The 115343-nt window shown below is 49.2% G+C and carries 105 protein-coding genes and 2 riboswitches (2 of these 107 only partly in view); of the genes, 31 read left to right on the top strand and 74 right to left on the bottom strand.

Features of this window, described 5'->3' with window-relative positions:
- Positions 1-973, bottom strand: the 5' portion of a protein-coding gene (locus ACFORK_RS15275; protein ID WP_379200303.1) for a glycoside hydrolase family 3 N-terminal domain-containing protein. 6872 nt of this gene lie to the left of the window's left edge; the window shows 973 of its 7845 coding nt (coding positions 1-973); its start codon is at positions 971-973; its stop codon lies beyond the left edge, outside the window.
- 278 nt (positions 974-1251) lie between these two features.
- Between ACFORK_RS15275 and ACFORK_RS15270 the strand changes: the two genes are divergently transcribed.
- Complete coding sequence (locus ACFORK_RS15270) at positions 1252-1614, top strand: RidA family protein (RefSeq protein WP_379200301.1); 363 nt, start codon at positions 1252-1254, stop codon at positions 1612-1614.
- A 126-nt stretch (positions 1615-1740) separates the two neighbouring features.
- Here the strand turns inward: ACFORK_RS15270 and thrS are convergent, their stop codons facing one another.
- The 7 genes from thrS to ACFORK_RS15235 form a co-directional block, all read right to left on the bottom strand.
- Entirely contained in the window at positions 1741-3693 is a 1953-nt protein-coding gene (gene thrS, locus ACFORK_RS15265) for a threonine--tRNA ligase (RefSeq protein WP_379200299.1), read from the bottom strand.
- A 211-nt stretch (positions 3694-3904) separates the two neighbouring features.
- Positions 3905-4048 carry a hypothetical protein gene (locus tag ACFORK_RS15260; protein ID WP_379200296.1) on the bottom strand — a complete coding sequence of 48 codons (144 nt, stop codon included), beginning with the start codon at positions 4046-4048 and terminating at the stop codon, positions 3905-3907.
- A 51-nt stretch (positions 4049-4099) separates the two neighbouring features.
- Positions 4100-5320 carry an ABC transporter permease gene (locus ACFORK_RS15255; protein WP_379200294.1) on the bottom strand — a complete coding sequence of 407 codons (1221 nt, stop codon included), beginning with the start codon at positions 5318-5320 and terminating at the stop codon, positions 4100-4102.
- A 1-nt stretch (position 5321) separates the two neighbouring features.
- A complete protein-coding gene (locus ACFORK_RS15250) occupies positions 5322-6068 on the bottom strand; it encodes an ABC transporter ATP-binding protein (protein ID WP_379200292.1) in 747 nt (248 codons plus the stop codon).
- Positions 6065-7549: a DEAD/DEAH box helicase gene (locus ACFORK_RS15245; protein WP_379200290.1), complete on the bottom strand. Its 1485-nt coding sequence runs from the start codon at positions 7547-7549 to the stop codon at positions 6065-6067. The genes ACFORK_RS15250 and ACFORK_RS15245 overlap by 4 nt, the downstream gene beginning before the upstream one ends.
- Before the next feature lie 98 nt (positions 7550-7647).
- On the bottom strand, positions 7648-8424 hold the full coding sequence (locus ACFORK_RS15240; protein ID WP_379200288.1) for an SDR family NAD(P)-dependent oxidoreductase: 777 nt from the start codon (positions 8422-8424) through the stop codon (positions 7648-7650).
- A gap of 30 nt (positions 8425-8454) precedes the next feature.
- Positions 8455-8910 carry a chemotaxis protein CheX gene (locus ACFORK_RS15235; protein ID WP_379200286.1) on the bottom strand — a complete coding sequence of 152 codons (456 nt, stop codon included), beginning with the start codon at positions 8908-8910 and terminating at the stop codon, positions 8455-8457.
- Positions 8911-9159: 249 nt separating this feature from the next.
- On the opposite strand from ACFORK_RS15235, the gene ACFORK_RS15230 reads away from it, so the two are divergent.
- Positions 9160-10062 carry a LysR substrate-binding domain-containing protein gene (locus tag ACFORK_RS15230; protein ID WP_379200284.1) on the top strand — a complete coding sequence of 301 codons (903 nt, stop codon included), beginning with the start codon at positions 9160-9162 and terminating at the stop codon, positions 10060-10062.
- A 39-nt stretch (positions 10063-10101) separates the two neighbouring features.
- A complete protein-coding gene (locus ACFORK_RS15225) occupies positions 10102-10911 on the top strand; it encodes a histidinol-phosphatase (protein WP_379200282.1) in 810 nt (269 codons plus the stop codon).
- A gap of 107 nt (positions 10912-11018) precedes the next feature.
- On the opposite strand, the gene ACFORK_RS15220 is transcribed toward ACFORK_RS15225, so the two are convergent.
- From ACFORK_RS15220 to ACFORK_RS15195, 6 genes are all read right to left on the bottom strand, one after another.
- Positions 11019-11603, bottom strand: a complete 585-nt coding sequence (locus ACFORK_RS15220; RefSeq protein ID WP_379200280.1) for a GNAT family N-acetyltransferase — start codon at positions 11601-11603, stop codon at positions 11019-11021.
- Between the two features lie 214 nt (positions 11604-11817).
- Positions 11818-12723, bottom strand: a complete 906-nt coding sequence (locus tag ACFORK_RS15215) for a metallophosphoesterase (RefSeq protein WP_379200278.1) — start codon at positions 12721-12723, stop codon at positions 11818-11820.
- A 42-nt stretch (positions 12724-12765) separates the two neighbouring features.
- The gene (locus ACFORK_RS15210; RefSeq protein ID WP_379200276.1) at positions 12766-13554 is read right to left on the bottom strand and encodes a DUF3891 family protein; all 789 of its coding nucleotides are present in this window, start codon (positions 13552-13554) and stop codon (positions 12766-12768) included.
- 226 nt (positions 13555-13780) lie between these two features.
- Entirely contained in the window at positions 13781-14545 is a 765-nt protein-coding gene (gene sdhB / locus ACFORK_RS15205) for a succinate dehydrogenase iron-sulfur subunit (RefSeq protein ID WP_379200605.1), read from the bottom strand.
- Between the two features lie 620 nt (positions 14546-15165).
- Positions 15166-16911, bottom strand: coding sequence for a succinate dehydrogenase flavoprotein subunit (gene sdhA, locus ACFORK_RS15200; RefSeq protein WP_379200274.1), 1746 nt, complete (start codon positions 16909-16911; stop codon positions 15166-15168).
- Positions 16912-17022: 111 nt separating this feature from the next.
- Positions 17023-17688, bottom strand: coding sequence for a succinate dehydrogenase cytochrome b558 subunit (locus tag ACFORK_RS15195; RefSeq protein WP_379200272.1), 666 nt, complete (start codon positions 17686-17688; stop codon positions 17023-17025).
- Positions 17689-18129: 441 nt separating this feature from the next.
- On the opposite strand from ACFORK_RS15195, the gene ACFORK_RS15190 reads away from it, so the two are divergent.
- Positions 18130-19032, top strand: coding sequence for a LysR family transcriptional regulator (locus ACFORK_RS15190; RefSeq protein ID WP_379200270.1), 903 nt, complete (start codon positions 18130-18132; stop codon positions 19030-19032).
- A 61-nt stretch (positions 19033-19093) separates the two neighbouring features.
- Here the strand turns inward: ACFORK_RS15190 and ACFORK_RS15185 are convergent, their stop codons facing one another.
- On the bottom strand, positions 19094-19759 hold the full coding sequence (locus tag ACFORK_RS15185) for a potassium channel family protein (RefSeq protein ID WP_379200268.1): 666 nt from the start codon (positions 19757-19759) through the stop codon (positions 19094-19096).
- A 14-nt stretch (positions 19760-19773) separates the two neighbouring features.
- A complete protein-coding gene (locus ACFORK_RS15180) occupies positions 19774-21111 on the bottom strand; it encodes a TrkH family potassium uptake protein (RefSeq protein WP_379200266.1) in 1338 nt (445 codons plus the stop codon).
- 111 nt (positions 21112-21222) lie between these two features.
- Positions 21223-21400: riboswitch (cyclic di-AMP (ydaO/yuaA leader) on the bottom strand.
- A gap of 265 nt (positions 21401-21665) precedes the next feature.
- On the opposite strand from ACFORK_RS15180, the gene ACFORK_RS15175 reads away from it, so the two are divergent.
- The 4 genes from ACFORK_RS15175 (at position 21666) to ACFORK_RS15160 (ending at position 26141) form a co-directional block, all read left to right on the top strand.
- Entirely contained in the window at positions 21666-22049 is a 384-nt protein-coding gene (locus ACFORK_RS15175; protein WP_379200264.1) for a GntR family transcriptional regulator, read from the top strand.
- Positions 22049-22780: an ABC transporter ATP-binding protein gene (locus tag ACFORK_RS15170; protein WP_379200262.1), complete on the top strand. Its 732-nt coding sequence runs from the start codon at positions 22049-22051 to the stop codon at positions 22778-22780. Before ACFORK_RS15175 ends, ACFORK_RS15170 begins: the two co-directional genes overlap by 1 nt.
- Positions 22777-24324 (top strand): hypothetical protein, encoded by a 1548-nt coding sequence (locus ACFORK_RS15165; RefSeq protein WP_379200260.1) that lies wholly within the window; start codon positions 22777-22779, stop codon positions 24322-24324. The genes ACFORK_RS15170 and ACFORK_RS15165 overlap by 4 nt, the downstream gene beginning before the upstream one ends.
- 137 nt (positions 24325-24461) lie before the next feature.
- Positions 24462-26141 carry a CPBP family intramembrane glutamic endopeptidase gene (locus ACFORK_RS15160; protein ID WP_379200258.1) on the top strand — a complete coding sequence of 560 codons (1680 nt, stop codon included), beginning with the start codon at positions 24462-24464 and terminating at the stop codon, positions 26139-26141.
- Between the two features lie 102 nt (positions 26142-26243).
- Here the strand turns inward: ACFORK_RS15160 and ACFORK_RS15155 are convergent, their stop codons facing one another.
- The 8 genes from ACFORK_RS15155 to trxA all read right to left on the bottom strand — a co-directional run bounded on the left by ACFORK_RS15155 (position 26244) and on the right by trxA (position 40647).
- Positions 26244-28046: a cache domain-containing sensor histidine kinase gene (locus tag ACFORK_RS15155; RefSeq protein ID WP_379200255.1), complete on the bottom strand. Its 1803-nt coding sequence runs from the start codon at positions 28044-28046 to the stop codon at positions 26244-26246.
- A 5-nt stretch (positions 28047-28051) separates the two neighbouring features.
- A complete protein-coding gene (locus ACFORK_RS15150) occupies positions 28052-29623 on the bottom strand; it encodes a response regulator transcription factor (RefSeq protein ID WP_379200253.1) in 1572 nt (523 codons plus the stop codon).
- Between the two features lie 70 nt (positions 29624-29693).
- Entirely contained in the window at positions 29694-31421 is a 1728-nt protein-coding gene (locus tag ACFORK_RS15145) for an extracellular solute-binding protein (RefSeq protein ID WP_379200251.1), read from the bottom strand.
- Between the two features lie 82 nt (positions 31422-31503).
- Positions 31504-32364 (bottom strand): carbohydrate ABC transporter permease, encoded by an 861-nt coding sequence (locus ACFORK_RS15140; RefSeq protein ID WP_379200603.1) that lies wholly within the window; start codon positions 32362-32364, stop codon positions 31504-31506.
- 63 nt (positions 32365-32427) lie between these two features.
- Positions 32428-33303, bottom strand: coding sequence for an ABC transporter permease (locus tag ACFORK_RS15135; protein WP_379200601.1), 876 nt, complete (start codon positions 33301-33303; stop codon positions 32428-32430).
- Positions 33304-33531: 228 nt separating this feature from the next.
- Entirely contained in the window at positions 33532-37827 is a 4296-nt protein-coding gene (locus tag ACFORK_RS15130) for a discoidin domain-containing protein (RefSeq protein WP_379200249.1), read from the bottom strand.
- Positions 37828-38163: 336 nt separating this feature from the next.
- On the bottom strand, positions 38164-40140 hold the full coding sequence (uvrC, locus tag ACFORK_RS15125; protein ID WP_379200247.1) for an excinuclease ABC subunit UvrC: 1977 nt from the start codon (positions 40138-40140) through the stop codon (positions 38164-38166).
- A 189-nt stretch (positions 40141-40329) separates the two neighbouring features.
- Positions 40330-40647 (bottom strand): thioredoxin, encoded by a 318-nt coding sequence (trxA, locus tag ACFORK_RS15120; RefSeq protein WP_379200245.1) that lies wholly within the window; start codon positions 40645-40647, stop codon positions 40330-40332.
- Between the two features lie 340 nt (positions 40648-40987).
- Here trxA and ACFORK_RS15115 point away from each other — a divergent pair, with 340 nt between their 5' ends.
- Positions 40988-41146: a YqzM family protein gene (locus ACFORK_RS15115; protein ID WP_379200243.1), complete on the top strand. Its 159-nt coding sequence runs from the start codon at positions 40988-40990 to the stop codon at positions 41144-41146.
- A 183-nt stretch (positions 41147-41329) separates the two neighbouring features.
- Here ACFORK_RS15115 and dnaI read toward each other — a convergent pair whose 3' ends face one another.
- The 3 genes from dnaI to ACFORK_RS15100 form a co-directional block, all read right to left on the bottom strand.
- Positions 41330-42283, bottom strand: a complete 954-nt coding sequence (dnaI, locus tag ACFORK_RS15110; RefSeq protein ID WP_379200241.1) for a primosomal protein DnaI — start codon at positions 42281-42283, stop codon at positions 41330-41332.
- Positions 42284-42301: 18 nt separating this feature from the next.
- A complete protein-coding gene (locus tag ACFORK_RS15105) occupies positions 42302-43837 on the bottom strand; it encodes a replication initiation and membrane attachment family protein (protein ID WP_379200239.1) in 1536 nt (511 codons plus the stop codon).
- A 330-nt stretch (positions 43838-44167) separates the two neighbouring features.
- Positions 44168-44464, bottom strand: a complete 297-nt coding sequence (locus ACFORK_RS15100; RefSeq protein WP_379200237.1) for a YuiB family protein — start codon at positions 44462-44464, stop codon at positions 44168-44170.
- Positions 44465-44857: 393 nt separating this feature from the next.
- Between ACFORK_RS15100 and hemQ the strand changes: the two genes are divergently transcribed.
- Positions 44858-45613, top strand: a complete 756-nt coding sequence (hemQ, locus tag ACFORK_RS15095; RefSeq protein ID WP_379200235.1) for a hydrogen peroxide-dependent heme synthase — start codon at positions 44858-44860, stop codon at positions 45611-45613.
- Between the two features lie 139 nt (positions 45614-45752).
- Here hemQ and ACFORK_RS15090 read toward each other — a convergent pair whose 3' ends face one another.
- Both ACFORK_RS15090 and ACFORK_RS15085 read right to left on the bottom strand, forming a co-directional pair.
- A complete protein-coding gene (locus tag ACFORK_RS15090) occupies positions 45753-46010 on the bottom strand; it encodes a hypothetical protein (protein ID WP_379200233.1) in 258 nt (85 codons plus the stop codon).
- A 1-nt stretch (position 46011) separates the two neighbouring features.
- Complete coding sequence (locus tag ACFORK_RS15085) at positions 46012-47205, bottom strand: NAD(P)/FAD-dependent oxidoreductase (protein ID WP_379200231.1); 1194 nt, start codon at positions 47203-47205, stop codon at positions 46012-46014.
- 317 nt (positions 47206-47522) lie between these two features.
- On the opposite strand from ACFORK_RS15085, the gene ACFORK_RS15080 reads away from it, so the two are divergent.
- On the top strand, positions 47523-48497 hold the full coding sequence (locus ACFORK_RS15080) for an NAD(P)/FAD-dependent oxidoreductase (protein WP_379200599.1): 975 nt from the start codon (positions 47523-47525) through the stop codon (positions 48495-48497).
- 183 nt (positions 48498-48680) lie between these two features.
- Here ACFORK_RS15080 and sda read toward each other — a convergent pair whose 3' ends face one another.
- Positions 48681-48824 carry a sporulation histidine kinase inhibitor Sda gene (sda, locus tag ACFORK_RS15075; protein ID WP_175371379.1) on the bottom strand — a complete coding sequence of 48 codons (144 nt, stop codon included), beginning with the start codon at positions 48822-48824 and terminating at the stop codon, positions 48681-48683.
- Positions 48825-49138: 314 nt separating this feature from the next.
- The gene (locus ACFORK_RS15070; protein WP_379200229.1) at positions 49139-49801 is read right to left on the bottom strand and encodes a YheC/YheD family protein; all 663 of its coding nucleotides are present in this window, start codon (positions 49799-49801) and stop codon (positions 49139-49141) included.
- A gap of 388 nt (positions 49802-50189) precedes the next feature.
- Between ACFORK_RS15070 and ACFORK_RS15065 the strand changes: the two genes are divergently transcribed.
- Together ACFORK_RS15065 and ACFORK_RS15060 are read left to right on the top strand one after the other, a co-directional pair.
- The gene (locus ACFORK_RS15065; RefSeq protein WP_379200227.1) at positions 50190-50399 is read left to right on the top strand and encodes a hypothetical protein; all 210 of its coding nucleotides are present in this window, start codon (positions 50190-50192) and stop codon (positions 50397-50399) included.
- Between the two features lie 259 nt (positions 50400-50658).
- Entirely contained in the window at positions 50659-51237 is a 579-nt protein-coding gene (locus ACFORK_RS15060) for a hypothetical protein (RefSeq protein ID WP_379200225.1), read from the top strand.
- 178 nt (positions 51238-51415) lie between these two features.
- Here the strand turns inward: ACFORK_RS15060 and ACFORK_RS15055 are convergent, their stop codons facing one another.
- On the bottom strand, positions 51416-51775 hold the full coding sequence (locus ACFORK_RS15055) for a HesB/IscA family protein (protein ID WP_379200223.1): 360 nt from the start codon (positions 51773-51775) through the stop codon (positions 51416-51418).
- Positions 51776-52151: 376 nt separating this feature from the next.
- Here ACFORK_RS15055 and mqnE point away from each other — a divergent pair, with 376 nt between their 5' ends.
- Positions 52152-53258: an aminofutalosine synthase MqnE gene (gene mqnE, locus ACFORK_RS15050; protein WP_379200221.1), complete on the top strand. Its 1107-nt coding sequence runs from the start codon at positions 52152-52154 to the stop codon at positions 53256-53258.
- A gap of 51 nt (positions 53259-53309) precedes the next feature.
- Positions 53310-54371, top strand: coding sequence for an NAD(P)/FAD-dependent oxidoreductase (locus tag ACFORK_RS15045; protein ID WP_379200219.1), 1062 nt, complete (start codon positions 53310-53312; stop codon positions 54369-54371).
- A 12-nt stretch (positions 54372-54383) separates the two neighbouring features.
- Here the strand turns inward: ACFORK_RS15045 and ACFORK_RS15040 are convergent, their stop codons facing one another.
- Positions 54384-54638, bottom strand: coding sequence for a YuzB family protein (locus tag ACFORK_RS15040; protein ID WP_379200217.1), 255 nt, complete (start codon positions 54636-54638; stop codon positions 54384-54386).
- A gap of 82 nt (positions 54639-54720) precedes the next feature.
- On the opposite strand from ACFORK_RS15040, the gene ACFORK_RS15035 reads away from it, so the two are divergent.
- Positions 54721-54969 (top strand): NifU family protein, encoded by a 249-nt coding sequence (locus tag ACFORK_RS15035; RefSeq protein WP_066376413.1) that lies wholly within the window; start codon positions 54721-54723, stop codon positions 54967-54969.
- A 137-nt stretch (positions 54970-55106) separates the two neighbouring features.
- Here ACFORK_RS15035 and ACFORK_RS15030 read toward each other — a convergent pair whose 3' ends face one another.
- The 13 genes from ACFORK_RS15030 to ACFORK_RS14970 form a co-directional block, all read right to left on the bottom strand.
- Positions 55107-55979: a MetQ/NlpA family ABC transporter substrate-binding protein gene (locus tag ACFORK_RS15030; protein ID WP_379200214.1), complete on the bottom strand. Its 873-nt coding sequence runs from the start codon at positions 55977-55979 to the stop codon at positions 55107-55109.
- 63 nt (positions 55980-56042) lie between these two features.
- A complete protein-coding gene (locus ACFORK_RS15025; protein ID WP_379200212.1) occupies positions 56043-56711 on the bottom strand; it encodes a methionine ABC transporter permease in 669 nt (222 codons plus the stop codon).
- The gene (locus ACFORK_RS15020) at positions 56711-57727 is read right to left on the bottom strand and encodes a methionine ABC transporter ATP-binding protein (RefSeq protein WP_379200210.1); all 1017 of its coding nucleotides are present in this window, start codon (positions 57725-57727) and stop codon (positions 56711-56713) included. The genes ACFORK_RS15025 and ACFORK_RS15020 overlap by 1 nt, the downstream gene beginning before the upstream one ends.
- Before the next feature lie 103 nt (positions 57728-57830).
- Positions 57831-57969: riboswitch (SAM riboswitch) on the bottom strand.
- 120 nt (positions 57970-58089) lie between these two features.
- Entirely contained in the window at positions 58090-58809 is a 720-nt protein-coding gene (locus ACFORK_RS15015; protein ID WP_379200208.1) for a Cthe_2314 family HEPN domain-containing protein, read from the bottom strand.
- 226 nt (positions 58810-59035) lie between these two features.
- The gene (locus ACFORK_RS15010; RefSeq protein WP_379200206.1) at positions 59036-59965 is read right to left on the bottom strand and encodes a COX15/CtaA family protein; all 930 of its coding nucleotides are present in this window, start codon (positions 59963-59965) and stop codon (positions 59036-59038) included.
- A gap of 208 nt (positions 59966-60173) precedes the next feature.
- Complete coding sequence (locus ACFORK_RS15005; RefSeq protein WP_379200204.1) at positions 60174-60518, bottom strand: thioredoxin family protein; 345 nt, start codon at positions 60516-60518, stop codon at positions 60174-60176.
- A gap of 97 nt (positions 60519-60615) precedes the next feature.
- Complete coding sequence (locus tag ACFORK_RS15000) at positions 60616-62241, bottom strand: putative polysaccharide biosynthesis protein (protein WP_379200202.1); 1626 nt, start codon at positions 62239-62241, stop codon at positions 60616-60618.
- A 26-nt stretch (positions 62242-62267) separates the two neighbouring features.
- Positions 62268-62753 (bottom strand): DUF456 domain-containing protein, encoded by a 486-nt coding sequence (locus tag ACFORK_RS14995; protein WP_379200200.1) that lies wholly within the window; start codon positions 62751-62753, stop codon positions 62268-62270.
- Between the two features lie 27 nt (positions 62754-62780).
- The gene (locus tag ACFORK_RS14990; RefSeq protein ID WP_379200198.1) at positions 62781-63518 is read right to left on the bottom strand and encodes a Cof-type HAD-IIB family hydrolase; all 738 of its coding nucleotides are present in this window, start codon (positions 63516-63518) and stop codon (positions 62781-62783) included.
- A gap of 50 nt (positions 63519-63568) precedes the next feature.
- Positions 63569-65689, bottom strand: coding sequence for a peptidoglycan D,D-transpeptidase FtsI family protein (locus ACFORK_RS14985; protein ID WP_379200196.1), 2121 nt, complete (start codon positions 65687-65689; stop codon positions 63569-63571).
- 30 nt (positions 65690-65719) lie between these two features.
- Positions 65720-67804, bottom strand: a complete 2085-nt coding sequence (locus tag ACFORK_RS14980; RefSeq protein WP_379200193.1) for a peptidoglycan D,D-transpeptidase FtsI family protein — start codon at positions 67802-67804, stop codon at positions 65720-65722.
- A 125-nt stretch (positions 67805-67929) separates the two neighbouring features.
- Positions 67930-69069 carry a transglutaminase domain-containing protein gene (locus ACFORK_RS14975; RefSeq protein WP_379200191.1) on the bottom strand — a complete coding sequence of 380 codons (1140 nt, stop codon included), beginning with the start codon at positions 69067-69069 and terminating at the stop codon, positions 67930-67932.
- Positions 69070-69122: 53 nt separating this feature from the next.
- Entirely contained in the window at positions 69123-69572 is a 450-nt protein-coding gene (locus tag ACFORK_RS14970; protein WP_379200189.1) for a hypothetical protein, read from the bottom strand.
- 259 nt (positions 69573-69831) lie between these two features.
- Here ACFORK_RS14970 and ACFORK_RS14965 point away from each other — a divergent pair, with 259 nt between their 5' ends.
- Both ACFORK_RS14965 and ACFORK_RS14960 read left to right on the top strand, forming a co-directional pair.
- Complete coding sequence (locus ACFORK_RS14965; RefSeq protein WP_379200187.1) at positions 69832-71034, top strand: MFS transporter; 1203 nt, start codon at positions 69832-69834, stop codon at positions 71032-71034.
- Between the two features lie 431 nt (positions 71035-71465).
- Positions 71466-71813 carry a DNA primase gene (locus tag ACFORK_RS14960; protein WP_066376351.1) on the top strand — a complete coding sequence of 116 codons (348 nt, stop codon included), beginning with the start codon at positions 71466-71468 and terminating at the stop codon, positions 71811-71813.
- A 99-nt stretch (positions 71814-71912) separates the two neighbouring features.
- Here ACFORK_RS14960 and ACFORK_RS14955 read toward each other — a convergent pair whose 3' ends face one another.
- Both ACFORK_RS14955 and cyoE read right to left on the bottom strand, forming a co-directional pair.
- Positions 71913-72536, bottom strand: coding sequence for an SCO family protein (locus ACFORK_RS14955; RefSeq protein WP_379200184.1), 624 nt, complete (start codon positions 72534-72536; stop codon positions 71913-71915).
- Positions 72537-72547: 11 nt separating this feature from the next.
- Entirely contained in the window at positions 72548-73480 is a 933-nt protein-coding gene (gene cyoE, locus ACFORK_RS14950; protein ID WP_379200182.1) for a heme o synthase, read from the bottom strand.
- Positions 73481-73707: 227 nt separating this feature from the next.
- Between cyoE and ACFORK_RS14945 the strand changes: the two genes are divergently transcribed.
- Positions 73708-74712, top strand: a complete 1005-nt coding sequence (locus ACFORK_RS14945; RefSeq protein WP_379200180.1) for a metal-dependent hydrolase — start codon at positions 73708-73710, stop codon at positions 74710-74712.
- Between the two features lie 251 nt (positions 74713-74963).
- Positions 74964-75152: a hypothetical protein gene (locus tag ACFORK_RS14940; RefSeq protein WP_379200178.1), complete on the top strand. Its 189-nt coding sequence runs from the start codon at positions 74964-74966 to the stop codon at positions 75150-75152.
- A gap of 31 nt (positions 75153-75183) precedes the next feature.
- On the opposite strand, the gene trpS is transcribed toward ACFORK_RS14940, so the two are convergent.
- On the bottom strand, positions 75184-76173 hold the full coding sequence (trpS, locus tag ACFORK_RS14935; protein ID WP_379200176.1) for a tryptophan--tRNA ligase: 990 nt from the start codon (positions 76171-76173) through the stop codon (positions 75184-75186).
- A gap of 452 nt (positions 76174-76625) precedes the next feature.
- Between trpS and ACFORK_RS14930 the strand changes: the two genes are divergently transcribed.
- Both ACFORK_RS14930 and ACFORK_RS14925 read left to right on the top strand, forming a co-directional pair.
- Positions 76626-77600: an aldose 1-epimerase gene (locus tag ACFORK_RS14930; protein ID WP_379200174.1), complete on the top strand. Its 975-nt coding sequence runs from the start codon at positions 76626-76628 to the stop codon at positions 77598-77600.
- A 207-nt stretch (positions 77601-77807) separates the two neighbouring features.
- On the top strand, positions 77808-78047 hold the full coding sequence (locus tag ACFORK_RS14925; RefSeq protein ID WP_066376333.1) for an alpha/beta-type small acid-soluble spore protein: 240 nt from the start codon (positions 77808-77810) through the stop codon (positions 78045-78047).
- A gap of 138 nt (positions 78048-78185) precedes the next feature.
- Here the strand turns inward: ACFORK_RS14925 and ACFORK_RS14920 are convergent, their stop codons facing one another.
- The gene (locus tag ACFORK_RS14920) at positions 78186-78596 is read right to left on the bottom strand and encodes an O-methyltransferase (protein ID WP_379200171.1); all 411 of its coding nucleotides are present in this window, start codon (positions 78594-78596) and stop codon (positions 78186-78188) included.
- 289 nt (positions 78597-78885) lie between these two features.
- The gene (locus tag ACFORK_RS14915) at positions 78886-80685 is read right to left on the bottom strand and encodes a M3 family oligoendopeptidase (protein WP_379200169.1); all 1800 of its coding nucleotides are present in this window, start codon (positions 80683-80685) and stop codon (positions 78886-78888) included.
- Positions 80686-80816: 131 nt separating this feature from the next.
- Between ACFORK_RS14915 and ACFORK_RS14910 the strand changes: the two genes are divergently transcribed.
- Positions 80817-81005, top strand: coding sequence for a YycC family protein (locus ACFORK_RS14910; RefSeq protein WP_379200167.1), 189 nt, complete (start codon positions 80817-80819; stop codon positions 81003-81005).
- Positions 81002-81232, top strand: a complete 231-nt coding sequence (locus ACFORK_RS14905) for a hypothetical protein (RefSeq protein ID WP_066376312.1) — start codon at positions 81002-81004, stop codon at positions 81230-81232. Before ACFORK_RS14910 ends, ACFORK_RS14905 begins: the two co-directional genes overlap by 4 nt.
- A gap of 135 nt (positions 81233-81367) precedes the next feature.
- Here the strand turns inward: ACFORK_RS14905 and ACFORK_RS14900 are convergent, their stop codons facing one another.
- Both ACFORK_RS14900 and ACFORK_RS14895 read right to left on the bottom strand, forming a co-directional pair.
- Positions 81368-82081, bottom strand: coding sequence for a DUF2225 domain-containing protein (locus ACFORK_RS14900; protein WP_379200164.1), 714 nt, complete (start codon positions 82079-82081; stop codon positions 81368-81370).
- A 33-nt stretch (positions 82082-82114) separates the two neighbouring features.
- Complete coding sequence (locus ACFORK_RS14895; RefSeq protein ID WP_379200162.1) at positions 82115-82498, bottom strand: globin domain-containing protein; 384 nt, start codon at positions 82496-82498, stop codon at positions 82115-82117.
- 449 nt (positions 82499-82947) lie between these two features.
- On the opposite strand from ACFORK_RS14895, the gene ylbJ reads away from it, so the two are divergent.
- The 4 genes from ylbJ (at position 82948) to ACFORK_RS14875 (ending at position 87944) form a co-directional block, all read left to right on the top strand.
- Positions 82948-84186: a sporulation integral membrane protein YlbJ gene (gene ylbJ / locus ACFORK_RS14890; protein WP_379200160.1), complete on the top strand. Its 1239-nt coding sequence runs from the start codon at positions 82948-82950 to the stop codon at positions 84184-84186.
- 114 nt (positions 84187-84300) lie between these two features.
- A complete protein-coding gene (locus ACFORK_RS14885) occupies positions 84301-85104 on the top strand; it encodes an NAD kinase (protein WP_379200158.1) in 804 nt (267 codons plus the stop codon).
- A 195-nt stretch (positions 85105-85299) separates the two neighbouring features.
- Positions 85300-86478 (top strand): stalk domain-containing protein, encoded by a 1179-nt coding sequence (locus ACFORK_RS14880; RefSeq protein WP_379200156.1) that lies wholly within the window; start codon positions 85300-85302, stop codon positions 86476-86478.
- Between the two features lie 29 nt (positions 86479-86507).
- Positions 86508-87944: a S41 family peptidase gene (locus ACFORK_RS14875; protein WP_379200154.1), complete on the top strand. Its 1437-nt coding sequence runs from the start codon at positions 86508-86510 to the stop codon at positions 87942-87944.
- Positions 87945-88052: 108 nt separating this feature from the next.
- Here the strand turns inward: ACFORK_RS14875 and ACFORK_RS14870 are convergent, their stop codons facing one another.
- From ACFORK_RS14870 to lipA, 3 genes are all read right to left on the bottom strand, one after another.
- Complete coding sequence (locus tag ACFORK_RS14870; RefSeq protein ID WP_379200152.1) at positions 88053-88811, bottom strand: YutD family protein; 759 nt, start codon at positions 88809-88811, stop codon at positions 88053-88055.
- Positions 88812-88882: 71 nt separating this feature from the next.
- Positions 88883-89029, bottom strand: a complete 147-nt coding sequence (locus ACFORK_RS14865; RefSeq protein WP_379200150.1) for a hypothetical protein — start codon at positions 89027-89029, stop codon at positions 88883-88885.
- A 339-nt stretch (positions 89030-89368) separates the two neighbouring features.
- Positions 89369-90274: a lipoyl synthase gene (lipA, locus tag ACFORK_RS14860; RefSeq protein ID WP_379200148.1), complete on the bottom strand. Its 906-nt coding sequence runs from the start codon at positions 90272-90274 to the stop codon at positions 89369-89371.
- Between the two features lie 246 nt (positions 90275-90520).
- On the opposite strand from lipA, the gene ACFORK_RS14855 reads away from it, so the two are divergent.
- Positions 90521-91612 (top strand): M23 family metallopeptidase, encoded by a 1092-nt coding sequence (locus ACFORK_RS14855; protein WP_379200146.1) that lies wholly within the window; start codon positions 90521-90523, stop codon positions 91610-91612.
- 28 nt (positions 91613-91640) lie between these two features.
- Here ACFORK_RS14855 and ACFORK_RS14850 read toward each other — a convergent pair whose 3' ends face one another.
- From ACFORK_RS14850 to ACFORK_RS14825, 6 genes are all read right to left on the bottom strand, one after another.
- Complete coding sequence (locus tag ACFORK_RS14850; RefSeq protein ID WP_379200144.1) at positions 91641-92312, bottom strand: alpha/beta hydrolase; 672 nt, start codon at positions 92310-92312, stop codon at positions 91641-91643.
- 839 nt (positions 92313-93151) lie between these two features.
- On the bottom strand, positions 93152-94261 hold the full coding sequence (gene yunB / locus ACFORK_RS14845; RefSeq protein WP_379200142.1) for a sporulation protein YunB: 1110 nt from the start codon (positions 94259-94261) through the stop codon (positions 93152-93154).
- A gap of 193 nt (positions 94262-94454) precedes the next feature.
- Positions 94455-95066: a TVP38/TMEM64 family protein gene (locus tag ACFORK_RS14840; RefSeq protein ID WP_379200140.1), complete on the bottom strand. Its 612-nt coding sequence runs from the start codon at positions 95064-95066 to the stop codon at positions 94455-94457.
- 232 nt (positions 95067-95298) lie between these two features.
- Positions 95299-96162 carry a glycine betaine ABC transporter substrate-binding protein gene (locus ACFORK_RS14835; protein WP_379200138.1) on the bottom strand — a complete coding sequence of 288 codons (864 nt, stop codon included), beginning with the start codon at positions 96160-96162 and terminating at the stop codon, positions 95299-95301.
- Positions 96163-96177: 15 nt separating this feature from the next.
- Positions 96178-97011 (bottom strand): ABC transporter permease, encoded by an 834-nt coding sequence (locus ACFORK_RS14830; RefSeq protein WP_379200136.1) that lies wholly within the window; start codon positions 97009-97011, stop codon positions 96178-96180.
- Positions 97011-98207, bottom strand: a complete 1197-nt coding sequence (locus tag ACFORK_RS14825; RefSeq protein ID WP_379200134.1) for a quaternary amine ABC transporter ATP-binding protein — start codon at positions 98205-98207, stop codon at positions 97011-97013. The genes ACFORK_RS14830 and ACFORK_RS14825 overlap by 1 nt, the downstream gene beginning before the upstream one ends.
- 254 nt (positions 98208-98461) lie before the next feature.
- Between ACFORK_RS14825 and ACFORK_RS14820 the strand changes: the two genes are divergently transcribed.
- Both ACFORK_RS14820 and ACFORK_RS14815 read left to right on the top strand, forming a co-directional pair.
- Complete coding sequence (locus ACFORK_RS14820) at positions 98462-99019, top strand: GbsR/MarR family transcriptional regulator (RefSeq protein WP_066376227.1); 558 nt, start codon at positions 98462-98464, stop codon at positions 99017-99019.
- A 521-nt stretch (positions 99020-99540) separates the two neighbouring features.
- Entirely contained in the window at positions 99541-100563 is a 1023-nt protein-coding gene (locus ACFORK_RS14815; RefSeq protein WP_379200131.1) for a LacI family DNA-binding transcriptional regulator, read from the top strand.
- Between the two features lie 149 nt (positions 100564-100712).
- Here ACFORK_RS14815 and ACFORK_RS14810 read toward each other — a convergent pair whose 3' ends face one another.
- The 12 genes from ACFORK_RS14810 to ACFORK_RS14755 all read right to left on the bottom strand — a co-directional run.
- Positions 100713-101723, bottom strand: a complete 1011-nt coding sequence (locus tag ACFORK_RS14810) for a ketoacyl-ACP synthase III (protein ID WP_379200129.1) — start codon at positions 101721-101723, stop codon at positions 100713-100715.
- Positions 101724-101805: 82 nt separating this feature from the next.
- Complete coding sequence (locus ACFORK_RS14805; protein ID WP_379200127.1) at positions 101806-102519, bottom strand: hypothetical protein; 714 nt, start codon at positions 102517-102519, stop codon at positions 101806-101808.
- 195 nt (positions 102520-102714) lie between these two features.
- Positions 102715-104112 carry a glycoside hydrolase family 30 protein gene (locus ACFORK_RS14800; protein ID WP_379200125.1) on the bottom strand — a complete coding sequence of 466 codons (1398 nt, stop codon included), beginning with the start codon at positions 104110-104112 and terminating at the stop codon, positions 102715-102717.
- Positions 104113-104237: 125 nt separating this feature from the next.
- The gene (locus ACFORK_RS14795; protein WP_379200123.1) at positions 104238-105812 is read right to left on the bottom strand and encodes an extracellular solute-binding protein; all 1575 of its coding nucleotides are present in this window, start codon (positions 105810-105812) and stop codon (positions 104238-104240) included.
- Positions 105813-105887: 75 nt separating this feature from the next.
- Positions 105888-106826, bottom strand: a complete 939-nt coding sequence (locus tag ACFORK_RS14790) for a carbohydrate ABC transporter permease (RefSeq protein WP_379200121.1) — start codon at positions 106824-106826, stop codon at positions 105888-105890.
- Between the two features lie 12 nt (positions 106827-106838).
- Entirely contained in the window at positions 106839-107759 is a 921-nt protein-coding gene (locus ACFORK_RS14785; protein ID WP_379200119.1) for an ABC transporter permease, read from the bottom strand.
- A gap of 279 nt (positions 107760-108038) precedes the next feature.
- Complete coding sequence (locus ACFORK_RS14780; protein WP_379200597.1) at positions 108039-110327, bottom strand: helix-turn-helix domain-containing protein; 2289 nt, start codon at positions 110325-110327, stop codon at positions 108039-108041.
- A gap of 12 nt (positions 110328-110339) precedes the next feature.
- A complete protein-coding gene (locus tag ACFORK_RS14775; protein WP_379200117.1) occupies positions 110340-111350 on the bottom strand; it encodes a LacI family DNA-binding transcriptional regulator in 1011 nt (336 codons plus the stop codon).
- 171 nt (positions 111351-111521) lie between these two features.
- Positions 111522-113540: a stalk domain-containing protein gene (locus ACFORK_RS14770; protein WP_379200115.1), complete on the bottom strand. Its 2019-nt coding sequence runs from the start codon at positions 113538-113540 to the stop codon at positions 111522-111524.
- 192 nt (positions 113541-113732) lie between these two features.
- Positions 113733-113933 carry a hypothetical protein gene (locus ACFORK_RS14765; protein ID WP_379200113.1) on the bottom strand — a complete coding sequence of 67 codons (201 nt, stop codon included), beginning with the start codon at positions 113931-113933 and terminating at the stop codon, positions 113733-113735.
- On the bottom strand, positions 113920-115338 hold the full coding sequence (locus tag ACFORK_RS14760; protein ID WP_379200111.1) for a sensor histidine kinase: 1419 nt from the start codon (positions 115336-115338) through the stop codon (positions 113920-113922). Before ACFORK_RS14760 ends, ACFORK_RS14765 begins: the two co-directional genes overlap by 14 nt.
- Positions 115335-115343 carry the final stretch of a response regulator transcription factor gene (locus ACFORK_RS14755; RefSeq protein ID WP_379200595.1) on the bottom strand. The gene runs 699 nt beyond the window's last position, so the window shows 9 of its 708 coding nt (coding positions 700-708); its start codon lies off the right edge, out of view — the gene reads right to left on this strand; its stop codon occupies positions 115335-115337. The genes ACFORK_RS14760 and ACFORK_RS14755 overlap by 4 nt, the downstream gene beginning before the upstream one ends.

Genomic DNA, 115343 nt, shown 5'->3' with positions numbered 1-115343 from the left:
CGTTATAGTCAGAAATAACAAAGCCTGTAAAGCCCAGGCCGCCGTTCTTCTTGTCGCCTTTCAGTACATCTGTGAGCAGATGCTGATTGGCATGCATCTTCAAGCCATTGATACTGTGGTAGGATGCCATTACAGTCTGTACACCCGCATTCACTGCGGCCTCGTATACTTTCAAATCCTTTTTGATAATTTCTTCTTCGGTGTAGTGAGTAGTATCACCCTGGTTTACTCCATTGTCCGTATAACCCTCACCCAGATAATGCTTGGCAGTACCCGTTATGGTACTTGCACCGACCAATTCTGCAGGCGTTCGCCCCTGTAATCCCAGAATATAAGCCGCCCCAAGCTTGGCAGTAATCTCTTGATTGTCACTGAAGCCCTCGTACGTGCGCCCCCATCTTGCGTTGTAAGGAGAGGCCATGGTTGGGGCAAAGGTCCAGTTCGCTCCGGTCGCCGCCACTTCCTTGGCAGCAGCTGCCCCGATCTTCTCTGTCAGTTCAGGGTCATTCGCTGCTCCCAGCCCGATGTTGTGAGGGAACAATGTAGCCCCTTTGAGATTGTTATGTCCATGTACTGCATCGACGCCATACAGCAGGGGAATACCTAGCCGTGTCGACAACGCACCATCCTGATATCCGTCGATCAGTGACCTCCAGTGATCCGGCGTGCTGTCGCTTTCCTTCCCATTTGGAAAGGAGCCGCCGCCGCTGAGGACAGAGCCAAGTCCATACTCCATCACTTCCTCAGGTGTAACCGAGGCCCTTTCGGCTTGGATCATCTGCCCGATTTTCTCGTCCAGCGTCATGCGGGATAGCAAGTCAGCCGTACGTTCATCCACACTTTTCCTCGCATCATAGTATACCGGAAGTCCTGTCTCACCACTTGCAGCACGTGCCACGCCTGCGCCCAGCACATCCAAAACCACTGAAGACAGCAAAAGCATGACCAAAAAAATGGACAATCTTCTTTTCACGCCTGAATCCTCCCCCAATACGTAGTTGTTGTTTGGTACGGAACTTAGTGCGCATCTCCCTTTGGAAGCGTATACAGATTTAAGCTCAGGCTTATTATGCTGGAGACGATTGGTAAAAGACAGGCCTCATTTTTTAAATCATCTACACCGTTTTTGTGAAATTAAAAAATATTCAACATTTGTAACGGTCTGAAAGAAGGTAATATGAATCATAGATTTAAGAACATACGTTTGGTATAATGGATACAAAATTACATAATAGATAGCGAGGAATATGAATGATTACACGTTTATCCAACCATTACGGGGATGATACCTGCTCTGCTTTCACCGCTGCCGGAGATTTCATCTTTCTTGCTCATCATTCGGGAGGACACGAGCGGGACGACATTGCCTTTCAGATGATGCAGAGCTTCGAGAATCTCAAGACTACCCTGCATGCCGCAGGAGCAAGACTTGTAGATCTTGTACAAATCAACCTGTATCTGCGGGATATCGAGCATTTCTCCGTCGCCCGTGACGTATTCCGCACTTACTTTGATAATGAGACCTTTCCGGCACGAATGACTACCACCAGCAAATTTGTGAACTCTTCTTGCCTGTGCATGATGGATGGAATTGCTTATAAACCCCGGAGTTAGGTAAGGCATTCTTGGGAACCGCACACAAGAGCATCACCTCATTTTATCTTTTTGAGAGCACCGTTCTCATCGTCAAAAATAAAAAGCGCCTGACGGAATCCGCCTGGCGCTCTCTTCGTAGCTATCTTATGCTTGTGGTGCTGCTACCACATTATTATCTAGAAATTCAAGGGATTTCAGTGCAATCTCTTGTTTAATCACTGCGAGGAAGGATTGCAGATCTGTTGTCACCGTCTCAGCCTGCCCCCGCTTGCGAAGTGAGATGGATTGTCCAGCCTGCTCGCTCTCACCCAGCACGATCATATACGGAACCTTCGCCATTTGCGCTTCACGGATTTTGTAGCCCAGCTTCTCGCTGCGATAGTCAACTTCAGTGCGAATACCTGCCTCCTCCAAAGCCTTTCTCACCTGCGAAGCATATTCATTGTACCTGTCAGAGACCGGCAGGATCTGAACCTGCACTGGTGATATCCACACCGGGAAGGCCCCGGAGAAATGCTCTATCAATATCCCGATAAAACGATCGATGGAGCCGTAGACTGCCCGGTGGATAACCACCGGCCGATGCTTCCCGTTATCCTCGCCAATGTAACTGAGGTCGAACTTCTCTGGCATCTGGAAGTCCAGCTGTATTGTTCCACACTGCCAGCTGCGCTTCAGCGCGTCGAGAATGTGAAAGTCGATCTTCGGTCCATAGAATGCCCCGTCTCCCGGGTTGATCCGATACTGGATGCCGCGCTTCTCCAGCACATTTTGCAGGGATTGCTCCGCCGCGTCCCACAGCTCCTCGGAGCCCATGTAATCCTCAGGCCGAGTAGACAATTCGATGCTGTATTGAAAACCAAAGACCTGATAAATATGGTCGATAAGCTCGATGACACCAGCGATCTCCTCCTCAATCTGGGAAGGGAGCACGAATAGATGTGCATCGTCCTGACAGAAGGAACGCACCCGCATCATGCCATTCAGCGCGCCAGAGAATTCATGGCGGTGAACCTGGCCGAACTCGGCCAGACGCATTGGCAGCTCCCGGTAGGAATGTCGGCTGTTCTTGAACATCAGCATGTGACCTGGACAATTCATTGGCTTCAATGCGAACTTCGTATCGTCTACATCTGTGAAGTACATATTGTCCTTATAATGATCCCAGTGACCTGATTGCTCCCACATCCGGACATTCATCATAAACGGTGTACGCACTTCATCATAGCCGCCCTGTCTTTGCAGCTCACGGGAGAAGTCCTCCAGCTCTGTACGAATGATCATGCCTTTGGGCAGGAAGAAGGGCATGCCCGGCGCTTCTTCCGAGAACATGAATAAGTCCAGCTCTTTGCCCAGCTTACGGTGATCCCGTTTCTTGGCTTCCTCCAACAGGTTCAGATGCTCATCCAACTGATTCTGCTTCGGAAAAGACGTGCCGTATATTCGCTGCAGCATGTGGTTATTGGAATCTCCCCGCCAGTATGCACCGGCTACATTCAGCAGCTTGAACGCCTTGATCTTGCCAGTCGACGGCAGATGCGGCCCCCGGCAGAGATCGAAGAATTCTCCCTGGTCATAGATGCTGATGACCGAATCTTCCGGTAAGTCACGAATCAATTCCAGCTTGTAGGGATCTTCCAATTCCCCGAAGATGGCTAACGCCTCTTCCCGGCTAACTACACGGCGAGTAATCGGGAGATTTTCCTGTATTATCTTCTTCATTTCTTTCTCAATAGCTTTGAGATCGTCTGTAGACAAGGATTTCTCCATGTCGATATCATAATAGAATCCGTCTTCGATAACGGGGCCAATGCCCAATTTGACGGCCTTTTGCCCATATATTCTTTTCAGTGCCTGAGCCAAGAGATGGGCTGTGCTGTGCCGGTATATCTTTAGCCCTTCCTCATTTTCCAGCGTCACAATCTCAACCCTACTATCGGCCTCTACCGCTGTACGGAGATCCACCACTTCACCATCCACTTTGCCGGCAACTGCCGATTTCCGCAAAGCGGAGCTGATGGAACCTGCAATCTGTTCTACTGTCATGCCATTCTCGTATGCCCGGACAGACCCGTCCGGAAGTGTTACTTTAACCATTTGTTACGCCTCCATCCACGAATTATTGAACGCAAAAAAACACTCATCCCAAGGGACGAGTGCGTTCAGCTCGTGGTTCCACCCTAATTTGACCCACAGGTTGCTGGGTCCTCATCAGCATCTTGTAACGGAGATGGTCCGGTGATGTATACTTCCGCAGGCACAGAGCCTTCAGGTTCCACATCACGGCTACAAAGGGGTAACTCCATCGTCAATCAGAAGAAGCTTGCAGCGGTTGCTTCTCTCTCTGTGCAGCTTGATTAATGGAATCATGTCTCTGGTCATAGCCGGGATTGTATGGCTTGGCGTTGATTATAGCTGTACGTAAAAATAAAGTCAAGGCGTTATTTAACATGATCTCCTCACGCAAATACAGGGGACAGCGTCAGCTGCCCCCTGTATTCTGCTATAAATCATCGTCATCCAGTGAAGCTTCCTTGCGGGAAGCATAAGCCTTAAACAGATAAACCAACAGCGCGCCAGCGACCAGATTTCCGGCCACCAGCCCAGGCTGCTCCCCGATTCCCCGCAGGAAGGGGAGCCATAACAATACAGCCAATGCAAGCTGAATTCGGAAGATAAACATGATCGAATTCTGCGCCTTGCTGCCCTGTGGTAAGGGGTACACAATTAACCAAAAGGACTCGCTATGCAGCCTCCGTAGTGCAGACAACTGAATGCCGAGAAGGAACAGGAAGAACAGATAAATCCCGCTACCCAGATAGCTACCGTAATTCCACCAGTTCAGGAATAAGCCAAGCACGGCGATCCGCAGAACAATTGCGAAGATGTCACCGCGGGCAAAGCTCTTGGTCAGCAGAAAACGGTAAGCCGTACTTTGGCGCCAAGGCAAGTTACTCCCCCATTTGGCGAGATAACGACGGGCATTAACCCGCTGCTCGCGCCCCGGTACATCCACGAACCAGCCAAGAATCATCAGCGCCCGAGCGCCCTGATTCTTCTCGGTGGCAATAAGTCGTTCCCAAGCCACACGGTGCCGGCCCGGAACGGCCAGCGCTGCGAGGTACGCCGCCGCCAGTAGCGCAATAAAAATCAACGCCCGGCCGGGCGGCTGCCAAAGCCAGGCTGCGATCATAAGACCGCCAACCGCCCAGCGCAGGAGGGTGAACGACCTGGATGCAGGGCGGGACAGCATGCTGAGCTCGCGCCAGCAGCCGAAGCTCGACAGCACCTTCACTCCGGCCAACAAGAGTGCTGTAGCCCAGAGCAGTTTGGGAGTCTCTTCCGTACGTATGTAAAGCGGCCATAACGTAATCAGCACAAAGGCCAGGCGCAGGAGCTTCCACACATTCCCACTGACCCACGCCGGAGCAAAGTATTCACGCATCCGATGACCCTGCGGCAGCAGGAAGACGGTATCCGGACTTTGCAGATAGGTCCGGAAGCTGCTGTGCACCGCCGCAGGCAGCAGCAGTACGAGCATGATCCAGCGAATAGGAACGCCTTCCGGAATGTTCCGGAGCAGAGAAGTATACCAGGCAGAAAAAGCGATCAGGATGAAGATGAATACCATCGCCACACCACTCTGGATAATATATCCGGCATAAGGCAGCATTTTCCCCATGGACTGACCGCGCCGCTGCCGCCGCAGCTCCTTCAGATCCATATCACTGACCTCCTTGAACCAACTCGTAGAACAGCTGCTCCAAAGACTGTCCTGGAGATCCGGCCGCCGCAGTCATTTCGTCCAACGTTCCGCTGGAGATCACCTTGCCTTGGTGCAGCACAATAAAACGATCGCAATAGTTTTCAATCGTAGACAGAATATGAGAGCTGAGCAGGATCGACGCGCCAGATTTCTTCAGATCCATCATGAAGTCCAGCAGGGAACGAATCCCTAGCGGGTCCAGACCTAGAAAAGGCTCGTCAATCACGTACAGGGCAGGACGAGCCACGAAAGCGCACATAATCATGACCTTCTGCTTCATACCCTTGGACAGATGAGAGGACAGCGTGTCCATCTTGTCCTCCATGCGGAACAGCTTCGCAAGCTGGATACTTCGAGATTCATAGTCGCTGCGATCCACACCATAGGATCGCGCTGTAAATTCCACATGCTCTCGCACTGTCATTTCTTCGTACAAGAGCGGGGATTCCGGCACAAAGGACAACGCGCCGTGATACCCCTCGGGATCGGCAGCCCGTGTCTTGTCATTGACCCGAATTTCTCCTTTATGCGGAGACATCAGCCCAAGAATATGTTTCATCGTCGTGCTTTTACCTGCCCCGTTCAGGCCGATCAGACCAACCATTTCACCGGGCTGGACTTGCAATGCAATATCATGCAGCACTGGCTTGTTCAGACTGTAACCACCGGTTAAACCCGTAATTTGTAATACGGGAGTTATACTCACTGGCCATCCCCCCTCGGAGTTTTGTTCTTGAGCCACTTCGGTGCTCCCTTATTCTTCCGGTCTTGCTCGCGGACCTTATTGCTCGCACGTTTATTGCGAACAGGTGCTGCTCCGCTGCGGTGATCCCGTCGCGGGTCCCCACCGGATGACGCAGCAGTGTTCTCTTGTACCGGACGCCGGGTTGGCTCGACAGAATTAGCCGCTTCGGCAGCTGCAGAACCGACACTGGACGTCCGTACCGTAGGCTTGCCGCTGCGGGATTCTGTTCCGCCACCTGCAGAACTATTGCGCGGTGCCGCTCCGCCGCTAAATGATCCGCCACTGCGGGCCGAATTGCGAGCTTCCTCCGCAGTAAGCACCTTCCCGGCGAACAGCTCGCGCTCTTCCAGCGCAATGTCCAGTTCCCGTGCGAATTTGCGCATAATAAAAGTCTGCTGTTCTGTCACAATGGAGACCGATAAACCACGGCGGCCCATGCGACCGGTCCGGCCAGCCCGGTGTACATAATGCTCGGAGTCAAAGGCGGGATCAAAGCTGACCACCAGTGACAAATCCTCAATGTCCAATCCCCGTGCTGCAACGTCACTGGCGACCAGCACCTTAAATTTGCCGTCACGGAACTTGGACAATACATGACTGCGTGTAACTTTATCCGCATCTCCGTAAATAGCTGCCGCCGTCAATCCCAGATGGTTCAGCTTGGCTTCTACTTCAGCAATATCATCTGTAGCATTCACGAACACAATAGCCTTCTTAGGATTGTAATGACGGATCACCCGGCGCAGCATATCGATCTTGTTCCGTTCCTCAGTTACCACGTAATGATGCTCCAGAGTTTGGGAGGTCATCACTCCTGGGGCAATGCCAACTTCTGCCGGATTCTTCATCTCCCGATTCGCCAGCGCTTTCGTCTCCGGTCCAATCGTGGCTGAGAGCATGACGAGCTGCCTTGTCCGCAGCGCACTGCTAACAATCTTCGCTACCTCTCCAGCTCCGCTCAGTTGGAACATCTGATCAGCCTCGTCAATGACGATTGTGCTAACCTCATGCATCTTCAGCTTGCGCAGTCCGATCAGTTCCCGGATTCGGCCGGGAGTACCGACTACAAGCTGCGGATGCTCACGTAGCTTGTCTATTTGCCGCTTGATCGCCGCACCTCCGATCAGACCCTGCACACGGATTCCCCGGTGCGCACCATAACGCTCAGCTTCACGCACAATCTGCATGGCCAGCTCCTGTGTAGGCGCAAGTACAAGCTTCTGCACCACTTTCTGTTCCGGGTTAATGCCCTGAAGCAGCGGCAGCAGATAAGCCAGCGTCTTACCTGTGCCAGTCTGGGAAGCCGCGATCACGTCTCTTCCTTCCAGAAGTAACGGAATCGTCTGCTCCTGTACAGGGGAAGGCTCGTTGATGCCGAATTCCGACAATCGGGCCGCTAGATCTTCCTGGATGCCGATGGCCGCAAATGAAGCTTTAGTCATAATAGTAATTCATCCTTTTCGCTTGAGATAATATCTTTATTATATGCCAAAAAGGCCTCTCCACCAAATGGAAGGCCCCATCGTCCTTTTGCCACTCGTTATTTACGGTTCATGGCGTTATAGGTCAGCTTGTCCGCCAGCCGGGGAAAAAGTCCATACAGCCGGATGCCGAAGGCTGCGAGGCCCGGTAGATCCAGCTCCTCCTTGCCCTTCTCCATCAATCGGACAATCTTGGTGGAGACATGCTCCGGCGTCATCATCATTCTCGCCACGCTCTTCTCGTAGCCCCCGGACGGGTCGGCAATCTTGAAGAAATCGGTCGCGATCGGCCCCGGATTAACCGCCGAGACAATGATTCCAGTCTTGCGCAGCTCTTGTCGCAACGCATTCGTAAAACCCAGCACAGCGTGCTTGGTTGCAGAATATGCTACCGCTTTGGAGGTTCCTATCTTGCCCGCCATGGAGGCCACATTCACAATCTGACCGGTTCCCCGAGCTAGCATATGCGGAACTACCGCCTTGGTGCAGCGGACAATCCCCATGTAATTGACATCCATCATATCGTCGAATTCCTCGGGGTCCATCTCTGTAAACGGAGCAAATTTGCCATAGCCGGCATTGTTAAGCAGAATATCGATTCTGCCATAATCGGCAAGGATTCTGGCAAACGTCTCTTCTACGGCTGCCGCATCTCTTACATCGCATGGATACAATCCAAAAACGCCCGGAATTCCGGCCGCCGTTTCTTTCAGCTTGTCTTCTGAACGCGCCAACAGAACAGGAACGGCACCCCGGCCGCTTAACATCTGCGCCGTGAGTGCGCCGATGCCGCTCGACGCCCCTGTAATGACAATAATTTTATCCTTCAACTCCATGAAATGCAGTTCAGCTCCCTGTTATGTGCACTAAGAGATCATCACCTGAATATCCAGTTCGCCGATCCCTTCCATCAACAGCGGGATGCTAAGCGCTTTGCTCGATTCAAATGACATACTATCCGATTTCATCAACTTCGGCGGTGTAATATCTACAGCGACTCCCTGGTTGGATAAAATGGTGCTGGCATTGCCGCTGATCATATTGCTGAGCTCCGAAATCGCGCTTTGGCCCATCTCGTCCATTTCTGTAATCACAAAACCACCCATCATGATCGATACCATCCGCAGTGCCACTTGCTCAGCAATCCCAAAAATAATGTTACCGCTAAGCTGTCCGGTCATTCCTACCTGTATCCATATATGATTATCGATTTGCTTAATCTCTTTGACACCCAGATTACCGGTGGACGGCGAAACCTGAATTACTTGTTCGATTACAATGCGTGCAGACTCCAAAAACGGATTGATTACTTCTGCTTTCATGAAGATGCTGTCCCCCTCGCTAGGCTTTAGTCATATACCAAAAGTCCCAGGCAATATAAATTATTATACTCCATATATCGGCACAATTCACCAAAAATTAAGGCCTGACCAACTAAAATCCCAAGATTACTCAAGGCGGATCATTGCCCTGTCGGGTGTAATCTCCTATAATTTAATCAAATACCAACAATGTGCGTAAAATACGTTAATAACAAGGAGCCACTTCGGTTGGTCCAAGGGAGGAATTCCATGAACATCAGCCAGCTTGAGACGCTTATCACCATCTCCAAAACCATGAGCTTTCGCAAGGCGGGAGAGCAGCTCAACCTGACCCAACCGGCGGTTTCGGCACAAATCAAAAGTCTAGAGGAAGAATTCAAAACCCAACTCGTTGATCGGAACCAGCCCGTCACGTTGACCGATAGGGGCCAAGTATTCTTGACCCATGCAGAACAAATTGTAAGAATTGTCGAGGAATTAAAGCAGCGGCTTGCGGATCTGGAAGAGAACCCGCAGGGGCATATCGTTCTCGGCACAACCACTTCCATCGCTATTCAAATTCTGCCGCGTATTCTGTCTTATTTTAAAAACCAGTTCCCCCATATCAAAACATCCATCTCATCGATGTCCTCCTCGCAGATTTATCATCAGGTAGAGAATGGACTTGTCGATGTAGGCATCGGCTATCTGATCGGGGGGAGTCCTGGCATGACCACGTCCACTCTGTATTATGATACCTTCGAGCTTGTCGTCTCGCCCCGTCACCCTCTGGCACAGGCCAAAACCGCAGGGATCGAGGCCTTGGGCAAAACACCGCTGATTCTGCTGTCACCCGATACCGTCGGCCGCAAGTTTGCAGATGAGGTCATGGCCAAGCACGGCATTCAGCCGCAAGTCATTATGGAACTTACCAGCAGTGAGGAAGTCAAACGAATGGTGGAGCTGGATCTCGGCGCCGCTATCATCTCCAAGCAGTCCGTCACCGCAGAGGTGCGGGCAGGGAGCCTGAAGATTGTGCCGATTATCGAGCTTGAAGTCACCCATCCGGTAGGCGTCATTACGAAGGCCGGCAAATACGTCAATTCCGCCATGAGACAATTTCTAAGCGATCTCAAGGGCATGCCAGAAACCCAGTTCATCGGTTCGGAATAACCGCCACACCACTATATTGGTCAAAGGAGAGGTCCTGCCATGAAATTCGATCTACACACACATCATTTTCGCTGCGGCCATGCCGACGGAAACATCCGCGATTATATTGAGGCTGGACTGAGCGCCGGACTGAGCGCCATAGGCATCTCCGATCACACCCCCTACTTTGGAAGCCCCTCGGAGCAAGCTTTTCCGCGTATCGCTATGGCGAAATCGGAGCTGGCGCTCTATGTCGATGAAGTCCTGTCGCTGAAAAAAGAATACGAAGGCCGGATCGACGTACTTCTGGGTATCGAGTCGGATTATTTTCCACAGCATGCGGAGCTATATCGCACGACACTCGGTCGGCATCCCTTCGACTATATTATCGGGTCAGTGCATTATGTGGCTGACGTAAGCATTTTTAATAAAGGCCGCTGGAAAGGACTAAGCCACTCTGACCAAATTGCGGCCAAAACAGAATACTACCGCCTGATTGCAGAGTCTGCCCGCAGTGGCATGTTCCAGATTCTTGGGCATATCGATGCCATGAAAGGGAACTATCCAGCTTTCTCCGAAATACCTACACCAGGACCGTTGGATGAATGCCTGCGCACCATCGGTGAATGCGGCGTAGCTATCGAGATCAATACTTCGGGTAAAACCAAGCTAAGCGGAGGCTGGTACCCGTCTGACGCCATCCTGGAGCGAGCCTTGCATTTCGGCGTCGCAGTCACCTTCGGTTCCGATGCGCACAAGCCGTCCCGTGTGGCTGATGAGCTAGACGATGTCGCCGCACGCCTCAAGGAAATCGGGTTCAAGCACTGGGTATACTTCAAGCAGCGTGAGAAGATCACCGTCGCCCTCTAGTCACAAGTACTACCGTCCCTTCCCCAGATATGAATAACGGCAAAAAAAATGGACCCGAGTGATCGGGTCCCAAAACAGTTATATATTTTCAAAAGGGGGTCATGTACTTAGTTTAACCGGACACTGTTAGAGTTGTATAACGGCATTATTTCATTTGTGTAACAAAGCCTGAAGACTTTCATTACATCGCCACCGGAAGCTACGATTGGTACGGTACGCTCCAACTGTAATCCATTTTTTAGCATCACCCGCTCCGAACCTGTATTGTCTCCCCTGCATCGACCTTCCACCACCTTCAGCCCCAGCTCCTGAAATCCGTAATTCAGCAATAGTCCCACCGCTTCAGTAGCGAAACCATGTCCCCACCACTCTGGATCAATCATGTAGCCCAAAGTCGCTTTGCCCTCCTGCCGGTTCCAGTTCTGCAAAGAGACCGTTCCTACCAGTTTGTGCTGTCCGCTCCTATAAATGCCGCCATGTAGTGCACCAGGGTCAATCGCGTACAGCATTCGGTTAATCAGCTTATCCATAAAAACAGGCTGTGACCCTCCCGGGCGCATCACAATATGCGGCTTGACCAGCGGGTGAGAGAGCAGCGTCCGCAAAGTCCGGGCATTCTCCGGCGACATTGGCCGCAGCTCTACTGCCGTCCCGTTCCGACGGGGCAGCTTCAGGGTCTCATGGGCGCTCATTTACTCTCCACACTCCTCAGTTGAAAAATATGCAGCATACTGATCAGACTTACGCATGTTGACTGACATGAGATGTGGTCATCATAGCAGAAAATGTTTGAATTTCGGGGCCAGTGCTGCCGCCAAATTTCTTTAGAAATAGCTGGGTTGGGTGATTGAATCGTGCTTGGTGATTAAATCTAAAGTGCTTCCAATTCACTCCCTACGCCTTGGCTCAAGCCTGACGCAAGGTTAATACCGTAAGCTCGGGCCTGCATAACAGCCGGAACGGCATATAAGTCTCGCCAAACCCCCGGTTCACATAAACTGGCATCCGTTTGTTCTCCGTGTAATACAATCCGGATATGTATTTCAGCGATCCATAAGGAGTGAATGGCGCACCAACCATCGGCAAGCGGATTTGCCCGCCATGACTATGTCCCGACAGCTGCAGATGAAAAGGATATTCCTCCGCCGTATCGGCGTAATCCGGTTCATGCATCAGCAGCAGCGTGAAGGTGCCCGGAGGAACGCCTTGCAGCGCTGCTGCTGGGTCCGGTTGGCCATGCAGCAAATCATCGAGTCCAGTGATAGCCATTACCGCGCCGCCGCGCTTGATCAGCATGGATTCATTGCGCAGCACATGAAATCCCGCTGATTTGAGCAGCCGGGTAACTTTGTCCGTATTCTTGTAATCATGGTTGCCTAGAATCGCATACTTGCCCAGGGGGGCCTTCAGCTCGGCCAGCACGGGTACAGATTCCGTCAAATCACCGGGATTGCTGTCCACTATATCGCCAGTAAAACAAATCAGATCCGGGTCAACCTTTCTAATATGATCAACCAGACGAGCAATGTCACTGGCATCTTTGTTAAAACCCAGGTGCGTGTCGCTAAAATGCACCACTTTCAGGCCTGCAAATGCTCCCGGCAGCCCAGCCAGGTGCAGCTCTATACGGGTCACTTCCAGCCAGCGCGGCTCCGCCAGCCAGGAGTAACCACCGGTCAGCAGCCCTACGCCTAAAGCGGCTGCCGCGCCGCGAGCCAGGAACTGGCGGCGGGTAATTTTGGGCCGCTGGTGCTGTGTATCGTGCTTGTCTATACATTCAAGGGGAGGAACCCCGGATGAGCCTGTGTTCATAGGGTATTCTCCTTTCGGGTTATTTACCTTCGGATTTGCACCTTATTGCTCTGGACCAGCGAGTACCAGATGTACTACCTCTTCCGGTGCCTCCTTATATGCAGAAGCAATTCCCTTTGCCTTGATTACTGACTTCTGGACACGACGCTGCTTGAAAGATACTTCTAGCTGCCGGCTAAATGGAAACGGGTTCAAAATCAAAGTCGCCTCATCCTTCCAATTCGCCGTAATCCGCTGCCCGGAGGTAAAGACAAAATCCTCACTGCCCGTAAACCCTTCACGCCACCACGGATGCTCCTCTGCCTTCGTACTACCAGGCTTATTGAGCGCCAGGTACAACGAGAGATCGTCACAGAACTGCAGCAGACGGGAATCATAATGCAGTTCACTTTCTCCGATTGGAGCAGTTGCTTCCAGTTCACGGCGGATGCGGTCCCGGCGCGCTTTCTCCTGCTCCTGATACAAGGTTAGCTCAGGATAATCCTCGCCGGATATATCAATCAGCCGATCGAAATGCAGGCTGCATATCAGCGCTCCATAAGGCGTGTCAGCTTCAATCTCGTTCAGCCCGCGCCGGTAGAAGGTTAGCTTCGGCACTAGAGGGAAATCGATGAAAGTATACGGTGCATCCGCCGCATCGTTCCAAAAAGGCGTCTCATCAAGATCAATCCAGCCCCGATCATGCTCGGACACCGCTCGCAGTACTTCTTCGCGTCGGTTCTCCCCAAGGCCGCGCTCTTCTCTGAACCATTCCGCAAGAACACCCGACAACTCTCCGTGCTCATGCTGCTTCACCATCACAAATGCTCCGTCCTGCTCCCGACAAATCACTTCTATTCCTCCCCAACTTTTCCTGCTCTCTGGCTTACCATAAACTATGATGATTATATCATAGTTGGATATGATGATATAAATCCAGCAGGAAAGCGCTATTATGATAGACTTATGGATATTTACGCTAAAAAGTGCGGACTTAAACCCTTACGCTAAAAAAAACAAACAGCCACCCCGCAGCAGATGCTGGGATGGCTGTTTATACTGCTAAGCAGGGTTCCTGTTAGACACCCAGCCAGCGTTTGAACATATGCTTCGTAGTCTGCTTGTTAATCTCGGCAATCGAAGTTGTCAGTGGAATGCCCTTCGGACAAGCCGCCACACAGTTCTGCGAGTTACCGCAACCGTCGATCCCGCCATCTTCCATCAGCGCTTCCAGGCGCTCTTCCGCATTCATCTCGCCCGTTGGATGGGCATTGAACAGCCGGACCTGAGAGATTGCTGCCGGACCGATAAAATCGGTCTTGGCATTGACATTCGGGCAAGCCTCCAGGCAGACACCACAGGTCATGCACTTGGACAATTCGTACGCCCATTGCCGTTTCTTTTCAGGCATACGCGGCCCTGGACCCAAATCGTAAGTACCGTCAATAGGAATCCAGGCTTTTACCCGCTTGAGGGCGTTAAACATCCGGCTGCGGTCAATAACAAGGTCGCGTACCACAGGGAATGTCTTCATCGGCTCGATCCGGACAGGCTGTTCCAGATTATCGATCAGGGCAGCACAGGCTTGGCGAGGCTTGCCGTTGATGACCATGGAGCAGGCACCACACACTTCCTCCAAACAGTTGGAGTCCCAGCATACCGGAACCGTACTATCGCCCTTGGCATTGACCGGATTACGTTGAATTTCCATCAGGGCGCTGATCACGTTCATCCCTGGACGGTAAGGAAGATCAAATTCCTCTGTATACGACGAGCTTTGCGGATCATCCTGGCGGGTGATAACAAACTTTACGTTTTTGGGAGCTTGGGCTGTTTCCGCCATCATCGTTACCTCCTAAAAGTGTTATGAAGTATACGTTTCTTGAATCTCATTTTGCCAACAGGACTATTTATTTACCGTCCATGAGCCTGCTGATCTGACAATTGCAGCTACTGGTTGGTTAACGTTCGTCAGTTAGCGTTCGTCAGTTAGCCATTGTCTGTTACGTTCTTCGGTTAACGATCCAACCTGCTAAGTAATGCTACCTCGAAATACTATCGCGAAATCAGTAATTGCTTCTTGTTCCCTCTGTTAACGGACGCCAGAGGCGTTATTTCCTAACAACCCATCGTTCCAGAAAGTAACGGACTCCAGAAACGTTATGAGCAGAAATCCTGTGTAAAGTTCACGATTTGGGAGGAAATAGCGTCCCCTCAGTCCGTTACATGTTCCAGAAGCGGCTTAAGGTGCAAATAACGACGATAGGGTCCGTTAGCCCACCGTTAGCCTCATGCATGAGTGTCAACTTTCTGAAGCAGTGGCTTTGCCAAGCACTCCTCGACTACACAATTACCACCACGCCGCGTTCACCGACCGCTTGCTGACACTGAGCATCCTGCTACCGGACAATTACCGCTCCGTCGCAGTCCTCCAGCCTTTAGTTGGTCGCGTTAAGCTCCCGCTTACTTGTCCTTCGAGTAGTCCCGAATCCGCGGCGGGATCAGCGAGACATCTACGGCTTCGTAGGAAATCTGCGGGCCTTCCGCAGTCCACTCCGCTTTGGTTGTCTTCAGGAACTCCTCATCGTTGCGGTCCGGGAACTCTGGCTTGTAGTGCGCTCCGCGGCTCTCGTTGCGAAGCAATGCACCCAGCGTCATCGCCTCGGACAGCTCCAGCATGTTCCACAGCTGGCGAGTGAACGCGACACCCTGGTTGTTCCAGCGTGACGTATCGTTCATGTTGATGTTCCGGTAGCGTTCCTTGAGCTCCTTGATTTTGCCGATCGTTGCTTCCAGCTTGGTGTTGTGGCGCACCACCGTCATGTTAGCGGTCATCCATTCGCCTAGTTCCTTGTGGATGACATAGGCATTCTCTTTGCCCGACATCCCCAAAAGGGACTCATATTTATCGGTCTGCTTCTTGTGGAAGCCATCGAACACGGTAGAGGAGATATCCTGCACCGATTTCTTCAAGCCTTTAATATATTCAACCGCCTTCGGTCCGGCGACCATCCCGCCGTAAATGGCGGATACTAGCGAGTTAGCTCCGAGGCGGTTCGCGCCATGGTACTGGTACTCACATTCCCCTGCCGCGAAGAGGCCCGGAATATTCGTCATCTGGTTGTAATCGACCCACATGCCACCCATGGAATAGTGGACTGCCGGGAAGATTTTCATAGGAATCTTGCGTGGATCATCACCCATGAACTTCTCGTAGATTTCGATAATCCCGCCGAGCTTGACGTCCAATTCCTTCGGATCTTTATGAGAGAGATCGAGATACACCATGTTCTCCCCATTGATGCCGAGTCCCTGATCGACACAGACATTAAAAATCTCACGGGTCGCGATGTCACGCGGCACCAGGTTACCGTACGCTGGATATTTTTCTTCGAGGAAATACCACGGCTTGCCGTCCTTGTAGGTCCAGATCCGTCCGCCTTCCCCGCGCGCCGATTCCGACATCAGCCGCAGCTTGTCATCGCCCGGAATGGCTGTAGGGTGAATCTGTATGAACTCTCCGTTCGCGTAATGCACACCCTGTTGGTATACGGCACTAGCCGCGGTTCCCGTGTTAATAACAGAGTTGGTCGTTTTGCCGAAAATGATGCCGGGACCGCCGCTGGCCAGAATTACGGCATCGGCCGGGAAGGTCTCGATTTCCATCGTCTTCAGATTCTGAGCGCTGATCCCGCGGCAGACGCCGTCGTTATCAATAATGGCCGAGAGGAATTCCCAATTCTCGCTCTTGGTGACCAGACCCTCCGCCTCCCAGCGGCGAACCTGCTCGTCAAGTGCGTACAGCAGTTGCTGTCCTGTTGTCGCTCCGGCAAAAGCCGTCCGGTGGCGCTTCGTGCCGCCGAACCGGCGGAAATCGAGCAAGCCTTCCGGCGTACGGTTGAACATAACGCCCATCCGGTCCATCAAGTGAATAATGCCGGGCGCCGCTTCGCACATCGCCTTGACTGGCGGCTGGTTCGCCAAGAAGTCTCCGCCGTAGACCGTATCGTCAAAATGCTCCCAAGGCGAGTCTCCCTCGCCCTTCGTGTTCACGGCACCATTAATGCCGCCTTGGGCACAGACAGAGTGTGATCTTTTGACAGGGACAAGCGAGAATAGATGAACATGCGCTCCGGATTCAGCTGCCTTGATGGTCGCCATCAAGCCGGCCAGACCACCGCCCACGATAATGATGTCTGCTGTTGCCATGATAAGTTCACTCCTAACTGTTTTGTCAGCATATGCCGCATCGATCAGCTTCGTACAACACCGATTTCAAAAGCATACGCTTACCGAAAATATGAATAATCTACTTTTAATTTAGATGAAGGTCTTCAATGATTGCAGAGCAGCCGCAGCCGTCTGGAACTCACTGTCACGGAAAGTGACCAGCGATACCAGGAACATAACCGTTACGATCACGAACAGCCCCAGGCAGATCACGGAAGATACGCGCTGCGAGCGCGGCCCGACGGTAATACCCCAGCTGATCAGGAACGACCACAGCCCGTTGGCAAAGTGGAAGGACGACGCCACGATTGCGATGATGTAGAATGTAAGCAGCAGCGGCTGGGTCACAATATTGTGCATCAATCCGCCAAGCTCCTCATGCTTCACATTGCCGAGTGTCACCTGGAAGCGGGTCTCGAACACATGCCAGACGATAAAGATAAACGTGATAACCCCTGTGACCCGCTGCAAGGTATATCGCCAGTTGCGTTCCAGCTTAAAACGGTTCAGGTTCGGCTTCGACTGGTAAGCGATGTACAGACCGTATACCCCGTGATACAGCAACGGAAGCCATATACCGAACAATTCCAGGAAGAAGACTAGCGGCAGGCTGTTCAGCCACAGCACACTGTCTGTGAAACCGGAAGCGCCACCCTCAACTGCGGAGAAATTCGTCAGCATGTGCTCAAGGAAAAAGCCCCCGAGCGGGATAACGCCGAGCAAGGAATGAATCTTTCTGGAATAAAATCCTCTCATACTGGTGTGTCCCCTTTCCAATTAAAACAGCGTTTTCATTAATGAGCATTTACCGCCGGGACTACTTCTTGAAACAGCTGCATGATTACATGAAAAAAGGATATTTCCCGATTTGCAAGCCGCTATCCCTTGTGTTCCCGGACTTTGATTATTTATTCACAAACTGTGAATATCTTGTGTCACTTTTCATGTTACTCTTTTTTGTCTTATAAGGGAATTGCAATATAATTATTAATCGTTATACAATTAGTGCATAAGAATGTCTTTTATGTGATAATGATTATCATTTACAATGTACTTTTTCCTTTTAGTTCCTGAAAATACTGGCTATCTATGATTCAACCTTTTATCGTTCTATGCTTTTTATCACTTCTTATACCGGCAGAATAAGGCACAATCCTGACAGAGTCATACCTTGTATTATTACGGGAGGAAGACACTATGTTTGACGATCTGGATATATTCGCGGCAGTGGTGGAGCATTCCAGCCTGAACCGGGCCTCACGCCAGCTTAACCTGTCACAGCCTGCCCTTTCCCGCAAAATCTCCAAGCTGGAGGAAAGGCTGGGGGTGCCTTTGTTCAGCCGTTATGGCAAGCGCCTGGAGCTTACTGAGGTTGGCCGGCTGGCTTACACCTATGCACTGGAACAGCGGCAGCAGCGTTCCAAATTTATGGAGGCGCTATCAAAGTTCAAAGAAGGCGAACCTCAGCTTGTTACGCTAGGGGCCAGTCTGACGACACTGCAGACCACACTGCCACCGCTGGTCAACACCTACATGGAGAAGTATCCCGCTGCTGAGCTGAAGCTGATCACCGGCAAAACGCATGAGATTGTCTCCTCGGTCAGCGAGGGCAAGTGTGATGTAGGAATTATCGCTTCCTCCATTCAGGAGCCGGGGCTGCGCTGCATTCCACTCTTCGAGGATCAGCTCCGCCTGGTGGTCTCCAGTCAGCATCCCCTCACGCTGCTGCCCAAGCTGAGCATGGACCATCTCTCACGTCTGCCGATGATCCTGTTCTCCAAGGGAACCTGGTATCGCCGCCTGACCGACGATCTGTTCCAGCGCTGCGGCATTGATCCCGATGTGCGCATGGAGATCGATTCCTTCGAGGCTATCGTCCGGCTGCTGCCGACGGCCAAAACCGCGGCGCTCCTGCCCAAATCATATCTGCGTCCCGAGCTGCTGAATGGCAGCGGGCTCGTCTCGCTGCATATCAAGGAGCTGGAGCAGACCCAGCGGACCACCTGTCTGATCTACCGGGATGGCGGTGGGCTCAGTGGTGCTGCCCGGTCACTGGTGCAAGTGACGAAAGAAGTGTTCCTGCCAAAGCTGGCCGATTAAGAAGAGACCTTAAAAAACCCGCCTGCGGCTTGTCCGCAGGCGGGTTTTATCATAACAATCATTACAGGTTAACAGCTTCTTCCTCGAATTGGTCAATGCCCTCATTGGAACCGATGACGACCATAATGTCACCTTCATGCAAGGAATCCAGCGCAGTCGGAGCGACGATAATCCCGCTCTCCCTGTTGATGGCAATGATGCTGCACCCGTATTTGGCGCGGGTATTGAGCTGGGACAGACTCTTGCCGTCCATACAGGATGGCACATTCATCTCGACAATTTTATAATCCTTGGATATTTCGATATAATCCAGCAGATTGGGCGTCACCAACTGGTGGGCCACCCGAACTCCCATATCCCGCTCCGGGAAAATCACCCGGTCCACGCCCAGTTTGCTCAAGGCACGTCCATGAAGAATAGATATGGCCTTGGCGACCACCTGCTTAACGCCAAGCTCCTTCAACAGAATGGCAGTCAGAATACTGCGCTCCATATTATCGCCAATAGCTACAATCCCGCAGTCGAAATTCCTAACACCCAGTGAACGCAAAATCCCCTCGTCCGTGGCATCCGCCATCACCGCATGGGTGAGCTTGTCGCTCATTTCCTCCACCCGTTCTTCCAGATGGTCCACTCCGAGCACCTCATAGCCCATATCCATCAGCTCAAGCGCCAGACTTGAACCGAAACGTCCCAGCCCAATTACTACAAATTGCTGTGGTTTCATCTCCCGTTAACTCCTTATCCAATAATCATTTTGCCTTCCGGATATTGATACAATGGTTTACCTTGTTTTGGGCCGAGTGCATAGGCCAGCGTCAATAGTCCCAGCCTGCCGGCGAACATGGTGAGGCAGATGAGAATTTTGCCAACCAGCGACAGCTCCGGAGTCAACCCCATGCTCAGCCCCACGGTCGCGAAAGCCGATGTCGTCTCGAACAGAATCTCCAGAAAGTCCCGTTCCTCGGTCGTCGAGAGCACCATGGATACAGAGACAATCAGCAGCAGAGCGAGCAAAGTAATGGTCAGTGCTTTGAACACCCGCTCCTGCGCCAGCCGGTAACGGAAGAATACAATATCCTCACGCCCGCGCAGCATGGAGATTACAGCGCCGATCATGATCGTGAAGGTCGTTGTTTTGATCCCGCCCCCAGTAGAACCGGGAGAAGCACCGATGAACATCAGAATTACGATGAAAAATTGCGAAGCCTGGCGCAACCCGGAAATATCCAGCGTATTCGCCCCGGCCGTACGCGGTGTGACCGACTGGAAGAATGCAGCCAGTATTTTACCGCCAATATTCAAGGAGCCCATGCTCCGGGGATTCGTAAATTCAAACACAAAAATGACGAGCGTCCCTGCCAGTATCAGCGCTGCAGTTGTAGACAGTACCACCTTGCTATGCAGCGACAGCCTGCGCTTGCGCCGATAATCAATAAGATCAGCGAGTACGATAAACCCAAGGCCACCGGTGACAATCAGGAACATCACAATCAGATTCACTACAGGATCATTGACATAGCCCATCAGGCTGCGGTAATGCCCGAACAGGTCAAAACCTGCATTGTTGAACATGGAAATAGAATGGAATAGTCCAAAATAAATCGCCTTGCCGAGCGGCATATCAAACGCCCAGCGTATCGACAGCAGCAGCGCTGCGCTCCCCTCGATCATGAGTGAATAGATCAGCACCCGGCGGATGAGCCGTACGATCCCTTCCATTGAGCTCTGATTCATGGCCTCCTGCAGGATGAGCCGATCGCGCAGCGAGATTTTCCGCTTTAAGACCAAAGCAAAGAGTGTTGCCATCGTCATGAAGCCCAGGCCACCAACCTGAATCAGGATCATAATAACGGTCTGTCCGAAAAGGGAGAAATACGTGCCAGTGTCCACAACTGCTAGACCCGTAACACAGGTAGCGGAAGTTGCTGTAAACAGCGCATCTATAAAGTTCAATGAATGTCCACTCCGGCTGGCAGCCGGAAGCATCAGCAGCAGTGTGCCAATCAGGATAATCGCTGCAAAACCGAGCACCAGCGTCTGGGGTGGAGAAAGCTTAAAAATGGTGAAACGGTTCAACTTAGGGAATGGCGGGGCCAAATCCTCACCTCTCACTATATAAATTGACGGTGTATTCCGTTAGATGCCAAACAAAAAAAGCACTGGAACACCAATGCCTCTCCCCTTGGTCCCTGCAGTGTTCTGAAGCCTACGAGGTTAGCTGACGGATTCGGGCGACTGCAGACTGCCCTATTCGTTCCCGGAACGAAATTCACCCCTGAAGATTGGCAGGCAAACCTACGTCTGCTTGCGCCTTTCTCTTCTTATGGTTCCCCCGTTTTCAATTGAAATTCGGCTTATATCTAATTGCATTCAAATTATATACGTTCTGTCCTGACATCACAAAGACACTATTAAGTATATTTGGATAAAATAATGTCTTAAAGAGAGACCGCGAATGCAGGGGACCCAGTTCTCATTCCTTTTCCGTGACTTGCCTGTAATTGCATCGTTTTTCACGGTTTCAAGGATATATAGAACTTTTAATCCTTGAAATTGTATGGTGAGGAATGATACACTACACACAACAAGTGTATGACCCATACCCATACACATTTTTTTAGGGGGAAGACATGGAAGAATCTTTGGAGCTGCTACCGCAGCAATTTCATATCAATCCCTCGCGTCCCATTTATGAACAATTCGTCGAAGCCATCCGAGGCCGGATTGTTACCGGACTTATCCCACCTGGCTCGCGTCTGCCATCTGTGAGGGATTTGGCAGCCGATCGGAGCGTGAATCCGACTACAGCTGCAAGAACCTATCAGGAGCTGGAGCGGATGGGCCTGATCGTCACCTATCGTGGACAGGGTACCTTTGTTACGAGAGATGAGGTCATCATCGAGGAGGCCCGCAAAGATATGATCCTGGAGGCCGTGCGGCAATTTAAAGCTGTGGGTGCCAGCCTGGGGCTGACAGCAGAGCAGATGCTACAATTTGATAAGGAGGAATCTTGATGCGTACGAATAACGATATTTCATCACTGCCAGAATACCCGGCAGCCGTCCAATGTCAGAACCTAACGCTTCGCGTGAGGAAAAAGACACTTTTGGACGACGTAAGCTTTCATATTCCCCGGGGTAGTATCACGGGACTGCTTGGCCCCAACGGTGCGGGCAAGTCTACCTTATTACGCCTGATTACTGGACTCGCTGCACCAGACTCCGGCTCCGTGAAGATCTTCGGTGAACCTGCTGGGGTAGAGCGTCTAGGACAGTTATCCCTGTTGCCGGATCGCAGCAATCTGCCCGGCTGGCTGACCGTACAACGCTGGCTCCACTTTGCCGAAGGTATTTATCCCGATTGGGACAATGTGAAGGCAGAGCAGCTAATGGGGCAGCTCTCCGTCAAGAGAGAATCCCGCATCTCGACCTTGTCACGCGGGGAAGAAGCCCGGCTGCAGCTGCTGACCTGCCTGTCCCGCAAAGCTCCGCTAGTTATACTCGATGAACCCTTCACTGGTGTGGACCTCATTTCCAGAGAGGAAATTGCATCCACAGTTGTGCGAGAGATGGCTGATGGTGAGCGTACCTTTTTGATTGCTACACATGATATCCGGGAGATGGAGCTGCTGTTTGATCGTCTAATCTTGATCGGTGGCGGACGGATTCATGGTATTGAGGATGTAGAGCAGCTTCGCCAGTCTGGTCTTTCCGTTGAATCACGTTACAGGGAAGTGTTCGCATGACAGCGCTTAGAGCGTTAACAGACCTGGAGTACAGTCGCTATAATCCTTTTAAATGGGGCCGAAAATCTTTTTGGGGAATCACTGTAGCTCTATTTATTCTGCTCGTAAGCATCGGATGGTATCTCTTTCATAGTAGACAACCTTCTCTGCAGGCTCCGTTTACAGCAGGCACCATTTTTATAGTAGGAATCATCATGTATCTTTCTGCAGTCGACATGCTGTTGTTCACAGCTCATGGCAGCCGGGAGTGGATTCTGAATTTCCCACACCCTCGGAAGCTACTGCTGTATGCCAAGGCGATAAGCCTGTTTAGACATGGACTGTATCTCGGTTCCATCGTTATCACCTCTAATATCGGACTGTATGTGCTCTTCAGCCTGACGGGACACTATGGGTACTTTCCGTTTAAAGATCTTGTCCTAACATTAGTCGCTCATGCACTGTTTACGGCCTCCATCCTTCCGCTCGCCATTGTATGCGGACTGCTGGCAGGAACCATTCTTATGGGCTGGAAACTGCTGCTGCTCATCCCCTTTTCATTATTATGGCTGTCGCCGTTGATGGCTTTGGCTACGTACTTAAATTCTGCTGCTTTGAACGGTGCGCAATTACAGTCCCTGAAACCGTCCTATATACTGCTGTATTCGCTAGGTATTCTGCTGATTGGCTGGCCTCTAAGCTATATGCTGATCCAATGGATTGCTAAGGCTGGTCTCGAAAGAATGAGTGAGATCCGCTACAATTTCTTGGCAGTACAGCTTCCGGTTGTTAAAGAGCAGAACACCGTGAAGTCGTACCGGTATTCTTCCGGATTCCGGGCACTGTATCAACTGGAGCGCAGCCGTCTGCAACATTTTGAAGCATTAATACCCATTAAAGTGATCAAGGGAGTTGTTCTTGCTGGATCTTTTATCTTGTTCTACCTGTTTCCAAGAGACGATCAGTTTGTAATCACTCTGACCAAGCTGCAATTTATCGTGCCTGTAGTGGCAGCTTCCGTATGGCTCATGTGCAAGAGTGGGGTGGAACACAAGCAACTAAATTGGCGACTCTCTTTTCCACAACCCAGACTTCTGCTTATGGCCTCCAATATCGCCGCAACAATGGTCACCGTCCTTCGAATCCATCTGATGATGGGCATAGCAACTCTAGCCGGAATTGGAGCATCTCTCGCAGGGGGTAGAATACATCTTGCTGATGTGACGAATTATCTGCATTGGTTCGCATATATCGTCTTGACGTCAACACTGTTGCTCACCCTGTCTCTCTGTCTGCTGCAAATCAGCTACTATCTAATGAAATCAAGAATATTGAGTGCTCTCCTCTTTCCACTGTATCTGATCATTGCGCTTCAACAAACGATTGTAAATAATACCCTGATCCCGGAAAATGTACAGCTCGGACAGTCGCCGGATTGGCAGCTGCTTGGCTGGGTAACCTTGATCGGATTACCGCTTGCCATAGCCTGCCTCCCTGTCGGGGCCAAATATCTTCACCTGGTTATAGCTCAACGTAATGAGACGGCTGTACAGAAGAAACTTTAAAATCATAAAAACAGGTCCCTTTGCGTAAGAATACTTGTTAGAAGATTGTAGACAAGCAAAATAATCTGATTGCCCTCATTTATACAGTATTGCAAGTAATGCCATAGTACACGAGTTCAACCAAAAGGAGGCGTTATATGAATCCCGTCGGCCAGCCCCTTAAGCAGCGTCCTCTCTCCAAAGGGCTTATTATTTCGGGCATCATAGGCATTGCCCTGTTCATTATGTTCCAAGTGTTTCCTTCCCTACTCGGGGGTGTACCTGAAGGAAGTACCGCAGTAATCAGTAAAGACGTAGCCAAGAGTAACGCCGCAGTATTCGCGGCACAGAAGCTAGGTTATACCGTCACGGATGGAGAATGGAATATCACCTACGAATCCGACTCTTCCTTCTTCGGCTATATGTCCCGGGAGAAGCTGCTGGAGGACTATAGCAAAAAGAAACTGGACCAGCATTATCCTTACGATGTGTACCATGCGGCCTTCACACCCGCAGGTCAGAATGGTGCTCTTCTGACCGTGAATCTCAACATGTATACCGGGCAGGCTGTCAGCTTTGCCCGTGGGGCAGCCGTCACTGGCGGCACTTCTCGAACCCGGCCTCAATCCATTGCCGCGAGCGAGGAAGCGGCGCCACTGTCCTTGGCCCAGAAGGAACAGCTAGCTCGTCCCTGGCTTAAGGAATGGGGCGTCAATCCTGCCAAGCTACAAATTGAGCCTAATAGCAGCGGCAGTTCCGGACTGACGTACACGGACAGCTCAGTCACTGTAGGAGAATCACGCCTGCAGTATCAATTTACTTTTGACGGAGGGGATGTCTCCTCCTTCAAGCCTGGATTTGCAGCACCAAGCTGGCATACCTCGTACGTGGACAGCCAGAAGTCGCTTGCTACGAAGCTGACCTTGTACGGCTATGGCCTACCGACCATCGCCCTGGGCGTGCTGGCCCTAATCTACAGCATTCTGAAGCGGAGTCATACCTCCTTCAAGCGCGGCCTCTTCCTCAGCACCGTTCATTTTCTGATCATGATGGCCACCACGTACAACATGCTACCGGAGACCTCAGGGGATAATGTCGAGGCACGGGTTACAGCCATTGTGATGTTCGTGATTTATGCGCTGTACAGCCTGCTGATGTCTTGCCTTCTCTACTTCTCACTAGTCGGCGGAGACGGCCTCTGGCGTAAAGAAGAAGGGATGAACCCGTGGCCTCGTGCCAAAGAGCCGGGATACGGCAAATATGTGCTGGACAGCATTCGTGCTGGGTACGTCTGGGCCTTTATCCTGCTTGGGGTACAAACACTAATGTTCATCCTCCTGTCGCTCACCCTGCATAATTGGTCGACCACCGATGCCAGCCAGTCACCTTATAATATGAGGTACGCTTGGCTGCTGCCGGTCGTAGCCTGGCTGGCGGGTCTGTCTGAGGAGGCCGTATACCGTCTGTTCGGGATCCGCATGCTGAAGAAAATCGTACGCAGCACGTTGGTCGCCAGCCTGATCACAACCCTCATCTGGGCTTTCGGGCATACGCTGTACCCGATCTATCCGATCTCCTCGCGCCCGATTGAGCTAACTGTAATCGGACTGCTGTTCAGCTACATTTTCCTGCGCTACGGCTTTATCGCCGTCATGTTCAGCCATGTCGTGTTTGACAGCATTCTAATGGGCGTGACGCTGATCTTCATGAAGGAGAGTGTCAATATGTGGGCAGGCGTCTTTGCCATCGTGATGCCCCTCCTGGTGGCTTATATCGTCTACTTGTTTAACCGACCCAAGACCCCGCACGATACAGAAATCTCCAATTCAATGATATAAAGAAAGGGATGCTCCTAAAGGCCGTTCGTTCTCCGGCCTTTGGAGCATCCCTTTTATTTGGAACATCCCTTTTAAATGTAGAGATTGGTACCACAGCTTCGATTACATCATCAAGCCGTGTCCACCTTTCGTATCCTTGCCGGGCAAACGGGAGGGAAAGCGGATTTGAATGACCGTTCCCTCACCCAGCGAGCTATTGATAATTACACCGTATTCCTTGCCATACTGCAGCTTAATGCGCTGATCTACATTGCGGATGCCATAACCAATCCCCTTGTCTGTCGGATCCAACACCAGTTCGATGATCTCTTCCTTCATACCAAGTCCATTATCTTCTACCTCGAAGCATAAGTCCTCGCCTTCAGAGTACGCACGAATAATAATCGAAATCTCATCATCGTACCAAGCATGCTCCAGAGCATTTTCCACAAAAGGTTGCAAAATAAACTTCACCGTCTCATATTCCATCACTTCCGGATCAATCTCATACGTCACTTTGATTCGATCAGCGTTCTTGATCTTCTGAATCTCCAGATAGGATTCCACGATCTGAATCTCCTGCTCAATCGGAATGATCATATCTCCGCGATGCAAGGAAAGGCGGTAGAATCTGGCCAAAGCCCGTACGATCTCGTGCAGCTTATCAATTTCCCCCAGCTTCGCCATCCGGCTAATCGATGAGAAGGTGTTGTACAGAAAATGCGGATTCATCTGGGAATGAAGCACCTGCAGCTCCGTTTCCTTCTTCTCCAGATTGCTGACATACACTTCATCGATCAAGCGCTGTATGGTCGACGCCATATCATTGAAGGCACTGCCAATCTCTGAAAATTCATCGTTCCCTTGAATCGGCATTCGCTTGTGGAAGTTCCCCTCCTGGAAAGACTTCAGAGAGGCCGTCAGCTTCATGAACCGCCGCGAGAAATACTGGGACATAATAATACTGATCACGAACAGTAACGCCAGAATCAATACGCAGATCAATATAGTCACATTACGGACTTGTTCGGAGTTCTTTTTCAATGAAGAATACGGGACCCAGGCTACTATGCTCGCCGCCATGTTATCAATTGGAGTCTTAATCTCCATATAAGAGTCAGGTTTGACGATATCCCCATTGGCAGCACCAGACAGCATCGCCGGGTCTACCAGATTCTTCGAGCTGGAGAACAGCAGATGATCCTTATCGTCCACTATAAAGAGGATGCTGTCCTCACCCAGATGTCCAGTATCTACGTCGGAGAAAATATACTTCATATTCACCGTCATTTTGAACAGGCCGCTCAGTTGCAAGGAATCGTAATTGATCAGTGGCCGGAGATAAGAGATGCTACCCGTCTCCCTGTCCTTGTCCACCTGCTTCCACTCAGCTGAGCCAAAATGCAGATCCAGTGATCGATACCATTCCGTATTCTGAATCCGCTGGGTGTGGAACAGTGCATACTTGCGTCCTCCCTGTCCCGCGCTTTTCGAATTGTTATCACTATAGTAATACTCGCTAAGATAGTAATACTCACTTACATTCGGGTTATCCACATACAGGGACAGCATCACTTCCTGGTTAGGCAGGTTGGCGGCATTCTCCAATTTGGGCAGAATGTATTGGGACATAATATTGTATTTTTCCCACCCCGAATGATAACCAGTCAAATAACGTGACAACGTCTGATCCGTGTAGATCTCATCTGAGCTGCGAATCAGGTCCTTCAAGCGATAATCAACATTGCTGCCGACCTGCTTCACGGTAACTTCAAGATTACTTCGAGTATGCTCGGCAATCGTATTTACGGAAGAGATGTACGCATAACTGCCGATGCCAATGACCGGAGTCAGCACCAGCAGCAAATAGGATATCAACAGCTTGTAGCCTAAAGGCATATAAGAGGAAGGAAAGCGTCTCTTCATGAAGATCAACTCTGCTTTCTGTAGTCTGCGGCGGTAATGTTGAAATACTCACGGAATTGTCTGCTGAAATAGGCAATATTCTTGTAGCCCACCTTCTCAGCCACCTCATAAATCTTGAATTGGTGCTGATCCAGCAGGGTAATCGCCTTTTCCATACGGATGCGGACCAGATATTCATTGAAGCTTTCTCCCATGTGCTCCTTGAACATTACACCCAGGTGATTCGGAGAATAGGCAAAATGGTTGGCCACCTCGCGCAGCGTCAGGTTATCAGACAGCTTCTCCTTGATGTACTGTTCAATGTGCTCCATTAAACGCCGGTTCTTATGCTGCTTCTTCATAAACAGAATCTCCGAGATTTGGAACAACGTATTGCGAAGCCACCGTTTGATGTCCTCAACAGTTTCTAAATTATGTATTACATCCATTTGCTGGATACCCCAGCCGAGGAGACTCTCATAGGTCTCATTCAGTGTTCCCAGGTAAGCTTCAAGCCGGGTTGCAATGTGAATAGAGAAGTTGTATACCTTAACCGGATGCTCAAATTCGGCGGCCACTTCGAACAGCTCATCAATACAGTCGCAAATATCAATCAGTCTGTATCCGGCCATCGCACCAAACATGGCTTCTAGCACAACACTGAGATCCTTGATGTCTTTAGTCATTCCTGACTTGTTCATTACGGGGTGGATGACCCGGTTCTTGCCGATGAACATTTTGCCGTTCATAAAGGTCTTGGCTTGGGAAAAAGAGAGCGGCAACTCTTCTAATGAAGTCACCTGACTTCCATAGCTTACAGTTATCGTAAACGAGGTCCCCTCACGCACCTCTTGCACCAGCTTTTGCAACTGCAATTCCAGTAGGTCTGGCTCCGAGGTATAGATCAGCCCAATTTGTGAGCGGTTGAAACGGCATATTTTACCGGTACCCGCTACCTCAAGTCGGTTGGCGATATAGCTATAGAGATCGTCCAGCGCAGCATTTCCGGCTTCCGGATTCTCGCCGATCCGTAACAGTACATCATCGGCCTCAATGAGCACCGCGTAAGCGCTTGTAAAAACTAAATCCATTGGATATCGTGCCAGAAAAGCAGCAAAGGTCTCCTGATCAATCGTCCCCTCCAGTAAATGCCTCAGCACATCGCTCTTGATGAACTCAAACGAGGTCATGACACTGGTATCTTCACTTCGCTTGACACGTTCACTGTCCAGTTCTGCAATAGCCGTCTTGAGAACCGTCACGATCTCCTCATCATCAACCGGCTTCAGAATATAGCCATGCGCCTTAAGATCAAGCGCCTGCTTGGCATAATGGAAATCCTGATAGCCGCTGATAAAGACAGTTTTGATGCCCGGATTCTTCTCCAGAGCCTTGCGTGATAGCTCAATGCCAGAAATCACCGGCATTTTAATGTCGGTGATCAGCAAATCAATATCATGGTTCTCAATAAACTGAAGCGCAGCAAGCGCCTTGTTCTCACTACAAACTACCTCGATCCCAAGGTCATTCCAGGGGATGAGACAGCGAAGCCCCTCCAGATCATAATTCTCATCGTCCACAAGCACGGCCCTATACATGACAATCCCTCCCCCTTCATGAGGAAAAGAGGGCACGGATTGTGTCCTCTTTTTCCCGCCTTAACTGGCGTTAGCCTTTAATTTTGCTGAGATTTTGTTGCCATACATTTGTTTTCCATTTCAGAACTTTATCATAACCCATCTTAGCTGCTTCTTTGTCAGTTTCCTCGATCAAACGAAGCACTTCTTCGTCGCTCTTCGCGAAGATGATCTTAGGCAGAACCTGAGCGTATTGGTCTTTCAAACGTTGCAGAATGATACCCTCTTCGGAGTTAGGAGCTGGATCAAGATTCGAGAACTCGGTGATGTTCTTGGAAGTCTTGAAAGATACGGTGGACTGAGCCAGTGTCGTCCAATCCTGTGCTTCGGAAGGCAGCAGCTTCTCGCGCTCTGCTTTTACTTTATCAACATAGGAAGTATTTCCGTACCAGTTAAATTCGCCAATTTTCAATTCATCGTATTTCTTAGGATCGCGATGGATATAAGCATCATTTGGAATAGGTACTCCATCTTCTACTTTATCATAAAATAATCCAGGAGGCCCGAAGAATAATACTTGTTGTCCTTCAGGGCTGGTTGCCCAGTTCATGTACGAGAAGATAGCTTCAGGATCTTTTGCATTGGTAGTAATTACGTTTACGTTCCAACCCAATGTGTTGTAGCCGGAAGGATAGACTTTATCCTTGTCTACGCCTTCTTTGTGTACAGGCCAGATTGGCTCGTAGCCACCTTCAGGATCTTTAGCAGTCAGCAGGTTGTTCGCTTCGCGTCCGATACCTTCAACTACTGCGTCATAAGCGCCGAATACAGCGATTTTACCGGTTTTCAGTTTCTCAAGCACCTGATCACGTGTTTGGGTCAGCAAATCCTGGGAAGTCAGACCTTCACGGAACAATCTGCTTGCATACAGGGCAGTATCCTTAAAGCCTTGATCCTGGTAGACCGAAGTCAGCTCAGCGCCGTTTGGTACCCCGAAAATTTGGCCCGATCCCGGAGAGATAAAACCAGGTGTACGGTCATCCGCTGAACCACTGTAAAACATACCGATCATTTGTAAATCAGCGCCATCACGAGTTTCACCAAAGTCAATCGGCACCATGTTAGGGAATTTTTCTTTGACTTGCTTCAGGTAGGACTCAAGGTCATCCCATGTTTCAAGTTTAGGAGATCCAAGCGCTTTATAGGTCTTCTTCTCTACGAGATATGCTGCGTTACCATTACCGTTCTTACCGCTGATGTACCAGTTCGGAATCTGATACAGCTTGCCATCTTCACTGCGCAGCATGTTCAGCGTTTCCTCGCCTACATTCTTTACAAACTCAGGATACTTCTCCAGGTAAGGGTCGATTGCAACCAGCTTTCCTGCTTTTTGCAGACGCTCCACGTCTTTACCGCGGTCCAAAATAATATTGTCAGGCAATTGATTGGATACGATCATAGCATTCAGCTTTTGAGCTGCAGCGCCGTTAGATTGTACCGGATCAAGTGTAACCTTGAGATGCTCTGTAATCCATTGACCATGCGGTCTTTCTGCCCATGTTGGTGCAGTGTACCAGTCATAATTGACAAAACTTGTGAACGTAACCGGTTTCACTTTTGCAGCTGCGTCTTCAGCTTCAGCTGCTGGACTGTTGGTAGGAGTTGTGTTGGTTCCTGTATTTTCTGCACTTTTCTCTGTGTTGGTTGCAGCGGGACTTGCTTCAGGCGCAGCATTATTGTTGTTACTGGAGCAAGCAGCGAGCATACTTGTAGCCAAAGCACTAACAAGCAATACTTGCCCTATCTTATTTTTGTTCATTTCATAACCCCTCTCACATTTACAGTTTAATATGTCATTAGTGGGTGGCAGCCGAAGCTGCCCCCACAGATAACCATTGATACTACTCTTTCAGTGATCCTACCAATGCGCCCTTGACGAAGAACTTTTGCAGGAACGGATAGATCATTAGAATCGGCAGCGTAGCAATCATCATCGTTGCCATCTGCAATGCCTTAACCGTCACTGTGTTCTGCACCAGACTTTGCGCATACGAGTTCAGATTACTCATCAGACTCGCGGTAGCGCCTGCATTAATGATCTGGACAAGCAGCGTTTGCAGTGGGATCAGATTCTGATCGCTGATAAAGATGGCCGGTGTGAACCAGTCATTCCACAATCCAACGGCGGTGAACAATCCGAGTGTCGCCATAACAGGTCCAGAGATCGGTAGTACAATCTTGAAAAATACACCAAAGTTCGAGCTTCCGTCAATCCTAGCTGATTCCTCAAGTCCGTCAGGTAGCTCTGCAAAGAAGGTACGGAAGATAATCATGTTAAATACATTGACCATACCATGAATTAACAAAAACGTGAACGTATTGTAAAGGTGCATCTGGTAGATGAGGATGAAGTAAGGAATCAATCCTCCGGTGAAGTACATTGTAACGATACAGATGATCATGTAAAATTTCTTGAACACAATGCCTTTCTTGGAAAGACCGTAAGCAAAGAGTGATGTGAAGAACATGGATAACGCTGTACCAAGTATCGTCCGCATAATGGTAATCATATAAGCTCTGAAGATGTTATCTTCCTTGAAGACGATATTGTAATTCTCTAAAGTGAACGAACGGGGCCAGAATGTAACACCGCCGAGCGCTGTATCACTTCCGTTGTTAAACGAGATTACTAATGAGTTCCAGAATGGATAAAAAGTAATGAAGGCAAGAAAGATTAGTATGACATAAATAATCCCATGCATGATTTTATCAGAACGACTGCTTTTCAAGAAGTGTCCTCCTTTCTTGATGAGAACCGAATGGGCCTACCAGAGACTGGCTTTGCCAAAACGGCGTGAGATGGTATTGGCAACATAGAGAAGAAGTACGCTCAACACCGATTTAAGCAATCCGGCTGCGGTCGCGTATGAATAACGTTGGTTCAGAATCCCCATTTGATATACATAGGTATCTACCGTCTGTGCATAAGGCATCAGAATACCGTTATTCAGATTTTTGGTCAGCAGCAAGATATCTTCAAAGCCTGCATTCAGGATATTACCTACACCAAGCAGCAGGAAAATCGTGATAACCGGCGCAATGCTCGGAATTGTAATTTTGAAGATTTGCTTAAATTTACTCGCCCCATCAATGGAAGCTGCTTCATACATCGCTGGATCAATCCCGGCAATAGCTGCCATATAGACGATGGAACCAAACCCGATTTCCTTCCAAACGCCTACAGATACGAGAATGCCCCAGAAGTATTCTGGAATGGACAGCCAGTTGATTGGCTTATCAATCAGAGACATCTTGACCAAAACTTCATTCACCGCACCATTATCTACAGCTAGCATCGAGAATACCAGGCCGGATACAACGACCCAGGAGATAAAGTGAGGAATGTACGTAACGGTCTGAACAATGCTTTTAAATACTATATTTTTCACTTCATTTAACATGAGAGCCAAAATAATCGGCGCCGGGAACCCGATCAGAAGCTTCAGCAAGCTGATGCCAAAAGTATTTCTGACAATGCTCCAGAACTCCGGTGATTCAAAGAACATCCGGAAGTGCATCGTCCCGACCCACGGACTAGCAGAAAATCCCTCGAACATATTGTATTCCTTAAAGGCCATAAGCACGCCCCACATCGGAATATAGCTGAAGATCAGAATGAATATAATCGAGGGAAGAATCATGAGCTGATAATCCCACTGCCGAGCGAACCTGCTCCAGACTCCCGTGCCCGGAGCTTTCGTGCTCAAGGGTTTATACGCCTTGCCCGGTACGCCACTGGGTATCGTTTCTTTTTTCATAGCATCACCATTTCTTTCATTTGATGCTATTATCTTACCGCTAAAGTGAAAGCGATCTCTACGAGAAGAATTAACGATTATTTTACATAATCAACGGTCTTGTAATTTTTATTAATAGATGGATAACTCCCACAAAGAATACCCATAATTGGTACCTCGCTCCTGAGCGTTCACGCGTACATAACGAGCCTCTGCCGGATTGAAGTTGATCTGCTCCAGTCCGCCTTTGCCTGATTTGGTGTTATGCACCAGTGTCCAGGTCTTGCCGTCCACTGACAGCTCAATCGTATACGCCTTGGCATAAGCCCCTTCCCAGTCCAGCACTACGCGGCTAACGGTCTTCACCGCTTCAAGGTCTACCTGAATGAACTGGGCATCACTGTAGGCCGACTCCCAGCGGGTTCCAGGATCTCCGTCCACGGCATATACGGCGGCCGAAACAGAATCAGGCGATGAGGTCGCGGGTTTGTGCAGCGCGAGGTTTACCGTATTGGCTTCTGCCACAGGCTGCTGTACAGCGGCCTCTTCATATCCAGAGGCTTCCACGGTAATCTCATAATCTTTGGCAGCTTCGAACAGCGCGCCATCCAGTACGATTTGACCTGCATTTATCGTAAACTGGTCTGCTGTCAGCTCCTTGTCGTCCACCTTAATGGTATCTACAGCCTTTCTCCAGGCTGGGCTATCAGGGAAAGTAATGTTGACTGGTTGACTGTCCACGCTGGCTGAAGAATCCGCCGTAAGGGCCGGTGCTGCAAGCAGATTGGCTCCGGTTCCATAGACTTCAAACTCCCATAGCGAGTAACCGTAAGGGGTGCCACGCTCGGTTCCTGTCAATTTGACATAGCGGGCGGTTGTAGGATTAAGGCTCAGTCTTTCAATGCCGCCGGCACCTGTCGTTGTAGAATAGACTTGATTCCAGCTAGTTCCGTTCACGGAAGTCTCAATTCTATATGACTTCGCGTAAGCGCCCTCCCAATTCAGAACAATATAGTTGATGGTTCTGGAGGAGCCAAGATCAACCTGGATAAACTGAGGATCGCTGAAGTCGGATTCCCATCTGGTGCCAGGGTCGCCATCAAACGCATAGCGTGCCAACGTTTTCGGATTCGGCGAGGATGTCGCCGTCTTGTTCAAAGCCAGATTCGGGCCAGTCGGACCGTTGCCTGTCGTATTTTTAGTCGGGTCTACCTTAACTAGTTTCTTGGGTGCTACCTTAGCAGAACCGGTGACACCGCTTGCATTACGGAACGTAACGGTAATTTCGGCATCAGTCGGATTCCAGATTAACGCCTGGTAAGTAGTTCCTTTTTTATATACAGTGGCACTTTGTCCGTTGGTCGCCCAAATATCGGTGCTGCGCTTTCCTAGGGATGCCATACTATGCACGAACCAGTAGGTATTGAACAACTCATTCTGCTGTACAGGAGCAGGATTCCATTTATTGAGTACCGCTTGCGGATCGCTCAGCGCCTGAATCGGCCATACGATATGGTACCAATCCTGTTCCGGACCGCCGTTGTCGGTGACAAAACCGCTGTACAGCCCGGCAACTTTGGCAGTTTCTTTTTCAAAACCATAGCTGGTCAAATATTCTGAGGTCGGCAGCCAGTGGATACCGTATACATATACCGGATTACCATTGAAGAAGGTACCAAAGAAGTTGGAGCTGCCATAGACCTGCCCTACTGTCTTATGAGTGTAGCTTGGAAGCCAATTGTCATTGTCATAATTGAACCAGTATTGCTTGACTGCATTCAGCTCAGTGGTGAAGCCCATGATGGAAGCATCGCGGTAATTCTTCTGCCCAGTCAGGGCACTCCACATGTATTGTCCAACCCAACCGAACAATGACTCTCCGGCGGCTTCCTGGTTGTTGCCACTGTCATTGTCGGCATAACCGCCAGCCCATGAGTGTCCTTCATAAGCATCGAAGCTGCGCATGTACGGATACTTAGGATCGGTCTTGGACGGGTTGGCATAATCGCGGATCAACTCCTCAACCATGCCGCTGTATTTATTCTTGAAATCATTATCGAAAGTCGCCAGTACTGCGGAGGCGAATACATAATAGCCATAGGTAAAGTGATGGTCGGTAATGCCGGAGTTGGCCCCGAACTCACTGGTCTTGTAGATCAGCGTGCCCCAATCAGAATTGTAATCGAAGAAGTAATCCGATTCGCCCGCTGTGTATGTGTACCAGTCCGCAAGAATCGTCTTCATTCTGGACAGGAACAGATTCTTGTAATGGTCATTGCCAATCTGATCGGCGATCAGTACGCCCATCGCCAGCGGGTGAAGCTTCTTGCCTTGCCAATAGGCATCGGCTTTCATGAGATCAGTTGCCGTATCTGTGTCCAGTATCGCCAATTGGTTCAGCAGCGTCTGACGTGAATAGGTCGGATCATCCGGTTCGGTGAACTGCGGTACGATGCCGTAGAACTTGTCTACGGTCCGGAAGGTGTTGCCTTCACTCACTTTCATTGTGCCCCGGATGGATGGATAGGACAGTGCTGTCAGCGGTGTAGCTGTTACTTTCCATTGGTGTGGAAGCTGCGCCATAAGGGTTGTATTCGCAAACCCTGAGCGTTTCAGCTGTGTAGTCACATTAAAATCCGTCGTTACATCGGAAGTGGTCTCATTAAAGCTGTATACTACTTTGGTATCGGTTACAAAAGCATATGCGTGCTGGTGGTAATAGCTGAGATCAGCATTCTTCGGAATAGCTGCCAGTGACAAATAGTTCTGGCCCTGTCCCAGTTGAATTTTTAGCTTGGCGCCTACCTTCTTGAACGTTGTGCCCGGAGGAGCGAACACACCATATGTTCTTTTTACCATCGCAGGCGTAGGTGCACCATTGGAATTGGTGATTTCCAGTCCGATATGATCCGCAGTGATCGACGAGCCATCAGCCGCCAAAATTTCTGTATTCTGATCATTGAAGAAGCGGACCGAAGCAGGCAGATAGAGTTCAGGGCTATTCGGATCACTGAATTCCGAGAAAAGATACGGCGATCCTTTTACAAAGGTGGTTTTCAGCTTCTCTACAGCTCCATCACTCAGTACTGCAGTTGCGGACCAGTCTCCATAGCCAGTGATGCGATTGGTCATCGAGGAGGTATTGATGTTGCTGGACATGAGGTACAGGTCCGGACTGCCTGCCGCTTCCTGTGCCTTTCCGTCCGCACTTAAATAGCCGGCACCAGGGTTCAATACGCTAAGTCCTTGCTTGGTATACTTGGATTTAAGCGGCAGGGTAATAATGCCATTGCCCAGCTTGTTGACCATAATCGACTGCCACCAGTCATTCGACGGCAGTGGTGCGTTCAGATTATCCGCTTTGTAGAGCGGGTATTTAGGCTGTGGAACCGAGTTGTTATTCATAGAATGACTACCCTGTCCCACTGGAACTGTAGTAAGAGTCGGCAAAGGGGTAATGGTGTAAGTCGGCTTCGGATCACCTGCCACATAATCATAGGCCTTGAATTCATAAATCGAGTAGCCAAAGGTAGTTGCCCGGGCGATTCCCTTCATCCGCAAGTAACGACCGCTGGCATACACAGGCAAATTGAGTGTTCCCCCGTCGCCGTGCATTTCGCGGTAGATAGTCGTGAAGTTGTTCCCGTCATTGGAGAGCTGGATATCATAGATGCGGCCTGCAGCCGCTTCCCAGTCGATAACCACTCGGCCTAGCGTGCGAACACTGCCAAGATCCACTCTGATCCATTCGTCATCTGTCGGGTTGGAAGACCAGCGGGTGTCCTTGTTCCCGTCAACTGCCAGCTGCGGCAGAGTAGAATTCGGAGGTAGGTAAGGGGACTGTTCATAAGAAGAGGCCGTAACCGGACGGTTCAGGGCCACGTTCGGTCCCAGGACCACCGGTGGAGGATTCACACCACCAGTGCCGTAAATCTCAAACTCGAAGAGCGAGATGCCATATTGAGGTAGTGCTTTGTCAGAAGCTAGAAGTCGTACATATCTGCCGGTGCCGTTTACTGCAAAATCTTCGACGCCACCGGTACCGTTCACCTTGGAATAAATATCGTTCCACTGCAGCTCATCTTGAGATACTTGAATTTTATAGGCTTTGGCATACGCGCCCTCCCAACGCAGCACAATCCTGTCTACTTGGGCTGAAGCGCCAAGATCAACATAAATCCAGTCGCTTGCATTTCCCCAAGAGCTGCTCCAGCGTGAGGTTGTATTGCCGTCCACCGCGAGATCAGGTGTGTTATTTCCTTCAGAGCCGGACGCATAAGCCGGTCTGTCAAGGGAAAGTAGATGTGAAGGTGCTGCCTCGGCCCGCTCCGGAGCAACCAGCACCAGACTTAAAAGCAGGGATAATACAAGCGTCATCGCTATAAACTTTGTACTTTTGTTACCGTTCATCTTACTGAATGGTATCATTAACATTACATCCTCCTTAAATGTGATCATTTAAAAAATGGCCAATTATGATCTTGCACTTGCATTTCTTTTCATAAACTGCGGGAGGCATCCTCTCCTTTACGTTAAAAAGGCTATAAATTGCCACTAACTTGAAGCGCTTTCATTAATTCGTGTCCAATATAACTTGTTTATGTATGCGGATACAATTACACAAAGCAACGATTTCATGCAGTTTTACACGAACTTCCAAATCATGTGAACTTCGCCTAAAAAGAAGCAGGCCTTTCGTACTATAAATTTAATATAACAAAAAGGCTGACCCCTGAAGGTCAGCCTTTTTACAATCACACCTTGCTATGAATGCTCCGCCCCATCCTCTTGTAATACCGGCTCCTCATCTCTAAGGGCCTCTAGAATCTGGCCGGCAAGCTTCTCTCCGATAGACAATGGACGGAAATCCTCAATGCTCGCCTCTTTGATTTTCTTAAGTGAGCCGAAATGCTTCAGCAGCAGCTTACGCCGCTTCTCGCCAATGCCCGGAATCGAATCAAGCTTCGAGGTGACCATCGACTTCCCACGCTGCTCACGGTGGAAGGTGATCGCGAATCTGTGCACTTCATCCTGAATGCGCTGAAGCAGATAGAATTCCTGACTATCACGCGCCAGACCCACCGGCTCCGGTGGATCACCGACCAGTAATTGGGCTGTCTTGTGCTTCACGTCCTTCACAAGCCCGCAGACCGGAATGAACAGACCAAGCTCGTTCTCCAGAATGTCTATCGCGGCCGAAATCTGCCCTTTACCACCGTCGACCACAATCAAATCAGGCATCGGCAGATTCTCTTTCAGTACCCGTTCATAGCGCCGCCGAATGACTTCGCGCATAGTCTCATAATCATCCGGCCCTTGAACCGTGCGTACTTTGTACTTGCGATACTCCTTCCGGGCCGGTTTGCCGTCGATGAACACGACCATCGCCGACACCGGATTTGTGCCCTGGATGTTGGAGTTATCGAATGCCTCGATCCGGTGAAGGGATTCCAGGCCCAGGCTCTGGCCCAGACTGAATGCCGCACCGGAGGTGCGTTCTTCATCCCGTTCGATGAGCCGGAATTTCTCGTCCAACGCTACCCGTCCGTTCTCGCAGGCCATGCGCACCATCTGCTTCTTCAGGCCGCGCTGCGGCACCAGCACCTTGACGCCAAGCCACTCTTGAAGAGCTGCTGCTCCGCCAGCAGCATCCACAACCCCGGCTTCGGCCGCTTCTGCTGCCGCAGCTTCACGCTGCGCAGCCTCTTGCGCCGTCTCCGGCTCTTCCTCTGCGCCATCCGCCTCGGCGGCGGCTGGTGTTGGCGACGCCTTCACCGGCTGATCTTCCGCGGTGGCTTCGCGTACCGCGTCCGGCAGCAGAATCTCCTGCGGCAACGCAGGGTTGTCACTGTAATACTGAGTGACGTAAGACATAAAGTCACTGTAGGCTTCACCATAGAACGGGAAGGCCGACGAGTGCCGCTGAATCATTTTACCTTGACGCATATACAGAATCTGCACACACATCCAGCCCTTATCCACCGCATAGCCGAAGACATCGCGGTCTTTGGTATCGGCGGTATTGATATTCTGCTTCTCCATCAGGGCCTCAATATACATGATCTGGTCACGCAGCTCCTTGGCCCGCTCGAAATACAGCTCCTCAGCCGCCTCATGCATCTTCTGCTGAAGATCCTTCTTGACCGCCTCATGCCCACCTCCGAGAAAAGCAGCAATACTCTGCGTAATCTCTTCATATTGGGATTTCTGAACCTCTTTCTCACACGGAGCTAGGCATTGGCCCATATGATAATAGAGGCAGACCTCCTTCGGCATAACGCCGCATTTGCGCAGCGGATACATCCGGTCAAGCAGCTTCTTCGTCTGCTGGGCAGCATAGGCATTGGGATATGGCCCAAAATACTTGGCTTTATCTTTAATCACCCGACGAGTGACTTCCAGCCGTGGGTGAGTTTCATTCGTGATTTTCAAATACGGAAAGGTTTTGTCGTCCTTGAGCTGCACATTGTAGCGCGGCATATGCTTCTTGATCAGGTTACATTCCAGAATCAACGCTTCCATATTGCTGGACGTGACAATATACTCGAAATCGGTAATATCGAGCACAAGACGCTGGGTTTTGCCGTTATGACTGCCCGTAAAATAAGAGCGGACCCGGTTCTTCAGCACCTTGGCCTTGCCCACATAAATAATGGTGCCTTCCTTGTTCTTCATCAGATAACACCCGGGCAGGTCGGGCAGTAGTGCCAGCTTGTTGCGGATATGATCCATATGATCCATGATTTACCCCCACCTAAATCCTTCCCCTTGGGGAGACGCCGCAAAACATGATCTAATCAGACACCTGATTCAGGCAGTCAAAAAAGAGATCCGTGCTGCGGATAATTTATCTCTCATTATAGCACACAAAGCGCCTCCGGAATGAACCGAAGGCGCTAAGCAATAGACCCGTAAAGGTCGTATCAAATCTTATTGGTGTTTGGCAACAATATTTTTCAGGGATTCTTTGGAGTTGAGTCCCACTACTTTATCAACCGGTTGACCGTCTTTGAAGAAGATCAGAGTCGGAATGCTCATCACGCCAAAACGGGAAGCTGTTTCTGGATTCTCATCCACGTTCAGCTTAGCGATTTTCACGCTGTCACCCAGTTCTGCGGACAATTCGTCCAGAATCGGAGCAAGCATTTTACAAGGGCCGCACCAAGGAGCCCAGAAATCTACAACAACAGTCCCTTGACCTTCCACTTCATTGGTGAAGGATTGGTCAGACACGTTCACGATAGCCATGATATGTTCCTCCTTTTAGTTTTGCGAAGCCATGCTTGCTTAGTAAGCCTAAAGCTTAGGTTGGCATAACAGCTCCGAAATTATAGTGAATAAAATGTTTCATGTAATATGATAACCAGATTACCAATTACCGACACGCTCTAAGTATAACATATTTATAATGAATTTGTGAAATACATCATACAATTATATTGTTCTCCAGATATTTTCTCCCATACACTCTTATCTTTACAAGAGGTCAGCAGGTTCGTTATACTTATGGAAAGCGCATTATTTGTCAATGACTTATCTCATAATGATTTAAGAATGCAGGCCTGGAGCCTGCAAGGAGGCAAAGACTATGGATGTCAACGCGCATGTACGTGACCCGCGGGAGCATGTCAACGAAGAGCCCCGCAACGACCTTGGTGATCTGATGAACGGATTCTTCGGCATGGCGACCTTCATGGCTGTAGTGTTCTTCGGTATGGTCATCATCAAGTTCATTATTTCGGGATAGCAGGCACGACTCATTACTGTCCGTTCTTGCTATCGAAGCAAAAATCCGTTACCTTCCCCAAAGGGAAGATAACGGATTTTTTGTTTTATTTTATAGAGGTGAACTTCAGATCCGGATGCAAGGCTTGGTCATCACTAAGGTGAATGTTTGGATTTCTAGTCACAGCTGCCTCTGCATATACGGTTAGCGCTTGCCGCGTTGATTCTCACCATACAGAGGAATGACATCCACAAATGGTGCAATCCGGTCCATCAGCCGTTGGCCCTTATAGATCTCTTCCCCATCCTTGCTGGTGAAGCTGAGATGCTTCTCCAGACCCTCAAGTGGATAGTTCGAGGTGTAGAAGGTCGGCTTGCGGTTCATCCGATAGTTCAGGATCGCGCCCAGAATGTGGTCGCGTGCCCAAGGATTCAGGTTCTCTGCACCGATATCGTCAAAAATCAGCAGATCACAGTTCTTCAACGTATCCACCGTTTCTTTCAGCTTCTGCCCATCCATCATGATCGATTTCAGATCCTCGATAAAATCAGGCATGTACACAATAACACCGTTATATCCAGCCACCGCCAGCTCGTGCAGCAGATAGCACATGAGGAAAGTCTTTCCGGTTCCGAACGAGCCATGCAAATAGATGCCGTGCGGGGTCAGACCCTCCTCCTTCGTGGCAGTAATATAATCAAACAATTTATTAACGGCAACCCCGCGGCGGGGGTCCTTGCCCATAATATCGATCTCATCATATCCGCCATGCAGGACACGCTCGTCCACATAAAAGCTGCGGATCCGCTTGCGGATGTTGTCCTGACTGTCCTGCGCTACCTTCAGCGCACATGGTGTCTTGCGTTCATACAGATCCGGCGCACCGCTGACGCTCTCCACGGTTAGCTTGCTGTAATGACCCGGAAAATCATTCGGGCATGCCGCAAGGCCGGGACAGTTAGCACAGTGTCGGCTTTCCTCCACATACTGGTAAAGGCGGCTCAGATGAAGCCGCAACCGTGATTCGTCCAGCTCGGGATGTTCTTCCCGAAGCTGCTTCACCAAGGGATGGTTCAGCAGCCCCTGCTCCAGATCACGGGAACGCTGGCGCAGAGCGGGATTGTTCATTGAACGCAACACATCGCCCGTAGACTCCATTGTTCCACCACACTTTCTTTACGGCGCTTTGGAGACGCCTTTTTTCTTGCCAGCCTTTATTTCGGCAGCTTTCTTCATCATCGCCGCAAATTCCTCTTCCGATACAGTTCCAGCGCTGCCATCATCTAGCGCCATCGGAATATCCGGCTTCGCTGGACGGTTTCCATTCCGTGTATAATTGCGCGTACGGCCTCCGGCTGCCGAACTGCCGGCATTTTTACCTTTAACCTTGGACTGATCGCGGATATACCGCACAGCTTTCTCGTACGTATTGACCTGCTTGACCAACATGTTGGAGGCAATCGCCTCTACGAAATTACGGTTCATCCGCTGATCACCGCCGGAAGCAACCATAGTCATTAAGTAATGGATAAGGACGTTGATAACTTCTCCGTTTAACTTGTAGTTCAAGTCGATCTTCTCGAAAATGTCCAGCAATTGCCCCGGCACCGTGCCCGGGAAAAATGTCTGCAGCAGCCGTGTATAAGGTTCGTTGCGCAGCATCATATTATATTGGTGAATATCGCATTTGGACAGAAACTGTGGAGGAACCTCCACATAATATTCCATCTCGACAGCTTGTTCCGGTGGAGCGATCGAATCGTTGTTGTCCTCATTTACCGCAGCGCGGAGGGACACCACCTTGGCAGCAGCAACTTCCCGCTTCTCTTGCCGTTTCAGGTCCTGACGGAAATGCTGGCTGGCGATATGCTGGAGCGTGTCCAGAATCACTTCGCCGTCCGGCGCGAACACCCCATCCTCATCCAGCAGCCGGCATATATCCTGTGGACCCAGATCATACTTGCGCGCCACGTAATTGATGACACCCATCTGGGTATGATCAAAGCGCAGCTTCTCCACATGAGACCGGTTCACCGATTCTCGCGGGAATCGCAGAATAATATCGCTATACCCAATAGCCTGATCACCATCTTCGCGGGCACCAGGCTGCCGCACCGTGGCAACCTCAGCCAGCGCCTGCTCCAGCTCATAATCAATCACATGTGTATTGAGCTCAAAAATATCGTAGAACGGCAGCGAGATGTTCTCCTTGCCAACCGATCGGCGGCTAAGCTCCTCCGGCTCACGGGTCCAGAACTGCTCCCGCAGTGCCAACACAGCGAACTTACCGATTTTGTCACGCAGCAGCAAGGTTAGATGCTGGGTGGCAAAAAACTCTGTCGGCGACAGCGGAGCCAGCAGCTCATATTCATACATATAGTCATCCGTCTCCGGCATATAAATCCGGCAGGTCTGTAGCAGCCCCACCGCTTCGAGCCGGGAGGCCTGATCAATCAAATATTTGCGGCCTTTCTCGTTTGGTTCTACGCCCAGTGTCATGAACAGTCGACGCTGCTGCTCCACTCCGGAGTAGCCGATGGCCTCCGCCGGGATATGCTCGAAGAGCAAACGGTACAGGCTGATGGCAAAAGCACCCACCATAGGCTGGTATACGGAGCCCAGCATCCGCCCATCAATCACACTAAGACCGAATTCGCGGGAAACGCAGTACCGATGATGTTCGGTAAAATGATGTAAATGACTCATGCGCATCTGCGGAAACCTCCCCCTTTTCTGCACGAATTCATATAGAGTTCTATTCTATCACAAAAAACGCAGCCGGAAATGTAAAAAAAAGTGCAATTTCGACCTTTTCTGCGAACCAATAATTCACAGCACTTGGTGGCATTTTACAAGCCCTTGTACATAGCCGATTTTATTCCTTCCAGTCCCAGTTTATTCTTTAACAAGGCTCTTTTTCATTTCTCATTAAAATAAAAAAAGAAATCACAGTCATCGGAATGACCGGATTTCCCGGCGGACTGATAGCCCTTTCAAAAATAGGGCCGGCGGTCCGGTTTAAACGCTATTGCCGTTGTAGGACTAAAACATTTTGTAGCCGCCAATCCGCAGCTTGCGAATCGTCCAGCCGCTGAGCACAGCACCGATCAGACCAGCAATACCAGTGAGATAATCGACAATTTGGAAGGAAGATAAATGCTCCCAAAGGGTCATGGCGCTGCGATCCCAAATGGAATACACAACAACCGGTAAAATGACGATTACAAACAGGTAAGCGGGAAACCATGTAGTCTTCATTAACATGTTAAGGATAAAGCCAATGCCAAACATCATGACAAAGAACAGCACGGCGAGTACAAACACAGGAATAAATCCCATCGACCGTCTTCACCCCTCTCTATAAAGAACCGCACATCTAACACAAGCTAATAGTAAGTTTACTAGAAAAAATGTAACGAATCAATGAACTTTACCGAAAAAAGGATGTTATGGTTTGCTCTCAAGTCGCTGCATGCGATACAATGCAACTAGGACAAATTGGACTATACATAGTTTATGCGCCCTGTAGCCATAGTAAGACACTATGGCCTCTATGATATAAGCGAAGCTTAAGCTAGCAAAACTAAGCCGATGCTTCCGAAGCGAGTTTTACCGATGTATTTCTTAGGAAGCTGATGCTAGTAAAACTAAGCTGATGCTTCCGAAGTGAGTTTTACCGATGTATTTCTAGGAAGCTTACGCTAGTAAAACTTTTAAGGAGTGAGAAAGAACATGAATGAAGCCGCTTTAACCCTGGAAGGGTGGTACGCCCTGCATGACTTCCGCTCTCTGAACTGGACCGCTTGGACGGCAGCCGATGATGAAGAACGTGCCGTTGCTCTGGAAGAACTGCATGCTTTTATACAAGAATGGGGTCCTGTGGAGGAAGCCAAACAAGGATGCTCCGCGGTATATGCCATTGTAGGCCAGAAGGCCGATTTCGTACTGATGTACCTGCGTGAGACCCTGGAAGATCTGAACCGACTGGAGACGGCCTTTAACAAGACCGCCTTCGCCCAATATACAACAAAAGCCTACTCCTATGTCAGCATTGTTGAACTTAGCAACTACGCTGCAAGTGGAAGCAGCAACGGCGGAGATCCAATGCAGAGTCCTCATGTCCAAGCACGCCTCAAGCCTATTCTGCCGCAAGCGAAGCATATCTGCTTCTACCCTATGAACAAGAAGCGGCACCTGGACGACAACTGGTATACTCTCGATATGGACAAACGGCGTGAGCTGATGCAATCCCATGGCCTGATCGGCCGCAGCTATGCTGGCAAAGTTAAACAGATTATTACCGGTTCCGTCGGCTTTGACGACTGGGAGTGGGGCGTAACTTTATTCGCTGAGGATGCACTCCAGTTCAAGAAACTGATCTACGAAATGCGCTTTGACGAGGTCAGCTCCCGTTATGGCGAATTCGGGCCTTTCTATGTCGGCAACTTGCTGACACCAGAGTCCTTCGAAGAGATGCTGAAGCTATAATCGGAGACTCATTTTCATACTTTTGTCCACAACAAACGGGGTGTCCCCAAAGCTATGGCTTTGGAGACACCCCGTTTTATGGTTAGCGTCCTGGCTGCAATGATGCATGCTTGTCCTTCATCACAGCCTGACGCTTCACTTATTCTTCTTCAGGTCCACCCTCAGCATCCTTCAGGCTTTCCAAATACTCTGCTGTCGCCCGATCACGAGCCCGTCCCTTATCCTTCAGACGTTCAATGCCCGGCAGAATCAGCAGATCAATCTCTTTCTGGACGATATAAGCCAGATCATATTGATTCTGATCTTCCAGATAAGAACCAACCTCGATCAGACCGTTATAACGATCCAGCTCCTCACGCGTAAGCAATCCCCTTACTTGCACGCTACAGTGGCGCATCTTACAGGAATTTTCCTTTTTTCAATACCAGCGGAATACCGCCAATAATGAACAGATAACGCGCATCGACCACTTTCTTCAACTGCGCAGCAAACCAGCCTTTGTATGTCTTGGAGCCGACAACAGCGACACCTTGACCTCTACCCAGGGAAGCTACGGTTCCTTTGTTGCTGAATGCAAATTTCTTCGGTTGTTGGTTGCGGATGGATGCCACCAGGTTATGCGCACAGCACTCGCCTTGTTGCATCGCGATCTGAGCTGTTGGTGGGTATGGACGTCCTTCCGGATTGATCATGAGCGAGCCATCACCAATGATGAAGATGTTGTCATGACCAGGAGCACGCAGGAACTCGTCCACTTTCACACGGCCACGCATAGCTTCGAAGCCAGCAGCTTCGATCAGACGGTTACCGCGGATACCGCCGGTCCATACGATCGTGGAAGCCTTGATTTCTTCGCCAGTAGCCAGGATAACACCGTCAGGTAGACATTCCTTGATGGCAACGCCCATCTTGAAGGTAACACCCTTCTTAGTCAATACGTTCATCGCATGCTCCACCAGTTCAGGTGCAAAGCCTGGCAGTGCTGTTGGTGCTGCCTCTACGTTGTAAATATTTACAAGGCTAGGATCTACGTCGAACTCTTTGCATAGCTCAGGTACACGGTCCGCAAGTTCTGCTACGAACTCGATACCACTGAAGCCTGCACCGCCGACAACGAAGTTGATGTGCTCTTGTGCGTTGCCTTCGTTCTTATACTTCGCGAATTGATATTCGATATGCTCACGAATCAGACGCACGGAGTTGATGCTGCGAATGGTCATTGCATATTTATCCAATCCTGGAATACCAAAGGTTTCAGGCTCTCCACCCAGGGCAATTACGAGATAGTCATACGAAAGCGTGCCATCCTCAAGGATGACCTTCTTCTGTTGTGTACGAATCTCTTGTACCGAGGACTTCACGAGATCAATTTTAAATTCATCGATCAATTTGGAAATAGGCACCCGAGTATGTTCAATGCTGTCCGTTCCGGCAGCTGGCATATGCAGGTGAGTAGTGAAGTAGTGATACTCGTGACGGTTAACCAAAGTTACGTCAGCCTCATTGTAGTTTAACGCTTTTTGCAACCGCTGGGCGGTCAAAATTCCTCCGTAACCCGCACCAAGGATTACAATTTTGGGAATGCTGCTCATGTTCCGACTCCTTCCAACAGGTCAATCTGTCTATGTGTTATTTTTTGAAAACCATTTTTGTGAAATTATACACTTAAATTCAGAGGAAATTCCAATCAAACTTAAAGTAATTCGAAAATTGACATATCTATTGTAAACCTAACTCGCTTATTAATCAAATGATATCATCAAAAAATGGATATCCGATGAACAAGGATCAAATTCTTTGCAGGTCTCATGCACAATGTTTATAATGGGGATGTAAACAAGTATGGCAAATTGAATATATCAACTCGGAGGTGTAATATCCTGTGACACTAGATTCTTCTGGCGTTCCTATGAGCGACCTTCTAATCATAGGCGGCGGTCCAGCCGGCATGTTCGCCGCATTTTACGGCGGTATGCGCCAGGCATCTGTAACCCTTATTGAAAGTATGCCCCAACTTGGGGGACAGCTTGCCGCTCTTTATCCAGAAAAATATATTTATGATGTGGCTGGTTTTCCAAAAGTTACTGCACAGGAGCTGGTGGACAATTTGAGCCGCCAAATGGAGCTGTTCCAATCCGATATCCGGTTGGAAGAGAAGGTCGTTTCCGTGCAGAAGCGTGATGAACGTCATTTTGTGGTAACAACTGACAAAGCAGAATACCACAGTAAAGCAGTGATTATCACCGCTGGAGTAGGCGCTTTCGAGCCGCGTCGTCTGGAATTGCCAGAGGCACAGCGCTTTGAGAAAGCCAACCTGCACTATTTTGTAAACGACCTGAACGCCTTTAAGGGTAAAAAAGTGTTGATCAGCGGCGGTGGAGACTCCGCGGTAGACTGGGCTTTGATGCTGGAGCCGATTGCCGAGCAGGTCACCCTGATTCATCGCCGGGATAAATTCCGGGCGCATGAGCATAGCGTGGAGAAGCTGATGTCTTCCAAGGTCAATGTTGTTACCCCAACCGAAATTACTGCCCTGCATGGCGAGGAATTCATAACCAAGGTGACATTATCCCATATCAAGACCAAAGAAACTCAGGAAATCGAAGTGGACAGCGTGATCGTCAATTTCGGATTCGTTTCATCCTTGGGTCCCATTGCCGAATGGGGAATTGAGATTGAGAGCAACTCTATCGTGGTGGACTCCCGCATGGAGACCAGTATCCCCGGCATCTTTGCCGCAGGTGACATTACGACTTACCCAGGCAAGCTGAAGCTGATCGCTGTAGGATTTGGCGAAGCACCAACTGCCGTGAACAACGCGAAGGTGTATATCGATCCAGAAGCCAAGCTGTCTCCGGGACACAGCAGCAACTTGAAGCTGTAGTGGTATGCCACACCATCTTTGATGTCATCGCAAAAAAAATGTTCATACATCGATATGTATAATTTCACATAACATAATAAAAGGGTATCCTGCCGTCGGCCTAACACCAAGCCGGGAAGGATACCCTATTTTGTGCAACTTGCGGTTTGATTGTTGTAGCTGCTGCAGAAAAACGTCTGCGTCTTAATGAAGTACCGCATGATCTGGAGAGTGTAAGTTCCGTTTGCGAATTTCAACGAGTAATAGAGCGATGAAATCATGCTCTAGTTGCAGCTCTATTGCTCTATGGTAAGAGTCAAGCAGCATCTCATCCGACAATTCAACCATAACGATCACCTACCTTTCCTTTATTTGGATCTGAATCTATCATAGCAAACTATCATTTTTCGAACAAGCGTTCTCACTATCCACAAGTACATGTGGAAATCCTGTGCATAATTTGTGTGTAATGGTAATAAAGAGTATAGCTGCGCAGTGGACTATGGGGATAAGAGTTATACACAGGAGATTTTGAACTTGTGTGCAGAAAAATAATTTTTCAAAATTGTCATATTTTACAGGAATTATTACTTCTAAGGAAACAACTAAACGCAATTTTATCCTACTACTTCTATTATCGTCAATTCTTAAAAAAAATTTATTTATTGCGGGCGTGTATTTACTTCCAAAATCCATATTTTACCACTAAAATCCACAGCATAATCAAATCCCAACTCGCCGACTCCTGGGAAACGCCGCTCAAGCAGTTCAATACAAATGCGCGTTAGACGGCGCATCTCCGCCCGCTTCGCGGATGACTTCACCTTGGGAAGCGAACGTCTCAGCCCCTCCCGGCAGCTTAGCATCGTTCCGCCTTTGCACAGATTGGTGACAAAAAGTCCGGGCCGGGCTAGCCGCCCCACCATTGAACGAAATTCCCAGTGCTCGCCGTTCTTCACTACCTTGACGCGATAGTCAATGGGCCGGCTAGCAATCTGTGCAAGTGATATCCCCTGCTGGATTAGGTATCTGCGCCGCACCTTTACTCTATTCAGCGCATTTCTCATCGCATTAAAACCGCGGTAAATCCGCGTCTTCGACATATAAGTAAACCCGTACCCGCGCCGGTCGCGGAATACTTTGATAACACCATAGCCTCCGCCGCCTACAACGGGTTTGATGACTACATTTCCATATCTGCCGAGCATCGCCTGCAAGGCAGCATCACTATATTGCTGTGTTCTTGGAATGTAACCGGCAACCCTGGAATCGCTAAGCAACGCCTCGGTTTTCAGCCATTTGCTGGCCAGTTGTCTTCCTGCCATCGTCCTCCCTCTCCCTTCATTATCATAGCCTACCGTATACATTACTCAGAAAGTGCCCCGCCCTCCTGTATGACTGTCCGTGCCCGGGTCACTCACGGCAAAAAGGGGCGATCGTGCCAGGGGCAGCCGCCCTTGGCGCATGCCCAAGAATATCGCAGCTTTCGGCAAAAAAATTTCTTCCTAGGCAAATGCAAGAAAAAACAAGAATGGGCAGAGACAATCGCGGAATTTTGTCGCAGGATGCCGAGGGGAAAAACGACACATTTTGTAAACGCAATCAAGTGAACTGTAGCAAGTAAGAAACCGCTTTTCAAACCTGGGCAAGTATCGTATAGTAAAAAATAATCATGACAGAAATTTGAATAATTTACATGGGAGGCGCTCTGGATTGGCTCAATTTTTCGAGGTATTGTATTGGGTGGCAATGATCGCTATGTCCGTTGTTCTGGCGGGAACGACCCTTCTGGTCTGCGCTATCGGCTTTAAGTTCATCAAGGACCGCCGCAGAGTACTCGGGGCTAGCTGCATTGCCTTCTCCCTGATTGCCGCAGCAATGATCGTGTTCATGGTCAATTACAAATTCATTATCGCAGCATAAGACAGCTGCAGCTCAATTGCTACATATAATAGAAGAGAAATTTGTCAGGAAGACAAGATTCATAGACCGCAAGCCAATAACCTGCGACGCTCAGGACTTTACAGTCCCAGAATCGCAGGTTTTTTGTGTCTTTGTGCATCCCTCCGGTCATACTCACCCAGGAATGAATTTAAATCCTTGCCAGGCATTTTTTCGATTGACACTACAGGAGAGGACATGCGTATAATTAGGTAAAGTACCATAATATGGAGGGTGTTTATTGAAAACTATCAAAGCTATCCTTGTGCTAGTAGTTATTGTGATACTCCTCACCTCCTGTGTATCAAGGCAAGACAGAAAATTCAATGATTTAGTCACCCAAGCGAAGCAGCATCAGGATAACCTGGATTATGAAGCAGCTCTAGAGGTGTATAACAAAGCTTTAGAGATCAAGGAAGATGTCGATGTACGGGGCACTCTGGTCAGATTAAAGACGGAAGTGGCTCAAATCCAAGAGGTCAAAACTATGGTGTCCAAAATCAAAGAGCAGACTAGCCAATTAAAAGGGGTTTTGACGAATAAAGATGTTGCTGATTTGTGTGGAGGACTCCTCGAATCCTTAGCTCGACTGGAAAACTACGACACTTCAGCAGACACCGCAGCCTCTGAATACGTCAGTAATTTAAAAAAATCAACGACTTTCCGCTTATTAAAAGTGCAAATCGAATCGGCCCAAGTACTCAGTTCAGGAAAAAGCAGTAAGAAAATCCCTTACGAAGCCACCGAGAAAGTTCTCAAAACAGCTACCAGTTTGTTCGACGAATTCCCCTTCCCACCTAGCTTCTCTTCTGCAGGTTAAGTCCATTACTTTTATGATAATAAAAACCTCCCGAATGTGTACTGGCATCATACACATTCGGGAGGTAAAATTCCGCAATTCTTGAACCATGGCTTTAGGGTTGTTACCAACCCAAAAGATGATCGCGGTGTGCTTTATTTCATATACAATCTATAATCCATCTTGATTGCTACACCAATTAGCAAGGCTCCGCATTCGGCTTCCCGGCATCCGTAGCCGTACGGAAGCTGCTGCCACAGCCGCAGGTAGCGGTTGCGTTAGGGTTGTTAATGGTGAAGCCTCCGGTCATGCCGGATTCCTCGAAATCGATCTCCAGACCGTTGAGGTAGCGCAGATCATCCTTCTCCACAACGACCTTCAGACCTTCCACTTCCATGTATACATCTTTGTCGCTCTCGTTGTCGTCGAAGCCCATCGCGTACGAGAACCCGCTGCAGCCCCCGGCTGCCACACCCAGGCGCAGGAACATACCTGGTGTCTCCTGTTCTCCAAGCATCGTCTTCAACTGCTCCGCAGCTGTTTCACTAATATTAATCATAACTGTACCTCCCTAAATCTTGATGTGATGCCCTGGCGGATTCGTCAGGAGCATTCCGGTATCAAAGGTCCACTGGACCAAAAGTTATTTTTCTGAAGTAAGTTAAGTATACTCCACTATCCCCCGGCTCTCAAGTTATAACTGCCGTGATCAAGGTTATTTATCACATGCGCTTAGATGTGCTTCAAATCTTGCTCCCCCCAAAAGAGAGGTTTATAATAGGGGAGGCAGCCCGAGTAAAAATTCAAAAAATTGTCACGGGAAGAGCTGGCGCACTTATCGCTACAGGATAAAGAATTGCCTGTGCTTCAGGCAGGTCTTGGTATGATACTGCGATGCATTGTTTTGCTTCGCTAAACTTTCAGGAGGAAATGATATGTCTACTCTTATAACCCCTCATACGGATGCCAGAATGGCAACCATTATTGAGAAAGTCCGTGGCGGAGAACGATTGAATTTGGAAGATGGCGTTTATTTATATGAAAGTAACGACTTGCTGACCATTGGCCAGCTGGCCAATGAAGTCAATCTTCGCAAGAACGGAAACAAGGTCTATTTTATCGAAAATATGAGTCTCTATTTCACCAATGTTTGCGAATCGCGCTGCGCATTCTGCAATTTCCGCAAGGATGACGGAGAAGAGGGTGCATATACCCTTTCGGGTCCGGAAATGGTGCAATATGTCGAACAACACATGAATCCAGGGGTGCGAGAGTTCCATATTGTCGGTGGGCATAATGATAAGGTACCCTTTCAATATTATGTCGATTCCTTGCAAGCCCTGCACGACAGATTCCCCGAAGTTACCCTAAAAGCCTACACCGCGGCGGAAATTGACTTTTTCACTCGAATTAGCGGCCTAAGTATCCGGGAAGTGCTGGAAAAACTGCGCGCAGCTGGTCTCAAAACGCTAACTGGTGGCGGTGCAGAAATTCTGTCTGACCAATACCGCAAAAAAATGCGGGTGGATAAAGCTAACGTCGAAGAATATCTGGAGGTTCACCGGACTGCGCACAACCTTGGTATGAAGACCCATACGACCATGCTATATGGCTCCATCGAGTCTCGTGAGGACCGGATTCGCCACATGATGCAAATTCGCGAACTGCAGGATGAAACGAATGGCTTTATGGTGTTCATCCCACTGTCTATGCAGCCTAAGAACAAGAATGCCGGCATTATGCGCCGTAATTCGGCTTATGAGGATCTCAAAACAATTGCTGTCAGCCGATTAATGCTGGACAATTTCGACCATATTAAGGCGTACTTCATTAATATCGGTGCACAATTAACACAAGTAGCGCTCAACTTCGGTGCATCCGATGTCCACGGCACGATCCTGAAGGAACGCATCAGCCATGCTGCAGGTGCACTGACCCCTGAAGGCTTAACCCGCGACGAGTTGATTTGGCTGGTGAAAGGCGCCGGACGAATTCCTGTTGAACGCGATACCTTCTATAACGAAATCAAGGTCTACGAGTAAGAAGGCCGGACTCTGCCGGCTATGCCTATCCGCGAAAGGAAGTAAGGTCTCATGCGAACATTGCTTGTTCTAGGAGGCGGCTACGGCGGCCTCGCCCTTATCCAGGAATTGATTGGCAACCATCTTCCCTCTGACGTAGAAATTGTTTTGATTGACCGGATGCCCTATCAGGGCATCAAGACAGAATACTATGCGCTTGCCGCAGGTACTGTCACCGATTACCATCTGCGCATCCAGTTCCCGGTTCATCCACGTCTGACCGTCCGTTACGGTGAAGTAGCTTCGATTGATCTGGAGGGCCGGGTGGTATCCATGGAGGGCGGCGAGCCCCTCTCCTATGATATCCTGGCCATCGCACTGGGCTGTACGGATAATTACCATGGCATTCCCGGAGCGGATCAATACACCTGCAGCATTCAGACGTTATCTGGTACACGTGAAACATACCGTCGCCTGAATGATATCAAACCCTACGGTAAAGTAAATATCGTCGGTGGTGGACTCAGCGGGGTTGAGCTGGCAGCAGAGCTTCGGGAAAGTCGTCCTGACCTCAACATCTCGATTCTAGATCGAGGGGAACGTGTACTATCCGCCTTCCCGGCGAAACTTTCGCAGTATGTGGAGGAATGGTTCAATGTACATCACGTGGAGACTGTATCTCGTGTCTGCGTATCCCATGTTGAAGACGGGGCTGTCTTTAATGGCGATCAAGCCATTGTCTCAGACGTAACCGTATGGACGGGCGGTATCCAGCCAGTCAAGGTCGTTCAAGACCTGCAGGTGGCGAAGGATCGCGGTGGACGGGTAATTCTTGACGAATACTACCGGGTGCCGGAGTATCCAGAGGTGTTTGTGATTGGTGACTGCGCGAGCTTGCCATTCGCCCCAAGCGCCCAGGCAGCCGGAGGTCAGGGTGAGCAGGTAGGTCAGGTTCTGCAGGCGCTATGGCGGAATGAGACGCCAAAGCTGCATGAGATCCGCCTGAAAGGTACATTAGGCTCCCTCGGCAAGAACGCCGGATTTGGACTCATGGGACGGCGCTCCGTCATGGGCAGAGTCCCCCGCCTGCTGAAGAGCGGGGTGCTCTGGATGTCCAAGCGTCATTTTGGCTAAGAGCGGAGCAGCCTAGTCCAGATCGATATTGAACCATTCTTCCAGTTCTTTGATCTTGGCATTTATGGTTGCTTCCAGTTCTTCTGCGGTCTCGGCCTCCACAATTTCGCCTTCTACCATGGCGAACGGAGCCAGGTAACATTGTCCGCAATTGTTTAAACAGCCATATTCGATGACGTCATATTCGGGGTTTTGTTCCAGTTTGATGCGTAAACGATCGGTTCCGTGACCGCCATTGCTGGCACAAAATTCTATTATTGGTCTCATGATGATCTCCCTATTCTGTCCTAACCATTTTATTTTTTAATCTTTTGTACTATAATAACACTAAGAAAGGAGTGATTGAGAAATGAGTGAAACTACACAAAGCACGTCCATGTATGATGAAGTGCTGGAAGTGCTCGATAAGCTCCGTCCGTTCCTGCAACGCGATGGCGGTGACGTGGAACTGATCGATGTCGAAGACGGCATTGTTAAGTTGAAACTGATGGGTGCCTGCGGCAGTTGCCCAAGCTCCACAATTACGCTGAAAGCCGGGATTGAGCGTGCCCTCATTGAAGAAGTAGAAGGCATCGAAGAAGTTATCCAAGTATTCTAATCCCGTTCTATAGTTGCCCGGAAGCCTGTTACAGGAATCCGGGCTTCTTTTTTTTGTCTTCATCAAATATGCGCCTAATCATATCAAAAACCCCCGCAGCCTTCAAGGCCGCGGGGGTTTGCTATTACTGAATTATTTTAGAATGCTGGAATGATGGAACCTTGGTACTTGTCTTCGATGAACTTCTTAGCTTCAGGGGAAGTCAGAGCCGCAGCCAGCTTCTTGATCGCATCGGAGTCCTTGTTGTCTGCACGGGATACCAGGATGTTAGCGTATGGGGAATCTCCACCTTCGATGAACAGGGCATCTTTAGTTGGCACCAGATTAGCTTCCAGCGCAAAGTTGGTGTTGATCAGCGCAAGATCTACTTCATCCAATTGGCGTGGCAGCATTGCTGCATCCAGCTCAATGATATTCAGGTTCTTCTTGTTCTCAGTGATGTCTGCTTTGGTAGAAGTGATGTTAGTGTCATCCTTCAGCTTGATCAGACCATTCTTGGCCAAAAGAATCAATGCACGGCCACCGTTAGTTGGATCGTTCGGAATCGCTACTTTAGCGCCGTCTTTCAGTTCGTCGATGGATTTGATTTTTTTGGAGTAACCGCCAAATGGCTCAACGTGAACAGCAGCAACGGATACAAGATCAGTTCCGTTCTTCTGGTTCTGGTCGTCAAGGTAAGGCTGATGTTGGAAGAAGTTCGCATCCAGTTGTTTCTCAGCCAGTTGAACGTTTGGTTGTACATAGTCCGTGAATTCTTTAATTTCCAGCTTGATGCCTTGAGCTTCAAGCAATGGAGCAATAGCTTTCAAGATTTCGGCATGTGGCACTGGAGATGCACCTACAACCAGAGTTACAGGATCAGCTGCTGGTTCTGTAGTCGGCTCAGCAGCATTCGTAGGAGCATTGGTCGCTGCAGAATTCGCAGCGTTATTGGCAGAGTTGTTACTGCCGCAAGCAGCCAACACCAGAATCAGTGTCAGGCTAAAAAACGTTAGTAGTACTTTTTTCATTTGTAAATCCCCCTTAAAACAGTATGGTTTTTGTGTAAATAAGGTTATCTATATTAATGTTCCTTATTTCCTAGTAAAATACTTCACCAGCCGGTCGCCAGCCATCTGCAGCAGCTGCACCAGAATAACCATCAGCGCTACAGAGATAAGCATAACTTCCTTCTCATAACGATAGTACCCATAACGAATAGCCAAGTCACCCAGACCACCGCCGCCAACCATCCCTGACATAGCCGTGTAGGAGACCAGCGTGACAATCGTAATCGTTACCCCAGCTAACAAACCTGGACGAGCTTCTGGCAGTAATACCCGCATGACGATTTGTCCAGTTGAAGCCCCCATGCCCTGTGCAGCTTCGATCACTCCGCGATCTACCTCACGCAGCGCTGTCTCTACCAGCCGGGCAAAGAACGGTGCAGCCCCAATGACAAGTGCGGGGATCGTGCCCAGCACACCAATCGAAGTACCTACTATCGATTTACTAACGGGAATCAGTGCGACCATCAGAATGATGAACGGTACGGAGCGCAGAATGTTCACAATAAACGATAAGATTGCATAAATAGCTCTAACAAAGGACTGGTTGGATCTACCCCATAAATATAGCACAATTCCGAGCGGTAAACCAAGAATAATTGTGAATATTCCGGAAATTCCTAACATTTTCAGAGTAGATATGGCAGCATCCGTCATTTCCGACCAGTTAATTTTGCTAAAATCCAAGCTACCCATTACGCAATCACCTCCACATCAAGACCCTGAGCGTTCAGCTTTGCGATGGTCTCTGCAATCGTTCCAGCCTCACCTTCAAAACGAACGATCAGTTGCCCGTAAGGTACATCTTTGATCGTAGAGATGGTGCCTGAAAGAATGGCAAAGTCAACGCCTGTCTCCCGCGCAACCTGGGACAAGGTGGACTCGTACGTTTTTTGACCAAGGAAGGTGATCTTGACCGCTTGCGTTGAACCGTCATGGGCGGCGTCGATGGCGGCCCGTAGCGGCCCATCATGCTGCGCCTCACTGCGGATGAACTCGCGGGTGATCTCATGCTTGGGCTTCAGGAAGACCTTCGTCACTTCACCCTGCTCCACGATGCCGCCGCCATGGATGACAGCCACCCGGTCACAGATGTTCTGGATTACATGCATTTCGTGTGTGATCAGAACAATTGTCAGGTTGAACCGTCGGTTGATATCCAGCAGCAGACGGAGAATCGAATCTGTCGTCTGCGGGTCCAGCGCTGAAGTCGCCTCGTCGCAGAGAAGTACATCGGGGTCGCTAGCCAATGCCCGGGCGATACCAACACGCTGTTTTTGACCGCCGGAGAGCTGGGCCGGATATTTGTTCCGATGTTCCTCCAGCCCTACCAAGGCCAACAGTTCATTGACTTTTTGGTCAATGAGGTTCTTGGGTGTACGGGTAAGCCGTAGCGGAAAGGCGATGTTCTCATATACAGTAGCGGAGGACAGCAGATTGAAGTGCTGAAAAATCATTCCGATCTTGCGGCGCTTCTCCTGAAGCTCTCCTTCCGACAATTGTGTTAGCTCAACGCCATCTACCCAGACCTCGCCTTCGGTCGGACGCTCAAGCAGGTTAATGCAACGGATCAGCGTGCTTTTTCCTGCCCCGGAGTGGCCGATGACTCCGAAGATTTCCCCTTTTTTGATCGACAGATTTAGCCCCGAGAGTGCCGTGGCGGTCTTACTGCCTTTTCCATATACCTTGGTTAGACTCTTTAGCTCTATCAAGCTGCCGTCCTCCTTTAACGATAATATCAGTAAATTGTACAAAAAAAGCCTCCGACGATCGTTAGCAGATCGCAAGAGGCCCTGTGCGCTTATAGACAATGCCGTCTCATCTGCCAACGCCCGCATTCACGCAGCATTGTAGGAATTAGCACCATGGCATTTATGAATATGCGGTTCACGCATAAGCATAAATCGGTTGCCGGGCTTCATCGGGCCTATCCCTCCGCCACTCTCGATAAGATATGTGATATAGTGTTGTAGTTTGTCATAAAATGTCCGCCTAAGAAGGCATGATTTAGTATAGTTTAGTTCTGCATTCTTTGTCAAAGGAAAATTTTCCGCAGAATTCCATTTTTACATCATCAGGATTTCCCAGCATTCTTAGGCCAATGATCCATGCTGTATTTATATACAGCCTCTAATGATTTGCAGACCATTTCCAATCCCTGCTTCAAGTCCTCCAGGTGACTGTCGAGATCCTCCAGCTGTATTTTGTCATGAAGACCCTGATGACGCTGCCACAGATCATCCTGCATTTCAGCATTCATGTAATGAATTTCAGCGTTGCGGCGCTTGCGCAGGTTCTGCAGTGGCTCCCGATAAGAGTTCTTAATGTTCTCCAACTGATCGGCCAGTGCTGCATGCTCCTTGTGAGTAAGAAATTCCCGGAGTACCGTGAAATAAGAGAAGTGGGTTTTAATCCTGGATGTATTAAGGTCATAAAGACTGTTCAGTACCGTACCGAGCTTGTCCAGCAAAGAGAAGACACGAATAAAGCCATTTTTATAAAAATACACATATCGCGCATATTCGCCCTGCTCAGCCACCGACATATCGTCCATATACCCAGCCTTCACTGATTTCCGGTAAAAGGCAGCGGCAAACCAGCTCTGCTCCAGTTCATCCAAGGAGACAATCAGGCCACGAGTCCAAATCTCCAGCTTCCGGTGCTCATGATCACGGTCCTCATGCCTATTCATCTCCTTGCGCAGCAGCGAGGCGAATTCCGCCATATGTTCCATAGCCTCGGCGAGTACGCCGCTGTTCACACGGGGTGGTTCCCCCAGCAATATCCGCAGCATATGTTATCCTCCTTACCCTGCTTCGGATGGAGCAATTCCAAATAAGAGTGTTAAATTAAGATCCTGATCTTTCCGCAGTTACTACAACCATCGACGTAAAGTACCGTGTCTCCAAGTTATTGTCCCTCCCTGTAACCCACTCTATCCATCCTCTCAGCCTAAGAGTACATTCGATCAGGGAATACTCCTGCATGACATTCCTCCAGCAAGAGCTTGTTGCACCGATTTAACGCCTGTTTCCTTTGCTAAGCTGCCATACCCGTACGCTCATATAACACAGTACACCGAATAGTCCGGCAATGAGCAGAATGTGAGCAAGAGCAGCAAAGATGTAAAGCTTATCATTTCCTAGCGTATACACGACCGCCGCCCCGCTGAACACCTGCATCAGACACAGTAGGACAGCTGCTACACCCAGCATTCTCAGCTCTTTGTGTTCCTTTTGCCTCCAGAATGCCAAATGCCCCAGTAAAGCCGTCAGCAAAAACAGCAGTAAAGCCGCTATCCGGTGCGTGAACACTACTCCAACGCCACCCGATAACTCCGGAATAAACTCCCCATTGCATAGTGGCCAGCCGGAGCAGCCCCCTTGGGAATCGGTATGGCTGACGAACGCCCCTATGTAGACAACGATGTAAGAATAAATGGTCGTGAACCAAGTCAAATTACGAAAAGAAATACTCACCGGCTTACCAGACACAGGAAGAGTGTCGCCTTCTTCATGCCTTCTTTTGGACCCTAGCGCTAACATTAGGGAACTGGCAAATGCAATTAGTGAAAATCCCATATGCAGCGCCATCACGGCAGCAGACTGGGATCTGAGCACTGCAAGCGCTCCCATTCCGCCTTGTATGATTACGAAGAGTAAGGTCATCAAGGCATATACTAACAAATCGCGCCGCTGACGCGCATAACGCCAGAAGGCAAACATGGAAGCTATCGACAGCATACCCGCCAGACCGCTGAATAAACGGTGGGTATATTCGATCAAGGAGCCTACAGTATAGGCAGGAATCAGCTTGCCATGACACAACGGCCATTCATTTCCGCACTCCAGACCCGAACCCGTTTTGGTTACTACCGCCCCGCCCAGCAGAGCCAGAAACATTACCAGACAGGTTATGTAACTAAGCCACTTCAACTGATTTGTCGTCAAATGTGATCACCCGCATTAAGAAATAAGTAAATGAATGACTTTTGCTGGAAAAGTATGAAGTAATGCGTTTCCATTATAACCGAAAAAATGATGTTTGCGGCATTTGATTCTGCATTTTAGAAAAGAAATGACCTTCCTGTTGTCCGATAACTAAAAAACACCGCTTTGCTCATACAACGGGCAAAGCGGTGTCTTCAATATCCATCCATTACTTGTGAATGCTTTGATAAACCTCAAGAGCTGTATTGAGGAAATTCTCAATTTCCTCACGGGATTTGCGCAGCTTGCTCACAAAGCGAACCAGCTCGCGTCCGTCTGTATAGGCCACAAAACTTGGAATACCGAGAATGTTATGCTCCTGGCTTACATCACCAACAGCGTCGACATCCACCTCTACAAGCGTCAGGCGGCCTTCATAATTTTGCTCTACTTCAGGCATAAAGGGATCAATGAACTTGCAGTCGACACACCAGTCGGCTTTGAATACGGCTATCGTCAGCCGGGGCGATTGAATCGCTACCTGAAACTCAGCGGGAGAACTAATCTTATCCATCTATGGGTCAGTCCCTTCCAGTCAAAAATATGTTACCTGTACCTTTTAAGTGAAGCAAAATGTGACGCGGAAGTCAAATCATCAGACAATCATTGCATTACTCTCTTGCCCGCACACGGGCAGGCTGTAATTTCATCAGTGGATTCAGCAGCTTCTGCAGAGCACGTGGGTACCCGGCAATTTCCTGCTTACTGATCACACCTAGCACGATGAGCAGTACGAGATAGATAATCACAACCGCTCCGCCCACCACAAGGCAAGTCAGCAAGAAGGCCAGACGTGCAGGCATAACATGTGTAAGCAGAATACCGGCTTCATTCAAGCCATAACCGATGCCCGTAGAAACCAGAACCGCAAGCACAAAACCTCCCCAGCGCTTGCCCATAATCTCGAAAGATACGATCTTACGCAGCAAACGCAGGTTCAAGTATGTAATCACGATAAAACAGAGCGCCGTTGCAATAACAATTCCGTAGATACCCATGAAACGGCTGAGCACCAAACTGAAGATAAGCTTCGTGGCAATTCCGCCGAGCACGTAGAACATGGAGATTCGGGATTTGCCCATCCCCAGCAATATCGAGTTCGAGGTTGTCATCGTTATTTGAAAAATCGTACCGAATGTAAGGAGAGCAATAATTCCAGTTCCTGTGATCTTGGTGAACAGAAGCCCATTAACAGAATAGGCTGCGGCAACCAATGACATCACAATTGGTGTTCCTGTTAGAATGGAAATCCGCAGCGCCAGTGTAATCTGGCGTTTCAGGTGAACATCGTCCCGCCGCGCGTAGGCTGCCGAGATGACTGGGATCAGCGAAGTGCTGAGCGCAATAGCGAGTACGGGTGGAATGCCGGCGATACTCTGTGCTTTTTGCCCCAAAATCCCCAGCAATTGCGTGGCGCTAGCCTCACCGATCTGACCGCTGAGCAGCGGAACAATCAAGGTCGTATCAATGAAATATACCGCTTGGATGGTCATGGATGATAGCACGATTGGAATGGACAGGCTAAAGATATCCTTATAAATCCCAAACATCGGCAGCTTGGCACTAGGCGCTGTATTTAAGTTCTCCAGACGGTCCTTCTTCCGGGTCTTCATGATGAAGTAGAGCATAACACCAAAGGCGGCTATACTTCCCAGCACACTCCCGAATGAAGCACCCGCTGCCATGATCGAATTGTCATACCCCTGCTTGAGCAGGATATACGCCAGCAGAATTGCGGTGAACACTCTGGCAATCTGCTCTACGATCTGCGAGACGCCGCCAGCCATCATATTATTGCGTCCCTGCAGATAACCACGCATCATCGCGATAGCCGGGAACAACAGAAGTGCTGGAGCGATGGCCTGAATAGCCCTGGTACTCTGTGGAACCTTAGCATGATTCGCGAACCATGGCGCGGCAAAGTACAGCGCCACGCTCATAATAACCCCCATCACCGCAGCAAAAATAAGCGCCGCCCGATAGACCTGCCGCGCTTCATCCGGTCTGTTCAGCGCGTACCGTTCCGACACCATTTTGCTAAGTGTACTAGGAATACCGGCGGTTGCCAGCGTCAGCAGCATTAAATATACATTGTTGGCCTGTACAAATGCGGCATTCCCGATATCGTCAAACAGATGCTCCAGCGGAACCCGCTGAAAAATACCAAGCACGCGCGCCACGAGTGCCGCTGCAGCCAAAATTAGCGTGCCTTTGACAAAAGACTCTTTCTTGGACAAACTGCTTCGCCTTCTTCACTGTAAAATTAATGCAGGCCGATCCAGATGAAAAAGAGGATGACCATCGCTAACTGTAGCACAATTTTGACTACCGTACTGCTAAATAAACCAATTATTGCTCCTACACTAACTTTGGTGGCTTTACCAGCCGAAGAGCCGACAATCAGTTCGCCGATAAAGGCTCCCAGAAACGGACCAATAATCAAACCAAATGCCGGAATGACGAACGGGCCGAATATCAAACCGATGGTGCTGCCGATGACCGAAGCACGCGAGCCACCGAATTTTTTGACACCCCAAGCTCCCACTACATAATCGGCAATAAAAAGCACCACCACAATCAATGTCTGAATAATCCAGAACCAAGTGCCAAGGGAGTGGAAGGAAAAGAACCATCCGTATACGAAAAAGGCAAGATAAATCGCAATCGCACCCGGAAGAATCGGAACTACAGCACCGGCCAACCCGACAGCAAATAAAGCGATAATCAGAATCCAACCCAGGATTGTCAATTCCTTCTCCTCCAATGTCGTTCACTTTTACAAAATGAATCTTTGAATAACCTCAGCAATCCCATCTTCGTTATTGCTGGCTACGACAGCATCCGCTTCCTGACGAACCGTCTCCTGAGCATTGCCCATCGCAACACCAAGACCAGCCTGCTGAATTACAGCAAGATCGTTCAGACTGTCTCCTACGGCAACGACTTGGGACATGTCAATGCCGAGCAACTGGCAGACTTCCTTAATTCCGGTTGCCTTGTTAATTCCCAGCGGGTTAATCTCCAGGTTATGTGGTGAGGAGTTCGTGATTTCTAACCCACCCAAGTCTTGCAGCTCCAATAGCAGCTTGTGCCGAATGTCATCATCCTCAGTGCTGTATCCAAACTTCAACCATTCCCGGTCCTCTGTACTTCCATCCCAGTTCTCCCGGTTGTGTACTTGCTCCAGAGAGTAAGCCCAGAACCAGATCCCATAACGCTCTGCCATGTCATACAACTGACTCACAAGTTTAGGATCCATCAAGGAACGGCGGTACAGCTCATACGGCGCACGCCACACTTCGCTGCCGTTCACCGTTACCATCGGTGTCTTAAGACCAAGCTGCTTGGCATAAGGCCAGGCACCGTTAAAAGAACGGCCGGTGGATAGGCAGACATGTACGCCCGCCTCCACCGCTTTTTGAATCCATTCCACTGTCTTTGGGGTAATGATCTGTTCATCATTCAGCAGGGTTCCATCCATATCCAAGGCAAGCAGGCGGTATTTGGCAGTCATTGCCACCCCTCCATTCTTTGTTGTGCCCATCTAAGAGGGCGATTTTATGGTTACTGTGTATTCGTTGTTGTATTTTCAGAAGCGGCATTGTCTTGTCCATTTGCTGAAGATTGCAAGCTCTTCTTAGGCACTCCGTTCAATCCGTATTCCCAATCGTACGCATCGAAGATTTTCCGGGCTACCGGTGCGGCACTGTTGGAACCAAAGCCACCTTCCGGAATAATAACGGCTACCGCCAGCTTCGGATGCTCACGCGGAGCAAAGGCAATGAACACCCCGTTATCGATGGTACTTTTAACACCTTTACTATAGGAATCCTGCTGCGAAGTCCCTGTCTTACGGGCAAAATCATACGGGAAATTATCAAAGCTGCTGACTTTACTACTCATTCCCTTGATTACTTCTCTCCAATACGACGGATCGAAATCCACCTTATCCAGCTCTTCACGCCCGAAAGTCTTCACTACCTTACCGGAGGAATCGGTGATTTTGCTGACTAATTGAGGTTTGATACGCACACCTTGATTGGCGAGCGTTGATGTATACTGAGCCAATTGCAGCGTCGTATAGCTACCTTGTTGACCAAATGACGCGTAGACTAATGCAGATTGAGCACTTCCTGCTTCAGCCTCTTTAAAATAATTCAGCATTCCTTTGTACTCTTTCGGCAAACCGCTGCCGGTTGATACCCCAAGTCCAAATTCCTTCATATATCTATCCCAGATTTCCACACCCTGGGCTCCGTACTGCTCGTAAAGTTTCTTACCTACCTTATCGATCATAAAGACGTTAGAAGAGTTCGCAATGGCATCAGCCGGTGATCTAAAGAATCCATAGGCATGACTCCCGGCATTTCTAACCGTGGTTTCATGACCGGCTTTACCAAACTTAGTACTTCCTGTATCTGAATAAGTGGTATGTGTAGTGATGAAACCTTCCTTGAGACCAATAAGCACCGTAAGTGGCTTAATCGTGGACCCCAAGAAAACGGTAGAACTAAAATTATGACCGGAGCTTCCTGAGGAAAACGGGGTAATCGTTCCGTTCTGATAGTTGCCCATAATCTTTTTCCATACATCAGGGTCCATTTTATCTTGTGTCCACACATTGGTATCGTAATCTGGCATGCTTGCCATGGCCACGATATTACCAGTATCCACTTCCATCGCCACGGCGTAACCAGTAACCGCTGACGGATGCAGCTTCCCTTGAACTGGATTCTTGTGCAGCCAGTTGAGCTGGTCGGTAATGGCCTGTTCGGTTTTCATCTGGATATTCTTATTGATCGTTGTCCAAATGTCATTTCCCTTCACTGGCGGAACTACCTGCTCAATTCTCTCAGCCATATTCTGCGGGTTGACGGATATCTCCTGATATCCATTCTGGCCGCGAAGCTCCCGCTGATATTGCAGCTCAAGCCCGTCAAAACCAACAAATTCATCGTCCTTGTAGGTCAAGCCGGCAGTGGGATTGTTTTTCATCTGATTCAAGATATTCTGGTAAATCGCCAAACTGTTGGAGGATTTGAAAGGCTTGATATATCCAACGGTCTGTACGGCAACAGTGTCCTTGTCATAATGGCGGTTACTTTCCTCCACCACGGTAAGCCCAGGATACTCATCCTTGTGTTCCATGAAGTAAGCTACTTCTTCGTCAGTGAGGCCTGACTTAATCCGCCGGGCCATGTACCCCGAATACTTCTTGAAGTAAAGGTCCAAGGAATCCAACACATCTTCCTTCGTCATGGGTTTAACATCTTTGGCACCGAACTTTGCAAAGTCCGCGACAAGACGGTTTGCCAAATCATCCGACTTGGCCTGAGCGGCAGGTGATAACGTCGACTTGCCGGTCTCCTTATCAGTGACCTTGGCCGTATATTCTTTGGTCAGTGTAATGTATAACGATTGAACCGGTGTGGAATAGGCCAACTTCTCGCCTCCTGCAGCATAGATCACACCGCGCATGGCGGCTAGCGGTACACTTTTTGTTGCCCGGTTAGTCTCCACCTCGGTCAAGGTTGGCCCTTCTACAAACTGTAGAACCGCAAGACGAATAATAATGACACAAAAAATAATAAACGTGCTGAAGAAAAACACGTTGATCCGTAGGCCAAGGGAACTTTTGCTATTGGTCTCGTCCTGTGACGAGGCCTGCTTACGGAAAAAGCTCACAGTTTTTCCTCTCCTTTTTCTCTAAGATGATTATTCTGCCGCGCCGCCTTCAGGAGCCGTGGTGACAATCGGTTGAAGATTCTTCTTCGGTATACCGTTTAGCCCGTACTCCCAATCATAGGCGTCAAATATTTTGCGGGCCACCGGCGCAGCACTGTTGGAACCAAACCCTCCTTCAGGAATCACCACAGCTACGGCAAGCTTGGGCTTGTCACGCGGTGCAAAGGCGATAAAGACACCATTATCGCGCAACTCCTTCTTGGCTTCCTGCTGAGAGGTTCCTGTCTTGCGGGCAAAATCATAAGGGAAACCCTCGAAGGCGCTGACTTTACTGTTCATGCCCTTCTTAATCTCCTGCCAGAACGACTTGTCAAAGTTCGTCACCTCATTCAAAACTTCGCGACTGAACGTGGTGACTGTTTTACCCTGTGCATCCGTTATTTTGCTGACCAATTGCGGTTTGATCCGTTGCCCTTCATTGGCTAGTGTAGAGGCATATTGGGCTAATTGCAGGGTCGTATAACTCCCCTGCTGGCCGAAGGAGGCGTACACCAATGCCGCTTGCACGCTGCCCGCTGCTTCGATGTTGGTGTAGTTAATCTGGCCTCGATGTTCACCAGGCAAACCGCTCTCTGTGAGTACACCAAGTCCAAACTCCTTCATATATCTATCCCAGACATTAATGCCTTCACTTCTATATTTATCATACAGCTTCTTGCCCACCATATCGATCATGAAAACATTGGATGATAACTCAATCGCAGTTGCAGGTCCCATCTTTCCATACACGTGTCCTGAGGCATTCCTTACTGTGGCTTCATGACCTGCTTTCCCGAACGAAGTGCTGCCTGTATCGATGTACCTGGTCGCTGGGGAGATAAAGCCTTCTTTAAGACCAATAAGCACCGTCAGCGGTTTGATTGTCGAGCCCATTAGCAGAACCGACCGAAGCTCATGTCCGGATAGTCCTGATGCAATCGGGTTAATCGTACCATTCTGGTAATTGTACATCATCTTTTCCCAAGCAGCTGAGGATAGCGTACCTGTTGTCCACACATTCGTATCATAGTCAGGCATACTCGCCATGGCGACGATATTGCCTGTGTCTACTTCCATTGCTACAGCATAACCGGTCAATGCGGCAGGATGAACCTGGCCTTGGACTGGATGGGTATGAAGCCAATTGATTTGCTCCATTATAGCCTGCTCAGTTTTAAGCTGAACGTTTTTGTTAATCGTTGTCCAGAGATCGTTGCCCTTAACTGGCGGAACAACCTTTTCCACCTTCTCCGCCATGTTCTGCGGATTGACTGATATCTCCTGATAACCGTTCTTCCCGCGCAGCTCTTTCTGATATTGCAGCTCCAGACCGTCGAATCCAACGATCTCATCATCTCTATAGACCAAACCCGGGTCTGTGTCCTTCTTCATGGCCTGAGCGATATCTTGGTAGAAGGAGCGATCCTGCGAATAACTGAACGGTTTGATATAACCAATCGTCTGCACGGCTACTGTATCCTTGTCATAGTGACGCGTAGTTTCTTCAACAATCTCAAGTCCCGGGTAGTCATCCTTGTGCTCCATAAAATAGGCGACTTCCTTATTCGTCAACCCAGCCTTCACCCGACGGGGAAAATAACCGAGTGATTTGCGAAAATTCAAATCGAGCGCTTTAAGAACATCCTCTGGTGTCTGCTCCTTAACGGCGGGATCACCATATTTCTTGAAATTCGCCACAAGGCGAGCAACCAGATCATCCGACTTTGCCTTGGCTTCCGGCGTTAAAACCATTTTGTCAAAGACCTTGGTCTTAGCCGTATACTCTTTGGTCAATGTAATATACATGGAATACACCGATGTAGAGTAAGCAAGACTCTCGCCCCCTGCGGCATAGATGTTCCCGCGCAAAGCAGCAAGCGGCACATTCTTTGTATTGCGATCCGACTCTACCTCGGTCAATGTGGGGCCTTCGACAAATTGCACAATGGCAAGTCGAACGATGATAACGCAGAAAATAATAAATGTGCCAAAAAAGAACAGGTTGATCCGCAGACCCGTGAATCCTCTATTCGGTGTATCCTCCGAACCGGGTCTCTGTCTACGAAACTGACTCACAGCCCTCTCTCCTAACAATAGATAAAATATGGCACAAAATGCAGGCCAATCCTATTAATTCTTATGATGAGTAGTCTAGTTAGTCCAGTTTATTGTACCACATCTGTTTGCACTGCGCCTTTACGTCACAGCACGCTCTCTCTGATATGCGTATCGTAGAAATCCTTAGTATTGAACCAGTTCCCGCTACTCGCCCAGGTGGGGTCGAGGGGAATCCACGCCTGCTTGTCACTCACGTAGACCTCATTCCAGGCGTGCGGACCGTATCCGCCGCGTCCATCATACCCCTGGCCAGTTACGACTCGCACCTGAAGGCCCTGCGAACGGGCCATTACGGCATAAAGCCGTGCGTAGTCAATACATACACCAAGTCGTGTATTGAACGTATCCTGTGGTGTCTGTTCATGCCAGATCCGGTTCTTCTCGTAATTCTCAGCCTTGGCATAATCATAGGCAACCCGCGATCCTACCCAGTCATACAGCAATCGTGCCTTTTTCTCCTCATCTGTCGTCTTTCCGACAATGTTGGCAGCCGCTCCAGTGATATCGCCGGAGATATCATGATCGATAATCTCGTACTTACGACGGAGAATATCATTCATCTCTGCAGCGACGGCTTGGGTCAGAATCGGCAGCTTACTGTGAACCGTATCGCCAGCAAAAGGTTCAATGACAGCGGCAGCACTCTGGCTGTAGACGGGAGAAGATTCCACATAACGACTGAAGCTGCTGTCGGGGGATAGTGCAACGCCGATGAACAGTACGGCTACTACTATAAGCCCCCGTGCTAGCCCGATCAATAATCCTACACCTGCTCCACCGAGCCGGCTGAGTGCGGTCACCTTCTTGTCCCCTCTACGACGTCCGCTGCGCTGAAACGGAAGTAGAAGTACAATAAGCCCCAGCAGCAGACGAATCAAGCTGTAACAGAGCAGCAACACCAGTATAAATCTGACAACTGGAGATCCCGCCAGAACAGAAATGGCCGTGTAATAAAGCTGCTGCCATCTCGTCAGAACGCCATCTGTGAATTCCACCCCGGAAGCCCACGCTTCGACAAGCGGAGAGAAATAAGCCGCCGCCGGTATGGCCAGAAGAAGCGCGACAAGCGTCGATATCCCGGCACCCAAAAGGCCAAACAGCCTGCCTGTTGAACGTGAAAATCCTCTACCCCAGCCCTGCAAGAGGGAGAAGGCAACAATAAGCAGCAGGATGATGGAGATTACGTTGGCATCAGCCACACTTTTTATCCATCCGTTGAGCATGTCCGCTCCCCCTTTCTTTAGCCATAGGTCTCTTGATAAATATTCGTTACCCTTTACTTCCCAGCTGTATTCTGTTTGCGTGCTGCATCAATAAAAGTTTTTGTTGTATCATTAATACTCCATTTACCCAGTCCAACACCGCGGAAGGTAACCTCCACCTTGTCCTCCCCAGCTTTCCCTTTCACTTCAAGGTTTGGAGTAGTGATTGTAAACGTGCCATTCCCACCGGAAGTATACTTGGCGTCCTTAGCCTCCTTGAGCATGACGTCCTGTGCTTCACTTTTTAAGGTGCTCAGTGTGCTGTCAGCCACTGTGTTCACAGCATTACCGATCTGATCCATTGTAACCCCGCTGTAAATAAACAAACCGACAACGATCACAACGACAATCGCCCATTTCAGAACCGTCTTGACCAGATTGACCACAGCGAATAGCAGTACAAGCGCAATAACGATGACTAGCCAATTCTCTCTAATAAACTGTGACCACACCTCTATATTCATCAACTTCACAACACCCCAATCTACTTTAATATTGATTATTATACATGATGTAATCTCAGAATTCATGGTTCCCCAGCTGTACCACAGCGTGGCAGCACCGCAGATGTCACATAGACAGTTGATATTATAAAAAAACGGTATAAGCCCTGCCTGGCCCACGTAAAGTACAAGTAGCTGCTCTTTTCGTTGTGCTGATGAATCATACGAATACGCCTGCCCCGCAATTCCCTATGCTGCGACAGGCCCGGAGGTGTTACATGTGAAAACTGCGCTGTGGCTCTATTTGTTCCTTTTTCTGGCCTTCTTCGATTTGCATGCCCAATATCCCGTGCTGACGCCGTTTGCCATATCACTTGGCGCCGGCCCAGCCTTTATCGGCTGGATGATGGGCATGTATTCGCTGACCCACCTCCCCGGAAATCTGCTTGCCGGAGTGCTTGTAGACCGTAACGGAAGCCGCCGGTATATCGTATTCAGCCTGTTGACCGCCGGTGTGCTCCTGCTGCTTCAGGCACATGCGCAGCTCCCATGGCATCTGCTGCTGGTGCGCGCAGTGAGCGGCTTCGCGCTGGCCTTCCTGTCCCCGGCCTGTATGACACTGCTGGCCTCGCTCTCTTCGGATTCGACGACTCAAGGCAAGTACATGTCCGGTCATGGCATCGTGCATACCCTCGCCTCCGTTGTCTCTCCCGCCGCCGGCGCGTTTATCGTCGCCAAAGCCGGATTCTCCGGCACGTTCAGCAGTCTGGGCTGGCTGCTGATTCTGACAGGCTTCATGGCCTTCTTCAGCGTTCCCAAGCATGTGCAGACCCGCACAGCTGTCCCTTTGGTTTCTACAGAAGGTGATCTGGAATCCCCCCAGCTGACAGAATCGAGTCCATCGCCGGACAACGCCAATTTCGTCAAACCCTCCAGACGCTACTATCTGCTGCCATTTTTCGTCTCCTGCTCCCAAGGGGTGCTGTTCTTTGAGCTTCCACTCTCACAAAATGGGGGCCAGAACATTCTCTCCACAGGTCTGCTGTTGTCGCTTCTAAGTCTGGGGGCGCTCGTGACCCTCAGTATGTTCTTTCTACATCGGTGGACACCATCCGGCAGAATTGCCGCAGCACTACTTAGCATGGCGATCTGCTTCTTTGGGCTTGCCGCCTTCGGAAATATTCCACCTGGCCTACTCCTCTTTCTGATGGGCGCTGCCAAGGGTGTGCTGTTTCCTGCGATGGCCTCATTATTCATTAGCCTGGGTGGCCCGGGGCGACTTGGTAGAACGTTCTCTATGCAATCCATCGCCATGTCCCTCGGGGCGTTCGCAGGTCCGGTCGCTGCCGGTCAACTGCGGGGCATTGTCTCTCCTTATTTTATTGCCTTCCTGCTGCTGATGACCGCACTGCTTCTGCTTCCGCCGAAGAACACGAAGCTCGCACCTGCCTACAAGACAGGTTTGAACGGACGCGCAGCCTAAATCCTAATTTAACGACTCTCATTACGTCCTATTTAGGTGTCTTTACAGTGATCGGGGGATTTTTACATGAAATAAGTTGTAACTACTGATTAAAAATCCGAAAGCGCGATTAGTCTGAGGTAAGCGGTATTGTCATGGCCCCGATCCAGGCTATGTACCTCCGGCCCTCTGGATATCCACGGCATTATTCTGGTATTGTAGATTCTCTTGGTAATCATCCTCCGCGCTGGAATATTCTATATGCCAACACAGGAAGCGTTTTTGTCGTATCCTCTATCATCCGGGTATCGCGCCCGGGTGATTGTTTGCTTTTGCGACATTTCCCGGGGAATGATTACATCATGGCGTTTAAGCCTGTTAAAAATGGCGAAGCTTAGGTAAAATATATACGCATGCACCATGATTATCGCTCCGGAGGTGACGAACTGAATATGTCCATCACAATCATTGTCGAAGGCAAAAACGATCGCAGCAGATTACGGCGGATCTTGATGCCCGAAGTTGATATTCTCTGTACCTTTGGCACCCTGAACACCCTCAAGCTGGAGAACCTGCGCCAGCAAGTGGGGGACAGTGAAGTCTATCTGTATATGGACAACGACAGTTCCGGTAAAAAAATCCGCGGTGTGCTGCGGGATGCTTTTCCCGATGCTGGTCACATTTACACAAGGCGGGGATATGCCGGGGTAGAAGGTACGCCGGACGAGTACAACATCACTCAGCTTGAAAAAGCAGGCCTGGAGGAATTTATCATCTATCCCGAGCCCCTGCCCTATTGAGAATAAAGTTCACAGTAAAAAACGCCTTCTTTGTTCTCCCTTCCCATGAAAAGGCGAGTAGCAAAAAAGGCGTTTTTAGGTTTATCTATAATGATTCCGTTACTCGCGGGCCAGATCCTTCACGGCAGCGGCCAGGAATTCAGGGGTAACATTATCGCTATCCCCAGCGTCGTAAAGTGCTCTTAGACGGTTCTCCCTGTCCACCAATCCAATCAGATTGGCATGAGCAAAATTGTCCCTGTTATCTCCTGCAATCAATACTTTGAAGGAATCGGCTGCAAGCTTGCGAATCTTCTCCTGATCCCCTCGTAGGAAATACCAGCCGTCATAATTGGCATGGAATCGGTCGGCAAAATCCTTAATAGCTTCCCGTGTATCTCGCTTCGGATCGAAGGAAATCGACAAGAACGACACATCCTTGCCAAAGCTGCCGTCCTTAACCAGTAAATTCTGAGTCTGAGAGAGCATAAATGTCGTTACAGGACATACATCGGGACAATCTGTGAAAAAGAAGTAGACCAACCGGGCCTTTCCTTGTGTATCCGCAAGCGTCACTGTATCTCCATTCACATTCTCGAGGGAGAAGTCCTGCACTTCCCCGATGACCGGCAGTTCTTTGCTTCCCAGCGCCAGGGAATTAAAGGCCAGATAAGCGGCCATAATCAACGCCAGCAGAAGAAGTAACCAGGTCCATTTATAACGTTTCAAGGTTTGCAAGGACATTCTTCCCTCCATTACAAGTGAGTTGTATTCAACACTAGTACGATCAAGCTGACCGTCAAATAATTGATGGAAAAGAGGAAGTTCTGTTTGGCCCAGGCCTCGTCATCCTTGGCCTTGAACCCTTTCAGGGTCAGATATAGCCACATCAGGGACAGTAGGCTGGAAATAATCAGGTAAAAGATACCGGCATATCCGTACACATACATCAGAACCGGAATTGGCAGCAGCAGAGCTACGTAAGGAATCATTTGGAACTTGGTGCGCCGAACGCCTTTTACCACAGGCAGCAGCGGAAAGCCCGCAGCCCGATACTCTTCTTTGCGGCGGATGCCCAGCGCCCAGAAGTGAGGGGGCTGCCACAAGAACAGCATCGCGAATAGCAAAACAGCGGCAAGGTCGATTTGACCTGTAACTGCTACGTAACCGATCACCGGTGGTGTAGCTCCGGAAATCGCACCAACAGAAGTGCTCCAAGTGGAGGTTCGCTTGAGCCATAGGGTATATACGACAACATAGACGAATACCCCCAGTATACCGAACAGACCGGCAAGCACTCCGCTGAACGCAAACAGCACAGCGAGGCCGACAATTCCCAGAACAATTCCGTACACCAGGACGGTTCTTGGCTTCAGTCTACCCGTAGGTAATCCGCGGTCACGGGTCCGTTCCATTTTCATATCCAGGTCCCGGTCAAAATAGTTATTAAATACACAGGCCGAAGCCATAACAAGCATTGTGCCAAGCAAAGTTAAAATCAAGTTTCCGTATTGGACCTGCCATCCAGACGCCAACCAAAAACCAGCAAAGGCTGCAATCAGGTTCGATCTGATAATACCTGGCTTCGTCACAGTAATGAAATCACGCCAGCTCGCACCTTTTGGCGGCAGCTTGGCAGACATTGCTGCGGAATCGGAAGGAGCCTGATATCTCCATTGATTATCCACGCTTAGTAATCCTCCTTTAAAACAAACTTCTAACGTTCTCGCAAGAGAAATAAGTTCTCCGCTGTTAACTTTATCATAACAAACCCCTGAAGAAATTGACAATCATTTGGTATGATGTTCATGAATTCGACAATTACGTGACGATATTTATTTTATTACAGTTTAATAACTGGACATGATTTAGGGTAGTAATGAATAGGAACTTCCGCGCAAAGGAGAACTGAACTATGGATACTGCTACACATATTGTTATGGGCCTGGGATTAGCTGGGCTCTCCTTCGTTGATCCTGCCGTCGCCTCCGACCCGATGCTTGCCGGGGCTGTTATGGTATCAGTCGTAATCGCATCACAGGCGCCTGATGCCGATACTGTACTGCGCCTGAAGAGCAATGCACTGTATATACGCAATCATCGGGGAATCACCCATTCCCTACCTTTCTTAGCGCTATGGCCTGCGCTGATCACGATAGTCATTGGGCCCTTATTCGGATTTAGTGATCTGTTCAGTCTGAGTCACATTGCGCTTTGGAGTTTTATCGGTGTATTCGTTCATGTTTTTTCCGATCTGTTCAATACTTATGGTACCCAGGCCGCACGTCCATTCACCGAGAAATGGATTGCGTGGAACATCATTCATATCTTTGATCCCTTTATCTTCGGCAGCCACACGGCAGCTCTCGTGCTCTGGGTGAGCGGACTTCTCCCCCCTGCCCCTTTGTTCATTACTCTATATATTTGTATCGTGATCTATTACCTTTGGCGAACCCTCGTCCATTTCCGGCTTTCACGCAGAATCAAAGCAAAGGATATCAATCATGATCCCGCAGACCGCTATTACATTATCCCAACAATCTCCCCTAGACGCTGGAATATTGTTAAGGCCAAGCCGGACAGCAGCTATGATGTGGGCCAGTTGATTAATGGCCGACTTCACTGGTTCAAGCATGCGGTAAGCTCTAAGCACCCTGCCGTAGCGCATTCAAAATCTCATCCAGATATCCAGTCCTTCCTGTACTTCACCTCATTTGCCGTTGCTGAGGTAGAAGAACTACCCTCCGGTTATATTGTACGCTGGGGAGATGTGCGTTATTTACATCGCAAGCAATTCCCTTTCGTGGCAGTCCTCGTGATGGATAATGAGTATCGTCCGCTAAATACGTACGTAGGATGGCTCAGTAGCGAGAAGCTAGAAGAACGTTTTGCTAATGATCCCGGTTCCATGAAAGTATAGCCCCTTCTCGCACTACTGCTGTCCCTTCACCTCTCGCCTTTCCTGCAAAGGAGTCATGCTTTTCCCCTTGACTCCCTTGCCGGGATAAGGGACAATCACCATAAAGCGTTTACAATATAACGTACTGCACTTTTCATCACATTAATCTTGCTACCCCGTTTGTGTAAAAAAACGTACTAACACAAAAATCCCGGAACCATGTTCATGATCCGGGATCACTTTCTTTATTGCCTGAAAGGAGGTTGTCAATTATGGGAAAAGGACTCTCCCTGTGGTTCGCCTGCTCGTCCATTCTAATCCTGACCGCCGCCTCTATCACGATCAGCTACAACATCTGGCTGGCACTGGCTCTTGGCTTGGCCTGCATTCTGAACATCGGCTGGGGCTTTATCGTCAAAGCCCGCCGCAGACGCCGTCAGGAAGGCACCACACAAACTTAACGTTATACCTTCCTGTAAGGATTCAATTTTCTTATCGAGATGGCAGGAAACCCATACGGTCCTTCACACCAGCCAGCGTCTGTGCAGCCACCACGCGAGCGCGCTCAGCACTTTCCGCCAGAATATCGCTTAGGGCACCTGAATTCCGGATTTCGTGATAGCGTTGCTGCAGCGGTTCAAGGGTCGCCACAACCACCTCAGCAAGCTCTTTCTTGAAGCCACCATACATTTGTCCTTCGAACCGGTCGGCAATCTGCTGAAGCGACATCCCGGAGCATTCCGCATAGATACTCATCAGGTTACTAACTTCCGGCTTGTTCTGTGGATCAAAGACCACTTCGCGCCCAGAGTCTGTAGTTGCCCGGCTAATCTTCTTGCGGATGACATCCGGTGGGTCCAATAGCGAGATGAAGCTACCCGCATTGGGATTGCTCTTACTCATTTTTTTGGTTCCATCATCAAGAGACATAATCCGAGCGCCCACTTGCGGGATATACGGTTCAGGAATCGTGAAGAACTCCCCAAAACGGCTGTTGAAGCGCCCTGCCAAATCGCGGGTTAACTCCAAATGCTGCTTCTGGTCTTCTCCCACCGGTACTAGGTCTGCATTGTAAACGAGGATATCGGCAGCCATCAATGACGGGTACACGAACAGGCCTGCTCCTACAGAATCTTTGCCGGAGGATTTATCCTTGAACTGTGTCATCCGCTCCAGCTCTCCCATTGCGGTCAGCGTTGTCATGATCCAGCCAAGCTCAGCATGCTGCGGAACATGAGATTGGAGATACACATTGGAACGTGCCGGATCAATTCCAGCTGCAATAAACAGTGCAGCTACCGACTCCGATTGTTCACGAAGTGCCGCAGGATCTTGAGCTACCGTAATAGCGTGCAAATCAACCACCATGAAATAACATTCATGCTCTTCCTGCAGTTTCACGAAGTTCTTCATTGCTCCAATATAGTTGCCGAGTGTCAACGTACCGCTGGGCTGAATGCCTGATAATACTTTTTTAGCCATACTAAATCCCTCCATGTAGTGTATTTCCGAAGTGGTATGCAATGTGTAATGAACGCAAAAAAGGCCCCACCCCGCAAGGGACGTGAGACCGTGGTGCCACCCTTATTCGCCGCATATGTCCTTTGTAAAAAAACATCAGCAGCCTTAAGCTTCCGTTAACGGGGAAGAACCGGCCGGACTACTTGGGAGATGTTATGCTCCTGTTCAAACTCGGCGCTCGGGGGTCCATTCACCAGAAGAATTCCACCGGTTCGCATCATCCACCGGCTTTCTGAAGGTTCATCATCTGTCTACTTGTCCCCGTCATCACATTGCCATTATTATTGAATGAGTTCATCATGAACGATGCGGAGAGGTTTGTCAATTCCCTTAACCCAGGGCCGCATAAATCTGTTATGATAAGGTTATCCGCGTTCTATTCCGATTACAGCTACAATAAAGGAGCATATCTCATGAAACAGGTGACCAAAGGGCAGTGGGGCGGTTATGATACTTATATTTTGCACAGCCGCGAACTGGAAGTCACGCTTTTGCCGCGACTTGGAAATAACGTGATAGCCTTGAAGGATCTCAAGGAAGAACGGCAAATTCTGCGACGGCCTGAAGAAAGCGACCTAGAGTTTTTTATGCAAAAGCCATATCATTTTGGCATTCCGCTCTTGATCCCACCAGGACGCATTCGCAAAGGACAATTTCAATTTGACGGGGTAAATTACCAATTCGACCAAAACACCGCGGGTGACAATCACATCCACGGCCTACACAGAACACAGGCGTGGTGTGTTAGTGACATTGAAGAAGACGAGGATGGCTGCGCCGTAACGACGGAGTTCAACACTGTGGACGATCCACACTGGATGGAGCAGCTGCCTGTGCCACTCAAATTCGAAATGACATTTCGGCTGCAGGATGCCAAGCTGAAACAGTTTCTTAAAGTAACTAATCTTGGTGAACAGCGTATCCCGTTCGGGCTCGGCTATCACACCTGGTTTATGATTGATGGAGAACCTGAACGCTGGAATCTTAAGCTGCCCGTAGAGGGCATCTATGAGCTGAATGAAGAATTGCTGCCAAGCGGCAACCTGCTTCCTCTCGGAGATCTTCAAGACCTTAACGAGGGAAAGAACATTCAGGGAACTAACTTTGACACAGCTCTGCGAATTGGCAAAAATCAGCCTGTAGAAGCTCTATTACTGCGCGATGATGGCTACGGACTACGTTATACAGCCGACGAGAATCTCTTCCGTCACTGGGTGCTTTATACAAAAGGACCGGCTGATCAATTCCTCTGCATCGAACCATATACGTGGCTACCCGATGCACCGAATGTATCGCCTGATCCAGAATTCACCGGCCTGTTGACACTGGAACCGGGACAGAGCATTGAGCTGTCAACCACACTTGAAATGATCCACCCGAATCGCTAATATCTATATCCGCTTAAGCGATCTTCCCCTGCATGCTGCAGGAGAGGATCGCTTTTTTGATAATCTGTAGTGGATTAAGAACAACATATCTTTATAACCAAACATCACGCACTAAAAATTACCATCCTTAAAACCTTTTGAAAGAGTGCATGAATTCATCTCCTAGCGCTCATACTATCTTCACAACGGGCGAAGGAGGTGACAAACATGGGTCAAGCAGGTCAAAGCCAAGGTCGTGGTAGTCGTTCCAATAACCTGGTCGTTCCTCAAGCGAACGCTGCTTTGCAACAATTGAAATATGAAGCAGCTCAAGAGCTGGGTGTAACCATTCCTCAAGACGGTTATTACGGAAACTACACTTCCCGCGAAACCGGTTCTTTGGGAGGATACATCACCAAACGTCTCGTACAACTGGCAGAGCAACAATTGTCCGGTCGTTCGAACTAGTCGCACCCTTATCTTAAACGCCTTACTTGGTTAGGCTGAACAGCCTATCCTACACAGCTTCTCAGCCTCCTTGCGCTTCTCCAAACAGAAGCGTGAGGGGGCTTTTTAGTATTGTGACAATGAATACCCTAGTGTCTGTTAACCCAGAAATTGATCCTGTGCATCGGCTTGCGAATTACGAGGATAACGAATCATCAGATTCGCCATATTGTAATTAGACTCCAATGTAGCATCCACGATAACCATTCCCTGCCTTACAGCAAATTCATAGCTAATCTCGCCGTGGGTCCACCGCCGTTTATATTTAAGGCTTTCCAGCGCCATCAACCGAAAGGAAGCTTGCTGCTCGGGTGTCAGTCCCTCTGTTTCAGCAGCGAAGGTACCTTTTCTTCCTGATAGAGGAAGATGGCGAATACCAAACTTTCCAATGACATTATTTCGTATTTGCACAAATACCGTGCCGGAAGACAAACCTGACAGTTCTTCATGCAATTCCTTGAACACCAGATCGATCTGTCGCGCCAGCGATAATTGCTCAGTCTTCATCATAAATATCCTCCTCAGTTATCTTCCTAGCACACCTTATATAAGGCTTAGGACTCAATTATAGGTTAATTACAGTAACCCACACAACATTATTCAACATAATTGGTCAATAATGACTATAAATGCGTATTTTTCATATGAATATTATTATCGTTCGCATAAAACTGATGATTTTCGACAATTTACAAGTAAAAAAAGACCCTCATTTGAGGGTCTTTTCGCATTAATACCGCATTATAGTTGACTAACTTAGCATCTCATGACTGCAGTTGTCTTTATATTGCCATAAATCTTATGCCAAATGCTCTGTCATCTGCAGGAACTCTTCAATATCAGCAATAATCAGATCGCTTGCCCCTTGCCAGAAATCCGGCTGAGTCAGATCGACACCCAGATGTTTCGACACCAGATCCTCCAAAGTCATCACACCGGTATCACGAAGCAAGTCATCATATTTGTCCGCGAACGAAGGTCCATCCTGCAGAGCAAGACGGTACAATCCTGTGCTGAACATGTATCCTACGGTATACGGGAAGTTATAGAACGGCACATCTGTAATATAGAAATGCAGCTTGGATGCCCAGAAATGAGGATGGTAGCTGGAGAGAACTCCATTAAAGGCCTCCTTCTGCGCTTCTTCCATCAAGGCGGACAGTTCTTCCGCACTGACAACACCTTGCTTGCGTTTTTCGTAGAAGCGGGTTTCGAACAGGAAGCGGGCATGGATGTTCATAAAGAAAGCCACACTTCTTTGAATCTTGGACTCCAGAAGAGCCAGTTTCTCTTCAGGATTAACGGCTGCCTTCACCTGTGCATCGGATATGATCGCTTCAGCGAAGGTCGAAGCAGTCTCCGCCACGTTCATCGCATAATTCTGATTGAACACCGGTTGATCCTTCAGCAGGTAGGAATGATAAGCATGTCCCAGTTCATGTGCCAGCGTGGACACATTAGAAGCCGTACCGCTGTAAGTCATAAAGATACGGGATTCCTTGCTCTCCGGGAATGTGACGCAGAAGCCGCCTGGACGCTTTCCTGCACGGTCTTCGACTTCAATCCAGTTTTTGTCGAAGGCTTCTTCGGCGAAATCCGCCATCTTCGGACTGAAATTGCGGAATTGTGCAATAATGTCTTGTGCTGCCTGATCGTAGGAGATTTTGCCGTTAGCGTTGCCGACAGGCGCTTCGACATCCACCCAGGATAGAGACTCCAGACCAAGCAGCTTCGCTTTGCGCTGCAAATAGGAGACCAGAGCTGGTTTGTTGCGGTTAATGACATCCCACATTACATCCAGCGTCTCGCGGGTCATGCGGTTGATCCCCAGCGGCTCTTTGAGAATGTCGTCCCAACCGCGGCCATTATAAAGGTTCACGCGGAAGCCAGCCAGATGGTTCAATGTATCCGCACAGTAATCCTCAACACCGCCCCAAGCTTCTTCCCACTTGGCGAACATCGTGGACCGTACGTTCGAATCGGCATCATCCAGCTTGTTGAAGGCTTGTCCTGCAGACAGCACACGGGTGCCTTCTTCATCTTCAAAAGGGATTTTGATGGAGGATACAATGGTCTCATAGTGCTCACTCCAGCCATGGTAGCCATCAACTGCCAATGACAGGGCCAGGCTTTCCAGTTCAGGGCTCATTTTCTCGCGGGCCAGACTGCGGCTCTCGCTAAGTACGAACTTCAGTGGCGCAATTTCTGGGCGGGCCATCCATGCTTCCCATACTTCGTCAGAAGTCTGGCGCAGCACATTGTCAAATTGCGAGCTGATGCCTTCGAAACGTGCACGCAGCCCTGATACTTTGGAAGACAGACGCACCGCGCCTTTATCCTGCTGATTCTGAGCGCCAAGGCAGCCTGTGAACTCAGCAGCCTGCACCAGACGACCTGTGCAACTCTGCAACAGCTCGATCACACTGTCCAAAACCTCTGTTCCTTTGACATCAACCGGGGAGACGGAAGCCTTCACTTGCTGCTGTAAAGTCTCAATATCCCCCTCCAGTTTTTGGAGGAAGCTCTCGAACTCAGGAGAAGCCGAGCCTCCGTTAAAGATGGAATCCAGTTCCCAGGTTAACGATAACGGTTGTTTCATGTGTACTCACCATTCCTTTTCTCACATTTGCTTTTCTTTGTAATTGGCCAAGAGCCGTGGTAAAGTGGATTACAATATTGGAACTATCCATAAGCCTGCGCTGCATGGCAACCACTTAAGGAGGAGTCATAATGAAGCCGCTGCAAATTTCGCCGGAGACGGCTATAACACTTTCCAAACAGCTTGGTGTTCCCTTGGAGCACTTGATGCATATGCCTCAACATATTTTGCTGCAAAAGATAGCTGAGCTATCCAAGAAGAACACACCGCAGGCCGAAGGCGAGCCGGAATCGCCTTCATCCGGGAAGGATGAGCAATGATTCCTTTCAGCCACACCTGGCCTTATGACATTATATTGGGCGATATGTACGTGCAATACTGCCCCTTCTGTACCCATGAGAATGTGCTGCTGCCCCTGAAACCGAAAGAACTGCCTCTTATCCGTGACGGCAAGAAGCGCCTTCTGGTCTTTCCCTGCTGCAGCACCAGCCTCACGGTGATAGACAACGATGCCGATTATCTGTTGTTCGACCGTGCTGTAAGATAACTTTTAAGCGAAAGCAGGACAGACTGTCTACAGACCGTTTAAAGACGTCCCTGTCGACGGCAAAGCGCAGAGAGGAACTCCTCTCTGCGCTTCTTCTATGTCTCCAGCCAGAGGAGAAGCATAGCTCATGTTCTGTCAGCGTCCTACTGTGTCGGAAGGAAGGCCATCCTCGTTGATCTCTTCACCACGCATCTGCTCACGCAGAATCGCCCACTGCTCCCGTGCAGCCCGGATCATCGCCGCATCCATAATCCGCTGATCATTTATCAGGCGGGAGAACCATTTGACCGCATCAGAGAAATTACCCGTACGTCGGTTCAGCTCTCCAATAAGGTACATCAGCCGGGCATCATTTCCGCCGAGACCATCGCCCTCAAATACCTTGATATAAGCGTCTAGAGAGTACTGCAGAAAGCGCGTCTCCTGTGCCGTGTCCCCCTGATAGCGGTACAACCAGGCAATATGATGCAGCAAACTTGCTATAATGCGGTCCTTGTCATTGATGCTCTGGGCGCACAGCAGCGCGAGCTTATATGTCTCCAGCGCTTCTTCCCAGCTTCGCTTCTCACCGAAGTCACGCGTTTTCCAGCGTTTTCCGACTTGATCGTTAAAGGCTTTGCGCTGCCAATCGGCGAGCTTGCCCGCAGAATTCTCCGTGGAAGCAAATCCGCATTTCGGGCAGACCCTCACAACATAATAATCAGGGTTCTCATTCTTGTAGTAAGAACAAAAATCCGCATCGCGACGCACTGCCTTCTTGAGGCTGGGCCGTACCCGAGAGGTTGAAAACTCGTGTTCACAGTTGCAGCACTGAACCTTAATGGAATACAAAGGTACTAATTCAGACAAATGCCCTCATTCCTTTCGCCATAAAGCCTTCTCTTATTCTTGGGGCATGTTCACAAAGTGATGTGCAGGGCCAGCCAGGCGACTTAATACAAAAGAACGCAGCGGCTCCTCCACTTCTCCCTCCTCCAGCGCTTCTTTCATACACTGCAGCCATTCCTCTGCACGCTCCGGGGTAATCGGAATATGCATATGCCGTGCTCTCATCATGGGATGCCCGTGAAGCTCGGAGAAGAGCGCAGGGCCGCCAAAGAATTGGCTCAGGAATTGATACTGCTTCTCCAGGACAGGTGCAATATCCTCGGGGAACAACGGACCAAGCTGTGGGTGGGCCTGAACTTTGCTGTAGAAGACCTCCACCAGGCGGTGAAGACCTTCGGCGCCCCCCAGGCTAACATATATACTGTCATTTGGATTCATTGAAGGGTACCAGCTTTCTTCCATAATAATGTAACGACCTTTTCATTATACCAAAAAAAGAGCATATAATGATATCTGTCCTAAGACTTCACATCTTGCACACTGCACAGAGACAAAAAAGACGCTAAACGATTGTTTAGCGCCATCATTCCATATTCAATAGGTCCGAAAGTCCTCATCACCAGGGGGGACGAGGGAAGCCCGGATTACATATACAAAAGCACAAACCAGCACTCCGGCAACTATGCTCATCACCATCACTCCATCCCTAATTATCCGATGTACAGCGGTGTTGTATTTATTAATTTTATAATATCACAAATTCGACCGAAAAGCACAGCTTTTTGTAACCGTTTTCTTTATTTTTTTGTGTCTTTTGTCCTTCTTTTCTGTGCTGTTTGTCCCTGTTTTTGCATACCTTCTTAGCAATAGACCTGGAGGCGTAGATCATGATCATGAAAAGACTAGGTGGCCCGCTGCTGGCTTTCGGGCTGGCGGGTTGTATGCTGCTGATGCTAATGCATCCCGGATCATCACTTACTGCTGCACTACGAGGACTCTCCATCTGGTGGGATGTCCTGTTTCCATCGCTGTTTCCTTTCTTCGTTATCTCCGAGATGATGCTGGGCTTCGGTGTAGTCCATCTCTTCGGCACTCTGCTTGATCCACTGATGCGTCCGCTGTTTCGTATACCGGGAAGCGGCGGTTTCGTAGCAGCTATGGGATATGTCTCAGGATACCCCGTTGGCGCCAAATTAACCGCAAAGCTGCGTGAGCAGAATCTGATTAACCGGATAGAAGGTGAGCGACTGGTGGCCTTCACCACCTCTTCCGATCCTATTTTTCTGCTTGGCGCGGTTTCTGTCGGATTTTTTCACGACGCGTCTTTGGGTCTAATTCTGGCTATTTCTCATTATGGTGGCGGGTTGCTCGTCGGGCTCTTAATGTCTCTTCACGGTCGGAGTGCCGAATCCACCCCGGATCTCTCCGTCACTACGCCTGTGCAGCCCCGCACCGGACAAGGTACTGGCAGGCTGCGGGCTGCACTGTCGGCGATGGCCGATGCCCAGCGCAGGGATGGCCGGGGCTTGGGTGAGATCATGAAGGATGCCATTCAATCCTCTTTAAAACTTATTATTGTCGTCGGCGGCCTGGTTGTATTCTTCAGCGTGCTTATGGAGCTACTGTCGCGCGCTGGCATCATGTCCACTCTCTTCACCCTGGTGGGCACTCTGCTATCCCTGATCGGCTTTCCTCCGGAGCTCTCGCAAGCTCTGGTGGGCGGATTCTTCGAGGTCACCCTCGGCGTCCGTTCCGCCGGGGAAGCAGCATCTACCGTGCCGCTTCATTTCAAAGTTGCAGCGGCGGCCTTCATCCTTTCCTGGGGTGGCTTGTCTGTCCATGCCCAGGTGGCAAGCATTCTGAACGGCACCGGGCTGCGCTACCTGCCGTTCATGATCGCACGCCTTGTGCATGGCGTGCTCGCGGCCGGCCTCGCCTTGCTGCTATGGCAGCCCGTCGCTGGCGGCAGGCTGGCGGCGGCCTGGAGCGAATGGCCGCCTGCAGCCTCACTGACATCTGCGGGCTCCGGCCTCGCCGCAAGCCTTGTGCTGCTCGGACTACTCCTCGCCTTAGCCCTCTTGCTCGCGCTAGTATTATCCTTGGCGCGACTGCACCGCAAGGGCTGACCGCTTTAGGCTCTGCGGTCAGCTTTGGTCTTTTACACCCTCAAACATTGTGTTCCGCATCAAGATTGATTATGATCGGTGTATGACTGAATTAAACAAAGGAGCCTGTACATCTTGAGATATTATGTTCTGGACCGCGGTGATGAACTGTCCATCAATCTTGCGGAGCAATTTCACAAGCTGGCGGCGGAGCGAAACCTGGAGCTGGATGCCGAGTCCCCGGAGATTGTCGTCTCGATTGGCGGCGATGGCACGATGCTTCATGCTTTCCACACCTTTATCGACCGCATTCCGAATCTGGCGTTTGTAGGCGTGCATACTGGTCACCTCGGCTTCTATGCTGACTGGAAGGCGCAGGAGTTGCCTACCCTGGTCGACTATATGTGCGGAATGGGAGAAGGAAATCCGAATAAGCCGAGAATTGTGCAGTACCCTCTGTTGGAACTGGAAATTCATAAGAAATCCGGGTCTACCTCCCACATTGCGCTTAATGAGTTCACTCTTAAAGGGGTGGATGGTACCGTAGTCATCCAGATTGACATTAATGACGTGTCGTTTGAGATGTTCCGAGGGGACGGAATTTGTATCTCCACTCCTTCCGGCAGTACCGCATATAATAAAAGTCTTGGCGGTGCTATGGTTCATCCTACAATTGAGGCTATGCAGATATCAGAAATTGCTTCCATTAACAACCGTGTGTTCCGCACGATGGGTTCACCGCTACTGCTGCCGAAGCATCATCACACCGATATCTTTTCACGCAAAGAGCAACGTCTGCTATTAACAGTGGACCATGTCAATATACCGGTCGATGATCTGATTTCCGTGCGCTGTCAGGTATCTCCCAAAAAGATCAGCTTTGCCCGCTACCGCCCATTCCCGTTCTGGAACCGTGTTCGCGAAGCTTTCCTCGTCTAGCTCAAACACCGGAACGGCCCAGTTTTGGCCCGCATAATTGTACTACACACAAGGGCCGGGGATGACTATATCTCCGGCTTTTTCATGCTGACAAAACTATCGATTACAGCTAACATGATTCGATAGACTAGAGAGAATTCAAGTGGTATAATGAGCCTATTTTACAAAGTGTTCCATATCAAAGGAGAGAATCTGTTGAAAAAATTATTGTCCATTATGGTCGCGGGTCTGCTGGCACTCGTTATGGCCATTCCCGCTTTTGCGGCCGAGAAACCAATTGAAGTCTACATTAATGGCAGCAAGGTCCCTTTTACCTCAGGGGCTCCATATCTGCAGAATAACTCTATACTGGTTCCTTTCCGGGTTGTTTTTGAAAAACTGGGACTAAAGGTACTCTGGGACGCTAAGACTGAAACCGTCACCGGTACTGGAAAGAATCTGTCCATCAGCCTCAAGATTGGCAGTAAGGTAGCCATGGTTAATGGAACAGCTACCAAGCTCCCCCTTGCACCTGTAGCCAAGGCAGGAACCACATACATACCCTTGCGCTTCATAGCTGAAGCAACAGGCGGCACAGCTGTATGGAACCCGTCCTCTCGTACGGTCAACATTCAGGCCTCATCTTCTGACCCCGCTGCCGAAGCCAAAACGATTACAGAAGTGATCAAACTGGCTAATCAGTACCACAATGAAAAAAATGCCGAGAAATACTACTCCCTGATTGATCCGGACTCCATCAGCGATGATTCGATCGCAGACCTTAAGGAACAATTTAAGAGATACGATCAGAGCACTACTATCGATAGTGTCGAAATCATCGATTTGAAAGCCGATGAAGCAACGGTCTATACCACGGAAACCAACCGCCGGATAGGTGGGACCTACTTCCCTGATCAGAAATACGAATACCTGTATACCCTTGTTCGACTAGGTGGAAAATGGAAAATCTCCGAGGTGGAAAGTCAGGACAGCATTGTTCTCTTGACTCGTGAACAAGGCCTGAAGCCCGCGACTGTGCCTCAAGACGATTCTGTAGCTATTCTGAATAACCTTACGCAATATTTCCAATTCATGAATGAGAAAAATGCCAAGAAGGTTCTTTCAACAATGACCTCAAATGGAGAAGAAATTGACGATTCCCTCATAGGTGATCTCGAAGAATTTTTTGGCGCCTATGATATTACTTATACTCCGGGTGTCTCCAATATCTTCTACTATAATGCTGGAGAAGCTGCTGTCTATGTAGAGAGCAAGGTAAAAGAAGCAAGCTCGAAGGTAAGCTTCCAGTCTGGGACGATCTACGTTCTCTCCAAATCAACTAATGGAGCATGGACCATCGACACCAGCTACGTGGTTTCCAATAAGCAACTTTAAAATTATATAAAAAGGGCGTGTGCATTTTTATGAAATCCGGAAAAGTTATGACCGCTCTTCTTAGCGGCTGCCTGGCACTGAGTCTTATGTTGACACCGGTTGCTTCAGCAGCCGAACCTGCCAAGGCAGCCTCGAATGAGGACCTCATCAATGAAGTTATGCAATATTTGGAGAACTACAATCTTTCAGGTGTGGACAGGGATACCTTGATCCGCGGTGCCATCGATGGCATGGTCAACACGTTGGATGATCCGTACAGCCAGTATTTCGATGCCAACGAGGCTGCTAACTTCTCCCATCAGGTGGATCTTGAATTTGTAGGGATCGGGGTCAGACTGCAATATACAACTACCGAGCTATATATTGAAGAAGTAATTGCAGGATCACCTGCTCAGAAAGCTGGTCTTAAACGTGGCGATGTTATCCTCAAAGTGGATGGCGTGCCTGTTGAAGAGACGGAAGGCGATGAACTAAGCGGAGCGCCAGGAACCAAAGTAACCCTGCTCATTCAGCGTGACGGGGTTTCTAAATCCATTCGCGTGACACGAGAAGAGATTGCTTCGGCTGCCGTTACTGGACAGATCATCGGTCCCAAAATCGCTTATGTCAGCCTGAGCGGTTTTACCCAAACCGCTGACGAAGAATTTGCCCAAGTGTTGAACAAAATGCGTACGGCAGGCATGAAATCCATGGTGCTGGATCTTCGTGATAACGTGGGTGGCTATATGGAGTCGGCCTACAATATTGCATCCATGTTCATGGATAAGGGTATTATGATGTACACCTCCGACCAGAGCGGTAAGCTGACTCCGGTAACTATTACGAATGGCAGCAAAATAGGGGTACCGGTTGTCATTCTAACTAACGCTTATACGGCCAGTGCTTCCGAAGCCCTGACCGGCGCGCTGCGGGATAACAAGATTGCCACCGTTGTTGGTACCCGTTCCTTCGGGAAGGCGCGAATTCAGAGTCTGCTGCCTATATCCAATGGCGACATGCTTAAGCTGACCACGCAGAAATATTTGACGCCGACCAAGGAAGACTTCAACCACATCGGACTTACTCCCACCATTGAAGTGCAGGGTAAAACAGCACAGCTGATCACCGCACTAAAAATCGCGGGATTGTCCACTATTGAAGCCTCCGGGGATAACCATATCCTGGATATCAATGGCGTTCCTTTTGCCGGCAACGTCGGTTTGATCAAGCAAGGAAACACTATCTACGCATCTGCACGCGTGCTTTCCGCTCTTGTTGAGGGTGAAATCGCATGGGACGCAAAGAATAAAAAGGTTGTCATAACCAATGTTGCAGGCGTCGCTTCTGGATTCACCGTTGCCTCCAAGGCTGCCCTCTCCAAAGATGGCGAGACCTATATTGATCTGAATGCCTTCAAGCAGAAATTCCCTGCCCTGGCGTGGAGCTATAATGCTGCTCAGAATAAATTGAAATTATCTGTAAAATAAACGTTATCAAACTAAAGGGACTGTTCTACTGTAGAATTACTACAGTGGAACAGTCCCTTTTAATTACATAAAAGATATTAGAAGATGCATGGTCTTTCCAAACCCTGCTTAACCCTGCGGCTCCTGAGAGACTTGGGAGCCTTGAGGGCTTTGTTGGTTTTGTTGGTTTTGTTGGTTTTGTTGGTTTTGTTGGTTTTGTTGGTTTTGTTGGTTTTGCTGGTTTTGAGGCTTTGGAGCGCTCTGAGGATTCGGCGTGTTCGGTTGGCCGCTTGACGGCTGGACTTCCCGCTTTCCTTGGGAGTCACGATCCCTGTCACGTTCCCGGCCCGGTTTCTTCCCTTGTCCCTCTTTAGCACGATGACTCTTGCTTTGGTGTTCCCGCACAGGTTTATCCTTTACCTGATTGTCTTTTCCCGCTGCTTCTTTAGAAGCATTGGAATTAGATTTTCCGGAATGCTCACGGCCTGTATTCTCGCGGGCTGACGCTTGGCGGACAGCCGGTTCTTGTGTCGTCTCTTCTGATAGCTCATTCTCCACGGTTTGAACCTGCGGATCTTTGATCAGAATATCCTTGTACATGCCTTCTTTTGGCTGTTCTTTCGATTTTTGCAGCACAAAATAGGCGCAACCAAAATTGCAGTATTCATTAATGTAATCCACCATGCCTGAAATTGCTGTATCCCGGTTAACCTTTGGATGGTTGTCCCGGTAAAAGCCCTTCAGACGCAATTGGCTGTAACCCCAGTCACCGACGATGTAATCGTATCGTTCCAGCACTTCGCTGTATCTTCCGCGAAAAGCCTCCGGATTCCATCCGTCTTTGTGGTCCAGCACTAATTCGTAGCCTTTTCCGCCTATAACGATCAAGCTTTTTGTCGCCTGCCTTTCAATAAGATGAGGAAGAGCGTTGATCGGCCGTCATTGCTGGAATTTTGGACTTACGGTCGTTGTTGTTGTCCAATTTCTTCAATTGTAACCGCTATGCGGTTGAAATTGGACAACAGCGTCTGCTTCCGAAGCCAGCTTTCCTCCGGAAAGCTTTTAGACGAACGCTGCCGCTCCTCCAGTTCCAAAATTCCCTCCATGACTCCATCAACGCTGGCGTGGGGAGCAAGGGGAATGGCTAAGATCGCGATAACGCTCCTTAGCTAACTTCGCTTGCTCCGCTGGCCGTTGGCCTCGCCTCGCTTAGTTTATTGGAGAGCTTCAAATCGCTGTCGCTCTTTCGGCTCTCCACCATTTTTCGTGACTCACGTCACGGGAAACATAAAAGATTTAAAGCTTCTTCGTGACTACGTCACGGGAATACCTTACAGATGAAAACCATCGTGACTTAGTTACGGAAACCAAACAGCGAAAACCTTCGTGACTTCGTCACGGGAACCAAACAGCGAAAACCCTCGTGACTTCGTCACGGACAGGATCTAGCCCAAAGTCACCGCACGGCCCTCACGGGCGTTAGCGGCGGATTTGACCTGCTCATGCGCATGATATGAGCTGCGCACCAGCGGGCCTGATTCGACGTGGCTGAAGCCACGCTTCAAGCCCTCTTCCTTCAATCGGGCAAATTCCTCAGGTGGGTAGTATTTCTCCACATTCAGGTGCTTCGGTGAAGGCTGCAGGTACTGACCAAGAGTGAGAATATCGCAGTCCACGGCACGGAGATCATCCATCGCCTGCAGTATCTCGTCCCACTCCTCCCCAACACCCAGCATGATGCTGGATTTGGTAGGAATCTCAGGCTGCATCTCCTTGGCCCGCTTAAGCAGCTCCAGGGAGCGGCGATACTTGGCTTTGGCCCGGACACGGTCAGACATCCGCTCTACGGTCTCAATATTGTGATTTAGAATATCCGGCTTACTGTTCATTACAATCTCCAGGCTATCCCGGTCACCCAGGAAGTCGGGGATTAACACTTCCACACTACAGAGAGGAAGACGCTTACGGATCGCTGCAACCGTCTCGGCAAAGATCTGGGCACCGCCATCCTTCAGATCATCTCTGGCTACACTCGTCACAACACAGTGGCGAAGACCCATGCTTTCTGCGGCTTCAGCCACACGCTCAGGCTCTTGCAAATCCAGCTCTGTTGGCATACCGGTATTGACCGCGCAAAAACGACAAGCCCGTGTACAGATATCACCTAAAATCATAAACGTTGCTGTTCGATTAGCCCAGCATTCATAAATGTTTGGACAACGAGCCTCCTCGCATACGGTATGCAAGGTTTTAGAACGCATCATGCTTTTAATATCCTGGTAGTTATCACCGGTAGTTAGCTTGATTTTAATCCAGTCCGGCTTGGGTTGTTTAGCGCCCTTAGTAGTCAAAGTAGATAACCCCCACTTTCGCCTGTGTAATAATCGATTGCCGCGTTAAAGTTGCTGCCTCATATTATAGCATGTGCGCCATAATAAATGCCTGTTTTTGTGAAAAATCCAAGGCAGAACTAGCCGCAGCCCAAAAGGCACGCTTGGTACGTCTGGTACCTTTAGGCAAGAACGGATAAAACGATCACATTTGCTTCAATCTATAGAAAAAGAACGACACCATGCCCGGACAAAGGAGGTAGTCCTATGCGGTCCCAATTTCACAATCTTCTGGTGCAAAAATCATTCTTGTGCATGTCCGCTGCCACCATCCTATGGAGCGGACTTCATCTTCCCGCTGCACAAGCGGCCAGTATGGGAAGACAAAGCCCCCCAGCATCGGTGAGTTCCAAAACGGATGCCGTTCCCACCAGTAAAGCCGCATTACTGTCGGCTCGTAGAGAACTATATGAGCAAATCAGTGCAGCAACAGGCATTCCCTGGTTCCGTTTTGCGGCCATTGATCAATATGAACATACCATCGCCAAAAAAAGCAAAACGACACCCCAGAATCCGGCCAAACTGACCGGAATTCACATCCCGTCACCCGTATGGGCAGGACCGCTGAATCCTGATCAGGAGGATACTTCACCACGGTCTATCAGCTTCTTCGGCGGCTTCGGCACTGATGGCTCAGGCGACGGACGGGCCAACCCTGACAATGATGCAGATGTACTCTACAGCATGGCCCGCCATCTGCTGCGTTATGGACAGTCACCCAGCGATTTCAGTATCGCCGTCTGGGAATATTACCACAATGGCCGAGCCTCGCAGCGAATTAACCAATTCGCCAAATTGTACGAGCATTTTGGACGGCTTGATCTATCCGGGAACGCTTTTCCACTGCCGCTAGGAAATACGTATGCCTACCGCAGCACCTGGGGCACAGGTCGTAGTTGGGGCGGAGCGCGTATCCACGAAGGTACTGACCTGTTCACTCCACACGGTACGCCTGTACGCAGCACTTGCTACGGCATTGTGGAGACCAAGGGCTGGAATCGCTACGGAGGCTGGCGGATCGGAATACGCGATATTGATAACCGCTACCACTACTACGCTCATCTGACCGGATATGACAAGAAGCTCTCTCAGGGAGATATTGTGCAACCAGGCCAGGTGATCGGTTGGGTCGGCAGTTCAGGCTATGGCAGTCCAGGTACACAGGGGAAATTCCCCCCACATTTGCATTTTGGCATATACAAGGATAGAGGGATTACCGAATGGGCGTTTGATCCTTATCCATTGCTGAAGCAATGGGAGAACCAAGAATACAGAGCGCTGCGAAATAAAAATAAATAGGACAAATGGTGTTCATTGAGGAGTGCATTTATGTTTCGGTTCCTGTACTTTGAATAAATTGCAGCACCTCACGCATTGTCTTGTCCTTGTCATCGTCGTGGCACAGCATGTGTCCACTCTTATCAGCGATAAGCATCTGCTTGCGGGCCGAAGGAATCGTATGGTGCAGATAACTGGCACTTCTGGTTTTGACCAAATGATCCCGTTTACCCTGCACAATCAGGGTCGGCGTCTCAATATGCGGATAGATCTCGAAGCTCTCGCGAACTAGTCGCTGGAACTCTCTGGTGGCCTTCGGCGGTGTAGAGCGAATTTTGCTGATGTATAGCTTGATCATCGCCGGATCGCCAAGTGTCTTGAACATTTCAACCAGATTCAACGGAAACACAGGTGTCGATAGCAGGGTCAGCGAATGAATCCGCTCCGAGTAGCGTACCGAGAGATGAGAAGCGATCAGCGCTCCGGTGGAAAAACCAATCAGATGCACACGCTCATTGGTCGCCAGCAGCGTGTTTAGCTCATCTTCAGCGCTTTGCTGCCAGTCATGCCGGCTCGTTTTTAGCAAATCCGCTCTTGTTCCCCCATGTCCCTTCAATGTGAATGTCCGGGAACGGTAATGATGCTGCTCCATATAGGTGGACAACGGAGCAATCTCATGTTCTCCTCCTGTGAAGCCGTGAATGAACAAGCAGCTATCCATAAGGCTCCCTCTTTTCCTTGGGTGATTGGTCAAAATGTTTATACGACGACCTTCGTTCCTTCTCGCTTTTTGTTGCTGTCTTTTGTTCATCTTATATAGCTTGTGTCCTTCCTTTATTTTCTATGCATAACGCCAAACAGACCGCCGAATCGGCGGTCTGTGGCTTTTCTATGTTCAGCGTGCTAATGACTATCCGTCCGCAACAGCGCACTATCTGGAATGCAATGTAATTAAGAGCATTTTTGCACCTTAAATCATCTGTAGGTAAAGGCTAGTGCATATTAAGTGCAATATTGCACCTTAATTCTTCCAGATCATCCCGTTCATCACGCTTTTTCGAAAAATAAGATACAATAATGCCTCTATTCCCCTCATTTACCTATATTAACGAAAAATAAGGTACCAAAATGCCTTTAGTTGGGGAGTCCCCCTCTTTTTCACTGTTAAAACGACTGCGATGGGAAAACCGATGTAGCTTTTCTCCTAGATGGACCGATCCGCGCAAACAGAAGATACCGCTTCTAGCGGTTGAGCTCTGTTGATAGTCTATCCTTCCGTGCTGACTTCTCTATGAGAAGCTTTCAGGCGGTCGCTATTGCGCCTGCAGTTCCAAATCTCCCCCTTCGTCCCTTCTCTCTTTTTGTTACTTTCTCTAGTCCATCCTATACAGCACCTGTTTTCCTTTATTTCCATTCATCACGCCAAACAGACCGCCAAATCGGCGGTCTGGGCTTTCTAGAGTCACCATGTTAAGTTTTCTCCGTCATACTATCCATCATCTCATACATAATGATAATGCCGTCGATCTGTATCTCAACAGCGGATTGGCTCATTCTGTCTCAATTCGAATTCGTTGCGCCGCTACTCCCACCGCTATTGTTATTGGCTGGCGCACTGCCATTCCCACTAACATTCCCACTTCCACTAATCTCCGGAATAGCCGTAGGGGCAGGATTACCGGTATTCAGACTACTGCTGTTCTCGTGGCCCTGAACGGCAGCGTCACCCTTCTCTCCAGCAATTTGCGGCGCCGGAATGGCAATACCAGGCGCACTGCTGCCGTTCTGCCCGACAGGCTGACCTTGATTGTCATAGTAATACATCGGCACATCCCCTACGACCATCAGATACGACACCGGAATCTCTGTATCCACCACCTGTGGCTGCATGTCAAACGGAATGACAACGGCCACCTCAGTCACGATATGGATATAGACCTCTACTAGAATCATATTGATTCCGGCATTTTTCTGACGTGTAGCCAGTTCTACCTTGACTGCGCCCTGCGGTTCAATCGTAATGGGAATATCCGGACCGAAAGAGGCAATCAGTGGACTGCCTAGCGCCTGCCCGAGCGGAATACGCTCCCGCTTATTATGCAACTCCTGCAAGGTGGATTGAATAACTGTCGCTGCTTGAGAGGTGATTCGCATATGTTCGGCATAATTCAGCATGAATCCCGATATTTTCCCGTTCTTGTCTGTCTTCCAATCAATTAGCTCTTCGGCATTGCCTCCGCTGGCTACTTGAGAAGTTATGGCCTTATTGATCGATTCTGTGGCGATTTGCTTGACACGAATCTGCGCCAGATGCACGATAGGGGGCTTCAAATGCTGCTCCACATACCGGATACTCTGGAATACTCCGAGCAGCAGCAGCAATGAGACGATCAACCAGAATTTACGCCTGCTGCCTGACTTCCCTCGGGTGCCTGCACTGGATGGTTGCCGCTCTCCGCGGCTGAATAATTTTACAGGACGCCTGCTCCGCTTGGCCTCAAATCGTGCAGACTGCGGCCGGATGATCGTCGTCTTGCTAGGTCGTGCCTTGAAGGCCGGACTTCTTCCCGCCGGACGCGGGATACGATCCCAGCTGAATTTGGGCAGCCGCATGCGGCCGAAGTCGGGCATTCGGATCCGCCGGCTCCCCCATTTTTTATTTCTGCCCATTGCGTTTGTCCCTCCCGCCTGACCCGGCGGTCAAGCCGCCGCTTAGTATAAGATATTCGGGAGAGGGACAAAAAAGAAGAACGTCACCCGCTAGTCTGCGGGATAACGTTCTTCTTCATTTTTGCCATAAGCCAATCCTCTGATCGACTCAAATCAGCTCAGCATCGATCGGCAACTCCATCCAATTGGGTTCTCAGCCCATACGGCTTCGCTTATCTTCCTGCAGATGACCCCAATGCCTTCTGACAAAAACAACGATCAGAATCACTATAAATACCGAATACCAAGTCAAGTAGACGCCCCAATCCTCCTTGGGCACAATCAGCGTAGAACTGAGCGTTCCGAACAGCCAGATATAAGATAAGTTGCCGAGCACTGTTCCCCAAATGAATGAGGCCGTAGAAAGCGGTGAGACTGCCGACATCAGATTAATGATATTGTTTGGAAGAATGGGAATAGTACGCAGTAGCACAAGGGTCCAGATGCCGTAACGATCCAGATTGCGCTGCCACTTATCGTAACGCTTCAGTTTCTTTGTCCATTTGCGGTCAAACCAGTCGAACAGATACCGCCTGCACAGAAAATACACCAGGATTCCACCTAGATTACAGGTCAACCAACTGATTAACATCCCGCCAATCACATCAAATACCGACACATGCAGTACAATCAGAATGGCAAGAGGGAAAAAACCAAATAGACTTTGCAGCAGGGTCAGCGGGATCGTAACGAGCAAAATGTAAGGCCCGGTCAGGCCAAGGGTTTGCAGCAGCCAATCTATCCATGAATTTATCGTCTCTGTCAATGGAGTAATCTCCTCTCTTGACTCCTTACAGGCTGCATCCTGGGTACGACCAATCCCTTGAAAATGCTAGTAATTCAATTCATATTCCCATGAAAAACACCCCTCACGGGGTGTTTATTGAATATAACGTGGTGTAAAGATTACATGTCAGGTACAGTCATTGTACAAAGGTTACAAAATTGTATTAATTGATTTTTATCATAGCATATCCTTAAACCATCTGCAAAAACAATTATTCGATTCCTGCAGTCCAGGTCGCTACTTTATCGGGATTACTTTCTACCCAAGCCTTAGCCGCCTCTTCAGGAGATTTGCCACCCTGAATCTGGACCATAACCTCCGCCATATCCTCCGGTGTCCACTCGAATTGATCGAGGAACTTATAGACCTTCGGCATATCATCCTTCAAGCCTTTGCGAACCATGGTATGAATTTGTTCATCTCCGCCATACACATTCTTCGGATCATCCAGATATCGAAGATCCATATTGGCAAACATCCAGTGCGGTGTCCAGGCAGTCACGACGATAGGCTTTTTGTTGTTATATGCTTTTTGCAGTTCCTGCGCCATGGCGGCAGAAGAGCTCTCAACCAGCGTATAATCACCAAGCCCGTAGGATTCAATCGCTTTTTCCGTAGTGGTCATAATTCCCGCACCCGGCTCTATGCCGATAATCTTATGGTCCAGCTCAGCACCGGCCTCGGCACTTTTCAAATCCTCAATCGATTGGATGTTCATATAGGCCGGCACGGCAAGCCCAACCTTCGTTCCATTCAAGTTTACGCCGAGATCCTCGATATCATTCCCGTATTTTTCAAGATAGGAAGCATGCGTACCTGGCAGCCAGGCAGCAACCATGGCATCAGCACTGCCGTCTGCCACTCCGGCCCACATTGGTCCGGCATCCACTTGTAACATTTCAACATTAACCCCGAGCTTCGATTCCAGCACTTCCTTAACAACATTTGTACTGGCAATTTCCGAATCCCAGGCTACATAAGCCAGCTTTACTTTATCATTGCTCCCTGCCGAACATCCGGCGAGAACCGCGACTAATAGTGCTGTCAGCAGTAATCCCAAGCTCTTTTTCTTCATTATAAGGTAACACTCCTATCTTTGTTTTGGTTTCAAAGCGTTCTGGGTCAGGCGGTCGAGCAGAATAGCAATCACCACGATGGCGATTCCCGCTTCAAAGCCCGCTCCGGTCTTCGCTTGCGATACCGCACGGTAGACCAATGCCCCAACACCCTGCGCACCGATCATCGATGAGATGACAACCATCGACAGAGATAGCATGATCGTCTGGTTAATCCCCGCCATAATCGTCGGCAACGCGATCGGTAATTGCAGCTTGAACAGCTTCTGTGACGGAGTCGATCCAAATGCGTCCGCCGCCTCTACAAGTTCAGGCGAGACTTGCCGAATGCCGAGATTCGTCAGGCGAATCGTTGGCGGGATCGCAAAGATAATTGAAGCAATCACACCCGGAACCACACCCAGCGAGAAAAAGGATACCGCGGGCAGCAGATACACAAAGGCTGGCATCGTCTGCATAAAGTCCAAAATAGGTGTAATTGTATTTTTCACCGCATTGCTCTGCGCACATAGGATACCAATCGGCACCCCGATAATTACAGCTAGAATTGATGCTGTTAAGACAAGAGCCAGCGACTGCATCGAAGGCCCCCATAAACCAAGGTTATCGATCAGCAGCAGGCCGATGACCGCAAATAGAGCCATTCTCCATTTGCCAATCCAGTAAGCCAGTGCAGCAATAATTACAATAAGAACAAGCGCTGGTAGGAACGTGAGCATATTCTCGATTCCCTTCACCATGCCGCCGATTATTGCATGTATAACATCAAACACTGGACCGAAATAGGTAGTTAGCCATTTTTCGAGCCATTCAACACCTTGGCCCAGTGGTAGCTTAGGAATGTTCATTACACGTGCTCTCCTTCCGGAACTGCGTTGCCGGCAAGCGCTGAAAGAACGGCACCTTTAATGACAATTCCTTTGAGTCGATCGGATTCATCCACTACAGCTACCGGCAAATGTGTCTCCGACATCAGCTCGAACAAATCATTGAGCAAGGTATCGGGGTGCACACGGGGGATTTCCCGCCGCAGCACTTCAAGTATCGTTTTATTCTCTTTGATCGCTTGGGCCGCATCTTCGGCCGTTACGACGCCTTGGAGCTTCATTTCTTTATCTGCAACATATAGACTGGATACGCCACTATCACGCATTAATTGCAGCGCGACGCGGGGACCACGCTCAGGTCTGACCATTTCTGGCTGACGCATCACATGCGCAGCGGTCAGTACCTTGGACAGATCCACATCCTCTACAAAACGCTCAACATATTTATTCGCAGGCTGGATCAGAATCTCTTCTGGTGTGCCAATCTGCACAATGACCCCATCCTTCATCAGCGCGATTCTGTCACCGATCCGCAATGCCTCATCCAGATCATGTGTGATGAACACAATCGTCTTCTTCACTCTGGCCTGTAGTTCTAGTAGTTCCTGCTGCATATCCTTGCGAATCAGTGGATCAAGAGCGCTGAACGCCTCATCCATGAGCAGAATATCTGGATCGTTAGCCAGCCCGCGGGCTAAACCAACCCGTTGCTGCATCCCGCCGCTGAGCTGATCCGGGCGATGATGCTCCCAGCCTTTCAGACCGACGAGTTCCAGGGCCTCCATAGCGAGCTGAGTGCGCTTTTTCTTATCTACGCCCTGCACCTCCAGCCCGTACTCCGTGTTCGCGAGCACCGTCCGGTGCGGGAACAACGCAAACTTCTGGAATACCATACCGATATTTTTGCGCCGGAACTGTCGAAGCTGCTCGGGATTCATCCCAACTACATCATTCCCTTTAAAAAGAACCTGCCCCCCAGTAGGCTCAATCAAACGGTTCAGCAGACGAACCAGGGTTGATTTACCACTACCTGACAACCCCATAATGACGAATATTTCTCCTTCTTCAATACTGAATTCGGCCTTATTGACACCGACAGTCAGCTTGACTTCCTGAGCGATCTTCTCTTTGGACCACCCTTGTTCCAATAATGGAAGCGCACGCCCCGCATCATGACCGAATACTTTGGTTAGCTGTTTCACCTCTATAATAGGCATGCTGACCTCCTTCTCCCGTTTCTGTATCGGGTTAGTTCACTCCTAATAGTCTACCGGACGTATGAAAAAAGACGCAAAGCTCATATTCGGATAAAATTTAGCGTACAGTTTTAACTTTACAAACTATACACAAAGAATACTCTGTTTTACGCCAAATTCCTTTTATCACGAAATCTTTACTTATTAACCACGATTTGATTACAATACACAGTAGAGGTCTGCAGTCTATTAGCCAATTCCTCAGGAGGGACATCATGAATGATTTAGAAGGGCTTGCGCCCGAGCAAATAGAGAAGATTAGCAAAGCCCGGGAACGAGTCATTGATTCCATCGGTAAAAATATGGACTTATACGGTATCACCCTGTCTATCGGGCATTTATATGGGTATATGTACTTTAATCAGGGTCCGGTAACGCTGGACGAGCTTAGCAAAACCATGGGGATGAGCAAGACATCCATGAGTACAGGCGTCCGTACCCTATTGGACCTTAAAATGATTGATAAAGTATGGGGAAAAGGCACGCGTAAGGATTTATTCGAGGTTGTTCCGGATTGGCACCAGAATTTCAGCGATTACTTCTCTATTAAATGGAGAAAAGCCGTTGAGGGCAACATGAACGCCCTGTCCAAATCCATGAATGAAATCAAGGATATGAAGGCAGAGTACAGCGATGACGCAGAGCTGCTGAAACTGCTGGACAATGACGAGGAAAAGATCGGAGAGGCGGTCAAGTATTACCGTTGGCTGCTGAAGCTGATTGAAGCACTGGAAAGTGGTAAAATCTTCGATTTGATTCCTAAAGAAACATAGCACAGCCACAATTATAGAGGTTCTTGTCAGTCATTTTATGGCTGTGCGGGAACCTCTTTTTTTGTAGACATGCATGATCCATTTTTCCGTAAAAGTATACATTGTTCATTGGTTAAACATTACGTTTGACTTGCCTTCGTATTCAGCATAAACTTAAATATAATTGTTTTCATGCCAGATTTTACTTGAATGTGTGACTGAAGAAAGCGCTGTAATCCAGCCTTTTTCAGACTTTTTTATTTCTATATATGTTGAAGTTAAGACACTAACATAAGGATCGGCGTCGCTCCGGTGAAGCTTGGACTTCCGGTCGCTGTTGTCTCCAGATTTCTTCTATTAAACCGCTTTTAGCGGTTGAAATCCGGAGATAGCCTATGCTTTCGATGCTAGCTTTCCTATGGAAAGCCTTCAGGCGACCGCTATCGCTCCTTCAGTTCCAATCTTCCCCTCCACTCCTTCTCTCCTTTTCGTTATTTTCTTTAGTTCAACTTATATAGCCGGAGGGTGGCTTTTCATTGCAGTTGAATATCAAAAAGATTGCCGAAATGGCCGGCGTATCGGTCTCAACGGTATCCAAAATTATGAATAATTACCCCGACGTCTCCGAAAAAACGAAGCAAAGAGTGATGGAGATCATCGAACAAACCGGGTACTCTCCTTCCAACTCTGCCAAGACGCTGGCTACCAAAAAGTCGAGCCTGATCGGCGTTATTTTTGCCGGGGAGCTGAATGTCGATTTCACCCATCCCTTTTTTCTCGCCGTGCTTAATGCCTTCAAGAAGCAGATGGGTGTGCTTGGTTATGATTTAATTTTCTTTTCCAATGAGAAATTCTTAAGCGGCGGTGATTACTTTTCCCGCTGTGTTCATTTTCATGTAGACGGCTGTGTGATCATTTCAGGAGAAGAAATGGAGCCCGCCATCCAGGAACTGGACATGAGCAGCATTCCATGTATCGGGGTAGATCTGGAGCTGAAGGGTAAAAAGTCAGGCTACGTGACATCTGATAACTATCAGATTTCCTCCAAGGTGGTTGAGCATTTCTACCTGCTCGGTTACCGGGAGCTTGGTTTTATCGGAAGCACGGCCAATTCGGATATCTCTAACCAGCGGGAAGCCGGATATATCAAGGCCATTGAGGGCTTCGGCATGAGCATCAATGAGAACTGGTTCGTTCATGGGGACGATTTCTTCGAGCCTAGCGGATATGCGGCCATGCAGCAATTGATCCAGTCCGGTCCTTTGCCCAAGGCCATCTTCGCTGCCTCCGACCTGCTCGCGCTCGGCGCGATTCGTGCACTAAAGGAACATGGTCTGCGCATACCAGAGGACATCGCTATTATCGGCTGTGACGACATCGAAGCCTGTAAATATACGACACCAACGCTAACAACCGTCCGTCAGAACAAAGAGCGGCTCGGGATTCTCGCCGCCCATATGCTCTACGACCTGATCAACAATCAGTCAGAGGGCGGCTCCTTCGTTGTGGAGCCGGCACTGGTCGTCCGTGAATCCTGCGGCAGCCGCCTGCACGATCAAGGATGACGTCTCTTTCGCCGCCAGCCGGGAGATTTGGCGGCGGCAATGCCAAAACAGCCTGCCCCAGCATGATGACATGCGGGGGCAGGCTGTTTATTTATATTAGCGCAGCGGGGAGGAATGGGCTCCGCTGCGCTTTTTGCAACAGAATCACCTTACAATGGCGTAGGTTCAGCTACTTGTTCGTCCAGTTCAAGCTTCACCAATTGTCCTACCTGCGTCAACCCTGCACCAAAACCGTACATGAGGACGGTCTGGCCGTTCTGGACCTTGCCTTCCCGGATGCCCAGATCAAGCGCCAGCGGGATAGAAGCAGCAGACGTGTTACCAAAATGAACGAGACTGTACAACGCCTGTTCCAGTGGGTAATTCATTCGCTCACAGATCGGCTCGATCATCCGCAGATTAGCGCTGTGTGGAATAAACCAGTCCACCTGCTCAAGACTCGTCCCTGCCTTGCCTAGCAATTGCTCCACACCTTGTGGTACGGTCCGAACCGCCCAGCGGAAGACCTCCCGCCCATTCTGTACAAGCAGCTTGGTATCCACAAGCTCGATATCTTCAATTTTGGAAGACAGACCCGTGCGGTATACATGATGCCCACCGCTACCGTCACTCCCCATATGGAAGCCCAGGAATCCGGCAGAGCTAGCCCCGCTTTCTACCAGCACCGCTCCCGCCCCGTCACCGAACAAGATACACGTACTGCGGTCACTATAATCTGTAATTTTAGAGAGAGTATCCGCGCCTAGCACCAGCACCTTCTGGTGTAGTCCAGAAGCCACAAGACCGTTAGCCATATGCAATCCGTAGACAAAGCCAGCACATGCTGCACTCAGATCGATGGCTCCGGCGCTCTGCGAAATTCCCAGGCGGTTCTGTATCAAGGCAGCCACGGAGGGAAAAGGAAAGTCAGGTGTGCTTGTAGCTACAATTACCATGTCTACATCCGTAAGATTTTTTCCGTAACGCTTCGCCAAATCCTCTGCAGCAGCTACACACAAATCACTGGTGAATTCATCCTTGCGGCTAATTCTCCGCTCCCGGATACCCGTTCGTTGGACAATCCACTCATCATTGGTATCTACCATTTTCTCCAAATCGGCATTAGTAAGCCTTTGCGCGGGAACATAGGTCCCGATAGCTGTAATCTTCGCATCTGTCAATTACTTCACCCCATTGTTTAGCATCTAGTATTAGTACTTGGTACTAAGTATAGCAAATGAACTCGTTTATATGCAACTGGGATTATGCCAATTTTCGCGTATCCCGCCCTCTTCTTCTTCGCAGCCACAACGTAATCAACAAGACCAGAATCACGATAACCGCTACTAAAGTGATGATGATATTCTTGATATTAGGTGCATACACCACCAGTTTTAGCGGCTCGGGATTCCCCAGCGACATATGCCAGGTCAAGGTCCGGCCATCCTGTGAGGTCGCATTGTTCGGCCCGTAGACATTCACCGGCAGCGTCAATTGAAAATCAAAGGCAAAGCTCTCCATAAACATCCGCACAAACGATTTGGGAATATTCAGCATCCCAAGACTATCTATAATTTGCTCAGAATAAGCGCTCAGCTTGGGCTGGACCTCCAGATCATACTTGGTATATAGCCATTTGGGGTCCGTAACAATCTTGGAATCCACTAAGCTCATGCCGTCACTCGGCTGCGCTTTCAACTCCTCCACAGAGGAATAGTTCTTAATAAATTGATAGTCCACATCTTTGCCATCCTGCACCTTTTGAAGCTCTATACCTGACTCCGCCAGCTTGTCTGTCAGGATTTGTTCAGCTTTGCCGCTGATTAGCGACGCCGTACGGGAATCCAGCTTCAGATTCACAGCAAGGTCAACACTGCCATTTCTATTAACCGTGACATGAGCAGTCCCTTTCGCACAGCCTGACAAAAGCACGAGCATGAGGATCATCCCCACAATCATTGCCGTTCTCCTTTTCATCCGCATGCTCCTCTACTCCGTAATGTTTCTCCTCATAATGTCTTTTTAATCTATATAGCATAATATAGCCGCTCTAAGGATTCAAACACAATGGGCAGGCTTTGCCCTCTCCATCCGCGCAAAAGCCCTTCGCTTCCTCAAAGGGGTGCGAAGGGCTTGATGATATAAGTTGTAAACTATGATTATGAGTTAACCTTAATCCCACCAACGATATGTTCCGACCGATTGCGGAGGAAGAATTGCCGTGAACTGCCGGCCATCACACAGAATGCGGAATGGCTGGGCCGATGGCGTCTGGTTAATAACCACAGCCACAAGCGAGCCGTCTTCGTTGCGGAATGCCACATTAGTGACCGTGTCGACGGAGCCGTAGCTGCTGCCAATTCGTACGGCTCCCCGCCGGACGAACCTGCTGTACTGACCCAGCAGATAATACTCCGGGGTTCTCCAGTAGCGATCAGCCTCATTGGCATCCTGAATGAACATCGTGGGTCCCGGCGTTCCCAGCCACTGATGAGGGGCAATGCGGCTGTTAAGCATCGTGACCCAGGCGTTATAGCTACTGGCATAATTGCGGAAGTAGCGGGCCATCCGGTCCGCGCCACTTGTCCCCCACAGCGATCGCTCCGTTAGATAGATCGGCTTATCGGGATAAGCGGCATGAATTTCGCTCATCACCTCGGGATCGCCTTCATAATCATGCAGCGCAATGCCGTGAACCTTGGCGCCTGCTTCAGTATCATTTAGAATCGGCGTCACATAATTCCAGACCTCGTCGAAGTTATGGTCGAAAATCCACAGTTTCGTATCCAATCCATGCGCTGCGAATTCCTTCGCCAGCGCCACCGCCAGCTCCCTCTGCCGTTCCGGCGGCATATAGCAGCTCGGATAATCCGTTTCTAGCAGCGGCTCGTTCTGCAGGGTCATGGCATAGATCGGGATGCCGAGCTCCCGATATGCCTGAATGGCCAGGCGATAATACTTCGCCAAGGCATCCGTGTACTCACGGCCTTCCTTCAGGCGGCCGCGTTTCAGGCTCCCGCTTGTCTTCATCCAAGCGGGCGGGCTCCACGGTGAAGCGAACAGCAGCGTGTCTGGGGCCAGCGCCAGCAGTTCCTTAATCGTAGCGATGATGGACAGGTCGATATCCTTTTGAATCGAAAAATGCTTCAGCCCAAAGTCCTGTTCTCCATCCCGCACATCATCATAGGTATAGAATCGTTCGGCTGTAAAATCAGAGGTCCCCAGTGTAATACGGAACAGATTAAAGCCGATACCACCCTCCGTATGACTGAGCTGCTTCAGAATGCTTTCCCGCTCCTCCGTGCTCATCAGCGACAGATTACGAACGGTCGTCTCTTCCAGCGAGGTTCCGATCCCAAGGATCTTCTGATAGGTATGTTCCGGCGACACAATTAGGGTGGTCTCCCCTCCATCTTCAGATGGACTTGGAACGACCCACTTCAAATCAGCTTGCTGACTCAAACGATATGTAAGTTCTTGCGGTCCCTTAAACCAGCTTTCCTTGCCCGGGTCCTGTTCCGAACTAATCCAGACTTCCACCGATTCTAACGATTTGTGCTCATTGTTCATGGCAGTCATCTCTCCTTATTCTCTTACTTGATCAAGAAGAAAGCGGCGAATAAATTCGCCGCTCCCTTACGTGCCGGGGTGACAGCACCGTTAGGCGCTACCAGCTACCAACCGTGGCACCAGTTCTATTGGATTCCTTTTTCATCAAAATACTTATTGGCTTCACCTTGCACATAGGCCAGCAGCTTCTCTACACCTGCCGCTTTCAGCTTGTCACGATAGAGCTTCAGGGATGCGTCCACATCAGAGGTCAAGCCCAGCATCAGTGGTTTTCCGTATTGCTCAAATACCTGGTTAACAGCGGCCAGTTCAGTTTTCACCGGATCGTAATCCAGATAAATCTGTCCGAGAATATCCGGCTTGCTAATTGGCTTGAACTCTTCTTTCAGCTTGTCGAGACCATCCCAGCCGCCTTTTTCTTTCTTAATGTTCTCTTCTACACGCCAGCCCCAGCTTGCGATGTCATAGCGTGGTGTAACGTTCAGGTCAACACCTGGTGCCGGAATGACAATGGTCTTGTCATCATCACCTTTTGCCCAGTGCGTGCCTTCAATACCATAAGTCATCAGGTTGTAGTACGTAGGATCATTGCGCAGCTTATCAAGTACCATCAATGAACGTTCCGCATTATCCGAGCTCTTCGGAATCGCCATACCATTAGCAATCGGCAGTGTAGGAATGACATAGTTATGGAAGCGGGTGAATGGGAAGTACCCTATTTCCATTTTGAGGCCTTTGGCCTGCACTTCGTTGATAAATCCGCCCGCACTGGACGGGTTACGCCAGTAGATGGCACCTTGACCTGTCTTGATGAAGTCACCAGCTTCTTGTTTCGAGGACAGCGAGTTCTTGTTCCAGAAGCCCTTCTGCTCCCATTCTTTCATTTTCTTAACCCAAGCTTCATATTGATCCGTGAACGGAATGATCTGAATATCGCGCGGTGTTGCATAGGAGGTTGCACCAATGATCTCACCGGTAATCATTTGCGTATCTGTCCAGAACTTGAACAGATCATTGACGTTCTCATAAGCGGCTCCGTTGATCGGCGTCACTTTCTTCTGTGTTTTAACAGCATCCATGTAGGCTTCGATGGAATTCAAATCGGTAAACTCAGGCAGATTGAGCTCTTTACGCCAGTCTTCACGATACACATAGCCAAGTGGCGTATATTCTGGATTGGTGTTCGGTACAGCAAAGATACCATCACTTACCGTAACTGAATCCCAGTCCTGCTTCGGCACATTAGCCCAGGTTACTGGCGCATAAGTCGGCAGCAGATCCTTTAGATCCTTGAATGCACCCTGTTTAGCCAGTTTGTAGAAATCCGCCCAGTTGGAAGCGAAAATCATGTCAATCTTCTCGCCAGAGGTCAGCAGCAGATTGTATTTGGTCAACCAGTCGTTCCACGTAGTAAACTTAAGGTCAACCGTTGTGTTCAGATCCTTCTCCAACATTTTGTTCCATTCGGCAACGATTTTGTCCTGATCCTTATGAGCATCACCAACCAGATACCAAGTCAGCTTGACCTTCTTCGACGTGTCCGGGCCATCATTACCTTGCGCCGGTGCGGTGGTGTTACCGTTGCTTTTCTCTTTTTCCGGCGCCGCACTGTTGTTGTTACCGCCCCCGCAGGCTGCGAGCAGCGAGATTAGTAAAGACATGACAAGTACGAGCGTTAATCTCTTTGTTACTTTTCTCATCTTTGACTCCTCCTTAAAGTTTCATTGAACCCACTATTGTTCAAGCCTCATGCTATGTTAGCCGGAAATCCGGTTCTAACCTTTGACAGCTCCTACTGTAAGTCCCTTTACGAAATAACGCTGAACGAACGGATAGAGCAGGACGACCGGCCCTGTAACAACAACAGCGACAGCCATTTTAAGCGTTTCGGTAGGTGGAACGACATTAGCGGCCAGATAAGCCCCGTTATTCGTTTGCAGTACCGCGGCACTGGACAGAATTTTGTATAACAGGAATTGCAGCGGATACTTATCGCCGGTTGTGATGAACATGTTGGCGTTGAACCAATCGTTCCAGTAACCGAGAGCCAGGAATAATCCGATGGTCGCAAGGCCCGGCGTCGAGAGCGGCAGAATGAGCTTCCGGTAAATTAGAAAATCCCCTGCTCCGTCGATTTTGGCAGATTCCACAATGGATTCCGGGATGGACTTCATGAAGCTTCGCATCAGAATGATGTTCCAAGCACTAAGCAATGGCGGCAGGATCAGCGCCCAGTAGCTGTCTTTAAGACCCAGGTATTTGGTCATCATGATGTACCATGGAATCAATCCACCGCTGAACAGAGTTGTGAAGTAAATGAAGAAAGACAGGCTGTTGCGGTAGAGAAAATCTTTGCGGGAAAGTGCGTAACCCGCCATTGAGGTCAGGAACAATCCCAGCAGCGAACCCGCTACTGTCACACCAATCGTCACCCCGTATGCACGGTAGATTTGTTCCGGTGTACTGAACACCGAGCGGTAAGCTTCGAATGAGATTGTGCTCGGGAACAGTTTGAAGCCTTCCGAGATAATCTCCAGCTCATCCGTGAACGAACCGGCGACGATTAACCAAAAGGGCACCAGACAGATGATGGAAATCAGGGCCAGCATCGTATACCCGATAATATTGAAGGCAATTGTTGCTTTGTCTTGCTTGATCTTGGAGCCGGTTTTTCTTCTGCGCACTCCCGGCAGCTTTTCTACTTCAGTACCCATGTCTTTCCCCCCTTAGAACAACGCGTATTCTTCGTGCGTCTTTTTGATAATGTAGTTCACCGTCATAATGAGAACGAAACCGAAGAAGGATTGATACAGACCCGCAGCCGTCCCCATTCCGATATCGAAGTTGATCGTCAGAGACCGGAAGACATACGTATCGATAATATCCGTTGCTTCGTACAGCATGCCGTTGTTGCCGATAATTTGATAGAAGAGGTCAAACTGTCCTTTCAAAATACCGCCGAGACTGAACATAATCAGCAGGATAAAGGTCGGCATGAGCAGCGGAAGCGTAATCCGCCGAATCTGTTGAAAAATGTTGGCCCCGTCAATTTTGGCCGCTTCATAATAGTCCTCACTGATGCTCATAATCGCCGCCAAGTAAATGACTGTGCCATAGCCGAGCCCCTTCCAGATGTTGAAGAACACGATAATGTATTTCCATGGAGCTGTCTGAAGGTAGAAATCGTAGGTTTGCAGACCCAGCCGGGTTAGTACGCCGTTGACCACCCCAAGATCAGAGAAGAGGTTGAACACGAACGCCCCAACGAGCACCCATGACAGAAAGTATGGAAGAAACATCAGCGATTGCGCGGTCTTCTTGAACCACTTGCTGGTCAACTGAGCCAAAAATATCGCACAGATGATCTGCATGATGTTGCCGAGAATAATAAATGCCAGATTGTAGAGCACTGTATTCTTCGTCAAATCCCAAAGGATGCCTGACTTGAACAGAAACTCGAAATTTTTGAGTCCAATGAATTCGCTTCCAAATAGTCCCCCGTCAAAATCAAATTTCGTAAAGGCGTAATACACACCAACCATAGGAATGTAACTGAAGATGATGAAAAACAGCAATGTTGGAGCTACCATCAGAAACAATACTTTGTTTCGATTAAGCTCCCGGATCAATCCGCCTTTTCCAGACATAATTGTATAGCCTCCCTCAACCTTCTTTATCAGATATTGCGCTGTCCGGTGCTGTTCTCCGGCTGCAATGCCAATACTATTAGACTGCGGGGGAAGCAGCAACTAACCATACCCGATGTAACTCACTTTTCGGCAAAAAGGGGCACTACTCTTTTCCGAACTCACTCTTTTTTTCTGCTACACCCCAGTCGTATCAAGGGTTTGAGACTTTTAGGCCCCTATAAAAAAGGAAGGCCGGGTACCTGCCCGAGCCTTCCTTAAGTGCGCTGCTGAAGTGGTTCATGCGAGAATCGCGCCCTCCCCACCCTCTTCCTCCTTCTGTTGTCTGCTATTCCTCCGGTATTCGGCTGGTGTTACGCCGTTGTGCTTCTTAAAGGCTTTATAGAAATACGGATTATTGGTAAAACCGGCTGATTCGGCGATATCGCCAATGCAATCATCGCTATGTGTCAGCAGCTCGCGGATTTTGTTCATTCGCACTTCCTGGATATAGCTAAGAATGGTCTGGAAGGTATGCTGCTTAAATACACGACCGATATAAGTGGCTGACATGCCCATTTCATCTGCCAGCATCTCCAGCGACAGATTCTGATCACCATAGCGTTCGTTAATCATCCGTTTGATGCGCCCCGGCAGATCATCCTGCCTGTTCTTCCGCTTCTCGTCCATATGCTTCTCCAGCAAATCGAACAATGACATATACCGCTCCATAAGCTCTGCCATCGTATCCACCCGTGTGTGATTGTAGAGATCCAGCGACGGAACGGCAAGCTCTTCCGAAGCGGCAGAATGCTGCCGTATTGTGCGGATCGCATTCTGAAGCGCATAGGTCAGATGGGAGATCGCCAGTTGGTATGAGATGTAGGAATAGTTGGCAGTGTCGCCGATGATGTCGGCGAACAGCCGTTTAACCTCTGGAATCCGGCCTAGCATTAATTCATCGATCAGCTGCTTTTCCTTGTGAATCGGATATTCATAGCTCCGGGTCTTGTTCATCTCGACCGTCTCCGCATCGATATAACTCCCCGAACCACTGAAGACCCGGCTAAAGGAAGCTTCGACCGCCTGCTCAAACAAGGTATACAGGGACTGGGTACCCCTTCCGTTAAGGCTCGACGATATTGTGATAGACAGCTTCAAATACTGGGTCACGGCCTCTTGGATAAGTCCCGCATAACGCCTGTAAGTCTCCGTATCATCGACCTCGGCATCCAGCGGCTGAATGATGATCACTGCACGATTATCCCCCAGGTCAGCAGTTGCTGCCGAGAGTCCGGCGCCAATCAGCAGTTCATGCGCAATATTAAGGATGCCATAGCGCAGCAGCTTGCGGTCCTCCGGCTGATACTGATCTACCAAAGCTCTATAATCATCTATTGTAATCAAGAACACACGCAAGGAGTGTTCCGGGTCCAGTCCGATCCCGTAGCGCAAGAACATTTCTTTGACCCGCAGGGGATCACTGGGAGTACACCCATTTAGCAAGCCTCGCATATATTCAGAGCGCATCGCTTGCTGACTCTCCCGCTGTTCCGATTCAAGGTTCACAAGACGGGATAGCTTCTTGTTAATTCCCGCGAATAGACGCTTTGATACTACAAAGGAAAGAGCTAGCCCGGCGAGCAGAATGAGGCCCGCTGTATAGAAGGTCTTGGTGCGCATATTATCGATCCGCTCACTAATCAACGTATAGGGCACAATGCGGATGTATCGCCAACCTAGGTTATCGGGCTCGCTATAGGTCACTAGCGATTTTATACCGCCGACCGTCATGGGAAAATAACCCGAAGGCTCGCCGCTGTTCAGGATGCGGTCAATATAAGGTGTGCCTTTCATATCGGTCAGCATCGGTGTAGTCCAACTGTTGGAGACCATCAGGCCATGTTTGTCGATGAGGAACGTGTTCGCGGCGTCATTGGTCAATGAACCGTCGATATGCTTGTGTAGTTGGGTTTCCTTGATATTGACAACTACAGCATTGCGGGGAGTCTGCTTGGCGAGCGTGTCATACAGTAAAAAGGTATACGTATCGCGCTCTTTCTCGGCGATATTCCCGGTCAGCCCCTCAATCCGCAGCTTGCGGGGAATCGGTGTCATCGTCCCGTAGTCTCCAATGCGCTTCAGCATGTCCTTCATATCCTGGTCGTAAAATTCTTCCTCACTGAAGACTGAAGGGACACTCATGTCTGAGCTAACATAGAAGGTGTGGGCCACCGCATTATAAATATAAATGGAGTCAATAAAGGGCGAGGTTTCTCTGTAATTGTTCATTTGCTTGACCGCATCGGAGATTTCCATGGCGCTCACATTAGGGAAATTCAGCAAGGCAGATATATTCTGGTCATTGTGTATCTGCTTCGCAAAGGTCGAAGCGGTCAAAGTCATCACTGAGACCTCTTGCGTAGTCTGGTCCAGGCTATCCATTGTCTGCTCATAGGATTGATTCAATGCGATCCGTTCAAAATTCAAATACAGAATTCCCGACAGAATAGAAATTGTCAGAAAGATCGTCACCGTCATCACGGAAAAGAATTTTCCGTAATACCTTGTGTCCTTCCCGCGAAGCATCTTAAGCACCACCTAGCCCCCTTGTCCCGAAGATCCTTTGATCACCAGTGTTGAACGAATTTGCATAAGCTGCAGCCCAGTTCCTTCATCGCTCTTGATCTGCCCGATCAGCTTCTCTGCAAGCACAGCCCCCATCTCATATAAGGGCTGCTCTACAGAGCTAAGCCTCGGCTCCACATAATTCGTAATCCGAATATTGTCTACCCCGACTACAGCCATGCGTTCTGGAATGGAAATTCCCAGCTCAGCACATGCCTTGTATACGCCAAGCGCCATCTCGTCGTTGGCAGCGAAAACAGCTGTAAAATCCCCGCCTCTGGCCCACAGCCGCTTAAACGCGTCATACCCGGCATCCTCAGAGAAATTCCCATTGTCTACCCATTCAGGCAGGAAAGCCAATCCCGCCTCAGCAAGTCCTTCCTTATAGCCCTCCAGCCGTTCGATACTGTCCGTCGCATCAGCATACCCGCAGAGAAACGCAATCCGGCGGTGTCCGGCTTCCAGCAGATGCTCTACAACCTCCCTGCCAATTCTCCTGTTATCGGTAAAAGAGCAAGGAATATCGGGATGCTCAAGTCGGCGGCCAATTAATCCAATCGTATAATCATCATCCGCAAGGGAGGTTATCTCCTCGTCACTTAGCTGCGGTGTCACAAGAATTAAGCCGTCCACTGTGCGGTTCTGCAATAAGGACAGCAGTTCTATCTCTTTCTCCTTCTCATTCTGTGAGTCACAGATCAGGATCTTATATCCCAAAGTATTCGCCATATTCTCGATGCCCTTAATAATTTCCGCATTATAGGAAACCCTGATATCTCTCACCACTACGCCCAGAGTCATCGTCCTGCGCGACCGAAGCTGTTTTCCCATCGCATTCGGCGTGTAGTTCAATTCCTGGATGGCTTGAAGTACTCTTTTCTGCGTCTTCTCCGTCACGAGCGAACTTCCGTTCAGCACTCTGGATACTGTAGCGGGCGATACTTTCGCTTTTTGCGCTACATCTATGATTTTGCTGTCTTTCACATGATCACGCTTTCATTGGTTATTAAATCCATTATAATTATCATTGAAATCGATTTCAATATAAAATTTTCAATGTTCTTCCATTCCTGTGACTACATATGACCGTAATAGAAGAAAAGAGCCGCAGATCATTTCTGCGGCTCTTTCCTGCGCCCATTTCATTAACTCATTTTATTTTTCCAACAAGGTTACCGAAGCCTTCTTGATATCATAATTCTTTCCTTTGCCTGCATTTACAAGCTGACTAATTTGCTTATAGGCTAATCCGCTCGTTGGAGCAATTGCATCTAAGGTAATCTTGTTCGTCTTCAGTTCATTTACAATCTGACTAAGAGAGAGGCTTGTTTTTCCCGTTGAAGTGCTTTTATCATGCACAGGGGCATCTGTAATAAAAATAATCCTTTTTGCATTCTTACGTCCTGCCAGCTGCTGAGTTGCCATATGGATGGCTTCCAGTCCCGATTCGTTCTCATCCCCTCCGCCAGCCGCTACCAGCTTGCTAAGGTTCGTCTTTAGAACATCCTTATTATTAGTGAACGGGAAGAACTCCAAATCTTTATATTTGCTTCTATAATTAATGTCCCGATAAGCTACGATGGAGAAATTCGAACCGGATGGAACGGAATCAGCGAATTTCTTCACCGTCTCTTTGACATAATCAATCACTTCACCCATGCTGCCTGTCACATCCATAACGAACACAATATCCGTAGGTGCGGTAATGCCTTGAGATATTTTTTGCAAGATTGGTGATGTACTAGTAGCTGCCGATTGGGCAGGCTTCTCGCTCTCGGCGGTTGTAGGAATAGACGGTGGATTCTGAAAAACAACCACGGAGCTGGAGCTATTGCTCCACTCTACTAATCCGCCAAGCGCCTCGCTCACGAATCGGATCGGCACCATCGTGCTGCCGTTGATTAACTGCGGAGCTGCACTAAGTGTCACGGGTACTCCATTTACATATGCGGTAGTGGATCCGATCTTAAGAACAATCGTCTTTCCTTCTTTAGTTGCCGTGACAGTCTGAGTAGCACTATCCCATTTTACCGTGGCACCTAGGGATTCGAAAATCGCCCGAAAAGGTACCAGTACATTTCCGTTTACATTTACAGGCGCTTGCGTATAAGCTTGCATTTTTCCTTCAACGAACACCTGAATCTTCGACTCAAGATTTATCGGTACAAACTGCGGCACCGATGTCGCCAAACCGCCAGATTGATTCACGGTTTTGAGATAAATATAATATCCGCCCGTAGTAAGACCTAGCTGCTTGTTAAGCGTATACGTCGTCGTTTTTCCTGGAGTCACCCGAACTTGTCTAACAAGCTCATTACTCGTATTTTTGACGATAAGATAAGTCGTATATGTTGGTTGAATGACCACCGTTGTTACATTTATAGTAATTTTACCGTTACTCCCCAGAATAACTTGCCCCGGATAACTCTCCCCGCTAGGGATATGGAATTCTGGTTCAACCCATACAACTGGTGCCTCCGTTTCAATTGGTGATTCAATTCCATTTGGCGGTAGCGAAGGATTGGCCTGTGCAACACCGCTTGACGTCTTGGTTCCCGCAATAGATGTGACAGGAAAATAAAAATAAACCTTGGACTTGGCACTAGGTGCCGTACGCTTCTCCGAAAGGGTAATCCGTTGAGTTTCTAGATTGAAAGTAAATTCCGAGGTCGGCACCTTAGTACTGTCTATGTATAAGCTAACTTTCTTATTGGAATTAAGGATATAATTTGTGGTTAATTTAAAAACCTTCGTTGATCCGTCCGCTCCATCTAAAGCATTCCCAATGTAGTTTGAGCCAGAGAGCCCCTCTTCCCATTCAAAGGTCGGATGGATGCTATAGGTAAAATGAAGCTCAGCGCCCGCGTCTGGGGCTTTATCAAACGTAAAGGTATTACGATCATAATCCACAGTATACTTTTGAGGATCAATTTCTACCTGGTTGCGGTACAACCTTATCTCCGTATTATCACCCGTTAATTTATTATACGTTGTATACGTGAACTCACGGGTTTGCCCGTCCCCATCCTTCAGAATATTGATAATTTCGTATCCTTTTCTAAATTCTGAAATAATATCGTTCGCCTTAGCCTTAGCACCACCGGCCCAAAGACTCAAACTTCCGAACAGCAGGATAATAGCCATAACCAGTTGTATAGTTTTCCTAAATTTCACCTTATCTCACTCCATTTTCTTGATGATTAATAATCTACATCCTGAATAATATTCCATCACAGGAAATCATATATAATCCTAACTTTACCATAATAAACGTTACTTTTATAGGAAATCATTCCTAGTTATAAAGACTTATATAGCAGCAAAAAAGACTTCGAACGGGTTCGAAGTCTTTTTTTGAATAGAGGATTAATGCCCACGCCCGCTGCGTATCCATCTAACGACCAGAAACAAAATAACGCCAGGAATGACTGCACAAAGCAGGAACATCCGTACATAACTCCCCAGCCGCCACAGTGAGGCACTACGGAAGGAGACTGCCGACAGTGTCATACATAGCATACCCATGCCCATCAGGAAGAGCGCCAACAGCCATTCACTTTTCTTCACGATGTGCCTCCCCGCTCTCTGGTCGCAGTGGAAGCTGGATTTCAAAACGGGACCCTGTGCCTGCTTTACTGGTAACAGTAATTTTTCCATTCTGCAGCTCGATCAGCTTCTTCACAATGGACAGTCCTAAGCCAGTACCCCCATATTCACGGGAACGGGACTTCTCCACCCTGTAAAAGCGCTCGAAGATATAGGGCAGTTCTTCCTCCGGAATCCCTATCCCGGTATCTTTCACTACAAGGGTCACCCTGTCAGCCTCATACAGCAGCTGTATCTTCACCCCGCCCCGCTCTGTATAGCGGACAGCATTCTCCAGCAGATTCAGAATGATCTGCTCCATTCTTTTCCCGTCTGCTTGGACCGGCACAGCATGCCCCGAGTAAGAGACGGTTAACTCCAGTCCCTTATCTCTGGCTTTCAGCCTCACCTTGCTAACCACCTGTTCCAACAGCTCCGATATATCAAGCCACTGCAAGTCCAGAACAATTTGTCCTTCCTCCATCTTGGCGAGGTCAAATACATCATCTACCAGATGCTGAAGTCGTACTGCCTCCTGGAAAATGATATCGAGATACAGGTTTTTTTCTTCCTCCGTCTCATACAACTCATCCTTGATGACCTTCGTATAGCCCTCCAGATAGGTGATTGGTGTCCGCAGTTCATGGGATATATTCGAAAAAAGCTCCTGCCGGGTGTCCCTGTACCGCTGGAGATCCACCGCCAGATCATTTATGGCTCCCGCCAGGCTGCCGATCTCATCCTTGCTCCTGATGTCCAGCCGCGTCTCCAGCTCGCCAACAGCAATCTTGCGTGTGGCCTTCTGCATTTGCAGAAGCGGACGGGAGAGCACTTGCGCGACAATCCATGTAATCCCGAGTGCAAGCAGGAACGCTCCCATGCCGGAGAGCAGCAGCAGCTTCCGCACCGCTGACAGTGACTGCTCCATTTGCTCCGTTGAGCTCATCACATAAAGCGCGGAGGTAATGCTGCCGCCTTTTGTTATCGGTTGTCCAGAGACAAAATATCGGTTGCCTGCTGGGTCCTCATGCATAAGGCTGACTTTGTTCCCAGCGAAAATACGAATAAGATCAGAAGCATGGATGAAAGAGCTATCCTCTGAATCATGTACGCCAGAATGGAGAATCACTTCCCCATCCCTCAGGACATTAAAGATGCTTACATTGGAAAACTCCGCAAAGGTCGTCATCATCTGCTCAGAGGTTGTGTCCGTGGTGTTGGCCATCAGTGCAAAGTGGGAGGTGAGATCCTCTGTCTCCCGGCGCATTTCCGCAGTATAAAAATTAGTGAACATTCTGTCGATGGCAAAGGCCAGGAACAAGATAACGACCAGAAATACAGTAATAATTACCGCGCCCAGCTTAAAGCCAATACGATTGCCCCTCATTCCTG

The sequence above is a fragment of the Paenibacillus sp. GCM10012306 genome (assembly GCF_042649265.1).
Classification (GTDB): Bacteria; Bacillota; Bacilli; order Paenibacillales; family Paenibacillaceae; genus Paenibacillus_AQ.
This window is presented reverse-complemented; position numbering and strand designations above follow the sequence as displayed.

Bases quoted from the DNA above. Each gene is read 5' to 3' on its own strand.
- ACFORK_RS15105 (WP_379200239.1), bottom strand. From the start codon at position 43,837: ATGCGCATGAGTCATTTACATCATTTTACCGAACATCATCGGTACTGC.
- ACFORK_RS14955 (WP_379200184.1), bottom strand. From the start codon at position 72,536: ATGTCCTTGCAAACCTTGAAACGTTATAAATGGACCTGGTTACTTCTT.
- hemQ (WP_379200235.1), top strand. From the start codon at position 44,858: ATGAATGAAGCCGCTTTAACCCTGGAAGGGTGGTACGCCCTGCATGAC.
- ACFORK_RS15215 (WP_379200278.1), bottom strand. From the start codon at position 12,723: ATGAACACAGGCTCATCCGGGGTTCCTCCCCTTGAATGTATAGACAAG.
- ACFORK_RS15085 (WP_379200231.1), bottom strand. From the start codon at position 47,205: ATGAGCAGCATTCCCAAAATTGTAATCCTTGGTGCGGGTTACGGAGGA.
- ACFORK_RS14915 (WP_379200169.1), bottom strand. From the start codon at position 80,685: ATGAAACAACCGTTATCGTTAACCTGGGAACTGGATTCCATCTTTAAC.
- ACFORK_RS15135 (WP_379200601.1), bottom strand. From the start codon at position 33,303: ATGATTCTTCCCTCGATTATATTCATTCTGATCTTCAGCTATATTCCG.
- ACFORK_RS15130 (WP_379200249.1), bottom strand. From the start codon at position 37,827: ATGATACCATTCAGTAAGATGAACGGTAACAAAAGTACAAAGTTTATA.
- ACFORK_RS14895 (WP_379200162.1), bottom strand. From the start codon at position 82,498: ATGAATCCAAATGACAGTATATATGTTAGCCTGGGGGGCGCCGAAGGT.
- ACFORK_RS14835 (WP_379200138.1), bottom strand. From the start codon at position 96,162: ATGAAGAAAAAGAGCTTGGGATTACTGCTGACAGCACTATTAGTCGCG.
- uvrC (WP_379200247.1), bottom strand. From the start codon at position 40,140: ATGGATCATATGGATCATATCCGCAACAAGCTGGCACTACTGCCCGAC.
- ACFORK_RS15070 (WP_379200229.1), bottom strand. From the start codon at position 49,801: ATGGCAGGAAGACAACTGGCCAGCAAATGGCTGAAAACCGAGGCGTTG.
- ACFORK_RS14990 (WP_379200198.1), bottom strand. From the start codon at position 63,518: ATGACTGCCAAATACCGCCTGCTTGCCTTGGATATGGATGGAACCCTG.
- ACFORK_RS14780 (WP_379200597.1), bottom strand. From the start codon at position 110,327: ATGCTTCGCGGGAAGGACACAAGGTATTACGGAAAATTCTTTTCCGTG.
- ACFORK_RS15025 (WP_379200212.1), bottom strand. From the start codon at position 56,711: ATGGGTAGCTTGGATTTTAGCAAAATTAACTGGTCGGAAATGACGGAT.
- ACFORK_RS14925 (WP_066376333.1), top strand. From the start codon at position 77,808: ATGGGTCAAGCAGGTCAAAGCCAAGGTCGTGGTAGTCGTTCCAATAAC.
- ACFORK_RS15100 (WP_379200237.1), bottom strand. From the start codon at position 44,464: ATGGGATTTATTCCTGTGTTTGTACTCGCCGTGCTGTTCTTTGTCATG.
- ACFORK_RS15035 (WP_066376413.1), top strand. From the start codon at position 54,721: ATGAGTGAAACTACACAAAGCACGTCCATGTATGATGAAGTGCTGGAA.
- trpS (WP_379200176.1), bottom strand. From the start codon at position 76,173: ATGGCTAAAAAAGTATTATCAGGCATTCAGCCCAGCGGTACGTTGACA.
- ACFORK_RS15040 (WP_379200217.1), bottom strand. From the start codon at position 54,638: ATGAGACCAATAATAGAATTTTGTGCCAGCAATGGCGGTCACGGAACC.
- ACFORK_RS15030 (WP_379200214.1), bottom strand. From the start codon at position 55,979: ATGAAAAAAGTACTACTAACGTTTTTTAGCCTGACACTGATTCTGGTG.
- ACFORK_RS14855 (WP_379200146.1), top strand. From the start codon at position 90,521: ATGCGGTCCCAATTTCACAATCTTCTGGTGCAAAAATCATTCTTGTGC.
- ACFORK_RS14760 (WP_379200111.1), bottom strand. From the start codon at position 115,338: ATGAGGGGCAATCGTATTGGCTTTAAGCTGGGCGCGGTAATTATTACT.
- dnaI (WP_379200241.1), bottom strand. From the start codon at position 42,283: ATGGAGTCTACGGGCGATGTGTTGCGTTCAATGAACAATCCCGCTCTG.
- ACFORK_RS15005 (WP_379200204.1), bottom strand. From the start codon at position 60,518: ATGGATAAGATTAGTTCTCCCGCTGAGTTTCAGGTAGCGATTCAATCG.
- ACFORK_RS14790 (WP_379200121.1), bottom strand. From the start codon at position 106,826: ATGGGTACTGAAGTAGAAAAGCTGCCGGGAGTGCGCAGAAGAAAAACC.
- mqnE (WP_379200221.1), top strand. From the start codon at position 52,152: ATGTCTACTCTTATAACCCCTCATACGGATGCCAGAATGGCAACCATT.
- ACFORK_RS15015 (WP_379200208.1), bottom strand. From the start codon at position 58,809: ATGCTGCGGATATTGCTGGGGGAACCACCCCGTGTGAACAGCGGCGTA.
- ACFORK_RS14945 (WP_379200180.1), top strand. From the start codon at position 73,708: ATGGATACTGCTACACATATTGTTATGGGCCTGGGATTAGCTGGGCTC.
- ACFORK_RS15145 (WP_379200251.1), bottom strand. From the start codon at position 31,421: ATGAACAAAAATAAGATAGGGCAAGTATTGCTTGTTAGTGCTTTGGCT.
- ACFORK_RS14805 (WP_379200127.1), bottom strand. From the start codon at position 102,519: ATGAAAAGGAGAACGGCAATGATTGTGGGGATGATCCTCATGCTCGTG.
- ACFORK_RS15235 (WP_379200286.1), bottom strand. From the start codon at position 8,910: ATGAAAGCAGAAGTAATCAATCCGTTTTTGGAGTCTGCACGCATTGTA.
- ACFORK_RS15140 (WP_379200603.1), bottom strand. From the start codon at position 32,364: ATGCATGGGATTATTTATGTCATACTAATCTTTCTTGCCTTCATTACT.
- ACFORK_RS15190 (WP_379200270.1), top strand. From the start codon at position 18,130: ATGTTTGACGATCTGGATATATTCGCGGCAGTGGTGGAGCATTCCAGC.
- trxA (WP_379200245.1), bottom strand. From the start codon at position 40,647: ATGGCTATCGTGAACGTGTCTGACCAATCCTTCACCAATGAAGTGGAA.
- ACFORK_RS14940 (WP_379200178.1), top strand. From the start codon at position 74,964: ATGGGAAAAGGACTCTCCCTGTGGTTCGCCTGCTCGTCCATTCTAATC.
- ACFORK_RS14820 (WP_066376227.1), top strand. From the start codon at position 98,462: ATGAATGATTTAGAAGGGCTTGCGCCCGAGCAAATAGAGAAGATTAGC.
- ACFORK_RS14830 (WP_379200136.1), bottom strand. From the start codon at position 97,011: ATGAACATTCCTAAGCTACCACTGGGCCAAGGTGTTGAATGGCTCGAA.
- ACFORK_RS14910 (WP_379200167.1), top strand. From the start codon at position 80,817: ATGAAGCCGCTGCAAATTTCGCCGGAGACGGCTATAACACTTTCCAAA.
- ACFORK_RS15165 (WP_379200260.1), top strand. From the start codon at position 22,777: ATGACAGCGCTTAGAGCGTTAACAGACCTGGAGTACAGTCGCTATAAT.
- ACFORK_RS15055 (WP_379200223.1), bottom strand. From the start codon at position 51,775: ATGATTAATATTAGTGAAACAGCTGCGGAGCAGTTGAAGACGATGCTT.
- ACFORK_RS15225 (WP_379200282.1), top strand. From the start codon at position 10,102: ATGAAATTCGATCTACACACACATCATTTTCGCTGCGGCCATGCCGAC.
- ACFORK_RS15270 (WP_379200301.1), top strand. From the start codon at position 1,252: ATGATTACACGTTTATCCAACCATTACGGGGATGATACCTGCTCTGCT.
- yunB (WP_379200142.1), bottom strand. From the start codon at position 94,261: ATGGGCAGAAATAAAAAATGGGGGAGCCGGCGGATCCGAATGCCCGAC.
- ACFORK_RS15155 (WP_379200255.1), bottom strand. From the start codon at position 28,046: ATGAAGAGACGCTTTCCTTCCTCTTATATGCCTTTAGGCTACAAGCTG.
- ACFORK_RS14975 (WP_379200191.1), bottom strand. From the start codon at position 69,069: ATGCTCAACGGATGGATAAAAAGTGTGGCTGATGCCAACGTAATCTCC.
- ACFORK_RS14960 (WP_066376351.1), top strand. From the start codon at position 71,466: ATGTCCATCACAATCATTGTCGAAGGCAAAAACGATCGCAGCAGATTA.
- ACFORK_RS15195 (WP_379200272.1), bottom strand. From the start codon at position 17,688: ATGAGAGGATTTTATTCCAGAAAGATTCATTCCTTGCTCGGCGTTATC.
- sdhA (WP_379200274.1), bottom strand. From the start codon at position 16,911: ATGGCAACAGCAGACATCATTATCGTGGGCGGTGGTCTGGCCGGCTTG.
- ACFORK_RS15185 (WP_379200268.1), bottom strand. From the start codon at position 19,759: ATGAAACCACAGCAATTTGTAGTAATTGGGCTGGGACGTTTCGGTTCA.
- ACFORK_RS14825 (WP_379200134.1), bottom strand. From the start codon at position 98,207: ATGCCTATTATAGAGGTGAAACAGCTAACCAAAGTATTCGGTCATGAT.
- thrS (WP_379200299.1), bottom strand. From the start codon at position 3,693: ATGGTTAAAGTAACACTTCCGGACGGGTCTGTCCGGGCATACGAGAAT.
- ACFORK_RS15255 (WP_379200294.1), bottom strand. From the start codon at position 5,320: ATGGATCTGAAGGAGCTGCGGCGGCAGCGGCGCGGTCAGTCCATGGGG.
- ACFORK_RS14920 (WP_379200171.1), bottom strand. From the start codon at position 78,596: ATGATGAAGACTGAGCAATTATCGCTGGCGCGACAGATCGATCTGGTG.
- ACFORK_RS15230 (WP_379200284.1), top strand. From the start codon at position 9,160: ATGAACATCAGCCAGCTTGAGACGCTTATCACCATCTCCAAAACCATG.
- ACFORK_RS15045 (WP_379200219.1), top strand. From the start codon at position 53,310: ATGCGAACATTGCTTGTTCTAGGAGGCGGCTACGGCGGCCTCGCCCTT.
- ACFORK_RS14850 (WP_379200144.1), bottom strand. From the start codon at position 92,312: ATGGATAGCTGCTTGTTCATTCACGGCTTCACAGGAGGAGAACATGAG.
- ACFORK_RS15115 (WP_379200243.1), top strand. From the start codon at position 40,988: ATGGATGTCAACGCGCATGTACGTGACCCGCGGGAGCATGTCAACGAA.
- ACFORK_RS15240 (WP_379200288.1), bottom strand. From the start codon at position 8,424: ATGGAGTTGAAGGATAAAATTATTGTCATTACAGGGGCGTCGAGCGGC.
- sdhB (WP_379200605.1), bottom strand. From the start codon at position 14,545: ATGGCGGAAACAGCCCAAGCTCCCAAAAACGTAAAGTTTGTTATCACC.
- ACFORK_RS14865 (WP_379200150.1), bottom strand. From the start codon at position 89,029: ATGGAGGGAATTTTGGAACTGGAGGAGCGGCAGCGTTCGTCTAAAAGC.
- ACFORK_RS15150 (WP_379200253.1), bottom strand. From the start codon at position 29,623: ATGTATAGGGCCGTGCTTGTGGACGATGAGAATTATGATCTGGAGGGG.
- ACFORK_RS14800 (WP_379200125.1), bottom strand. From the start codon at position 104,112: ATGAACAATGAGCACAAATCGTTAGAATCGGTGGAAGTCTGGATTAGT.
- ACFORK_RS15160 (WP_379200258.1), top strand. From the start codon at position 24,462: ATGAATCCCGTCGGCCAGCCCCTTAAGCAGCGTCCTCTCTCCAAAGGG.
- ACFORK_RS15090 (WP_379200233.1), bottom strand. From the start codon at position 46,010: ATGCGCCACTGTAGCGTGCAAGTAAGGGGATTGCTTACGCGTGAGGAG.
- ACFORK_RS15220 (WP_379200280.1), bottom strand. From the start codon at position 11,603: ATGAGCGCCCATGAGACCCTGAAGCTGCCCCGTCGGAACGGGACGGCA.
- ACFORK_RS14930 (WP_379200174.1), top strand. From the start codon at position 76,626: ATGAAACAGGTGACCAAAGGGCAGTGGGGCGGTTATGATACTTATATT.
- ACFORK_RS14970 (WP_379200189.1), bottom strand. From the start codon at position 69,572: ATGAATATAGAGGTGTGGTCACAGTTTATTAGAGAGAATTGGCTAGTC.
- ACFORK_RS14785 (WP_379200119.1), bottom strand. From the start codon at position 107,759: ATGTCTGGAAAAGGCGGATTGATCCGGGAGCTTAATCGAAACAAAGTA.
- ACFORK_RS14875 (WP_379200154.1), top strand. From the start codon at position 86,508: ATGAAATCCGGAAAAGTTATGACCGCTCTTCTTAGCGGCTGCCTGGCA.
- ACFORK_RS15080 (WP_379200599.1), top strand. From the start codon at position 47,523: ATGAGCGACCTTCTAATCATAGGCGGCGGTCCAGCCGGCATGTTCGCC.
- ACFORK_RS15170 (WP_379200262.1), top strand. From the start codon at position 22,049: ATGCGTACGAATAACGATATTTCATCACTGCCAGAATACCCGGCAGCC.
- ylbJ (WP_379200160.1), top strand. From the start codon at position 82,948: ATGATCATGAAAAGACTAGGTGGCCCGCTGCTGGCTTTCGGGCTGGCG.
- sda (WP_175371379.1), bottom strand. From the start codon at position 48,824: ATGGTTGAATTGTCGGATGAGATGCTGCTTGACTCTTACCATAGAGCA.
- ACFORK_RS15245 (WP_379200290.1), bottom strand. From the start codon at position 7,549: ATGACTAAAGCTTCATTTGCGGCCATCGGCATCCAGGAAGATCTAGCG.
- ACFORK_RS15260 (WP_379200296.1), bottom strand. From the start codon at position 4,048: ATGTTAAATAACGCCTTGACTTTATTTTTACGTACAGCTATAATCAAC.
- ACFORK_RS15175 (WP_379200264.1), top strand. From the start codon at position 21,666: ATGGAAGAATCTTTGGAGCTGCTACCGCAGCAATTTCATATCAATCCC.
- ACFORK_RS14905 (WP_066376312.1), top strand. From the start codon at position 81,002: ATGATTCCTTTCAGCCACACCTGGCCTTATGACATTATATTGGGCGAT.
- ACFORK_RS14795 (WP_379200123.1), bottom strand. From the start codon at position 105,812: ATGAGAAAAGTAACAAAGAGATTAACGCTCGTACTTGTCATGTCTTTA.